Source organism: Roseitalea sp. MMSF_3546, assembly GCF_030732865.1.
Classification (GTDB): domain Bacteria; phylum Pseudomonadota; class Alphaproteobacteria; order Rhizobiales; family Rhizobiaceae; genus Roseitalea.
In genome coordinates, this window is the sequence record NZ_JASHKB010000016.1 from 1 (window position 1) to 84,741 (window position 84,741).

87 protein-coding genes are annotated in these 84,741 nt (G+C 66.5%); 36 read left to right on the forward strand and 51 right to left on the reverse strand.

Going from position 1 to position 84,741, the window contains the following annotated elements; all coding sequences use genetic code 11:
• Positions 1-177: 177 nt before the first annotated feature.
• From RBB34_RS13085 to RBB34_RS13105, 5 genes are all read right to left on the reverse strand, one after another.
• The gene (locus tag RBB34_RS13085; protein ID WP_306119673.1) at positions 178-2,259 is read right to left on the reverse strand and encodes a 3'-5' exonuclease; all 2,082 of its coding nucleotides are present in this window, start codon (positions 2,257-2,259) and stop codon (positions 178-180) included.
• A gap of 130 nt (positions 2,260-2,389) precedes the next feature.
• Positions 2,390-2,932 carry a hypothetical protein gene (locus RBB34_RS13090; protein ID WP_306119674.1) on the reverse strand — a complete coding sequence of 181 codons (543 nt, stop codon included), beginning with the start codon at positions 2,930-2,932 and terminating at the stop codon, positions 2,390-2,392.
• 153 nt (positions 2,933-3,085) lie between these two features.
• Positions 3,086-4,591 (reverse strand): DUF294 nucleotidyltransferase-like domain-containing protein, encoded by a 1,506-nt coding sequence (locus RBB34_RS13095; RefSeq protein WP_306119675.1) that lies wholly within the window; start codon positions 4,589-4,591, stop codon positions 3,086-3,088.
• A 107-nt stretch (positions 4,592-4,698) separates the two neighbouring features.
• Entirely contained in the window at positions 4,699-6,489 is a 1,791-nt protein-coding gene (locus RBB34_RS13100; RefSeq protein WP_306119676.1) for a sodium:solute symporter family protein, read from the reverse strand.
• A 27-nt stretch (positions 6,490-6,516) separates the two neighbouring features.
• Entirely contained in the window at positions 6,517-6,777 is a 261-nt protein-coding gene (locus RBB34_RS13105; protein WP_306119677.1) for a DUF4212 domain-containing protein, read from the reverse strand.
• A gap of 500 nt (positions 6,778-7,277) precedes the next feature.
• On the opposite strand from RBB34_RS13105, the gene RBB34_RS13110 reads away from it, so the two are divergent.
• Complete coding sequence (locus tag RBB34_RS13110; protein ID WP_306119678.1) at positions 7,278-7,985, forward strand: DUF1045 domain-containing protein; 708 nt, start codon at positions 7,278-7,280, stop codon at positions 7,983-7,985.
• A gap of 17 nt (positions 7,986-8,002) precedes the next feature.
• On the opposite strand, the gene RBB34_RS13115 is transcribed toward RBB34_RS13110, so the two are convergent.
• Positions 8,003-9,328, reverse strand: coding sequence for a TRAP transporter large permease (locus RBB34_RS13115; RefSeq protein ID WP_306119679.1), 1,326 nt, complete (start codon positions 9,326-9,328; stop codon positions 8,003-8,005).
• A complete protein-coding gene (locus tag RBB34_RS13120; protein WP_306119680.1) occupies positions 9,325-9,852 on the reverse strand; it encodes a TRAP transporter small permease subunit in 528 nt (175 codons plus the stop codon). The genes RBB34_RS13115 and RBB34_RS13120 overlap by 4 nt, the downstream gene beginning before the upstream one ends.
• A gap of 199 nt (positions 9,853-10,051) precedes the next feature.
• On the opposite strand from RBB34_RS13120, the gene RBB34_RS13125 reads away from it, so the two are divergent.
• On the forward strand, positions 10,052-11,749 hold the full coding sequence (locus RBB34_RS13125; RefSeq protein ID WP_306119681.1) for an iron ABC transporter permease: 1,698 nt from the start codon (positions 10,052-10,054) through the stop codon (positions 11,747-11,749).
• Between the two features lie 170 nt (positions 11,750-11,919).
• Here the strand turns inward: RBB34_RS13125 and RBB34_RS13130 are convergent, their stop codons facing one another.
• Positions 11,920-12,948 (reverse strand): extracellular solute-binding protein, encoded by a 1,029-nt coding sequence (locus RBB34_RS13130; protein WP_306119682.1) that lies wholly within the window; start codon positions 12,946-12,948, stop codon positions 11,920-11,922.
• Positions 12,949-13,098: 150 nt separating this feature from the next.
• On the opposite strand from RBB34_RS13130, the gene rirA reads away from it, so the two are divergent.
• The 7 genes from rirA (at position 13,099) to RBB34_RS13165 (ending at position 18,054) form a co-directional block, all read left to right on the forward strand.
• Complete coding sequence (gene rirA, locus RBB34_RS13135) at positions 13,099-13,569, forward strand: iron-responsive transcriptional regulator RirA (RefSeq protein ID WP_306119683.1); 471 nt, start codon at positions 13,099-13,101, stop codon at positions 13,567-13,569.
• 103 nt (positions 13,570-13,672) lie between these two features.
• Positions 13,673-14,344: an MIP/aquaporin family protein gene (locus tag RBB34_RS13140; protein ID WP_306119684.1), complete on the forward strand. Its 672-nt coding sequence runs from the start codon at positions 13,673-13,675 to the stop codon at positions 14,342-14,344.
• Positions 14,345-14,516: 172 nt separating this feature from the next.
• The gene (gene glpK, locus RBB34_RS13145; protein ID WP_306119752.1) at positions 14,517-16,013 is read left to right on the forward strand and encodes a glycerol kinase GlpK; all 1,497 of its coding nucleotides are present in this window, start codon (positions 14,517-14,519) and stop codon (positions 16,011-16,013) included.
• Positions 16,010-16,876 carry an MBL fold metallo-hydrolase gene (locus RBB34_RS13150; protein ID WP_306119685.1) on the forward strand — a complete coding sequence of 289 codons (867 nt, stop codon included), beginning with the start codon at positions 16,010-16,012 and terminating at the stop codon, positions 16,874-16,876. The genes glpK and RBB34_RS13150 overlap by 4 nt, the downstream gene beginning before the upstream one ends.
• Before the next feature lie 41 nt (positions 16,877-16,917).
• Complete coding sequence (locus RBB34_RS13155; RefSeq protein ID WP_306119686.1) at positions 16,918-17,271, forward strand: hypothetical protein; 354 nt, start codon at positions 16,918-16,920, stop codon at positions 17,269-17,271.
• Positions 17,261-17,764 carry a helix-turn-helix transcriptional regulator gene (locus RBB34_RS13160; RefSeq protein ID WP_306119687.1) on the forward strand — a complete coding sequence of 168 codons (504 nt, stop codon included), beginning with the start codon at positions 17,261-17,263 and terminating at the stop codon, positions 17,762-17,764. The genes RBB34_RS13155 and RBB34_RS13160 overlap by 11 nt, the downstream gene beginning before the upstream one ends.
• On the forward strand, positions 17,764-18,054 hold the full coding sequence (locus tag RBB34_RS13165; RefSeq protein ID WP_306119688.1) for a hypothetical protein: 291 nt from the start codon (positions 17,764-17,766) through the stop codon (positions 18,052-18,054). Before RBB34_RS13160 ends, RBB34_RS13165 begins: the two co-directional genes overlap by 1 nt.
• A 19-nt stretch (positions 18,055-18,073) precedes the next feature.
• Here the strand turns inward: RBB34_RS13165 and RBB34_RS13170 are convergent, their stop codons facing one another.
• The 15 genes from RBB34_RS13170 to ureC all read right to left on the reverse strand — a co-directional run bounded on the left by RBB34_RS13170 (position 18,074) and on the right by ureC (position 29,166).
• Entirely contained in the window at positions 18,074-18,946 is an 873-nt protein-coding gene (locus tag RBB34_RS13170; RefSeq protein ID WP_306119689.1) for an ABC transporter permease, read from the reverse strand.
• Positions 18,943-19,713 carry an ABC transporter ATP-binding protein gene (locus tag RBB34_RS13175; RefSeq protein WP_306119753.1) on the reverse strand — a complete coding sequence of 257 codons (771 nt, stop codon included), beginning with the start codon at positions 19,711-19,713 and terminating at the stop codon, positions 18,943-18,945. The genes RBB34_RS13170 and RBB34_RS13175 overlap by 4 nt, the downstream gene beginning before the upstream one ends.
• Positions 19,714-19,839: 126 nt before the next feature.
• Positions 19,840-20,847 (reverse strand): ABC transporter substrate-binding protein, encoded by a 1,008-nt coding sequence (locus tag RBB34_RS13180; RefSeq protein ID WP_306119690.1) that lies wholly within the window; start codon positions 20,845-20,847, stop codon positions 19,840-19,842.
• 110 nt (positions 20,848-20,957) lie between these two features.
• Positions 20,958-21,572 carry an urease accessory protein UreG gene (ureG, locus tag RBB34_RS13185; RefSeq protein ID WP_306119691.1) on the reverse strand — a complete coding sequence of 205 codons (615 nt, stop codon included), beginning with the start codon at positions 21,570-21,572 and terminating at the stop codon, positions 20,958-20,960.
• Positions 21,569-22,231: an urease accessory UreF family protein gene (locus tag RBB34_RS13190; protein WP_306119692.1), complete on the reverse strand. Its 663-nt coding sequence runs from the start codon at positions 22,229-22,231 to the stop codon at positions 21,569-21,571. The genes ureG and RBB34_RS13190 overlap by 4 nt, the downstream gene beginning before the upstream one ends.
• Positions 22,228-22,509 carry a YrhK family protein gene (locus tag RBB34_RS13195; RefSeq protein WP_306119693.1) on the reverse strand — a complete coding sequence of 94 codons (282 nt, stop codon included), beginning with the start codon at positions 22,507-22,509 and terminating at the stop codon, positions 22,228-22,230. The genes RBB34_RS13190 and RBB34_RS13195 overlap by 4 nt, the downstream gene beginning before the upstream one ends.
• Positions 22,510-22,557: 48 nt before the next feature.
• Positions 22,558-23,061: an urease accessory protein UreE gene (locus RBB34_RS13200; protein ID WP_306119694.1), complete on the reverse strand. Its 504-nt coding sequence runs from the start codon at positions 23,059-23,061 to the stop codon at positions 22,558-22,560.
• Positions 23,058-23,573 (reverse strand): host attachment family protein, encoded by a 516-nt coding sequence (locus RBB34_RS13205; protein ID WP_306119695.1) that lies wholly within the window; start codon positions 23,571-23,573, stop codon positions 23,058-23,060. The genes RBB34_RS13200 and RBB34_RS13205 overlap by 4 nt, the downstream gene beginning before the upstream one ends.
• Positions 23,574-23,635: 62 nt before the next feature.
• The gene (locus RBB34_RS13210; protein ID WP_306119696.1) at positions 23,636-24,424 is read right to left on the reverse strand and encodes an extensin family protein; all 789 of its coding nucleotides are present in this window, start codon (positions 24,422-24,424) and stop codon (positions 23,636-23,638) included.
• A gap of 1 nt (position 24,425) precedes the next feature.
• Positions 24,426-25,391: a L,D-transpeptidase gene (locus RBB34_RS13215; protein ID WP_306119697.1), complete on the reverse strand. Its 966-nt coding sequence runs from the start codon at positions 25,389-25,391 to the stop codon at positions 24,426-24,428.
• A 133-nt stretch (positions 25,392-25,524) separates the two neighbouring features.
• A complete protein-coding gene (locus RBB34_RS13220) occupies positions 25,525-25,992 on the reverse strand; it encodes a DUF29 domain-containing protein (RefSeq protein ID WP_306119698.1) in 468 nt (155 codons plus the stop codon).
• 300 nt (positions 25,993-26,292) lie between these two features.
• The gene (locus tag RBB34_RS13225) at positions 26,293-26,760 is read right to left on the reverse strand and encodes a DUF29 domain-containing protein (RefSeq protein WP_306119699.1); all 468 of its coding nucleotides are present in this window, start codon (positions 26,758-26,760) and stop codon (positions 26,293-26,295) included.
• A gap of 66 nt (positions 26,761-26,826) precedes the next feature.
• Positions 26,827-27,141, reverse strand: coding sequence for a type II toxin-antitoxin system RelE/ParE family toxin (locus RBB34_RS13230; RefSeq protein ID WP_306119700.1), 315 nt, complete (start codon positions 27,139-27,141; stop codon positions 26,827-26,829).
• The gene (locus RBB34_RS13235; RefSeq protein ID WP_306119701.1) at positions 27,138-27,383 is read right to left on the reverse strand and encodes a type II toxin-antitoxin system ParD family antitoxin; all 246 of its coding nucleotides are present in this window, start codon (positions 27,381-27,383) and stop codon (positions 27,138-27,140) included. Before RBB34_RS13235 ends, RBB34_RS13230 begins: the two co-directional genes overlap by 4 nt.
• 70 nt (positions 27,384-27,453) lie before the next feature.
• Positions 27,454-29,166 (reverse strand): urease subunit alpha, encoded by a 1,713-nt coding sequence (gene ureC / locus RBB34_RS13240; protein ID WP_306119702.1) that lies wholly within the window; start codon positions 29,164-29,166, stop codon positions 27,454-27,456.
• Between the two features lie 98 nt (positions 29,167-29,264).
• Here ureC and RBB34_RS13245 point away from each other — a divergent pair, with 98 nt between their 5' ends.
• Positions 29,265-29,723: a hypothetical protein gene (locus RBB34_RS13245; protein WP_306119703.1), complete on the forward strand. Its 459-nt coding sequence runs from the start codon at positions 29,265-29,267 to the stop codon at positions 29,721-29,723.
• A gap of 12 nt (positions 29,724-29,735) precedes the next feature.
• Here RBB34_RS13245 and RBB34_RS13250 read toward each other — a convergent pair whose 3' ends face one another.
• The 6 genes from RBB34_RS13250 to RBB34_RS13275 form a co-directional block, all read right to left on the reverse strand.
• Positions 29,736-30,146 carry a lysozyme inhibitor LprI family protein gene (locus RBB34_RS13250; protein ID WP_306119704.1) on the reverse strand — a complete coding sequence of 137 codons (411 nt, stop codon included), beginning with the start codon at positions 30,144-30,146 and terminating at the stop codon, positions 29,736-29,738.
• On the reverse strand, positions 30,146-30,451 hold the full coding sequence (locus RBB34_RS13255; protein WP_306119705.1) for an urease subunit beta: 306 nt from the start codon (positions 30,449-30,451) through the stop codon (positions 30,146-30,148). Before RBB34_RS13255 ends, RBB34_RS13250 begins: the two co-directional genes overlap by 1 nt.
• Positions 30,448-31,032 carry an HD domain-containing protein gene (locus RBB34_RS13260; RefSeq protein WP_306119706.1) on the reverse strand — a complete coding sequence of 195 codons (585 nt, stop codon included), beginning with the start codon at positions 31,030-31,032 and terminating at the stop codon, positions 30,448-30,450. The genes RBB34_RS13255 and RBB34_RS13260 overlap by 4 nt, the downstream gene beginning before the upstream one ends.
• 4 nt (positions 31,033-31,036) lie before the next feature.
• Positions 31,037-31,339: an urease subunit gamma gene (locus tag RBB34_RS13265; protein WP_306119707.1), complete on the reverse strand. Its 303-nt coding sequence runs from the start codon at positions 31,337-31,339 to the stop codon at positions 31,037-31,039.
• A 108-nt stretch (positions 31,340-31,447) separates the two neighbouring features.
• Positions 31,448-32,245 (reverse strand): creatininase family protein, encoded by a 798-nt coding sequence (locus tag RBB34_RS13270; RefSeq protein WP_306119708.1) that lies wholly within the window; start codon positions 32,243-32,245, stop codon positions 31,448-31,450.
• Entirely contained in the window at positions 32,242-32,643 is a 402-nt protein-coding gene (locus RBB34_RS13275; RefSeq protein WP_306119709.1) for a RidA family protein, read from the reverse strand. The genes RBB34_RS13270 and RBB34_RS13275 overlap by 4 nt, the downstream gene beginning before the upstream one ends.
• 221 nt (positions 32,644-32,864) lie before the next feature.
• Between RBB34_RS13275 and RBB34_RS13280 the strand changes: the two genes are divergently transcribed.
• The 9 genes from RBB34_RS13280 (at position 32,865) to RBB34_RS13320 (ending at position 41,908) form a co-directional block, all read left to right on the forward strand.
• Positions 32,865-33,857, forward strand: coding sequence for an ABC transporter substrate-binding protein (locus tag RBB34_RS13280; protein WP_306119710.1), 993 nt, complete (start codon positions 32,865-32,867; stop codon positions 33,855-33,857).
• A gap of 45 nt (positions 33,858-33,902) precedes the next feature.
• The gene (locus tag RBB34_RS13285; protein WP_306119754.1) at positions 33,903-34,712 is read left to right on the forward strand and encodes an ABC transporter ATP-binding protein; all 810 of its coding nucleotides are present in this window, start codon (positions 33,903-33,905) and stop codon (positions 34,710-34,712) included.
• The gene (locus tag RBB34_RS13290) at positions 34,699-35,571 is read left to right on the forward strand and encodes an ABC transporter permease (protein ID WP_306119711.1); all 873 of its coding nucleotides are present in this window, start codon (positions 34,699-34,701) and stop codon (positions 35,569-35,571) included. Before RBB34_RS13285 ends, RBB34_RS13290 begins: the two co-directional genes overlap by 14 nt.
• A gap of 39 nt (positions 35,572-35,610) precedes the next feature.
• Positions 35,611-36,885, forward strand: a complete 1,275-nt coding sequence (locus tag RBB34_RS13295) for a cytosine deaminase (RefSeq protein WP_306119755.1) — start codon at positions 35,611-35,613, stop codon at positions 36,883-36,885.
• Between the two features lie 3 nt (positions 36,886-36,888).
• Positions 36,889-38,295: an FAD-binding oxidoreductase gene (locus RBB34_RS13300; RefSeq protein ID WP_306119712.1), complete on the forward strand. Its 1,407-nt coding sequence runs from the start codon at positions 36,889-36,891 to the stop codon at positions 38,293-38,295.
• 12 nt (positions 38,296-38,307) lie between these two features.
• Positions 38,308-38,889 carry an NAD(P)H-dependent oxidoreductase gene (locus RBB34_RS13305; RefSeq protein ID WP_306119713.1) on the forward strand — a complete coding sequence of 194 codons (582 nt, stop codon included), beginning with the start codon at positions 38,308-38,310 and terminating at the stop codon, positions 38,887-38,889.
• Positions 38,890-39,166: 277 nt separating this feature from the next.
• Entirely contained in the window at positions 39,167-39,751 is a 585-nt protein-coding gene (locus RBB34_RS13310) for an NAD(P)H-dependent oxidoreductase (protein WP_306119756.1), read from the forward strand.
• A 142-nt stretch (positions 39,752-39,893) separates the two neighbouring features.
• Positions 39,894-40,913 carry a GTP-binding protein gene (locus RBB34_RS13315; RefSeq protein ID WP_306119714.1) on the forward strand — a complete coding sequence of 340 codons (1,020 nt, stop codon included), beginning with the start codon at positions 39,894-39,896 and terminating at the stop codon, positions 40,911-40,913.
• The gene (locus tag RBB34_RS13320; protein WP_306119715.1) at positions 40,883-41,908 is read left to right on the forward strand and encodes a WD40 repeat domain-containing protein; all 1,026 of its coding nucleotides are present in this window, start codon (positions 40,883-40,885) and stop codon (positions 41,906-41,908) included. Before RBB34_RS13315 ends, RBB34_RS13320 begins: the two co-directional genes overlap by 31 nt.
• Before the next feature lie 174 nt (positions 41,909-42,082).
• Here RBB34_RS13320 and RBB34_RS13325 read toward each other — a convergent pair whose 3' ends face one another.
• From RBB34_RS13325 to ccoN, 15 genes are all read right to left on the reverse strand, one after another.
• A complete protein-coding gene (locus tag RBB34_RS13325; protein ID WP_306119716.1) occupies positions 42,083-43,075 on the reverse strand; it encodes an oligopeptide/dipeptide ABC transporter ATP-binding protein in 993 nt (330 codons plus the stop codon).
• Positions 43,072-44,061, reverse strand: a complete 990-nt coding sequence (locus tag RBB34_RS13330) for an ABC transporter ATP-binding protein (protein ID WP_306119717.1) — start codon at positions 44,059-44,061, stop codon at positions 43,072-43,074. The genes RBB34_RS13325 and RBB34_RS13330 overlap by 4 nt, the downstream gene beginning before the upstream one ends.
• Complete coding sequence (locus RBB34_RS13335) at positions 44,058-44,972, reverse strand: ABC transporter permease (RefSeq protein ID WP_306119718.1); 915 nt, start codon at positions 44,970-44,972, stop codon at positions 44,058-44,060. Before RBB34_RS13335 ends, RBB34_RS13330 begins: the two co-directional genes overlap by 4 nt.
• 1 nt (position 44,973) lies before the next feature.
• Positions 44,974-45,954 carry an ABC transporter permease gene (locus RBB34_RS13340; RefSeq protein ID WP_306119719.1) on the reverse strand — a complete coding sequence of 327 codons (981 nt, stop codon included), beginning with the start codon at positions 45,952-45,954 and terminating at the stop codon, positions 44,974-44,976.
• A 12-nt stretch (positions 45,955-45,966) separates the two neighbouring features.
• Positions 45,967-47,535: an ABC transporter substrate-binding protein gene (locus RBB34_RS13345; protein WP_306119720.1), complete on the reverse strand. Its 1,569-nt coding sequence runs from the start codon at positions 47,533-47,535 to the stop codon at positions 45,967-45,969.
• Positions 47,536-47,642: 107 nt separating this feature from the next.
• On the reverse strand, positions 47,643-49,235 hold the full coding sequence (locus tag RBB34_RS13350; protein ID WP_306119721.1) for an ABC transporter substrate-binding protein: 1,593 nt from the start codon (positions 49,233-49,235) through the stop codon (positions 47,643-47,645).
• 161 nt (positions 49,236-49,396) lie between these two features.
• Complete coding sequence (locus RBB34_RS13355) at positions 49,397-50,728, reverse strand: aspartate aminotransferase family protein (RefSeq protein ID WP_306119722.1); 1,332 nt, start codon at positions 50,726-50,728, stop codon at positions 49,397-49,399.
• 134 nt (positions 50,729-50,862) lie between these two features.
• On the reverse strand, positions 50,863-51,003 hold the full coding sequence (gene ccoS, locus RBB34_RS13360; RefSeq protein WP_306119723.1) for a cbb3-type cytochrome oxidase assembly protein CcoS: 141 nt from the start codon (positions 51,001-51,003) through the stop codon (positions 50,863-50,865).
• Entirely contained in the window at positions 51,000-53,345 is a 2,346-nt protein-coding gene (locus RBB34_RS13365) for a heavy metal translocating P-type ATPase (protein ID WP_306119724.1), read from the reverse strand. The genes ccoS and RBB34_RS13365 overlap by 4 nt, the downstream gene beginning before the upstream one ends.
• A complete protein-coding gene (locus RBB34_RS13370; RefSeq protein ID WP_306119725.1) occupies positions 53,312-53,794 on the reverse strand; it encodes a FixH family protein in 483 nt (160 codons plus the stop codon). The genes RBB34_RS13365 and RBB34_RS13370 overlap by 34 nt, the downstream gene beginning before the upstream one ends.
• A 3-nt stretch (positions 53,795-53,797) precedes the next feature.
• A complete protein-coding gene (ccoG, locus tag RBB34_RS13375; RefSeq protein WP_306119726.1) occupies positions 53,798-55,354 on the reverse strand; it encodes a cytochrome c oxidase accessory protein CcoG in 1,557 nt (518 codons plus the stop codon).
• A gap of 250 nt (positions 55,355-55,604) precedes the next feature.
• Positions 55,605-56,480 carry a cytochrome-c oxidase, cbb3-type subunit III gene (ccoP, locus tag RBB34_RS13380; RefSeq protein ID WP_306119727.1) on the reverse strand — a complete coding sequence of 292 codons (876 nt, stop codon included), beginning with the start codon at positions 56,478-56,480 and terminating at the stop codon, positions 55,605-55,607.
• Positions 56,480-56,635, reverse strand: a complete 156-nt coding sequence (locus tag RBB34_RS13385) for a cbb3-type cytochrome c oxidase subunit 3 (RefSeq protein WP_306119728.1) — start codon at positions 56,633-56,635, stop codon at positions 56,480-56,482. The genes ccoP and RBB34_RS13385 overlap by 1 nt, the downstream gene beginning before the upstream one ends.
• 12 nt (positions 56,636-56,647) lie before the next feature.
• Positions 56,648-57,448, reverse strand: a complete 801-nt coding sequence (gene ccoO, locus RBB34_RS13390) for a cytochrome-c oxidase, cbb3-type subunit II (RefSeq protein WP_306119729.1) — start codon at positions 57,446-57,448, stop codon at positions 56,648-56,650.
• Positions 57,449-57,459: 11 nt separating this feature from the next.
• Positions 57,460-59,106, reverse strand: a complete 1,647-nt coding sequence (ccoN, locus tag RBB34_RS13395; protein WP_306119730.1) for a cytochrome-c oxidase, cbb3-type subunit I — start codon at positions 59,104-59,106, stop codon at positions 57,460-57,462.
• Between the two features lie 207 nt (positions 59,107-59,313).
• Between ccoN and RBB34_RS13400 the strand changes: the two genes are divergently transcribed.
• Together RBB34_RS13400 and hemN are read left to right on the forward strand one after the other, a co-directional pair.
• Positions 59,314-59,880, forward strand: a complete 567-nt coding sequence (locus RBB34_RS13400) for a hemerythrin domain-containing protein (protein ID WP_306119731.1) — start codon at positions 59,314-59,316, stop codon at positions 59,878-59,880.
• Positions 59,877-61,247 carry an oxygen-independent coproporphyrinogen III oxidase gene (gene hemN / locus RBB34_RS13405; RefSeq protein WP_306119732.1) on the forward strand — a complete coding sequence of 457 codons (1,371 nt, stop codon included), beginning with the start codon at positions 59,877-59,879 and terminating at the stop codon, positions 61,245-61,247. The genes RBB34_RS13400 and hemN overlap by 4 nt, the downstream gene beginning before the upstream one ends.
• A 190-nt stretch (positions 61,248-61,437) precedes the next feature.
• On the opposite strand, the gene RBB34_RS13410 is transcribed toward hemN, so the two are convergent.
• On the reverse strand, positions 61,438-62,199 hold the full coding sequence (locus RBB34_RS13410; protein WP_306119733.1) for a Crp/Fnr family transcriptional regulator: 762 nt from the start codon (positions 62,197-62,199) through the stop codon (positions 61,438-61,440).
• Positions 62,200-62,742: 543 nt separating this feature from the next.
• On the opposite strand from RBB34_RS13410, the gene RBB34_RS13415 reads away from it, so the two are divergent.
• Complete coding sequence (locus tag RBB34_RS13415; RefSeq protein ID WP_346432540.1) at positions 62,743-63,216, forward strand: TspO/MBR family protein; 474 nt, start codon at positions 62,743-62,745, stop codon at positions 63,214-63,216.
• Here the strand turns inward: RBB34_RS13415 and RBB34_RS13420 are convergent.
• The 6 genes from RBB34_RS13420 to RBB34_RS13445 form a co-directional block, all read right to left on the reverse strand.
• The gene (locus RBB34_RS13420) at positions 63,176-63,493 is read right to left on the reverse strand and encodes a hypothetical protein (RefSeq protein ID WP_306119734.1); all 318 of its coding nucleotides are present in this window, start codon (positions 63,491-63,493) and stop codon (positions 63,176-63,178) included. The genes RBB34_RS13415 and RBB34_RS13420 overlap by 41 nt on opposite strands.
• Positions 63,494-63,744: 251 nt before the next feature.
• Complete coding sequence (locus tag RBB34_RS13425; RefSeq protein ID WP_306119735.1) at positions 63,745-64,956, reverse strand: geranylgeranyl diphosphate reductase; 1,212 nt, start codon at positions 64,954-64,956, stop codon at positions 63,745-63,747.
• A 13-nt stretch (positions 64,957-64,969) separates the two neighbouring features.
• On the reverse strand, positions 64,970-66,331 hold the full coding sequence (locus RBB34_RS13430) for a BCD family MFS transporter (protein WP_306119736.1): 1,362 nt from the start codon (positions 66,329-66,331) through the stop codon (positions 64,970-64,972).
• 10 nt (positions 66,332-66,341) lie between these two features.
• Entirely contained in the window at positions 66,342-67,256 is a 915-nt protein-coding gene (chlG, locus tag RBB34_RS13435) for a chlorophyll synthase ChlG (RefSeq protein WP_306119737.1), read from the reverse strand.
• 74 nt (positions 67,257-67,330) lie between these two features.
• The gene (gene ppsR, locus RBB34_RS13440) at positions 67,331-68,764 is read right to left on the reverse strand and encodes a transcriptional regulator PpsR (RefSeq protein ID WP_306119738.1); all 1,434 of its coding nucleotides are present in this window, start codon (positions 68,762-68,764) and stop codon (positions 67,331-67,333) included.
• A gap of 5 nt (positions 68,765-68,769) precedes the next feature.
• Entirely contained in the window at positions 68,770-69,507 is a 738-nt protein-coding gene (locus tag RBB34_RS13445; protein ID WP_306119739.1) for a cobalamin-dependent protein, read from the reverse strand.
• Here RBB34_RS13445 and RBB34_RS13450 point away from each other — a divergent pair, their 5' ends adjacent.
• From RBB34_RS13450 to puhE, 14 genes are all read left to right on the forward strand, one after another.
• Positions 69,508-69,906 (forward strand): hypothetical protein, encoded by a 399-nt coding sequence (locus RBB34_RS13450; protein ID WP_306119740.1) that lies wholly within the window; start codon positions 69,508-69,510, stop codon positions 69,904-69,906.
• A gap of 170 nt (positions 69,907-70,076) precedes the next feature.
• A complete protein-coding gene (gene bchF, locus RBB34_RS13455) occupies positions 70,077-70,622 on the forward strand; it encodes a 2-vinyl bacteriochlorophyllide hydratase (protein ID WP_306119741.1) in 546 nt (181 codons plus the stop codon).
• Positions 70,619-71,941: a ferredoxin:protochlorophyllide reductase (ATP-dependent) subunit N gene (locus RBB34_RS13460; protein WP_306119742.1), complete on the forward strand. Its 1,323-nt coding sequence runs from the start codon at positions 70,619-70,621 to the stop codon at positions 71,939-71,941. The genes bchF and RBB34_RS13460 overlap by 4 nt, the downstream gene beginning before the upstream one ends.
• 1 nt (position 71,942) lies before the next feature.
• Entirely contained in the window at positions 71,943-73,541 is a 1,599-nt protein-coding gene (bchB, locus tag RBB34_RS13465; protein WP_306119743.1) for a ferredoxin:protochlorophyllide reductase (ATP-dependent) subunit B, read from the forward strand.
• Positions 73,516-77,274: a magnesium chelatase subunit H gene (locus RBB34_RS13470; protein WP_306119758.1), complete on the forward strand. Its 3,759-nt coding sequence runs from the start codon at positions 73,516-73,518 to the stop codon at positions 77,272-77,274. The genes bchB and RBB34_RS13470 overlap by 26 nt, the downstream gene beginning before the upstream one ends.
• Positions 77,271-78,212, forward strand: coding sequence for a ferredoxin:protochlorophyllide reductase (ATP-dependent) iron-sulfur ATP-binding protein (gene bchL / locus RBB34_RS13475; RefSeq protein ID WP_306119744.1), 942 nt, complete (start codon positions 77,271-77,273; stop codon positions 78,210-78,212). Before RBB34_RS13470 ends, bchL begins: the two co-directional genes overlap by 4 nt.
• A gap of 1 nt (position 78,213) precedes the next feature.
• Positions 78,214-78,939: a magnesium protoporphyrin IX methyltransferase gene (bchM, locus tag RBB34_RS13480; RefSeq protein ID WP_306119745.1), complete on the forward strand. Its 726-nt coding sequence runs from the start codon at positions 78,214-78,216 to the stop codon at positions 78,937-78,939.
• Positions 78,940-78,980: 41 nt separating this feature from the next.
• The gene (locus tag RBB34_RS13485; protein ID WP_306119759.1) at positions 78,981-80,399 is read left to right on the forward strand and encodes a BCD family MFS transporter; all 1,419 of its coding nucleotides are present in this window, start codon (positions 78,981-78,983) and stop codon (positions 80,397-80,399) included.
• 23 nt (positions 80,400-80,422) lie between these two features.
• Positions 80,423-81,211: a photosynthetic reaction center subunit H gene (gene puhA / locus RBB34_RS13490; RefSeq protein WP_306119746.1), complete on the forward strand. Its 789-nt coding sequence runs from the start codon at positions 80,423-80,425 to the stop codon at positions 81,209-81,211.
• Entirely contained in the window at positions 81,211-81,885 is a 675-nt protein-coding gene (puhB, locus tag RBB34_RS13495) for a photosynthetic complex putative assembly protein PuhB (RefSeq protein ID WP_306119747.1), read from the forward strand. Before puhA ends, puhB begins: the two co-directional genes overlap by 1 nt.
• 9 nt (positions 81,886-81,894) lie before the next feature.
• Positions 81,895-82,383, forward strand: coding sequence for a photosynthetic complex assembly protein PuhC (gene puhC, locus RBB34_RS13500; RefSeq protein WP_306119748.1), 489 nt, complete (start codon positions 81,895-81,897; stop codon positions 82,381-82,383).
• The gene (locus RBB34_RS13505) at positions 82,380-82,685 is read left to right on the forward strand and encodes a hypothetical protein (protein WP_306119749.1); all 306 of its coding nucleotides are present in this window, start codon (positions 82,380-82,382) and stop codon (positions 82,683-82,685) included. Before puhC ends, RBB34_RS13505 begins: the two co-directional genes overlap by 4 nt.
• A complete protein-coding gene (gene acsF, locus RBB34_RS13510) occupies positions 82,682-83,782 on the forward strand; it encodes a magnesium-protoporphyrin IX monomethyl ester (oxidative) cyclase (protein WP_306119750.1) in 1,101 nt (366 codons plus the stop codon). The genes RBB34_RS13505 and acsF overlap by 4 nt, the downstream gene beginning before the upstream one ends.
• Positions 83,783-83,786: 4 nt before the next feature.
• On the forward strand, positions 83,787-84,614 hold the full coding sequence (puhE, locus tag RBB34_RS13515; protein ID WP_306119751.1) for a putative photosynthetic complex assembly protein PuhE: 828 nt from the start codon (positions 83,787-83,789) through the stop codon (positions 84,612-84,614).
• Positions 84,615-84,741 lie beyond the last annotated feature (127 nt).

Consider the following 84,741-nt stretch of genomic DNA (forward strand, 5'->3'; position numbering starts at 1 on the left):
CCCTTCATCCCTCCCCCGCAAGCGTGGGAGGGAAGACCTCGGCATCGCCGCAGTTGCCGCGCGCTTTGAGCCTGGCTCGAAGATCGCAGGGGATGCTCGATGTGGACGTCCTCCCTCCCACGCTTGCGGGGGAGGGATGAAGGGTGGGGGCAATTCTCGAGGCGGTTATTGGCCCGCTCACCCGTAGGCGGCCTGTCGCCGGCGGATCGTCGTCTGTGCCTCGGAAATGCGCAGCGCGTCGCCCAGGGTGACGATGCCGCTGGCTTCGAGCAGCCTGACGAGCCTGACGAAGACCTGCGCGGTGGCGAGCGCGTCGCCGCGCGCGCTATGGCGGTCTTCCGGGGCGATCTCGACGCCGAACCGGTCGGCCAGCGCGTCAAGGGTCAGGTCGGAATCGGCGCCCTGCAGCCAGGCGGCGAGCAGTACCGTGTCGAGCACGGGATTGTCGAAGCGCAGGCGCGCGGCGCGCTCGCCATTGGCCAGGAAGGCCATGTCGAACGCGGCGTTGTGGGCGACCAGCACCTGATCGCGGGCAAAGGCGTGAAAGCGGGTGAGCGCGGCGGGCACGGGCGGCGCGCCGGCCACCATGGCGTCGGTGATGTGATGGATGTTCGTCGAGGCGGCCGGGATCGGGCGGCCGGGATTGACGAAAAGATCGAAGATCTCGCCGGTCAGCACGCGTCCGTTGACGACGCGCACGCCGGCGATCGAGACGATCTCGTCGCCGCGGCGCGGCTCGAGCCCGGTCATCTCGCAGTCGAAGACAACGCAATACAGCTCGCTCAGCGGCGTGGCGAGGATGTCGCCCACCGGTTCGCGCTCGAACAGGTCGAAATCGTAGAACTCCGGCCGGGGACCGGGTCGATCCGCGTCCGCACGCTCGGGGGCGATGCGCGCCGCCGTATTGATCGGAAAGTCGACGATCAGCCGATTGCCGTCGAGCCGGGCGCGGGCGCGGTGGCGCTCCAGGATCGCGCGCGCGGACAGGAAGGCGGTGTCCGGATCGGCGTTCTCGGCAAGGCGAGCCTCGAGCCAGGCCGCATCCGGCGGCGTGCCGTCGATGCGCAGGCACAGCGTGCGGGCATGGCCGGTTCCGCCCGCCTCCATGTGCAGGGCGCTCGCGCCGGCCTGGCGCACCAGCGCGCCGGCAAGATGGCGCATCAGCGCGATCAGCGTTGCGCTGTCGGCATGGACGAGCACGTTCTCGCCGCTCGAGGTGACGGTGACCGGGCGTCCGGCAAAGGCCTTGCGGATGCCGGCGAACAGCCGGCCGGCGCTGACATCGGCCATCGGCCAGGCCGAGGCGATGATGTTGTCAGACGCGGTCTCGAGCCGATCGAGCGCCCGTGCGACGGCGGCGGGCGGGACGGCGCTTGCGGTCCCGGCGGCGCGCAAACCGTCGATCGCCTCGCGCAGGACGCGGTCACGTTCGAGCCCGGCGGTCAGTTCGGCGGTGATGTCGTCGAAAACCACGACGAAGCCGGCCAGCGCGTCGCCGGCCGCGTTCAGGCGCGGCGAGAGATGGCCGCGCATGGTCACCGCGCCATCGCAGGTCGAAAAGACGATGCTGACCGGGCCGCGCTCGGAGGGCGCGCCGCCGGGCCCGGCCTCGAACAGGTCGAGCGCCTCGCGAAACGGCCGGTCGTCGACGATGTTGAAGAAGTCGCGCCCCAGCCCCAGGCTGCCGATCATCACATCGGTGGAGCCGGGGTCGTCGCGGCGGAACTCCTCGACATGCAGGATCTCGACGGCACGGTGGTTGTAGAGCGTCACGCGGCCGGCCATGGTGCAGATGACAAGGCCCTGATGCAGATCGCGCAGCAACGCCTCGAGCTCGCCCTTCTGGCGGGCGGCGTCGGCCGTGGCCGCCTCGATGGCGCCCTGCGTGCGCTCGCGCGCCTGGGCCAGGGCATCGGTGACCTCGCGCGCGGCGGGAGCGAGCATGCCCAGATACTGGTCCCGCCGCTGGCTCGACAGGTTGGCGCCATCGGCGTGGGCGGCGGTCTTCAGGTCGGCTGCGATGGTGGTCAGCGGCCTTGCGAGATTGTCGTCGAACTTGAGCGCGACCCAGGTGACAAGGCCGACAATGGCGAAGGCCGCACCGCCGACGATGAGCACGACATGATCGGCCGCGCCCGGTTCGAGCCGCACCGACAGCCAGACGATCGCGGCCGTCAGTAAGACGACGCTGACCGTTCCGATCAGCGCGAAGAAGAGGGCTATGCGGGTGCGCAGGCTCAGGCGCTCCACCCAGGACATGTCCATTGCCTCCCATGGCGGCGGTGCTCGACGCGCTGCCGGACCGTAAGGGGTTTGCTGCCCGCAATGTGCCGGTTCGGCGCGCGCTCCGCCAGCCCGTCTTTGGGCCTAGAAGATCAGGCATTGCCGCCTATCGGTCGGCGGCGGCTGACAGTTGGTGGGTACAGATCACCTCGAGCAGGCGGTCGTCGGCGGACAGGTCGACCCAGGTCTCGACAAGCGGAACGCCGCGATCGTCGAACCGGGTCGTCTCGGTATGGTCGGCGCGGCGTGCGTTGTCGCAATCGATGAACTGGCGCGTTGTTACCGTGGGCGTATAGCGCTGGGCGAGGATCACCTCGGCGCGGCGCAGGCCGGGGGCGTTCTCGTTGGCCGCGATGGTGCGGGTGTCGACGACCATGAAGCGGTTGATGCGCGGGAAGACCAGCGTCCATGGCTGGATGGCGTTGGAGAATTCGCCGGTTGCGACGACGACATGGCTTTCGGGCAGGTCGGCAACGGTTCGGGCGTACCACGAGTTCTCGTTCCAGGCCATGAAGCCGAACATGGCGATGCCGGCGATCAGCGGCAGCAGGCCACGCGGCGCTCTGCGCCCGGTCAGCCGGAAGGCCATGGAGACGAGGCCGACGCTGGCGATGGCAAGCACGACCGCACCGACGATGGTCAGCAGCATGGCCGGTTCCTCGTCGACCGCGACACGAAGGCGGACGTCGCGACAGCAGCGATACCCGCCTCTGTCCCTGCGGGGCATCTCCTCCACAAGGGGGGAGCGTGCTTTGCACCGGGCGCCGGCGCGGCCAGGCAATCGCGCGTCAACATCGTTTCCCTACCTGTTCGCGCTGAGCTGGCTTGCGGCCGATTGCAGCGTCTTGACGACGGAAAAGGCGTCCTTGAGATGGTTGCGCTCGAGCGCCGAGAGGGTCTCGGGCATCATGAAATTGTCCGGCCTGTGTCCGCGCCGAATCTGGCCTGCCTGATGGGCAAGGCGCAGATCGACGATCAGGTCATAGGCGTCGACGATGTCCTGGCCGCCGGTCTTGGAAAGAACACCGTCCATGTCGCGGGCGGCAACCAGCCGCTCGCGCGTATTGACCGCCTCGATGCGCCCGGCCAGCGCGTAGGCGCGCGCCAGGTCGGTGATCGGCACGACGCCGGACATCTTCAGATCGATCGCCTTTCTGTGTTCGCCGTCGCGGACATAGGAGATGCCGCCAAACAGGCCGAGCGGCGGGGTATGCTTGAGCGAATTGGCGATCATGTGGGCGCGGAAGATGGAGTTGGCGGCGGCCTTTTCCAGCGTCTGGCGGTGAATGTCGCCGAACAGCGCGTCGTCGCCGGCGATCGGACGCAGGTCGAACATCACGCTCGCCAGCATCTGGGCCATCGGATCGGGCGTTTCGATCCAGCCGTCGAAATAGCCACGCCAGACGCGCACCGGCTGGCGCCAACGCGGATTGGTGGCCATCATGTCGCCGGGGCAGCGCACATATCCGCAGGCGTCGAGCCCGTCGCAGACAAGCTGCGCGAACCGCTCGAAAAAGGCGCCGTGGGCGGCCGCGTCATAGGCATCGGAAAGGAACAGGCAGTTGTCCTGATCGGTGGTGCCTGTCTGCTCCATGCGGCCCTGGCTGCCGCAGGCGAGCCAGAGCCAGGGCACCGGGGCCGGGCCGAGTTCGGCTTGCGCCAGCGCGATCAGCCGGCGGGTCACCGCGTCGGTCACGGCGGTCATCATGCGGCCGATCTGCTGGCCCTCGACGCCGGCGGCGACCAGATCGGCCAGCAGTTGCGGATTGCGGCCGACGACCTCGGCAAGGCCCTCGACGGTCTCGCGTCGTTCGATATCGCCGATGATGTAGACGAGCGAACTGGAATTGTGGCGGACCAAATCGGTCCGGGTGACGATGCCGACCGGCGTGCCGGCGGCGTCCGTCACAGGCAGATGGCCGATGCCATTGGCCGTCATCACCAGCATGGCGTCGACAACGGTCGCGTCGGGGCCGAGCGCATGCGGGCTGGCCGTCATGATCGTGCCGAGCGGGGTGTCGGGCGGCAGGCCGCCGGCAATCACCGAGCCGACGAGATCGCCGGCGGTGACGATCCCGCTGAGCCGGCCGTGGCCGTCGGTGACCAGCGTGCAGGAGATGTGCCGGCGCCACATCTGCTCGGCGGCGTGGCGCGCGGACGCGCTTTCGGGCAGGGCCATGGGCGCATGCGTCATCAGATCGCCCAGGCGGGTGGCGTCGACCGCCCCGGGCGCGGTCGGGGAGGGCCGGTCGCCCGGCGCAGGTATCGGGGTCGCCTGGGCGGGGAGCGTGTGTGCCGGGGTCGTCATCGCATCATCCTGCCACGATTTGGCTTGCGGGCGCAAAAGGCCCCGCCGTGGCGCGGCGAGGCCCCCTGGGTTGGCGCGGGCCGTGTCGGGTGCGGCCCGCGATCCGGTCAGTGATCGGCGGCGGCGGCGCCGGCGCCCTTGGGCACGCGGACGCTTTCGACCAGTTCCTGGATATGCCTTGGCGTTTCGGCCGTAACACGCGACACGCCGAACGCGACGGCGAAGTTGATGACCGCGCCCACCGCGCCGATGGCGGTCGACCTGATGCCCAGCATCGAGCCTTCGATCGTGTCGGGGAACATGTTGGTGCCGGGGATGAACAGCCAGCCCTTGTGCAGGAAGATGTAGACCAGCGTGAAGCTCAGGCCGGCGATCATGCCCGCGACGGCGCCGACATTGTTGATGCGCTTGAAGAATATGCCCATCATCAGCGCCGGGAAGATCGACGAAGCGGCCAGGCCGAAGGCGAGCGCCACCGTTTGCGCCGCAAAGCCGGGCGGGTTGAGGCCAAGCCATGTCGCGACGACGATCGCAACCGCCATCGAGATGCGCGCGGCGAGCAGTTCGTTGCGCTCGGATATGCCCGGATTGATGCCGCTCTTGATCAGATCGTGGCTGATCGCCGAGGAGATGGCGAGCAACAGGCCGGCCGCCGTCGACAGGGCCGCGGCAAGCCCGCCCGCCGCGATCAGGCCGATGACCCAGCCGGGCAGGTTGGCGATCTCCGGATTGGCCAGCACGAGAATGTCGCGATCGAACTTGGTCAACTCGTTGCCCTGCCAGCCGCGCTCGGCAGCCAGTTCGGCCATCTCCGGTGCGGCGTCGTTGTAGTACTGGATGCGGCCATCGTCGTTCTTGTCCTCCCAGGCGAGCAGGCCGGTCTGCTGCCAGGTGCGCATCCAGTCCTTGTCGGGGCTGGTCTGAATCGCCTCCAGCGAGACCGCTTCGCCCTGCACGCCCTGCGGCCACATGGTGTCGGTGATGTTGAGGCGCGCCATGGCACCCACGGCCGGGGCGTTGAGATACAACAGCGCAATGAAAACCAGCGTCCAGCCGGCCGACCAGCGTGCGTCGGCCACCTTGGGAACCGTGAAGAAGCGGATGATGACATGCGGCAGGCCCGCCGTGCCGATCATCAGCGAGATGGTGAACAGCAACATGTTGATCGTGTTGCCGTCATGGGCGGTGTAGGCGTCGAAGCCAAGATCGGTGATGACCTGGTTGAGCTTGGTCAGGACCGGGGTCGCCGATTCGGAGTGCTCGCTGAACAGGCCCATCGCCGGTATCGGGTTGCCCGTCAGTTGCAGCGAGATGAAGATGGCCGGAATCGTGTAGGCCGAGATCAGCACGCAGTACTGGGCGACCTGGGTATAGGTGATGCCCTTCATGCCGCCCAGGACCGCGTAGAAGAAGACCACGGCCGCCCCGATCAGAAGGCCGGTCGTGTAGTCGACCTCGAGAAAGCGCGAGAAGGCGACGCCGACGCCGGTCATCTGGCCGATGACATAGGTGACCGACACGACGATGAGGCAGACGACGGCGACGACGCGGGCCGTCTGCGAGTAGAACCGGTCGCCGATGAACTCGGGCACGGTGAACTTGCCGAACTTGCGCAGGTAGGGCGCCAGCAGCATGGCAAGCAGGACGAAGCCGCCCGTCCAGCCCATCAGAAAGGTGGAGTTGTCATAGCCGACAAAGGCGATCAGGCCGGCCATGGATATGAAGGAGGCCGCCGACATCCAGTCGGCCGCCGTCGCCATGCCGTTGGTGACGGGATGAACGCCGCGGCCGGCGGCGTAGAACTCGCTCGTCGATCCGGCACGGGCCCAGATGGCAATGCCGATATAGAGCGCAAACGAGGCGCCGACGAAGATCAGGTTGAGTACATATTGGTCCATGATGAAATCCTTGCGGCGGTCAAGCCGCTATTCTTCGACGCCGAACTTGCGGTCGAGGGCATTCATGCGCCACGCATAGAAGAAGATCAGCGCCACGAAGACGAGGATCGAACCCTGCTGGGCGAACCAGAATCCCAGATCGGTCCCGCCGATCTTGATTCCCGACAGCAGCGGGCGCAGCAAAATGCCGAAACCAAAGGAGACGAGTGCCCAGATCGCCAGGCAGACGCCGATGAGACGCAGGTTGGCCGACCAGTAACCGTCCGCCGATTCGGTGTTTTCACTCATGAGCCAAACCTCCCCAAGTGAATGTCAAGTGAAGGGGTCGCCGAAAACCACGCACCGGCACACGCTCGGCGCTTCGTGCCCGAAGCCCGTTCTTGCCGATGCGGGATCCTCCCAAGACCCCCGGGTCATGTCGCGAAATGGCCTGTGGCCGCCTTCGCTCGCGCCACGGTGCCGCCCAATTGGCTTCAAGGCGGGACAGTGCTGGCTGGGCGGCATATCAGTCAGGCGACCGTCTCTTCTCAACACTACTTATTGCTAAGCGCCTTTCGCAGGTTGGCGCCAGGAGGTCGTTTCGCCTGCAATTTGAACGACTTGAGCCAGGTATGAGAAGCCGCTAACACTTTGGGCCCGCACCGTTCGTCGTAGATCGGTTCGCCGATGCCTGCGGCATTACCGGGCCGACCGCCGGCGCGGCGGGGAAATACGGGTCGGAGTCGCGGTATTGTCACACTGGGCAAGTAGCTAGCCCCGCAAATCGAATTGGGCTGTGATTCGTCGTCATGCGCTATGCCGTCTACTACACGCCGCCGCGCGATCACGATCTGACCGTCGCCGCCGCTCAATGGCTTGGCCGCGATGCGTTTTCCGGGCTTGCGCTTCCGGCGACCGGCATCGGCGCGCTGGGGGCGGGGGCGCAGGCCTACTATACCGCCGCGCCGCGCCGCTACGGATTTCACGCCACGCTCAAGGCGCCGTTCCGGCTGGCCGAGCACGCCACCGAAGGCGACCTTCTGGCCGGGCTCGAGGGGTTCTGCGCGGGCCTGCGGCCGGTGGCGGTCGAGCGCTTGCGGATCGGGCTGCTGGGCGGGTTCTTCGCGCTCGTGACGATGCAGGAAAACGGCCGACTGAACGATCTGGCCAATCGGGTCGTGGCCAATCTGGACAAGTTCCGCGCGCCGCTGACCGATGCCGAACTCGAGCGCCGCCGCCCCGAGCGCATGTCGCGCACCGAACTGCGCAATCTTTACAATTGGGGCTACCCGTACGTCTTCGACGCATTCCACTTCCACATGACGCTGACCGGGCATGTGGAGGAGCATGAGCGCGACCGGGTCTCGACGGCGCTGCGCCGGCATTTCGGCGTGCTGCCCGATAACGGGGTGATGGTCGACCGGCTGACGCTGTTCGTCGAGCGCGAACCGGGCGCGCCGTTCGAGGTGCACTCGGTGCACCGCTTCGAGCCGGCCGCACAGCGCGCGCTGGCCTAGAGCGGGCGTCAGCTCCGCTAGCCGTAAAGCGCGCGCACAGCGAAAAGGCTCAGCACCGGAAACGCCGCAAGGATGGCCACGCGCAGCAGATCGGCGGCGACGAACATGGCGACGCCGCGATAGGTCGCCGAAAGCGGCACGTCGCCGGCCATCTTGTTGATGACGAACAGGTTCAGCCCCACCGGCGGGGTGATCAGGCCGACCTCGACCACGATCAGGACGAGAATGCCGAACCACAGCGCGAATTCCTCCGGTCCCAGACCCAGATCGAGCGCGGACAGGACCGGAAAGACGATCGGCACGGTCAGCAGGATCATCGACAGCGAATCCATCACGCAGCCGAAGACCAGATAGACCGCGAGCACCAGGGCGAGGACCAGCCAGGGGCTTATGCCGGCCGACTCGATGAAGCCGGCCGCCTCCTGCGGCAGCTGCGTCAGCGCCAGAAAGCCGTTGAAGACCGCCGCGCCCAGGATGATGAAGAAGATCATGGCGGTGGATGATGCGGTCTCGAGCAGGCTCGCCTTGAGGTTCGCCCAGCCGAGCGCGCCATTGAGCAGCGCGATCAGCCCGGTGCCGAAGGCGCCGATGGCCGCCGCCTCGGTCGGGGTGAAGACGCCCAGATAGATGCCGCCGACAACGGCGATAAAGACCACCAGCACCGGCCAGACCGCGACCAGCACGGCAAGGCGCTCGGCCATGCCGGCGCGCATGCGGGGGCGGTGGCTGTCGGGATGGAGCCGGACATGAAGCGCGATGGCGCTCATGTAGAAGACGGCCGCCAGCAGGCCGGGCACCAGGGCCGCGATGAACAGCTTGGCGATGTTCTGCTCGGTGAGCACCGCATAGATGACCAGGATCACCGAAGGCGGAATCAATATGCCCAGCGTGCCGCCGGCGGCGAGCGTGCCCGTCGACAGTGCGCCCGAATAGCCGTGGCGCTTGAGCTCGGGCAGGGCGACCTTGCCCATGGTGGCGGCGGTGGCGAGCGAGGAGCCGCAAATGGCGCCGAAGCCGGCGCAGGCGCCGATGGCCGCCATGGCGACGCCGCCCTTGCGATGGCCGAGCCAGGTCTCGGCGGCGGCGAACAGCGCGCGGCTCATTCCGCCCAGCGTCGCGAACTGCCCCATCAGCAGGAACAGCGGAACGATCGACAGGGCGTGGCTGGAAAAGGTCGAATAGGTCAGCGTCTTGAGCTGGCCCAGGATCATGGCGGGCGACGCGTTGATCAGCCAGGAGCCGCCAAGCCCGACCAGGAACATGGCAAGGCCGATCGGCATGCGCAGGAAGATCAGCACAAGCAGGACCGGAAACGACCACAGCCCGATCTGCAGGTCGCTCATGGCGCGGGCCGGGCGGCCTGCCGGCCGGCAAGGGTGCTGAACGAGCGCACCACGCACCACATGGAGACGGCGACGAAGACCACGGATGCGAAAAAGGCCGCCGCATAGGCCCACCATAGCGGCCATTGCAGGATGAAGGTGGTCTCGCCGAAGGCGCGCTTGTCGGCAAGGCCCAGCCAGAGCCGCCAGGTGATCAGCACCGCCACCGCCATGAAGGCGAGATCGGCCGCCGCATCGAGAACGGCGCGCGCGCGCCGGGGAAGGCGCGCGGTGAAGACCTCCACGCGCGCATGGCCGCCGGTGATCTGGCACCAGGGCAGGAAGGCGAAGACGGCAAAAGCCGTGCCCATCTCGACCAGCTCGAAATCCCCGGGCACCGGGCCGAGACCGGCGACGATGAGCGCCCGGCCCGTCACCGAGGCGGTGGTCATCACAACCAGCGCGACCAGCACCGCGCCGCCGGCCAGCGCCATTGCGGCGGCGATCTGATGCATGAGCCGATCGATGCGGCGATAAAGGGTCACGCGTCCTCCGGGCATGGGCGTGCGGGCAGGGTTATCCGATGTGCGCGCCCGCGCAAAGCGCATCGGGGCGGCGCGCTTGTCGCATGTGGGACCGTGCGCGGTCGGGCAGGGCGTGACGTGTCGCGCTGGGCCGCTGCGGTTGACCGATAAAGCTGGTTGCAATACTCCACTTTGTCGACGCAAGCTTGGTCGTGTTCCGTTGCACAATTTCACCCTGAAAGCCTTCGCCTGGCTGATCGCCGCGCTCTGCATCCTGCCGATCGTCGCCGTCGGCGTGTCGGCGGCCGGAGGAAGCTGGGAAACCTGGGCCGGCCTGGCCGGCACGGTGCTGCCACGCTATGTCTGGGCGACGGTGCAACTGGTCGTGCTGGTCGGTCTGGGCACGGCCATGGTCGGCACCGGCGCGGCCTGGCTGGTCACGCTGTGCCAGTTCCCCGGGCGGCGCGTCTTCGAGATCCTGCTCGCCCTGCCGCTCGCCTTTCCGGCCTATGTGCTGGCCTATGCCTATACCGATCTGCTCGACCATCCGGGCGCGGTGCAGACGGCGCTGCGCGCGGTGACCGGCTGGGGGCCGCGGGACTACTGGTTCCCGGAAATCCGGTCGCTGCCCGGCGCGGCGCTGATGCTGATCTTCGTGCTTTACCCATACGTCTACCTTCTGGCGCGGGCGGCGTTCCTGCGCCAGTCGCCGACGGCCTATTTCGCCGCGCGCACGCTGGGTCACTCGCCGTGGAGCGCGTTTTTCCGGGTGTCGCTGCCGGTGGCGCGGCCGGCCATCGCCGGCGGCGTGATCCTGGCGCTGATGGAGACGGTCGCCGATTTCGGCACGGTGGCCCATTTCGGCGTGCAGACCTTCGCCACCGGCATCTACCAGGCCTGGTTCTCGATGGGCGACCGGCCGGCTGCGGCGCAGCTTGCCTTCTGCCTGATGCTGGTGGCGCTGTTTCTGGTCTTTCTCGAACGCATCGAACGCGGGGCGCGCAGGCATCACGAGGCCGGCCGCCGGGTCGAGGCGATGGCGCCGCATTTCCTTTCGGGCTGGCGGGCGGCCGGGGCGATCGCCCTGTGCGCGGTGCCCGTGCTGGCCGGTTTCGCGGTTCCGCTCGCGGTCTTGTTCGACATGGCGGTCACCTCGGGCCAGTCGCCCTTCACCGAGCGCTATATCGGCTTTGTGCGCAATTCGCTGTCGGTGTCCTTCGTCGCCGCGGTGGTCACCGTGGCGGCGGCGGTGCTGGTGGGCTATTTCGTCCGGCTCAGCCCCGGCCGGCTCGCCAACACGGCCAAGACGGTCGCCGGCATGGGATATGCGATCCCCGGCGGGGTGATCGCGGTCGGCGTGCTGGTGCCGTTCGCCGCCTTCGACAATGCGCTGGACGCTTTCATGCGCGCACGCTTCGACGTCTCCACGGGCCTGCTGCTGACCGGTTCGATCGCGGTGCTGGTGTTTGCCTATATGGTGCGGTTCATGGCGGTGGCGCTGTCGTCCTTCGACACCGGCATGAGCCAGATCAAGCCGAGCGTGGACGCGGTCGCGCGCACGCTGGGCGCTTCGACCGGGCGCATGCTGTGGCGCGTGCATCTGCCGCTGATGCGCGCCTCGCTGCTGACCGGGTTCCTGATCGTCTTCGTCGACGTGATGAAAGAGTTGCCGGCGACGCTGATCCTGCGGCCGTTCAACTTCGACACGCTCGCCGTGCAGGCCTACCGGCTGGCCTCGGACGAGCGGCTGGCGCAGGCGGCCGTGCCGTCCCTGATCATCGTCGGCTTCGGGCTCTTGCCGGTGATCATCCTGTGCCGGACGATCGCAAGGGAGCGCCCGCGCCACCACTCGGAGCTTCCCGCCGCGCTCGCCGATCCCTACGCGGCGCCCGAACCCGAAGAGCAAAGGGCGATGTGAGGCAAGGTTGACCCCACCCTTCCTCCCCCGCTTGCAAGTCGGGGATGAAGGGGGTCAAGGGCTGCGGCCTGGACGGAAGCCCACAAGCAAAAAAGGCCCGCACGGCCGAAGCACGTGCGGGCAGCGAGGACAGACCGGCCTCGGGGAGAAACCGGCCATCCGGAGGACCGTTACTCCCAGCCGACCTCGTTGAAGATCTGCTGCGCGGTGGCGACATGCTTTGCCACCTCGGACAGATCGACATCGTCGGGCTTGAAGAAACCGAGTTCGGCAACCGAGGGCGACAGGGCGACGCCCGGCACGGCGGGATACTCGTCATTGCCGGCGGAGAAGTACTCCTGCGCCTGGTCGGATGCCAGATATTCAAGGAAGCGGATCGCGTTCTCGCGGTTGGGCGCGTTCGCCGCCACACCGCCGCCGGACAGGTTCATGTGGGCACCATAGCTGTCCTGGTTGGGGAAGACCCAGCCGATCATGTCGAGCGAATCCGACAGTCCCTCGACATCCTTGCGGATGGCACGGCCGAAATAATAGGTGTTCGACATGGCGATGTCGCACTCGCCCGAAACGATGCCGCGGAGCTGATCGGTGTCGCCGCCCTGCGGGTCGCGGGCGAAGTTGTCGACGACATCCTGCGCCCATTGCCGCGCCGCTTCCTCGCCCTCGTGCTCGATGATGGCGGCGAGAATGGTCTGCGAATAGACGTTGGTGCCCGAGCGGATGCAGACCATGCCCTCATAGGCGTCATCGGCCAGGTCGGCATAGGTCTGGGGCGGGTTCTCGACATCGTTCTTGTCGTAGAACAGGATGCGGGCGCGCTGGGAAAAGCCGAACCACTGGTTGTCCTCGTCCTGCAGATAGGACGGTATGCGCCGCTCCAGCACATCGGACTCGATCGACTGCAGAAGGCCCATGTCCTTGGCGCGTTCCAGGCGCGAGGTGTCGACCGTCAGCAGCACGTCGGCAGGCGAGTTGGCGCCCTCGGCCTCCATGCGGGCGAGCAGTTCGTCCGCATTGCCCTCGATGCGGTTGATGGTGATGCCGGTCATCTCCTCGAAATCGGAATAGAGCCGTTCGTCGGTGTCATAGTGGCGCGAGGAATAAAGGTTCAACTCGCCATCGGCGAAGGCGACCGAGCCGGCCGGTACCACCATGGCCGAAGCTAGCAGGGCAACCGTGAGGGATTTGAGGGGCGGCATGGATCACTCCTTTAACCTGATTGATGCGGTCATGTTTTTCTCGATGCGGCTTGCCTTTGTCAATGCGTGCGCGACATAAAGTGGACAATTTTTGGAAGTTTTTTCTGGAATGATTCCAACCTGTTCCGTTTCCATGCTATGGATGGGCCCATGAAACTGACCAAGCAGACCGATTACGCCTTTCGGATCCTGATGTTCTGCGCTGCCAGCGGCGACGGGCTGAGCCGCGTGGCCGACATTTCGCGCGCCTATGGTGCCTCCGAGCCGTTCCTGTTCAAGATCCTGCACCCGCTGGTCGAGGGCGGGGTGGTTCAGACCGTGCGTGGCCGCAATGGCGGCATTCGGCTGGCGCGGCCGGCCAGCGAGATCACGCTCGCCGAGGTGGTGCGGCTGACCGAGGACAATTTCACCATGGCCGAGTGTTTCGACCTCGACGATGCCGATTGTCCGCTGATCGACAATTGCCGGCTGACATCGGCACTGCGCGAGGCGCTGGATGCATTCCTGGCGGTGCTCGACAAGTACACGATCGACGATCTGGCCCGGCCGAGCGCGGCGGTGATGAATCTCGTCGCGATGATCGAGGCGGGCCCGCCAACGGGGGCAAAACAGCCTTCATGACCGATCGACCGCGCCGCGCGCTCGTGCCGTCGAGGCGGGGCGACGGTTGACGGCGGGCTGATACATCAATAAATCATGAAGCATTGATATATTGGAGTGCTTCATGGCCAGCCTCACGCGGCGCCTGGGCGCCGAGTTCGTCGGCACCGCCTTCCTGCTTGCCACGGTCGTGGGTTCGGGCATCATGGCCGAGCGCCTGGCCGACGGAAACGTCGCCATCGCGCTTTTGGGCAACACGATACCGACAGGGGCGATCCTGGTCGTGCTGATCACCATGTTCGGCCCCGTCTCGGGCGCCCATTTCAACCCCGCCGTCACCATCGCCTTTGCGCTGCGCGGCGAACTGGACCGTGGGGACGGGCTGGCCTTCATTGCCGCACAACTGATCGGCGGCATTGTCGGCGTGTGGGCGGCGCATCTGATGTTTGCCGAAACGCTGATCCAATTCTCCCAGACCGCGCGCACCGGGCCGGCGCAATGGTTCGCCGAATGGGTCGCCGCCTTCGGCCTGGTGCTGACCATCCTGGTGACGCTGAAGAGCCGACCGCAGGCCGTCGCCATGGCCGTGGGGCTCTACATCACCGCGGCCTACTGGTTCACCGCCTCGACCTCGTTCGCCAATCCGGCGGTGACGGTGGCGCGCGGGCTGTCGGACACCTTTGCCGGCATCCGCCCCGTCGACGTGCCGATGTTCGTCGTCATGCAGGTGGCTGGCGGCGTCTGCGCGCTGGCCGTGGCGCGGTTTCTGCTCGACGAGCGCGCCGAACGCGCATAGGAGACACGGCGCGCGGCCTCGGCCGCCGTCACACGGCCTTTGCACGCGATCTGCGATTGATGATAGCAAGCCCAAAGCGCTTTGGCATCGGCGCCGCACGGCCGCCCAAGGGCATGAACAAAGGGCATGAACAAAGCGCATGGACAAAGGGCGTGAGCACAGGGGGGAGGAGATGGGCGACTTCGTTCTCGCCATCGATCAGGGCACGACATCGTCGCGGGCGATCGTGTTTGCCAAGGACCAGACGATCGCCGGCATCGACCAGCAGGAGTTTCCGCAGCATTTTCCGCGCTCGGGCTGGGTCGAGCACGACCTTGAGGACATCTGGCGCACCGTTGTCGAGACCTGCAAGGGCGCGATCGCCGATGCCGGGATCGCGCCATCGGATATCGCCGCGATCGGCATCACCAACCAGCGCGAGACGGTGGCGATGTGGGACCGGAGGACGGGCGAGCCCGTCGGCAAGGCGATCGTGTGGCAGGACCGGCGCACGTCGGCGCTGTGCGACCGATTCAAGCAAGAGGGCCATGAGCCTGAATTCACTGCGAAAACCGGCCTTCTGCTCGACCCGTATTTCTCGGGCACCAAGGTCAAGTGGATGCTCGACACCATCGACGGTCTGCGCGCGCGCGCCGAAGCGGGCGAGGTCGTCTTCGGCACGATCGACAGCTTCCTGATCTGGCGGCTGACGGGCGGGGCGCGTCATGTCACCGATGCGACCAATGCGGCGCGCACGCTGATGTACAATATCGCCGAGAACCGCTGGGACGAGGACTTGCTCGCGCTTTTTGGCGTGCCATCGCTCATGCTGCCGCAGGTGCTCGACTGCGCCGCCGATTTCGGCATGGCGCGGGCCGACATACTGGGTGCGCAGATCCCGATCTACGGGGTCGCCGGCGACCAGCAGGCGGCGACGATCGGCAATGCCTGCTTTTCGCCCGGCATGGTCAAGTCGACCTACGGCACGGGCTGTTTCGCGCTTCTGAACACCGGGCCCGACCGGGTGCCCTCCAAGAACCGGCTTCTGACGACCATCGCCTACCGGCTCGATGGCGAGACCACCTATGCGCTGGAGGGCTCGATCTTCATGGCCGGCGCCACGGTGCAGTGGCTGCGCGACGAACTCAGGCTCGTCGACAACGCCGCCCAGAGCGGCGAACTGGCGGTCAGGGCCGATCCCGAGCAGGATGTCTATCTGGTGCCGGCCTTTGTCGGTCTGGGCGCGCCGCACTGGGATGCCGAGGCGCGCGGGGCGATGTTCGGGCTGACGCGGGCCACCGGGGCCGAGGAGATCGCGGCGGCCACTCTGGAAGCGGTCTGCTATCAGACATGCGATCTGGTCGAGGCCATGCACGGCGACTGGCCGGAGGCGGAAGGCGCCGAGACAACGCTGCGCGTCGATGGCGGCATGGTCGCCTCGGACTGGACGATGCAGCGTCTCGCCGACCTGCTCGACGCGCCCGTCGACCGGCCGATGATGCTGGAGACCACGGCGCTGGGCGTGGCTTGGCTCGCCGGCAGCCGGGCGGGCGTCTGGCCCGACCGGGAGGGCTTTGCCGCCACCTGGGCGCGCGACCGCAGGTTCACGCCGCAGATGGACGAAGCGACGCGCGCGCGCAAGCTGGCAGGCTGGCGCGATGCGGTCTCGCGCACGCTGACCCGGCGGTGAGCGCGCCGGCCAACAGCGTCACCCTGATCGGCTCCAAGGGCGGGCCGGCGATCTATCCGGGTGTGCCGCGCATGCCAACGTCGACGCTGGTGCGGCTTGGCGGGCAGAGTGTCGTCATCGACTGCGGCCTGGGGGTCACGCGCGGGCTGGTCGATGCGGGCATGGCCCTGCGCGATCTGGCCGCGGTCATCGTCACGCATCTGCATTCCGATCACTATCTGGAATTCGGCCCGCTCATGCACACCGCCTGGACGGCCGGGCTGAAGAGGCCCGTGGCCGTGTTCGGCCCGGTCGGGCTCGCCGCCTGCTGGCAGGCCTTTGTTGAATCCATGGCCTTCGACATCACCACCCGCATGGCCGATGAAGGCCGGCCGGACCTTGCCGCGCTGGTTCGCCTGGAGGCGATGGACGAGGGGCTTTTCGCACGGATCGGCGATGTTCGCGTTTCCGGGCTGCTGAACCGGCATCCGCCGATCACCGAGAGCTATGCGCTGAAACTGGCGGCCGGCGGCAAGGTGGTGGTGCTGTCCGGCGATACGGCGCCGTTCGACAGCCTTGCCGACTTCGCGCGCGGCGCGGACCTGCTCATACACGAGGCGATGATCGGCGAGGGCATCGACCGGCTGGTGGCGCGCGTGGGCAATGGAGACCGGCTCGGGCAGCATCTGCGCGCCAGCCACACCGAGGCGCGTGACGTCGGCCGGCTGGCGGCAAGAGCGGACGTCAAGGCGCTGGCGCTCAACCATCTGATTCCGGTCGACGATCCGGCGATCGGCAGTGGTGACTGGGAACGCGCGGTGCGCGCCGGCGGCTATGAAGGCCTGCTGCATGTGGGCGAAGACGGGGTGGTGATCGGGATTTGAAGCAGCTAAGACTCGGCTCTTCGCCAGGGACGGGCTTGGTAATGCTCATTGATTTCGACGATGAACTCTTTTCCGAATTCACGGATTGGTTCGATCGGCTCGCCTATGATCAGCCTGTCATTGCCGATCAACTGCGCGCCTGCCTCGCCGATCTGATGAACGGCGGCGAAATTAGAACGGAATATTTGCGTGGTGACGAATCGGTCAGCGTCTATCTCGTGCCGCGGCGCCATTTGCTGGCGAAGACGGATGGTACCGGTATTCTGCTGCATGTCGACCGTCGTGGTATCGCCGTCCGGTTCAGCGTGCTCTCGTTTGATCTTTCTTCGGTCCATGCGGTCGATGAAGCCGTTGGCAGGATCATCCTGATGATCGAGCGCGAGCTTGGGATTTGATGCATCGTCGTTTGGTTTCGGCGCATTTGCTCGACGGGACTTTGAGAGGCATATCGAATGTGATATATGTGAGGCCATGGCCAAGCTGACGACCGAACATGCCATCGAACGGCAAGACGACCGGCCCGTCCGTGCACGTCCGAGCGCTGATGCCGCCGGACGGTCCCGTCTGCGCGATTATTTGACGACGCTCGACGACCGTTTTCCTCAAGTGGCCGAAGCACAAGCGGTGCGCGAACGCGCCGAGCAGGGCGCGCGCTCGATCATTGGCGCGCTGGCACAGGAGCGGGCCCGCCGCGAGATCAGCCAGGTGGCGGTCGCACGGGCGATGCAGACCTCCCAGTCGGCCGTTTCGCGACTGGAATCGGGGTCCGTCGATGTCGGCCTTGAGACGCTGCTTCGCTATGCGATGGCGATCGGACTCGATCCGGCCGACGTCTTCGCCCTGAATGCCGCCGCGCCGGCGGCGAAGGACATGATGGAGCGTCCGTGATGCTGGACGCATCGGCCTTGTCGGGACTGATCGGGTCGCTCTGCCTGTTCGTGCCACCATTCAGAGATCAGCTTTCTCGTCTCAGGATCAAGCGAACGCGCAACCGTGAGGCGCCTTTGCGTCCGGATGGACAGGCGGTCCCGGATACCATGGCCCGGCGCTTCGCCCGGCTCGGCGAGGCGATCGCCAACGGATACGATCGCGAGCGCAACAGCTTCTCGGCACAGGACACGCTTCTGATGGCAATCGGAGCGCTGCTGCTGGCGGTGTCATACGGCCTTTCGGGTTAGCGACCGGAGCTCGTCCCGCTCAGTTCCCCTGCGCCATGCCCGAGCGGTGCGCCCAGCCGGTGGTGCGCTTTTCGATCCACGCCATCAGCGCGTACATGGCAATGCCTTCGACCGCCAGCATGATCAGGCCGGCGAAGACCAGCGGCACGTTGAACTGGCTCTGGGCGGCCAGCATCATGTGGCCAAGGCCCGCATTGGCCGCGATCGTCTCGGAGATCACCGAGCCGACGAAGGCGAGCGTGATCGCGATCTTCAGCGAGCCGAAGAAATAGGGCATCGAGCGCGGAATGCCGACCTTGAGCATGACGTCGAGCTTCTTGGCGCCGAGCGCGCGCAGCACGTCCTCCATCTCCGGCTCGATCGTCGCAAGGCCCGTGGCGACATTGACGACGATCGGGAAGAAGGCGATCAGGAAGGCGGTCAGGATCGCCGGCACGTCGCCAATGCCGAACCAGATGACGAGGATCGGCACCACGGCCACCTTGGGGATCGCGTTGAAGCCGATCATCAGCGGATAGAGCCCGGCATAGATGAAGCGCGACCAGCCCACCAGCAGGCCGAGCGCCAGCCCGCCCGCCACCGCCATCAGGAAGCCGACGACGGTGGTGTAGAGCGTCTGCACCGAATTGGTCCAGATCGTCGGCCAGTAGTCGATGATCGCGCCCAGGATGACCGTCGGCGCGGGCAGCACATATTGCGGCACCGTGAACAGCCGCACGCTGCCTTCCCAGATCGCAAACAGGGCGATCGTGTAGAGCCAGGGCGCCGCCTTCACCCAGGGGAAAGGCCGGCGTTTCGCCGCGCGCTGCGCCTCGCCGTGCTGGCGCGCTTCCACCCGCCGGGCTTCGGCCGGCTTGCTGGCGGTGTCGGCCCCGGTCGGTTCGGCGCTCATTGGGCGGCCTCGAGTTGTTCGGTGCGGGCGGCGGCGATCAGGCCGCGCAGCTCGTGCACCAGGTCGGTGAATTCGGGCGTATACATCACTTCGAGATCGCGCGGGCGCTCGAACGGCACGGCGTGGGTCTCGATGATGCGTCCGGGGCGGGCGCTCATGACGAAGATGCGGTCGGCCAGGAACACCGCCTCGCGCAGATCGTGGGTGACGAGCTGGATCGTCACGTCGGTCTCGTGGTGCAGGTCGCGGATCACGCACCACAGTTCCTCGCGCGTGAACGCGTCGAGCGCGCCGAAGGGCTCGTCCAGCATCAGCAGGTCGGGCTCGTGGATCAGCGCGCGGCACAGGTTCGCCCGCTGCTGCATGCCGCCGGAGAGCTCCCACGGATATTTGTCGCCGAAGCCCTTCAGGCCCACCGTCTCGAGCAGGTGCTCTGCCCTTTCGACATATTCGGCCCTGTTGGCGCGCAGGCGCCGGCGATGCCTCTGCACGATCTCTAGCGGCAGAAGGATGTTGTCGAGCGTGGTGCGCCAGGGCAGGAGCGTGGGGTTCTGGAAGGCCATGCCGACGATGGAAACCGGCTCGGTGACCTGCCTGCCGGCCACGGTGATGACGCCCTGCTGGGGAATGTGCAGGCCGGTGACCAGCTTCATCAGCGTGGATTTGCCGCAGCCGGACGGGCCGACGACGGCCGTGAACTCGCCCTTGTCGACATGCAGCGAAAGGCCGGAGACGGCGAGCGTACCGGCCGGGCCGCCATAGCGCATGTCGACATCGTCGATGGTGACGAGATGGTTGCTCACATCGCCGGTCCCCTGCTGCCCGTTGCCAGTCAAACGCCGGAGGCGGGTCTTGTCCACCTCCGGCGCGCGCGTTTCATTGCAGGCCGCGTGTCACTGCAGCATGCGTTCCTCGGCGGGCGGCAGGAAGGAGGGGTCGAACACATCCTCGGGCGCGGGCGGGTCCTGCACGTCCATGGAGATGGCGAGCCAGTCCATCGTCTCGCCGAGCTTTTCCATGTCGATGCCGCCGAACCCGTTCTCCATGACCGCCGGGGTGAGGATCGACTGCTCGATCGCCATGTTGATGCGGTCGATCTCGACATCCTTGTCGAGCACGCCGTTGCGCTTGAGCACGTAATCCATGGCACCTGCCGGGTCGGCGACGGTGTCGCGATAGCCCTTGATCAGCGCGCGGATGAAGCCGCTGACCGCCTCGGGATTGTCGGCGGCGAAAACGGGATTGACCATGACCACGTTGCCGTAAAGGTCGAGCCCGTTCTCGCCCATCATGATCGGCACGATGTCCTCGTCGGGCACGCCCTGCGCCTTCAGATTGATGACCGAGGAAAAGGAAAAGCCGAAAATCGCATCGACCTGGCCCTGGGCCAGCATCGGCTCGCGCACGGGGAAGCCGACATTTTCGATGGTGATGTCGGAGGTGTCGATGCCGGCCGCCTCGACGAAGGCGGGCCACTGGCCGAAGGCGGCGTCGGGCGGCGGGGCGCCCAGCGTCTTGCCCTCCAGCGATTTGGGGTCTTCGGTGATGCCCTGGCTCTTCAGGCCGATGACGGCGAAGGGCGGGCGCTCATAGGCCATCATCACCGCGGTGACCTTCTGCTCGGGGTTTTCCTCCAGGAACTTGATCAGCGCGTTGATGTCGCCAAAGCCCATGTCATAGGCGCCGGTGGCCACGCGCGGAATGCTCTCGCGGCTGCCCGCGCCGGAGTCGATGGTCACGTTCAGGCCTTCCTCTTCGAAATAGCCCTCGTCGAGCGCGATGAAGAAGGGCGCCGAGGGGGCCTCGAACTTCCAGTCGAGCGTGAACTTGACGTCGGTCTGCGCCGCCGCCGGGACGGCTGCGACGGCGAGCACCGCCAGTGCTGCAAGGAATTTGCGCATGTGTGATCTCCCTGTCTCGGCCGCCTGGCGCGGCTTGCCGAAGACAGTGCATCAGGGCCTGCACAAATATCAAGCGCAAAACACCGCGCGCATATTTTATGGGCAACTGCTCAGGCGAGGCCGCCCCGATCGATCAAAAAGGCGACAATCTCTTCAATGCCCTGGCCGGACCTGAGATCGGTGAACAGGTGCGGCCGGCCCGCGCGGTTGGCGCGCGCATCGGCATCCATCCGTTCGAGGTCGACCCCGACATGGGGCGCCAGATCGGCCTTGTTGACGATCAGAAGATCCGAGCGGGTGATGGCCGGCCCGCCTTTGCGCGGAATGTCGCCGCCCTGACATACCGAGATGACGTAAAGCGACAGATCGGCAAGATCGGGCGAGAAGGTGGCGGCCAGATTGTCGCCGCCCGATTCGATGAAGATCACGTCGAGGCCGGGATGGCGTTCGGTCATCTGCTCGATGGCGCGCAGATTGATCGAGGCGTCTTCCCTGATGGCGGTGTGCGGGCAGCCGCCGGTCTCGACGCCCATGACGCGGTCGGCGGGCAGGGCCTGCATGCGCGTCAGCGCCTCGGCGTCCTCGCGGGTATAGATGTCGTTGGTGATCACGGCGACGGAGTGGGTCTCGCGCATCGCCTCGCACAGGCGGGCGGTGAGCGTGGTCTTGCCGGAGCCGACGGGGCCGCCGATCCCGACGCGCAAGGGGCCGTTTGCATGGGTCATGACATGAACAGTCTGGGCTGAAGCATCTGGTGGCGCTGGCAAGCAATATCGGCGCCAAACGCGCTTGCGCCAAGATCGTCGAGCGTGGCGGCGGCGGCTTGTCGGGCGCATTGTGCGACGACCGGCTCGATCCGGGCCAGGATCGCGGCGGCGCCCGACTGGCCGATGACCGAAAGCCGGATCGCGCATTGAAGCTGGTTGGTGGCAAACGTGTTCAGCCAGGCGGCCAGCGCCTTGTCGGCTTCGATACGCGCCCGCCCGGTCACAACGCCGACGGCGACGGGCAGCGGCGTTTCGCGCGGGGGCAGGGCGCCCGCGCCGAACCAGTGGGCGGCGGCATCGAGAAAGGCCGCGCCCTGGTCGCGCGCCTCGCGATGGCGCTCGGCCGAACTGGCCAGCGCAAGGCACAGCGCCGACAGTTCGGCGATGCGGCCGGCGTTCCCGGCACCGCGATGGGCTTCGGCCAGAAGCACCGCATCGTTCCACAGCGTGCCATGAACCATGGCATCGGCGATCCATCGGTGAAGATCGTCGCCGCGGCGCACCGTGCCGTCCGCGACGGCCTGTTCGAGGCCGGCCGAATAGGCAAAGCCGCCGGTCGGAAAGACCGGCGACAGCCAGCTCATCAGGCGGATCAGGCTGCGGGTCTGGTCATTCATATCGTCAGTTTTTCGGCAACGTCATCGATTTCGCCAAGGGCGATGTAGTGGATTTCGCGGGCAAGCCGGATGGTGGGCTTGAGGGCGAAGAATACCGATCCGGCGACGAAAAACCAGATGGCGGCGGTCTCATACTCGGGAAAGAAGAACAGAAACGAGCCGACGATGAAGGAAAAGGCGGCCGTGAAGTCGACCGCGGTGAACGCCATTTCATAGGCTGCATAGATCTTCTTGTGGCGGGAGGACTTGTTGCGGTTGCCCGGTGCGAAAAGCGCCATGATGAACTCCGTTGGTCGTCGCGTCCGATCCGACAGCCGGAGAATGCGTCAACCGCCATCGGGGTTTCGTGGCGCTTTGTCCTCATCGTGATGGTGGCTGCCGTGGTGGTGATGGCCGGCATGGGCGTCGCCATAGGCCCCGCCCTCGGGGTCGAAGGGTTCGTCGATCTCGGTGACCGTCGCACCGAGACCGGTGAGCATGTCGGCGATGACATGGTCGCGCCGGACCACGATCCGATCGGCTTCGATCTGGGCGGCAAGGTGCCGGTTGCCGATCTGCCAGGCGAGCGCCAGCAGGTGACGACCGTCGCGCCCGCGCACTTGCATGAGCGGCTCGGGTGCGGCGCGCACCGCGATCACCCGGCCATCGTCGAGCACCAGACCGTCGCCATGGCGCAGCAGCCGCGCCTGGGGCAGCGACAACACGAAATCGATGCCGCCATCCGATGTCAGACGGATGCGGCGGCGATGGCGCGCGGATTCGTCGAGCGTGATGGTGTCGACCGGCGCCTCGGCCGGCCGCACCACGGTTGCGGCAACCGGCCCGCTCACCTGTGACGGCCCGCCTGCTGGCCCTCGGAATGAAGCAGCAGCTTTTCGATCTTGTCGACGGCGTGGTTGGTCAGGTCCTTGTCCACTTCGGCGATGATCCGGTCGGCGACCTCGGGATGCAGCGCCTTGCGGATCTCGCCGAGCACATGCGGCGCGGCCGCAAGGACCAGCGCCCTGAAGCGCCCGGCATGGGCGTATTTGTACAGCCGGTCGGCGATGTCCCTGGCAAAGCGATCCTTTTCGAGGCGGTGCCAGTCGGTTTCGTCCACCGCGCTGCGATGACCATGCCCCGCCCCGGCCGGCATGGCGCGCGAGCCGGTGCCGCCGTCATTGAAGCGGCCGGGCGTGTCGGTGCCCTGTTCGCGCGTGGGCGGATTGCGCTGCTCGTCCTCGCGGAACACCTCGAGATTGGGAAACTTCTCGTCGCCTTCATTGCGCAAGAAGAGCGCCTTTTCGCCGTCGGCGACAACGACCCATCCGTCATGGCTGAGTGCGATGTTGTTTTCGGTCACGGTTTCACTCCATTGGTTTGCCCCGGACGTCCGGTCGCCGGTGGCGGCCGGCCGTGCCGGGCTCACTGACACAGCCGGTAGCGGCTGGCGCGGCCGGCGATGTCCAGATGCAGATGGTCGTCATGATATGCGTCCGATCCCGGTCCGAGAACAGTGGAAAACGACAAACAGGCCGAAGCGCGCACGGCGCGCTGGAAGGCCTCCTCGATGTCGCCGTCGCCCGCGCGCGGCGCGATCGCGATCGGCGGGCGGCCGTTGAAGGTGAAGCCGGTGACGTCGACGGCCGCGCCGATGGCATGGTGCGAAAGCTTGCCGGTGGGCCGATTGTTGCGCCGGCGGCAGGCATAGGCCTGGCTGTGCCGGATGCCGGCCAGCGTGACGCCCTGGCCGTCGCCGGTGGCGCGCGCCTCGCGCGACAGGCCGCGCGTCGCCGGGATCACGCCCTGGCGGATCCAAAGTGCCAGTGCCAGCGCCGTCTCGCAGCGCATGGCGATGCCGCCCGGCTGCAGTTCGACATCGCCGATCGCCGTGATCTCGTAGGCCGGCGCGAAGCCGCAGCCGCCCTCGCCGTCGACGCCATCGGTGCGTTCGTAGTCGACGCGCAGCCGGTCGAGCCGGGCCTGGCAACCCTTGACCGGGGCGATGACCGGCAGTGGCGGGACGTCTTCGTCGGCCAGATCGTCTTCCGCCGCCTCCGCTTCGCCGGTGCCGGTGTCCGCGTCGCCCGCGCTCGGCGCCGGCCGGGTCGGTGGCTCGCCGGGAACAGGCAGGTCGTCGGCGGCGATCTGCGCCATCGCCGGCGGGGCGGTGGCGGTCAGGACGATCGCGATGGCAAGGGCGAGGCGCCGCATGTCAGTTGTCGAAGACAACCGTCGCACCCCGATCGATGTTGCGGGCCAGTTCGAGCGCGTCCCAGTTGGTCAGCCGCACGCAGCCATGCGAGACGTTCTTGGCGATGGTGGCGGGATCGGAGGTGCCGTGCAGGCCGTAGGTGGGCTTGGACAGGTCGATCCAGACCAGACCGACCGGCCCGTTCGGCCCCGGCGGCAGGGTGAGCTGTTCGTCATTGTCGCCCTGCTGGAAGTTCTCGTCGGGCTTGTAGGCATAGGTCGGCTCGACGGCGATGCCGACGACCTCGTGCGTGCCGGTGGGTGAGGGGTTCTGGGCCGAACCGATCGTGACCGGATAGCTGGCCACGGGCTCATCGGCGGCGCCATAGGCGAAGATGCGGCTTTCGGACTTGTCGGCACGTACCCTTGTGACCTGCGCGTCCAGATTGGCACCCGGGCGGGTCACCGTCAGTTGCTCGCTGACGCTGAAGCTGGCTCGGGGGTTGAGTTCACGCAGGAAGTCGATATCCATATGGAACTTTTCCGCCACCGCCTCGGCCACCGATGTGTGGCCGAGCCATTCCATTTCGGCCAGGAGGGCATAGTCGCCCGGCAGGTCGGGCCGCAGCCTGGCGGCATCGTCTTCGGCGATCGTGTAGGTGCCGACGATGTCATCACCCGCGCCGGACATGCCCGTCAGCCGGCGCCAGAGCATTTCGTCCGGACGGCCGTCGACGGGCAGGCCATGAAGCCGCTCATAGGCGCGAATGGCGCTTTGCGTGTTGCCGCCCCAGTAGCCGTCGATGACGCCGGGCGAGACGTTGGCCCGATCGAGCAGCACCTGAAGCTTGACCATCATCGCGCTGCGTTCGTCGGGGATGGTGTCCGTATAGCCGGCCCGATTGATCGCTTCGGCATCGAGCGCGGCGGCGGGCGTTGCGGCGAGGATGGCGCAGGCGGTGAGTATGTGTCTGAGAGATTTTTTCATGGGTGCCGGGTCAACGCCATGCGCCGTCGCAGGTTCCCGGCCTGTCCGCTCGGAACGGCGATCGCCTCCTCGCCTGCCTGGAAACGGCGGTCGGCCGGGCCGATACACCAGGTGAGCCGGTCGCGCTTCGGCGTCAGGCGGCCGGGCCATCGGGAAAGAAGCGTTCGTCGAGCACCTGGGCGACCGAATAGGGGCAGGCCTCGGGAAAGGCCTCGTAGGCGATGCCGGTTTCCCGTTCGGCCGCGAGACGGGCCTCCATGTAGGCATGCGGCATTTCTTCGGCCGGGTAATGCTTGAGGCTGGGATTCTCGCCGATGATCTTTGTCAAACGCTTTCGGTGAATCTTGATGCTGGCTTCCCAGCCGCCCTTGCGCTTGTCCGGCTGGAAGTGCCATTTCAGAAGATGCAGCAGCACGAGCACGAGCCGGCTTTCGATCTCTCGCTTTTCGCTCTTCCCCAAGCTCTCGATCTCCTCGGCCAGGTTTTCACGATCGACGAGGTCGAAGCGCCCGGCGCGCACGGCGGCGGCCTGGTCCATGGTCCAGCCGTAATAGTCGGCCTCAAAGGCGCGGGGCTTTTGAAGGCGGGCGTGCTTGTTCATGGGTCCATGATATCTCAAGGCTGCCTGGTTGGGAAACGGTTGATTGCGCGTTGCTCGATCCAGGGCTCAACGGGAGTCGGGGCCCGTCTCTTCGTGGGCGAGCAACGTCAGATAGTCGCTTGCTCCGTGAAGAACCCTGATGATCTCCACGCTATCGGGGCGTATGCGATAGATGATCAGGTAGTCACGATAGAGGCGACGCCGAAGCTCGGAGTAGCCGGGCAATGCCGCGTAGCGCTCGGCATGCGCTGCAGCCCGGCGCAGCGTTCGCGCAGGTTTCGGCCCCGCCGCGCTTCGGCGTCAGGCGGTCGGGCCATCGGGAAAGAAGCGCTCGTCGAGCACCTGGGCGACCGAATAGGGGCAGGCCTCGGGAAAGGCCTCGTAGGCGATGCCGGTTTCCCGTTCGGCCGCGAGACGGGCCTTGGCATAGGCCATGGCAAGTCGTTGTACGGGGTAGTCCTTCAAGCTCGGGTTTTCGGATAGAACCTCGTTGAGGTCGTTGCGCTGCACCCGGATGCTGGCTTCCCAGCCGCCCTTGCGCTTGTCCGGCTGGAACTGCCATTTCAGAAGATGCAGCAGCACGAGCATGAGCCGGCTTTCGATCTCTCGCTTTTCGCTCTTTCCCAAGCTCTCGATCTCCTCGGCCAGGTTTTCACGATCGACGAGGTCGAAGCGCCCGGCGCGCACCGCGGCGGCCTGGTCCATGGTCCAGCCGTAATAGTCGGCCTCATAGGCGCGGGGCTTGTCGAGGCGGGCGTGCTTGTTCATGGGTCCATGATATCTCAAGGCTGCCTGGTTGGGAAACGGTTGATTGCGCGTTGCTCGATCCAGGGCTCAACGGGAGTCGGGCTCCGTCTCTTCGTGGGCGAGCAACGTCAGATAGTCGCTTGCTCCGTGAAGAACCCTGATGATCTCCACGCTATCGGGGCGTATGCGATAGATGATCAGGTAGTCACGATAGAGGCGACGCCGAAGCTCGGAGCAGCCGGGCAATGCCGCGTAGCGCTCGGGCATGCGCTGCAGCCCGGCGCAGCGTTCGCGCAGTTCGGCGACGATTTCGCGCGCTTTGCGGCGTCCGGCGCGGACTTCAAGATACTCGAAGATCTGTTGAATGTCCGAACGGGCGGGCCGGGTGATTCTGACCTTCATTCGGCCGTGGCGGTGCCCAGCAGATCGTCGAACACCTCGTCGAGGTCGTCAGTCTCCCCTCGCTCGGCCGCTTCAAGGCCCTCCCGGACGAGGGTGTGAAAGTGCGCCAGCCTGGCCTCGCGTTCCTGCACCAGCCGAACGCCCTCTCGCAGCACCTCGGATTTCGACCCGTAGCGACCCGTCTTGACGAGGTCGTCCACGAACCGTTCGAGCGCGTCGCCAAGATCGGCGGATATGGGCATGGCGTGTCTCCTTCGCTGAGACGATAACACGCTGGCTCGGGCAATAACAGTTATCGGCTCTTATCGCCGTTCAGAACAGGAAGTACCGCTGCGCCATGGGGACCACCTCGGCCGGCTCGCAGGTCAGCAGTTCGCCGTCGGCGCGGACCTCGTAGGTCTCCGGGTCGACCTCGACGTCGGGCGTGGCGTCGTTGAGCCTGAGGTCGGCCTTGGAGATGCCGCCGCGCACATTGTCGACGGCGACCAGCTCCTTTTGCGTTTCCAGCTTGTGGGCGAGCCCGTCCTCGATCGCCGCCTTGGAGACAAAGGTGACCGCCGAATTGGCCAGCGCCTTGCCGAAGGCGCCGAACATGGGCCGATAGTGCACCGGCTGGGGCGTCGGGATCGAGGCGTTCGGGTCGCCCATCGGCGCGGCGACGATGGAGCCGCCCAGCAGGATCATCGCCGGCTTGACGCCGAAGAAGGCCGGATCCCACAAAACGAGATCGGCGCGCTTGCCGACCTCGATCGAGCCGATCTCGCCCGAAATACCGTGCGCGATGGCCGGGTTGATCGTGTATTTGGCGATGTAGCGGCGCACGCGGAGATTGTCGTTGTCGCCGGTTTCCTCGGGCAGGGCGCCGCGCTGGCGCTTCATCTTGTCGGCCGTCTGCCAGGTGCGGATGATCACCTCGCCGACGCGGCCCATGGCCTGGCTGTCCGAAGCGATGATCGAGAACGCGCCCATGTCGTGCAATATGTCCTCGGCGGCGATGGTCTCCTTCCTGATCCGGCTTTCGGCGAAGGCGACGTCCTCGGGAATGTTGGAGTCGAGGTGATGGCAGACCATGAGCATGTCCAGATGCTCGTCGATCGTGTTGACCGTGTAGGGCCGGGTCGGATTGGTCGAGGAGGGCAGCACGTTGGGCAGCCCGCAGATCCTGATGATGTCCGGCGCGTGGCCGCCGCCGGCGCCCTCGGTGTGGAAGGCGTGGATGGTGCGGCCGTGAATGGCCTCGATGGTCTGCTCGACGAAGCCGCTTTCGTTGAGCGTGTCGGTGTGGATCATCACTTGCACGTCGAATGCGTCGGCCACCTTCAGGCAGCAATCGATGGCGGCGGGCGTGGTGCCCCAGTCCTCGTGCAGCTTGAGCGCGCAGGCGCCGCCCAGCACCTGCTCCTCGAGCGCGGCGGGCAGCGAGGCGTTGCCCTTGCCGGCGAAGGCCAGGTTTATCGGAAAGGCGTCGGCGGCCTGGATCATGCGGCCGATATGCCAGGGGCCGGGCGTGCAGGTGGTGGCGAGCGAGCCGTGCGCCGGGCCGGTGCCGCCGCCGAGCATGGTCGTCACGCCGCTCATCAGCGCGTCGTCCACCTGCTGCGGGCAGATGAAATGGATGTGGCTGTCGAACCCGCCGGCGGTGAGGATCCTGCCTTCGCCGGCGATCGCCTCGGTGCCCGGCCCGATGATGATGTTCACGCCGGGCTGGGTGTCGGGATTGCCGGCCTTGCCGATGGCGGCGATGCGCCCGTCCTTCAGGCCGATATCGGCCTTGTAGATGCCGGTGACATCGACGACCAGCGCATTGGTGATGACGGTGTCGACCGCGCCCTCGAACCGGGTCATCTGGCTCTGGCCCATGCCGTCGCGAATGACCTTGCCGCCGCCGAACTTGACCTCCTCGCCATAGGTCGTGAAGTCCTTTTCGACCGCAACGAACAGTTCGGTGTCGGCCAGGCGAACCTTGTCGCCCGTGGTGGGGCCGTACATGTCGGCATAGGCGGCGCGGGAAATGCGGGCGGGCATGACGGGCTCCTTCAATGCTGTCGGCGTACGCGATGGTGGGAACCTGCGGGCGTTCCGCCTGTTGATAGGCAAACACTGTTCAGTCCCGGAGGGAAAACATGGTCTTCAAGCACGGGCGCATTCTTGCCGCGCTGATGGCAATGGCGCCGATCGCGCTGCCTGCGGCGCATGCCCAGGGCGTCTCCGACAGTTCGATCGTCGGAAGCGAGCGCGAGATCATCGAGATCAGTCGCGATGTCTCGGAAGTCAGCCTGGACGGCCTGCTCGAAAACGCCGAGGACACGGCCGACCGCATTCGCATGCTCACCGATCCAGAAGAGGTCACCATCGTCCAGCTCGGCGAGCGGCGCAGGGCGGTCACCGAAGAGATCGAGCAGTTCATGCGCGATCACCAGCCGGTGCTCGTGGATCTGCGCAACGCGGTGCAGATCAACGCCGTCCTGTTCGAGATTCTCAACGCCAAGGGCATCGGCGCGCCCGAAGTGCTGGCCGCCGATGTCGACGAGGACGATTCCATCACGGTGTACGCCTTCGCCACCCAGGCGCCGGGGAACTGAGGCGCCCACGCCTCAGCCCTCCTCGAGCAGGAGCAGCAATTGCTCGGTGCGCTGGCGGGTGAGTTGCGCCTTGCAGCTGTTCTCGATCAGCGGGCGGATCGAGCCGCCGGCATAGCGGGCACCCTCGGCCGTGCAATGACCGTCGCGGAAGTCGATCCAGGCACGCTGGGCCTTGAGCAGATTGTCATGGCCGTTGGCCTGTTCGGGAAAATGGGCGCGCGCGGAGGCGTCGGACGCCTTGATCGCGGCGACCACGAGCGGCCAGGCGGCGTTGAGCGCCCGGTCGGCGCGCTGAAAGTCCCGATAGGCGCAGTAGTTCATGCCCTGCTGAGGCAGATCGGCCGGACTGGCGCAGTCCCACTCCTGCGCGCTCGCCGGCAGCGCGACGAGCAGTAGGGCCAGCCAGCCGGCGGCTTGGCGCATCACAGGCTCCCCATGATCATCTTGCGGAAGCCGTAGATCTCGTGGCTGCCGGAGAAATGGATCAAGGTGACGTCGCGGCTCTGGCCGGGCTCGAAACGCACCGCCGTGCCGGCGGGAATGTCGAGCCGATGGCCGCGCGCGGCCTCGCGGTCGAAGTCGAGCGCCGGATTGGTCTCGTGGAAATGATAGTGCGAGCCGACCTGCACCGGCCGGTCGCCGGTATTGGCGACGGTCAGCGTGATCGCCTCGCGGCCGGCATTGAGTTCGATATCGGTGTCGGGGGTGACGATCTCGCCGGGGATCATGGTTCGGCCTTTCGTTTGCGCGCCGCTTCGATCTCCGCTTCGAGCCTTGCGGCCGAGCGGTCGAATCGGGCTTCGAGTTGTGGCTCGAGGCCGCGGCAGACATCGACCACCTTGCGGGCCCAGTGAAGATACCGCGCATTCGCCTCGACGTCGAAGGCGGCGTGCGGCAGGTCGAGCAGTTCCTCGACATTGGAGGTCTTGTCGGCCAGCTTGAGGCGCTTGACCCGGTCGCCCGCATCGCGCGTTTGGTCGACCTGGCGCTGGCGCCGCGCATCGCCCGTCAGGTCTGGCGGGTCGGTGACGTCCATGACCAGATCGGCGATCCCGTCGCCGAACCGTTCGCGCAGGATCGGTTCGCGCACGCCCGTGTCCTCGACCGTGTCGTGCAGCCAGGCGGCGGCGGCCAGCACCGGGTCGAACGGCTCGCAACGGGCGCAAAGCGCCGCCACCTCCGCCAGATGAACCAGATAGGGGTCGCCCTTGTCGGCGCGTGTCTGGGCGCCGTGGGCGTGGGCGGCGAAAAGCGCGGCCTCGCTGATCAGGCGTGCGTCGGCGTTCGGCTCGGCGGACGGCGCGATCATCGCTTCACCTGATCGGTTCGTGCACGGTGACGAGCTTTGTGCCGTCGGGAAAGGTCGCCTCGACCTGAATGTCGTGGATCATCTCGGGCACGCCCTCCATGACCTGATCGCGGCTCAGGACGGTGGCGCCCTCGGCCATCAGTTCGGCCACCGACCGACCCTCGCGCGCGCCCTCGACGACGAAATCGGTGATCAGCGCGATGGCTTCGGGGTGGTTGAGCCTGATCCCGCGCGCCAGGCGCTTGCGCGCCACCTCGGCGGCCATGGCGACCAGAAGCTTGTCCTTTTCCCTGGGTGTGAGCTGCATGGATGTCCCCGGCTTGATCCGAGGCGCATGCTAGTCGTCAACCGGGCGGGGGAAAAGGCCACAAGATGCAACAGAGCTGCCGAAAATTTGGGCGGCGATGCCTGTTCTTCAGCCGCCCAGCCAGTCCGCCAGGCGGGCGCGGCGCACTTGCTTGAGCAGTTCGACGAAGCCTTCGGCCTGATGGCGCGCGGTCGCCTCGCCCTTTTGCGCCGTGGCGCGCCCGGCTTCGCCGACGACGCCCTGAGGGTTCAGGTCGCTTGCGATCCAGGCCCAGGCATGGGTGCCCTGCGGCGCGATGTGATCGAAGGTGGCGCGCGCGTCGACGGTGCGCGAGGAAAAGTCTTCGGCCTTTTCCATCGCGACCGTCTCGGGGCGGAAATGGAGCATCAGCGAGGTCTCGACATCGCCGCCATGGATGCCGAACTGGCGCTCGGTGTCCGAATAGAGCCCCTCGGGCAGGCCGAAGCGCATCCAGCTCGTCTTGATCGCCAGCATGTCGTGGCGCACGCGCATCTCGCGGGCGACGATGCCCATGATCTCCTCATTGCCGCCGTGCGAATTGACGATCACCAGCTTGCGGATGCCGGCACGCGCGACCGAATCGCCAAGATCGCACCAGTGGGCGATCAGCGTGCGCGCGTCCACGGTCAGCGTGCCGGGCACGCGGACATGCTCGTTGGACTTTCCGACAGGCTGGACCGGCAGGAAGCGCGCGTCCAGATCGTCCGGCAGCAGCGCGAACACCGTCGCCAGCATGCCTTCCATGATCGACTGGTCGGTGCTGACCGGCAGATGCGGGCCGTGCTGCTCGATCGCGGCAACGGGCAGGACGGCGACCGTCGCCTCGGGATCGAGGTCCTCGAACTGCCGGGCGGTGAAGTCGCCCCACCACAGCCTGCGCGTCATCGGGCGTCTCCGGCCGGGGCGGCGGCGATCGCCTCTATCTCCACGGTGAATTCGGGCCGCGCGAAACCCGAAACGATCATCAGCGTGGAGGCTGGCGCGGGATCGGCGAACAGTTCGTCGCGCACCTTCATGTAGGGCGCAAGGTGCTCGCGGCCGGTGACGAAGGCATTGATGCGCACAATGTCTTCGAGACCCATGCCGGCTGCCCGCAACACCGCCTCGATGTTGAAGAAGCACAGCCGGGCCTGCGGTTCGGTGCCGGCGGGAACCTCGTCGTCGGGTGCGATGCCGAGCTGGCCCGAGCAGAAAAGCAGGCGGCTGCCGGCCGGCACCTCGACGCCATGGCTGTAGCGGGCAAAGGGCGCACGGATCGTGCCGGGCGTGTGACGGATCAGCATGGGCGGGCCTTTGGCGTTGGCTGGCGCCGATCATGCAAATCGGGCCGGGCTTGGCAAGCCGCCCCATGCACAACCGGCCGCGCGCGTGCCGCGCCGGACTCGACAAACGCAAAAAAACGTGGCCGACTTATTGTCAAGGTTGCTGGCACGTCGCTTGCATTGCCCGCGGCATCGGAAATCCGCGACCGTGGCGGTCGTGCCAACACTGTGAGGTGTTCTTCATGAAGCGCGTCTTGATTGCAACTTCGGCCCTTGCCTTTTCCGCCGGCGCTGCCGCGGCTGCCGAACCCTTCGTCTATGGGACCAACTGGCTGGCCCAGCCCGAGCATGGCGGCTTCTACCAGTCGGTCGCCGACGGCACCTACGAGGCGTGCGGCCTCGACGTCGAGATCCGGCAGGGCGGCCCGCAGGTGAACAACCGGGCGCTGCTGCTGGCCGGGCGGATCGACGCGCATATGGGCGGCAACATGCTCGAGGCCTTCGCCGCCGTCGAACAGGATATCCCGGTCGTCGTCGTCGCCGCCTCGTTTCAGAAGGAGCCGCAGGTGCTGATGACCCATCCGGATCAGGGCCTCGACACCTGGGAGAGCCTGCTGGAGGCGGACGAATACATTCTGGGCGACCAGGGCTTTCAGAGCTACTTCCAGTGGATGATCACCGAGTTCGGCTTCGATCCGGCCAAGCGCGTGCCCTATACGTTCAACCCCGCGCCGTTCATCGCCAATCCGAAATCGGTGCAGCAGGGTTACATCACCTCCGAGCCCTTCGCGGTGGAGCGGGAAGGCGGGTTCGAGCCGAACCTTTTCCTTCTGGCCGATTACGGCTTCGATACCTATTCGACGACCATCGAGGTGATGCAGCAGACCATCGACGAACGTCCCGAGGCGGTCAAATGCTTCGTGGAGGGCTCGATCCTTGGCTGGTACAATTATCTTTACGGCGACAATGCCGCCGCCAACGAACTGATCCAGGCCGACAATCCGGACATGAGCGACGAGCAGATCGCCTTTTCCATCGCCAAGCTGAAGGAGTACGGCATCGTCGATTCCGGCGACAGCGAAGCGCTCGGCATCGGTGCGATGACCGACGAGCGCATGCAGAGCTTCTATGACAAGATGGTCCGTGCCGGCGTGTCGCCCGAGGGGATCGACATCACCAGGGCCTACACGCTCGACTATGTCAACCAAGGCCTGGGGCTTGAGCTTAGGAACTGAAACCGCAGGCGCAGGGCGCCCGCAGGCGGAGCGGGGCTGGTGACCATGCACGCCGTGCCCGCGGGCGAGACCGGCGCGCCGCAGCTTGTCATGCGGTCGGTCGGCAAGACCTTCGGCAACGACGTCGTCGCTCTGCGCGATGTCGACCTGACGATCCGGCAGGGCGACTTCCTGTCGCTGCTGGGGCCGTCGGGCTGCGGCAAGTCGACGGCGCTGCGGCTGATCGCCGGGCTGTCGGCCCCGAGCGCCGGCACGCTCGACTGGCGCGGCCCGCCCATGGATAGGACCGATGTCGGCTTCGTCTTTCAGGAGCCGACGCTGATGCCCTGGGCGACGGTGTTCGACAATGTGTGGCTGCCGCTGCGCCTGCGCGGAGTGTCGCGCCGCGATGCGCAGGAGCGCGTGGCCGCGGTGCTCGAGCAGGTGCATCTGACCGGCTTCGAGGAGGCGGTGCCGCGCGAATTGTCGGGCGGCATGAAGATGCGCGCCTCGATCGCCCGCGCAATGGTCACCCGGCCGCGTGTGCTGTTGATGGACGAGCCGTTCGCCGCGCTCGACGAAATCACCCGATCAAGGCTCAACGGCGATCTTCTCGAACTGTGGGAGGCCGAGCGCTTCACGGTGATCTTCGTGACCCATTCGGTGTTCGAAAGCGTGTTCCTGTCGAGCCGGGTGATCGTCATGGCGGCCAATCCGGGCCGCGTGTTCGACGAGATGGCCGTCGATGCGCCCTATCCGCGCGACGATGCCTTTCGGACATCGGAAGACTATGCGCATCTGATCCGCGCCGCATCGAACATGCTGCGCGCGGCGATGGGGCTCGCACCGCTGGAGACCGCCAATGGCGTCCATTGAGGCCGGGACCGCGCAGGGCGCCGCCGGGGCGGGCGGCATCGATGCCGAGGAACTGGCGCGCCAGCGCCAGCGGCGCTTCGAAAAGGTCGGCCGCTGGGCGCTGCCGCTGATCATCATGCTCACGGCGATTTGGCTGTGGGACAGGATCTGCGTGTGGAACGAGATCCCGCACTTCATCCTGCCGCGGCCGGGCGTGGTGCTGGCGACACTGATCGACGATGCGCCGCTCCTGTTCTCCTCGCTTTGGGTGACGCTGAAGATCACCTTCCTGTCGCTGGCGCTGGCGGTGATCGGCGGGGTGGGGCTGGCGGTGCTGTTCACCCAGTCCAAATGGGTGGAGATGAGCTTCTTCCCGTTCGCCGTGGTGCTGCAGGTCACGCCGATCGTCGCGATCTTCCCGCTGATCAACATCTATGTCGAAAACCAGACGGCGAAGCTGCTGCTGTGCGCCTGGATCGTCGCCTTCTTTCCGATCCTGTCGAACACGACGCTCGGGCTCAATTCGGTCGACCGCAACCTTCTCGACCTGTTCAAGCTCAACGGCGCCACGCGCTGGCAGACGCTGTGGCATCTGCGGCTGCCGGCGGCGATGCCCTATTTCCTGGGCGGGCTGAAGATCGCCGGCGGGCTGGCGCTGATCGGCGCGGTGGTGGCCGAGTTCGTGGCCGGCGCGGCCGGCCAGCAGTCCGGGCTCGCCAGCCGGATCATCGAGGCGGGCTACCGGCTCAACGCGCCGCGCCTGTTCGCCGCGCTGATCCTGATCTCGTTCACCGGCATCGTGATCTTCCTGGCGCTGACCTGGCTGTCCAACCGAATCCTGCGGCGCTGGCACGAAAGCGCGCTCACCGGGGAGCATTGATTGGCTCCGCTCTCGCTCGTCACACGCAATTTCGGCTTCATTCTGCACCGGGCGCGCCTGCACCGGTCGTGGCTCGATGCGCCATCGGCGCGGCACGACGCGGACGGATTCGGCCTTTACGATCTGGAGGTGATCGACCGGCGCGTCGCCTCGATCACGCCGGCGGTCGCCAATGGCGCGCATGTGGAGAACGACCTGCGCGGGCGGATCGTCAGCCCGTGCTTCGTCGATTGCCACACCCATCTGGACAAGGGCCATATCTGGCACAGAAGGTCCAATCCGGACGGCACCTTTGCCGGCGCGCTCGAGGCGGTGGCGGCCGACCGCACCGCCAACTGGACGGCCGAAGACGTCGCCACGCGCATGCAGTTCGGCCTGAAATGCGCCCATGCGCACGGCACGCGCGCCATCCGCACGCATATCGATTCCGACGGGCCGCAGGACGCCATATCCTGGCCGGTGTTCGAGCGGCTGCGGGCCGAATGGTCCGGCCGGATCGAGCTTCAGGGCGCATGCCTGCAATCGATCGAGAAATTCCGCGAACCGGGCCGGCTCGACGCGCTGGCCGACCGCGTCGCCGGCGCCGGCGGCGTGCTCGGCGCGGTCGCCTATATGGTGCCCGACATCGACGAACTGCTCGATGCGGTGTTCGCCGCGGCGATGAAGCGTGGCCTGGCGCTCGACTTCCATGCCGACGAGACCGGCGAGGCCGACGCCCGTGCGCTGCACCACATCGCGCTGGCGGCGATCCGTCATGGCTACCGGGATCGCATCCTGATCGGCCATTGCTGCTCGCTGGCGCGCCAGCCAGAGGCGCATGTGCTCGAAACGCTGGACCTGGTGGCGCGGTCCGGCATCGACGTCGTCACGCTGCCGCTGTGCAATCTGTTCCTGCAGGACCGGCGCACCGGCCCGACCACGCCGCGATGGCGCGGGGTCACGCTGGTGCATGAGATGGCCGAACGCGGCATCAATGTGTGCGCGGCCTCGGACAACACGCGCGATCCGTTCTACGCCTATGGCGATCTGGACATGCTCGAAGTGTACCGCATGGCCACGCGAATCTGCCATTTCGACCATCCGGTCGGCGACTGGCCCAGGGCGGTCTTCGCCAATCCGGCCCGTGCCATGGGGCTCGACCCGGTGCATGGCCGCATCGCGGCAGGCGAGCCGGCCGACCTGATCATCTTTGCGGGTCGCTCGTGGACCGAGCTGTTGTCGCGGCCGGAACCGGACCGTGTCGTCGTGCGCGAAGGGACGGTGATCGACCGCGCGCTGCCGGCTTACGAGGAACTGGACCATCTGATGGAGTAGGCGATGGGCAATCTGGATGCGCTGCGCGCAGCAATCGGCGGCATCAAGGTCGAGGACAATGAAAAGATCGTCCAGCAGAAGAGCCGCGACTTCTACTGGTATTCGCCGGTCCTGAAGGAGCGGCTCGACCATGTGACGGGCGATCTGGTCGTCTCACCGGCCGACGAGGCCGAGCTGATCACCGTGCTCAAGGCCTGCTACGCGCTCGACATTCCGGTCACGCCGCGCGGCACGGGCACCGGCAATTACGGCCAGGCCATGCCGCTTTCGGGCGGTGTCGTGCTGTCACTCGCCGACATGAACGGCATTGGCGACATCTCTCCGGGACGCGTCGTCTGCGGGCCGGGCGTGATCTGCTCCGAGCTCGACAAGGCGACCAGGGCCCATTCCGGCCAGGAGATGCGCATGCATCCCTCGACCGCCCATACCGCCACGGTGGGCGGGTTCATCGCCGGCGGGTCGGGCGGGGTCGGCTCGGTGCGCTGGGGCGGCTTGCGCGACTGGGGCAACGTGATCCGGCTGCGCGTGGTGACGATGGAGGCCGAGCCGCGCGTGCTCGAACTGACCGGGGCGGATCTGCACAAGGTCACGCATGCCTATGGCACGAACGGCATCATCACCGAGGTCGAAATGCCGCTGACCACGGCCTATGACTGGGTCGACGTCATCGTCGCGTTCGACGATTTCATGGAGGCGGCGCGCTTCGGCAACGCGCTGGCGCGCCAGGACGGCATCGTGATCAAGCTCGATGCGGTCGTCGCCGCGCCGGCGCCCTACGACTATTTCAGGCGCCATCGGAAGTTCCTGCGCGAGGGCGAAAGCGTCGTGCTGGTCATGGTCGCCCCGCACGCGCTGGACGCGTTCGTCGCCTTTGCCGGCGGGCAGGGCGGGCGCGTCGCCTTCAATCAGGCCGAGACCGGGGCCGACGACCTCAAGGGGCTGCCCCCGGTGTTCGAGCTGAGCTGGAACCACACCACGCTGCGCGGGCTGCGCGTCGACCCTGCGATCACCTATCTGCAGGTGCTCTACCCGTTTCCCGATCAGTTGGCGCTGGTCGAAAAACTGCACGCGGAGTTCGAGGGCGAGGTGATCGACCATCTCGAATTCGTGCGGTTCGATGGCGATGTGACCTGCTTCGGCCTGCCCATGGTGCGCTATTCGACCGAGGAGCGGCTCGAGGAGATCATGGATTTTTTCAACGCGGCCGGGGCACCGATCTTCAACCCGCACCGTTATACGCTCGAGGAGGGCGGGATGAAGCAGACCGACGAGGTGCAACTCGCCTTCAAGCGGCAGGCCGACCCCAAGGGGCTGCTCAATCCGGGCAAGATGATCGCCTGGGACGACCCGGACTACGATTACCGGTCCGGCGGGGTGTGGCTGTTCAAGGGCCTTGAAAAGGCAAGCTGACCGGAGACGACGATGCGCATACTGGTGCTCTACGCGCACCCGGTGGAAGAAAGCTTCAACGGGGCGCTGCATCGGCTCGTTGTCGAGCGGCTCGAAGGGGCCGGACATACCGTCGATGATTGCGACCTTTATGCGGAGGGTTTCGACCCGCGCCTGAGCCGCGTCGAACGCGAGCGCTATCACGATGTGGGCGCCAATATCGAACCGGTGCGCGGCTATGTGGAACGGTTGCGGGCGGCCGAGGCGCTGGTGATGTGCTATCCGGTGTGGAACTTCGGCTATCCGGCGATCCTGAAGGGGTTCTTCGACCGGGTGTTCGTGCCGGGCGTGTCGTTCACCATCGAAAACGGCCAGGTGCGGCCGTGCCTGCACAATATCGGCAAGGTCGCGGTCGTGACCAGCTATGGCGGCTCGCGCATGCGCGCCACGCTCGCCGGAGACCCGCCGCGCAAGCTCGTCGAACGGGTGCTGCGCCTGACGGTGAAGCCCGGCGCCTCGGTGCGCTATCTGGCGCAATACGACATGAACCGGTCGACCGAGCGCATCCGCGAGCGTTTCTTGGACATGGTGGGGCGCCAGATGGATACGTTCTGATGGCGCCGGCGGAATCCCTCCTTTCACGCCGGCAAGCCCTCATCCTGGGGCGTTCGCACCTCAGGATGAGGAAATGCGCGTGGGCCTCCAAACGCCGGGCTTGTGGTACTCCCCTCTGTCCCTTCGGGACATCTCGCCCACAAGGGGGGAGAGCGGGCGCGTGCGATCACCTCCGGCTCCCACTCTCCCCCCTTGTGGGGGAGATGTCGGCGCAGCCGACAGAGGGGGGTGCGGCATGGCCGGACAAGGTTTCTTCTGCCGCGGGGCGCTCGTACTGATGCGCGTGCTCGTCGTCTATTGCCATCCGGTGCCCGAGAGCTTCTGCGCGGCGGTGCGCGACACCGTGCTGGCGGCGCTGGGCGAGGCGGGCCATGAGACGCGCCTGATCGACCTGTACGCGATCGGATTCGACCCGGTGATGGGCTGCGAAGAGCGTCGGCTCTACAACGAGACCGGCAATCCGCATCCCATGCCCGAACAGGCCGAGCAACTGAAATGGGCCGAGGCGATGGTGTTCGTCTACCCGACCTGGTGGTACGGCCTGCCGGCCATGCTCAAGGGCTGGCTCGACCGGGTGTGGACGCCGGAGATCACCTTCGCCATCGCGCCCGATAGCGGCCGGATCAGGCCGCTGATGACGCATATCCGCAAGCTCGGCGTGATCACCACCTGCGGGGCGCCGCGCTGGTGGTCCTACATGGTCGGCCATCCGGGCAAGCGCACGCTGACCCGGGGCATGCGGGCGCTCTTCGCAAGGCGCTGCAGGACGGTGTTCCTCGCCCATTACCTGATGGACGTGTCGACCCCGGAGAGCCGCGCGGCGTTCCTGGGCCGGGTGCGGCATGCCATGCTCGCATTCTGATTCGAAAGAGCCGCGCAAGCGCCTGAAACGGAGTCCGATTCCGCCGTCGCGGGCGCGCTCGGCGACCGCCGGGCTTGAATCGGATGCGCGATGGGCGCACATCTGATCATTCGCGACCGACCACCAATCCGGGACCCTTGCCATGGACATGCAGACCGACAAGACGCCCGTCACCGTGCTCACCGGCTATCTGGGCGCCGGCAAGACGACGTTGCTCAACCGCATCCTGAGCGAGGACCACGGCAGGAAATACGCCGTCATCGTCAACGAGTTCGGCGAGGTGGGCATCGACAACGAACTGGTCGTCGATGCCGACGAAGAGATCTTCGAGATGAACAATGGCTGCATCTGCTGCACGGTGCGCGGCGACCTGATCCGCATCCTGTCGGGCCTGATGAAGCGGGCCGGGGGCTTTGACGGCATCATTGTCGAGACCACCGGGCTCGCCGACCCGGCGCCCGTCGCGCAGACCTTCTTCGTCGACGACGACATCGCCGAGCGCCTGAAGCTCGACGCCATCGTCACCGTCGCCGATGCCCGCCACCTGACGGACGAACTCGGCCGCGCGCCCGAAGCGCAGGAGCAGATCGCCTTCGGCGACATCGTGCTCGTCAACAAGACCGATCTTGTGGGCGAGGACGAGCTGGCCGCGATCGAGGCGCGCATCCGGCAGATCAACCCGACAGCGAAGATCGTGCGCACGACGCGCTGCGCGGTGCCGCTCGATGCGATCCTCGGCCAGAGCGCCTTCGATCTCGACCGCATTCTCGAGGACGCGCCGGACTTCCTGCACCAGCACGGCCATGATCACGCTCATCATCGCCATGACGACGTCAACCGGCATGACGCCCATGTCACCTCCTTCTCGCTGGTCACCGACACGCCGCTCGATCCGGAGAAGTTCTTTCCCTGGATGCAGATGATCGCCCAGGAGTTCGGCATCGATCTTTTGCGCATGAAGGGCATCCTGGCGTTCAAGGACGATCCGAAGCGCTATGTCGCCCAGGCCGTGCACATGATGCTGGAGGGCGATCACCAGCGGCCCTGGCGCGAGGACGAGGCCCGCGTCAGCCGCATGGTGTTCATCGGCCGCAATCTGCCGCGCGACATCATCGAGGACGGTTTCCTCAAGTGCCGGGCGGCGCAGCCCGCCATGGCGTGATGGTCGGCCTGCGCGCGCTCAGTGTCGAGGCGCCACTGACCGGCGGCGGGTTCGCCGGCCGGGCCTTCGTGGTCGCCGATGGCGAGGGCGCGGTGCATGTGTGCGGGCTGGACGGCGCGGTCAGCCAGCGCAAGCTGCATGAGGGCGCGATCCTGGCCATGACGACCGACGAGAAGACGGGCGCCATCTTCACCGCAGGCGATGACGGGCGCGCGCTGCGCACGCTCGCCGGCGGCGAGCCGGAGGTGCTGCACGATGGCAGCAAATGGGTCGACACCATTGCCTGCTCGCCGCGTGGGGCCGTGGCCTGGTCGGCGGGCAAGACCATCCATTTGCGCCAGCGCGGCGCCGAACAGGCCGTGCCCGTCGCCGCGCCGTCCTCGGTCAGCGATCTGACCTTTTCGGCCGATGGCCGGTTTCTGGGCGCTGCGGTCTATGGCGGCGCGCTGATCGTGCCGCTGGCCGATCCGTCGGAGGCCTATCTTCTGGGCTGGCAGGGCTCGCATCTGACGGTGGGCTTCTCGCCCGACGGCCGCTTCTGCGTCACCGCGATGCTCGAAAACGCGCTGCATGTGTGGCGCATTGACAAGCCCGAGGACAAGCATGGCCGGATGGGCGGCTATCCGGCCAAGCCGCTGTCGTTCTGCTGGACCGCCGATGGCCGTTATCTGGCGACCGCCGGCGCCGAAGTGCTCGTCATGTGGCCGTTCACCGGGCCCGACGGGCCGATCGGGCAGAAGGCCGGCGTCTATCCGGCCGAGCAGAGCCTGCAGGCGCGCACTGTCGCCAGCCGGCCGAACTCCCGACAGATCGCGGTCGGCTATGTCGACGGCTCGGTGGCGTTGTTCGATCGCAAGACGAGCGCCTTCTTGCCGATCGCCGAACCGCACGAGGCCGGCGCGGTGAACGGGCTGTGTTTTTCGGCCGACGGGCGCTGGCTGGGCTTCACGCGCGAACGTGGCGTTGCCGGGCTTGCGGAGCTGGGGAAGGGGTAGCGCTGGTCCTTCTCCCCGCTTGCGGGGAGAAGGTGCCCGAGCAAAGCGAGGGCGGATGAGGGGGGCGGCGATTTTGTCGACGCAGCCACCGCCCCTCACCCAACTGCGGCCAACATGCGCTAACGCGCATGGAGCCTCGTATCCCTCTCCCCGCGCGCGGGGAGAGGGAGGGCTTCAAATCCGCCCTTCCTCCACCGCGAAACACTTCGCCTCGCCGGTATCGGTCGGCACCGGCTTGGGCACTTCGTTCGGGCAGCGCTCGAACCGGTAGGGGCAGCGCGGATGAAAGGTGCAGCCGGGCGGCGGTGAGATCGGGTTGGGGATCTCGCCCTTGACGTGGCTGTGTGTCTTGCCGCTCATCTCCAGATCGGGCACGGCCTCGAGCAGCATGCGCGTGTAGGGGTGGCGCGGGGCGTCGAACAGCGCCTTGCCTTCGGCGGTCTCGACCAGCGCGCCCAGATACAGAACGCCAATGCGGTTGGCCATGTGGCGGACGACCGAAAGGTCGTGGCTGATGAACAGATAGGTCAGGCCGAGTTCGTCCTGCAGGTCGCGCATCAGGTTGAGGATCTGTGCCTGCACCGAAACGTCGAGCGCCGAGGTCGGCTCGTCGCAGACGATGAACTCGGGATTGGACGACAAGGCGCGGGCGATGGCGATGCGCTGGCGCTGGCCGCCGGAGAATTCATGCGGGAACTTGGCGGCGTCCGCCGCGCCCAGGCCGACCAGTTCGAGCAGTTCGTCGACGCGGCGCTCGGTCGCCCGGCGGCCGTCGACCGTTGCGAAGGCATGCATCGGCTCGGCGATGATGTCGCGGACGCGCCAGCGCGGATTGAGGCTGGCAAACGGGCTCTGGAAGATCATCTGGAAGCGCGAGCGCAGCCGCGTCATCGCCGCGCTCGAGGAGGTGTCGAGCCGCTCGCCGTCGAAGACGATCTCGCCGCCCGAGGCGGGCAGAAGGCCGACGATCATCTTGGCGATGGTCGACTTGCCCGAACCGCTCTCGCCGACGAGCGCGAAGGTCTCGCCGCGCCGGATCTGGAAACTCACATCGTCGACGGCGCGCAGGAACTGGCGTTCCTGGCGTTCGAGGACGCGGTTGAGCCATGGCACGGAGACATCGAAGACCCGCGTCAGATTCTTCACCTCGACCAGCACGTCGCTCATGGCGCCGCCTCGCCTTGCGGCTCGTCGTATAGCCAGCAGGCGACCCGTCGCGTGCCGTGGGGCATGGGGTCCGGCCGCTCGACATGACAGCGGTCGAAGACGCGCGGGCAGCGCGGGTTGAACGGACATCCCGGCGGGATGTCGGTCAGGCGCGGCATGGCGCCGGGGATCTGGATCAGCCTGTCCTCCTCCTGGGCAAGGGTCGGGATCGAGCCCATCAGGCCGTGGGTGTAAGGATGCAGCGCGTGCTTGATGACATCGCGCACCGGACCGATCTCGGCGAGCCGGCCGGCATAGAGCACGGCGACACGGTCGGCGGTCTCGGCGATGACGCCCATGTCGTGGGTGATCAGCATGACCGAGGTGCCGCGCTCGGCGCACAGCCGCTTGAGCACGTCGATGATCTGCGCCTGCACAGAGACATCGAGGGCCGTCGTCGGCTCGTCGGCGATCACCAGTTCGGGCTCGCCGGCCAGCGCAAGGGCGATGACGACGCGCTGGCGCATGCCGCCGGAGAACTGGTGCGGGTAGTCGTCGATGCGCCGGGCGGCGGCGGGAATGCCGACATCGTCGAGCAGGCCGATGGCCCGCTCGCGCGCTTCCCTGGCCGAAACGCGCAGATGGGTCTGGATGGTCTCGACGAGTTGGTCGGCGATCGTGAAAAGCGGGTTGAGCGAGGTCAGCGGGTCCTGGAACACCATGGCGATGCGCTTGCCGCGAATGTCGCGCATGGCCTCCATGGACAGATTGTCGATGCGTCGGTCCCCGAGCCATATCTCGCCGCCGGCGATGCGGCCGGGCGGTTCGATCAGCCCGATGATGGCCGAGCCGGTCATCGACTTGCCGGCGCCCGATTCGCCGACCACGCCCAGCACCTCGCCGCGCATGATGTCGAAGGAGATGCCGTCGAGCGCGGTCAGCACGCCGTGGCGGGTCGGGAACTGCACGACGAGGTCGCGCACGGAGAGCAGGCTGTCGTCGGTCATCGCAGTTTCGGGTTGAGCGCGTCGCGCAGCCAGTCGCCAAGCAGGTTGACCGAAAGGGCCAGTGCCAGAAGCGCGATCGCGGGGAAGAAAAGGATCCACCACTCGCCCGAGAACAGGAACTCCTGGCCGATGCGGATCAGCGTGCCGAGCGAGGGCTGGGTGGGTGGCGCGCCGACGCCAAGGAACGACAGCGTCGCCTCGGCGATGATGGCCAGCGCCAGCGAAATCGTGGCGATCACCAGAACCGGGCCGAGCGTGTTGGGCAGGATGTGCCGGACCATGATGGCGACCGAAGAGCGGCCGATCAGCCGGGCGGCCTGGACGTATTCCTTGCCCTTTTCGACGAGCGTGGCGCCGCGCACGACGCGCGCGAACTGCACCCATTCGGACAGACCGATCGCCAGGATCAGCACCCAGATGGCGACCTCGTCGCGCCGGTCGGGCGGGGTGATGCCCTTGGCGATGCCGAAGATCAAAAGCGCGACCAGGATCGCCGGAAAGGTGAGCTGGATGTCGGCGATGCGCATGATGACGGTGTCGGTGCGCCCGCCGACATAGCCCGAGACGAGGCCCAGCGTGACACCCAGCACCATGGCGAAGATGACCGCCGAAAAGCCGACGAACAGCGAGATGCGCATGCCGTAAAGGATGGTGGCATAGACGTCGCGCCCCTGGTCGTCCGTGCCGAGGATGAAGCTCTCGCCGGTGAACTGGTTCGGGGTGAGCGGCTCGGTAAAGCCGTTCATCAGGTTGAGCTGGGCCGGGTCGAAGGGGTTTTGCGTGGTGATGAAGGGCGCAAAGACCGCGCCTCCGATCAGCACCGCGACGATGAAGGCGGCGACCATGGCCACCGGCGAGCGCCTGAACTTGTAGGCGAGATCGGAATCGAGGGCGCGGGCGAGGCTTGCCATGTCAGTGCCCCCCGCCGCGCGAGGCCGAAAGGCGCGGGTCGATGGCGAAGTAGAGAAGATCGACGATCAGGTTGATGACGACGAACATCACCGAGATCAGCATCAGGTAGGAGGCCATGACCGGGATGTCGACGAACTGGATCGAATTGATGAACAACAGGCCGACGCCCGGCCATTGGAACACCGTCTCGGTGATGATCGCAAAGGCGATGATCGAGCCCAGTTGCAGGCCGGTGATGGTGATGACCGGCACGAGCGTGTTCTTCAGCGCGTGGCGGAAATAGACCGAGCGCTGGGGCAGGCCACGCGCGCGGGCGAACTTGACATAGTCCGAGCGCAGCACTTCGAGCATCTCCGAGCGCACAAGGCGCATGATCAGCGTCATCTGGTAAAGGCCGAGCGTGATCGCCGGCAGGATGATGGCCTTCAGGCCCGAGGCGGTCAGCAGGCCCGTCGACCACCAGCCGATCTGCACGGTCTCGCCGCGGCCGAAGCTGGGCAGCCAGCCAAGCTCGACGGCGAAGACGTAAATGAGCAAAATGCCGATCAGGAATGTGGGCAGCGACACGCCGATCAGCGAGGCGGTCATGATCGCGTTGGACAGCCAGCCATCGCGGCGGATGGCGGTGTACACACCCAGCGTCACGCCCAGGATCATGGCGAACAGGGCCGAAATGGCGGCCAGCTCCAGCGTCGCGGGAAGGCGCTCGACGAGAATGTCGGCGACCGGCCGGCCCTGGCGATAGCTGACGCCGAAATTGCCCTGGGAGATGCCCTGAAGGAAGTTGAAATACTGAACCGGAAAGGGCTGATCGAGCCCCAGTTCCCCGCGCAGGCGCTCGATGTCCTCGATGGTGCGTTCCTGGCCGAGCAGATTGTCGATCGGATCGCCGACGAAGCGGAACAGCGAAAAGGCGACGAGCCCGACAATCAGCAGAACGACAACCGATTGCAGGACCCGTCTGATGATGAATGCGAGCATTCAGGACGCTTTCTACTGGTTGACCGTCACCCAGCGCAGGATGAAGAAATTGTCCGGCCGCTGGGTCAATTCGACGCCGTCGCGAACGCCCCAGAGCAATGGCTGCACGTAAAGCGTCACATACGCCACCTCGTCCCGGACGATCCGGGCGACCTCGTCGAGCATGGCCTGCCGCGCGGCGTCGTCGATCTCGGACTGGATCATCGGCAAAAGCGCGTCAACACGCGCGTTGGAAAAATCGCCGAAGTTCCAGCTTCCAAGGCGCTTTTCCTCGTTGGGCGTTGCGACGAGGAAGCGGACCGGATGCTCGGCATCGAACGTTCCGGGCGACCAGCCCAGAAGATACATGTCGAAATTGTCCTCGCGCAATTCGGGCCAGTAGTTGCGCACGGGCATCGCGTCGAGCTCGGCCTCCAGGCCGATCTGGGCAAGCATGGAAACGACCGCCTGGCAGACCTCTTCGTCGTTGAGATAGCGGTCGTTGGGGCATTTCAGGCCGAAGGAGAAGCCGTCCTCGTAGCCGGCCTCGGCGAGCAGTTCGCGGGCGCGTTCGGGGTCGAAGGCGGGCCGGTCGGCGAGTCCGGACGTGTAGCCGCGCATGGCCGGGCTGACGAGCTGGCTCGCCGGCTCGGCGGCGCCGCGCATGATGGTCTGCAAGATCGCGTCCACATTGACCGCATGCGCCACGGCCCGGCGCACCCGCGCGTCGCGGAACGGGTTGGGCGCGCCGGCATCGTCGCCATATTGGAGCGTTTCGGCCTTTTGGGCAAAGCCCAACATGATCACGCGCGCCTCGATGCCCTGGATGACCTCGACGCCATCGCGCTCGGAAACGCGTTCGACGTCCTGGATCGGCACGGGGTTGATCATGTCGACCTCGCCGGTCAGCAGTGCGGCGACGGCGGTGGCCGCGTTCTGCACGGGCGTGAATTCGGCGCGGGCGATGTTGTGCTCGGGCTCGCCCCACCAGTTCTCGAAGGGCTCGAGAGCGGTCATCAGTCCGGGCTGGCGCTCGACCAGGCGAAAGGCGCCCGTGCCGTTGGCGTTGAGCGTTGCGAAGTTCTCGGCGTCGCGCGCGGGCAGTTCGACGCCGTTCGCCTCGGCCCATCCCTTGTCCATGATCATGAAGTTGGCGATGGAATCGGGAAAGATCGGGTTCGGTGCGTTGGTCATGAAATCGATGGTGAAGTCGTCGACCACCCGCACTTCGGAGACGGGCGCGAACCAGGAGGACGTATCGGCGGCTTCCGACGAGGCTCGCTCATAGGAGAACAGGACATCCTCGGCATCGAATTGCGCGCCGTCATGGAAGGTGACGCCCTGGCGCAGATTGAAGCGCCAGCCATCGCCGCCCAGCGGCTCCCAGCTTTCGGCAAGCGCCGGCTCGATGGCCATGTCCTTGCCGCGCCGGACTAGACCTTCATAGACATTGTTCAGAAAGCTCAGCACCGGGGTCGAGTTGACCGCGTGCGGATCCATGGTCTGCGGGTCGGTCTGGGCGGCCCATTTGAAGGTTTCGGCATTGGCTGCGCCGGCTGTCACGAGCAGCGCGGTCGCGGCGAGAAGGTATTGCGTTTTCATGAGATCTCCCCTTTCGGTCGGGCCGGTTCTCGGCATCGGCCGGGCGGGCAGGGTAGGCCGGGGGGCGCGGGGCCCCCAAGCCCGTTGGCGTCACGTCGCGGTCACGCTTAGTTGAACTGCATGAACTTGAAGTGCGGCTGGTCTTCGGGCTGCACCGGGAAGACGATGTTCTCGGTCATGCCCCAGTTGAGCACCTGGTTGTGCACCGGCAGGTAGATCGTCTCGTCCTGAACGACCTCCCAGATCTCGGCGATGGTCTGGTTGCGCTTTTCCAGATCGGTCTCGGAGGCCAGCGACTGGATCTTGGCGTCGAGCTCGGGGTTGGAGTATTGCGCACCGTTCCACGAGCCGCGCTCGTCGGTCGTCGAGTGGACCAGGAAGTTGAACACATACTCGCTGTCGAAGGTGGGAACGCCCCAGCCGAGCATGTAGAAGTCGGTCTCCCGGTTGGAGATCAGCGGGAAGTGATTGGCCTTGGTCTGGGCGACCAGGTTCACGTCGATGCCGATCTGGCCCATCATGCCGACCACGGCCTGGCAGATCGCCTCGTCATTGATGTAGCGATCGTTCGGGCAGTGCAGCGTGACAGTGAACCCGTCGCCATAGCCGGCCTCGTCCATCATCGCCTTGGCGGCTTCGACGTCCGCCTCCGGATACTGGTCGAGCTCCTCGGTCCAGCCGTTGACGAAGGGCGGAATGATCACGCCGGTGGGCGCGGACTGGCCGCGCATGACCACCTGCTGGATCGCCTCGCGGTTGATCGCCATGTTCATGGCCTTGCGGACCTGTTTGTTGGCGAACGGGTTCTCGCCCTCGACGGTGTCGTTTTCCAGATCGTCGCTGCCGACGTTCAGGCCAAAGAAGATGGTGCGGTTCTGTGCCGTCTTGTTGACGATCAGCCCTTCGCTGTCGCCGACGCGCTCGAGATCCTGAACGGGCACGTCCTGGATGAAGTCGACCTCGCCCGACAGCAGGGCGGCAACGCGCGTGGCCGCGTTCTGGATGGGCGTGTAGATGATCTCGCTGACTTCCATGGGGAAGTCGTCCATGCCCCAATAGTCCTCGTTGCGCTCGAGCACGGTGCGCGTGTCGGGCTCGCGGCTGACCAGCCGGAACGGGCCGGTGCCGTTGGCGTTGCGGACCGCATAGGTTTCCTCGCCGCCCTCGAAGTCCTGCGGCTTGGTGACGTCGTTGGCCTCGGCCCAGCCCTTGTCCATCATGAATGTGTTGGTCAGGTTGTTGGGCAGGATCGGGTTCGGCCCGTCGGTGACCATCTCGACGGTGTAGTCGTCGACCGCGCGTACCTCGGTGATCGAGACCAGCAGTTCCTTCATGTCGGAGTCGGGCATCTTGGCGCGGTTGATCGAAAAGACCACGTCCTCGGCGGTGAAGTCGGCGCCGTCGTGGAACTTGACGCCCTCGCGCAGCTCGAACACCCAAACGTTCGGATCGCCGTCCTTGACGTACCATTCGGTGGCCAGGGCCGGAATCTGCTGGGCCGCCATGTCGGGCGAGATCAGCGGCTCGTAGATCTGGTGGGCAAGCGCGTGGGTCGGGCCCTCGTTCTGGGCATGCGGGTCGAGGGTGAGCGAGTCGCCGGCGCGCGCCCAGCGCAGCGTCTCGGCGCTGGCCATCACGCTGGTGCCGGCGAGCAGCGCGGCCGTCAGCGCAGCGCCAACGATCTTTGTTGCTGTTGTCATGTCTATCTCCCTGAACGGTTGATCCGCCTGAACAGCGGACGTGAGCGGAAGACTAGACAGAGACCTCCGGGCGAATCCAGCGAAAAATCAACATGGCTTATCGCTGCGTTCAATTTCGCTTATGCAGGGCAGGGGCCCGCGCGGCCCTCGCCCCGCCGGCGTCAGTCGAGCGACCTGAGCACCGCCGACATCGTCTCGACGATGCGGTCGATGTGCTGCTTTTCGATGATCAGCGGCGGCGAAAAGGCAATGATGTCGCCGGTCGTGCGGATCAGCAGATCGTGGTTGTGATAGGCCTCCAGGAAGGCCGAAAAGGCCCGCTTGGTCGGCGCGCCCGGGATCGGTTCGAGCTCGACGGCGCCGATCAGCCCCAGATTGCGCGTGTCGATGACATGGGGAAGATCCTTGAGCGAATGGATCGCATCGGCCCAGTAGTCGGCGAGCTCCGCCCCGCGCGTCAGCAATCCCTCCTCGGCATAGGTGTCCAGCGTGCCGAGCGCGGCCGCGCAGGCCAGCGGGTGGCCCGAATAGGTGTAGCCGTGGAAGAACTCGATCAGATGCTCGGGGCCGGACATGAAGGTGTCGTGCACCTGGTCGGAGGCGAACACCGCGCCCATCGGCACGGTGCCGTTGGTGATGCCCTTGGCGACGGTCATCAGGTCGGGCGTGACGCCGAAATACTCGGCCGCGAAAGGCGCGCCGAGCCGGCCGAAGCCGGTGATCACCTCGTCGAAGATGAGCAGGATGCCATGCTCGTTGCAGATTTCGCGCAGGCGTTGCAGATACCCCTTGGGCGGCAGCAGCACGCCAGCCGAACCGGCCACCGGCTCGACGATCACCGCGGCGATGGTCGAGGGATCGTGCAGCTGGGCGATGCGCAGCAGGTCGTCGGCCAGTTCGACGCCGTGTTCGGGCTGGCCGCGCGAGCCGGGATTGCGGTCGAGGTCATGGGTGTGTCGCATGTGGTCGACGCCGGTCAGCATGGTGCCGAACATCTTGCGGTTGGCGACGATGCCGCCCACCGAGATGCCGCCGAAATTGACGCCGTGATAGCCGCGCTCGCGCCCGATCAGGCGGAAGCGGCCGCCATCGCCGCGGGCGCGGTGATAGGCGATCGCCATCTTCAGCGCGGTCTCCACCGATTCCGAGCCGGAATTGGTGTAGAAGACATGGTCGAGCCCGTCCGGAGTGAGCGCGGTCAGGCGCGAGGCCAGTTCGAACTGCTTGGCATGGCCCATCTGGAAGGCAGGCGCATAGTCCAGCGTGGCCGCCTGTTCCTGGATGGCGCCGACGATCCTGGGGCGGTTGTGGCCGGCATTGACGCACCACAGCCCGGCAATGCCGTCGAGCACCTTTCGACCGTCGTCGGTCGTGTAGAACATGCCGTCGGCGCCGGCGATCATGCGCGGGGCGCGCTTGAACTGCCGGTTGGCCGTGAACGGCATCCAATAGGCGGACAGATCGTTGGGGCGCGAGGCGGGCTTGTCGAGCATGGGTTTCTCCCGTCATGGCCGGCGACGGGCGGAGGCCGGCCGGGCATTGTCGTTGTGACGACGTGGTTTCGGATGACGCTAGGCCCCGGCCCATGACGGGTCAAGCCGTTTCACGGCGGGGCCGGGCGGCGGGCTCAGTCGTCGTCTTCGAGGATGCGTTCGGCGGCGCCGTCCAGGTCGTCATACTGGCCCGAATTCAGGCTCCAGATGAAGGCGCCAAGTCCCAGAAGCCCCAGGAACAGCGCAATCGGGATGAGAAAGGACAAAAGGGTCATTCTGCGGCCTCCAGCGGGCCCGTCGCGACGGTGCGCGCGCGATGGCGCGGCGCGCGGCCGGGCGCGGACCCGAGCGCCGTCACCGAACCGCGCGTCAGGCGCATGGAATTGGCGACCACGACAATCGACGAGGCCGACATGGCAAGCGCGGCGATCAATGGCGTGACAAGCCCGGCCATGGCGATCGGCACGGCGATCAGGTTGTAGGCGAAGGCGAGCGCGAAGTTCTGCCTGACCAGTGCGTTGGCGCGCAGGGCGATGGTGCGCGCGGTCGTCACCGCTTCCAGGCTGTCGCGGGTGAAGACGAAGTCGGCGGCGGTGCGGCCGACATCGGAGCCGGTCGAGGGCGCCATGGAGACATGGCCGGCGGCCAGCGCGGGCGCGTCGTTGATGCCGTCGCCGACGACGAGCGGCTTGAAGCCCTGATCGCCGAGCGCTTCGACAGTTGCGATCTTGTCGGCCGGGGACTGGCCGGAGCGCCAGGCGTTGATGCCGAGCGCGGCGGCGAGCCGGGCGACCGGACCTTCGGCGTCGCCGGACAGGATCTGCGTTCCAATCCCGGCGCGGTGCAGGGTGCTTATGGCCTGGACGGCGCCGGGCCGGACATCCTCGCCCAGCGACACCGGCGCAAGTTCGCCACCGTCGACGGCAAAGGCCAGGCCGTCCTCGGCCGGAGCGGGCCGACCGGCCAGTTCGGCGACCCAGTCGCTGCGGCCGAGCCGGGCGCGCCGGTCGCCGAACGTCGCCTCCATGCCAAGGCCCGGATGCTCGGTGACGGCCTCGCCGCGCGCCATCGTGCCGGTGCCAAGATGGCGCAGCAGCGCGCGCGAGGCCGGATGGGACGATGCGGCCGCGAGCGCCCGCGCCATGCGGATCTCGTCCTCGGCGCCGATGGCGCAGCCGGTCACGGTCGGCGTGCCGGTGGTCAGCGTGCCGGTCTTGTCGAAGACGACCGTATCGGCCTCGGCCATGCGTTCGAGCGCGGCGCCGTCGCGCATGAGGATGCCGCTTTCGAACAGGCGCGAGGCGCCGATGACATGGACGACGGGAACCGCCAGGCCGAGCGCGCAGGGGCAGGTGATGATCAGAAGCGCGATGGCGATGTACAGCGAGGTGTGCCAGTCGCCGCCGGTGATCACCATCCACATGACGAAGGCGATGGCAGCCAGCGAATGGACGAAGGGCGCATAGGCGCGCGCGGCGCGGTCGGCGGCGCGCACATAGGCGCCGCGCCCGTTCTCGGCCGCTTCCATCATGGCGCGCACCTCGGCCAGGAAGGACTTGTCGGCGGCGTTGGTGACGGTCACGTCGAGGACGCCGGTCAGGTTCATCGCGCCCGCTTCGAGCGCGGTGCCCTGGGCCGCCTGCACGGGCAGGCTTTCGCCGGTGACGAGGGCGCGGTCGACATCGCTGCGCCCGGAAAGGACGGTGCCGTCGACGGGCAGGCGGTCGCCCGCATACACGCGCACGCGCATGCCCGGCTCGATCTCGTCGAGGGGCAGATAGCGGGTGTCGCCGTCCGGCAGGACGACATTGGCGCCCTTGGCCGAAAGGCGCGAGAGCTGGACCACCGCCGTGCGAACGCGCTCGCGCATGCGCTGGTCGAGATAGCGCCCGATCAGAAGGAAGAACAGCAGCATGGTGGCCGCTTCGAAATAGGTCTTGGGACCCGAATTGAGCGCCTCGAACAGGCTCATGCCGGTCGCCAGGATGATGGCGAGCGAGATCGGCACGTCCATGTTGACGCGCCCGCGCCGGACCGCGCCCCAGGCCGAGCGGAAGAAGACCCGGCCGGCATAGATGACAGCGGGCACGGCGATCAGCGCCGAGATGAGGTGGAACAGGTCGCGCGTCGCCCCGTCGGCGCCCGACCACACCGAGACCGACAGCAGCATGATGTTGGCCGAGGCGAAGCCGGCGACGGCCAGCGACTTGAGCAGTTCGGCGTCCTTGCGCTTGCGTTCGAGCGCGTCGAGGTCGCCCAGATCGACCGGCTGGGCCGGGTAGCCGAGCGTGTCGAGGGCGGCTGCGATCTCCACGGGCCCGGTTTCGCCGGGCCGGATATGGACGGTCACGCGCCGCAGCGAGAGATTGACGCGCGCATAGGCGACGCCGTGCATGGGCTTGAGCGCGCGTTCGATCGCCGAGATGCACGCGCCGCAATGGATGTCGGGCACCGAAAAGACGTATTCGACCGTGCCGTCGGCGCGCTCGCGGCCGGCATGGAGCAGTTCCTCGGCGCGCGCAAAGCCGCCGGTCCGGCTGGCATCGGTGGCGCAATCGGCGGCGATGGTTCCTCCGCAGCAGGTCATTTCACGGTAAAGCGCAGGGTCCGGGTCCACACATCGCCGCCGGCGCCGGTGACGGTCACGTCAGCATTCCAGATGCCCGCGGCAAGCTCGGTGCGCCCGTCATAAACGCCCGGTCCGGTCTCGGCGAACTGGACCATGTGGTCCTCGGCGTCATAGGAGGGCCGGCCGAGCGTGGCGGTGATGATCGCGCCTTCGATGGGGGCCTTGCGCGCGTCGTGAAGCTCAAGCGTCATGGTCCCGTCGGCATAGGCGGGGATGGCCTTCCAGCCCATGGCGAGCTGGGCGCGCTTTTCGGCGGTGACCTCGTTGAACTGCTGGCTGGCGACATAGGAATTCTTCACGACCAGGCCGGTCCAGCTGTCGACGGCGTTCCAGGCCATGAACAGGTTCACGCCGATGACGATGCCGAAATAGCCCGCAATGATCGCCAGGAAGTGCCAGCCGGTGAACGTTTTGGGTGCGAAGACGCGTTGCAGCATGGATCAGTCCTCCGGCGCTTCGAAATTGGCGTTGTAGACATCGACCTCGCCGGCCAGATCCTCCTCGACGACGAAGCTGAAGCCGGTCGAGCCGGGCTGGACCTGCTCGGGCGGCTGGGCGACGAAGACGCGCAAGGGGCGCAGCTTGTCGGGCGCAACGGGAATGTCGAAGGATCGCGCCGGCTCGCCGTCGATGCCGTTGATCGCCATGGTGGCGCCGGGCAGTCCGTCGAGGCTGAGCGTGATGGTGCGCGGTTCGGCGACCATGTTCAGGATCTTGACGGTGTAGCCGTTGCGGATCGAGCCGTCCGAAAGCTGGGTGAAGACCGGGTTGCGGTCATGCAGGACGTTGACCTCGAGCCGGTCGCGCGCGCCCAGCGCCACCAGAAGGCCGATCCCGATGGCGGCCCAGGCCGAGAAGTAGATGACGGTGCGCAAACGCAGCATCTCGCGCCATTGGAAGGTGCGGATGCGGTCGACGAACCCGCCATCGGGCGTGCGCACGCGGGTCGGGTCGATCTTGCCGTCCTCGCCCGTGGCCACCCGCATGTTGTGGTTGTAGTCGGCCAGCGTGGCGTAGGAGATCAGCCCGCGCTCATGGCCGACCTTGTCCATGACGGCGTCGCATGCATCGATGCACAGCGCGCAGGTGATGCATTCGAGCTGCTGGCCGTCGCGAATGTCGATGCCCGTGGGGCAGACCGCGACGCAGGCATTGCAGTCCACGCAATCGCCCGGAACGACGCCCTGCGCCTTGGCTTTCTTCTGGCCGCGCATGCGCGGTTCGCCGCGCCAGTCATTGTAGGTGACCACGAGCGAGTTCTCGTCGAGCATGGCCGCCTGGATGCGTGGCCAGGGGCACATGTAGATGCACACCTGCTCGCGCATGATGGCGCCGAGCACATAGGTCGTCGCCGTCAGCACGCCGACCGTGCCATAGGCGACAAAGGGCGCCTGGCCGGTGGCGAAGTCGACCGCCAGGGTGGGCGCGTCGGCGAAGTAGAAGATCCAGGCGCCGCCGGTCGCCACCGCGATCAGCAGCCAGACCGCATGCTTTGCGGTCTTCTTGGAAACCTTGGACGCGGTCCAGGGCTCCTTGTCCAGCTTGATGCGCGCGTTGCGATCGCCCTCGAAGAAGCGCTCGACGACCAGGAAGAGATCGGTCCAGACCGTCTGCGGGCAGGTGTAGCCGCACCAGGCGCGGCCGACCACCGAGGTGATCAGGAACAGCCCGATTCCGGCCATCACCAGAAGGCCGGCGATGAAGATGAACTCCTGCGGCCAGATCTCGACGAAGAAGAAGTAGAAGCGCCGATTGGCGATGTCGATGAGCACGGCCTGGTCGGGGGCGTGCGGGCCGCGGTCCCAGCGGATCCAGGGCGTGACGTAATAGATGCCCAGCGTCACCGCCATGATGATCCATTTGAGGCGACGGTAGAACCCCTCGGCGCGCTTGGGGTGGATTTTCTGGCGGGCCGCATAAAGCGGCTGCGAGCTCGCCTTGGCCCCCGCATTGACGGCCTCGACGTCCAGCTTTTCGACGGCGGTTTGATCCAACACCCGGTGCCTCGCTGTTGCGGCAATTCATGGCGAAAGGCGGGTGTGCCACCCGCCATATAAGCACCGTTAGATGGACCGCGAACCCGGGTCGTTGATTTGGGTCAACCGGCGCCGGGCGGCGGGTGCGACAGGTTGGCAGGAATCGCCTGGGATTGTTGCGGTTCGCGCGATAATCGGTGCGACGCCGGCCCAGCGAAAAACGGCGCCCGCAGGCGCCGTTCGTTGACCGGGTCGGGGCGGGCCGGGGCGGCTACTGGCCGCCGCCGAGCTGGTGCACATAGACCGCCAGCTGCTTGATCGTCGTCTCGCCCAGCCGCTCGCCCCAGGCGGGCATGACACCCATTTGCGGGTTGTTGATCTGGGCGACGATCTGCTCGTGACTGCCGCCATAAAGCCAGATCGCGTCGTTGAGCGCGGGACCGCCCAGTTCGGGCACGCCTTCGCCCTCGATGCCGTGACAGGCCGAGCATTCGATCTCGAATGTCTCGGCGCCGCGCGCGGCGGCCTCTTCATCGTACTCCTGACCGGAGATCTGGCGGACATACCAGGCGACGTCCGAGATCTCCTGGCGCGAGAGGATATCGTCGCGGCCGTAGGCCGGCATCTCGTTGAAGCGCGTGTCGAAGTCGGGCTCGTAGCGGACACCGTGCCGGATCGTCCAGGCGATTTCCTCGAGCGAGCCGCCCCAGATCCACTCGTCGTCATTGAGGTTGGGATAGCCGGGGCTGCCCTGGGCGCCCGAGCCATGGCACTGCACGCAATAGACCTTGAAGGCGGACGATCCGCCGGCGACGGCGAACTGGACCAGTTCGGGGTCGGCGGCGATCTCGGTCACCTCGGCCTGATCGATGCGGTCGAGCCAGACCGACTGCTCGGCGCGGGCGGCCTGCATCTCCTCGGCCAGCTGGCCGCGCGAGGTCCAGCCCAGGACACCGGCGGTCGCCCCGGTAATGCCGGGCCAGGCCGGATAGAGGATCGTGTAGCCGATGGTCCAGATGATGGTGGCATAGAACGTCCACAGCCACCAGCGGGGCAGGGGGTTGTTGAGCTCCTTGATGCCGTCCCATTCATGGCCGGTGGTCTCGACGCCGGAGATCTCGTCGATGTCTTTCTTGTCCTCGGCCATTACCGGTCCTCCTTGAAGGGGATTTGAGCGGCATCGTCGACATGCTTCTGGGAGCCGGGGCGGAAGATCCACACGATGATGAAGATGAAGATCGCCATCAGGTAGACCAGGCCCCAGCTGTCGGCGAAGGTGCGCATGGCGTTGTAGGTTTCCATCGGTGCGACCCCTTAGCGGAAGTTCTCTTCGGGCTCGTAGACGGTGAAGTCGACGAGGGTGCCCAGCATTTGCAGATAGGCCACCAGCGCATCCATCTCGGTGAGCCGGTTCGGATTGCCGTCGAAATCGCCGAGGACCGCCTTGGGATAGCGTGCCTCGACGCCCGACCAGTCGGCGTTCGGGTCGGCCTGGGCGAACAGATCCGCCTCGGCATTGTCGATCATTTCGTCGGTGTAGGGGACGCCGACGCGGCGGTTGGCGACCAGGTGCGCCGACACGTCCTCGATCCGCAGCTCGGTGTCGATGAGGAACTCGTAGGACGGCATGATCGATTCGGGCACGACCGATTGCGGGTCGATCAGGTGCTGGACCTGCCATTCGTTCGAATAGCGCCCGCCCACCCGGGCCAGGTCCGGTCCGCTGCGCTTCGATCCCCACTGGAAGGGGTGGTCGTACATGCTTTCGGCGGCCAGCGAATAGTGCCCGTAACGTTCGACCTCGTCGCGGAACGGCCGGATCATCTGGCTATGGCAGACATAGCAGCCCTCGCGGATGTAGATGTTTCGTCCGGCCAGTTCGAGCGGCGAATACGGACGCATGCCTTCCACCTCCTCGATGGTGTTCTCGAGGTAGAACAGCGGCGCGATCTCGACGATGCCGCCGATCGAAACGACGACCAGCGATGCGCCGAGCAGAAGCGTGGCGTTGCGCTCCAGCGTCTTGTGGCTGAACAGGGTGCCCCGGGCGACCGGATCGGCCTTGACTTCGGGCAGTGCGCCCTCGGCGGGGGCCTCGTGCAGGTCTTTTGCCATGTCGGATTTCCTCATTCGGCCGGCTGGCTGACGGTGCCGGGCGCAGGGGCTTCCTCGCCCATGGCAATCTCGTCACGCTGATAGCCGCGTATGGTCATGTAGATGTTGAAGGCCATGATCAGTCCGCCGGTCAGATACAGCAGCCCGCCCACCGTGCGCAGCACGTAATAGGGGTGCATGGCGGCCACCGATTCGGCGAAGGAGTAGACCAGGAAGCCCTGGTCGTTGTACTCGCGCCACATCAGCCCCTGCTGGATGCCGGCGACCCACATCACCGCGGCGTAGAGCACGATGCCCAGCGTGGCGAGCCAGAAGTGCCAGTTGACCATGCGCAGCGAATAAAGCCGCTGACGCTGCCAGAGCTTCGGCACCAGGAAGTAGACCGCCCCGAAGGAGATCATGCCGACCCAGCCCAGCGCGCCGGAATGGACGTGTCCGATGGTCCAGTCGGTGTAGTGGCTGAGCGAGTTGACGGCCTTGATCGACATCATCGGGCCCTCGAATGTGCTCATGCCGTAAAAGGCGACGGCGATCACCATCATGCGCAGGATCGGATCCGTACGCAGCTTGTCCCAGGCGCCCGACAGCGTCATCAGACCGTTGATCATGCCGCCCCAGGAGGGCATCCACAGCATGACCGAGAACACCATGCCCAGCGTCTGCGCCCAGTCGGGCAGGGCGGTGTAGTGGAGGTGATGCGGGCCGGCCCAGATGTAAAGGAAGATCAGCGCCCAGAAGTGGATGATCGACAGGCGATAGGAGTAGATCGGCCGGTTCGCCTGCTTGGGCACGAAATAGTACATCATGCCCAGAAAGCCGGCGGTCAGGAAGAAGCCGACCGCGTTGTGACCGTACCACCACTGCGTGAGCGCGTCCTGGACGCCGGCAAAGGCCGAGTAGCTCTTGGCGCCCAGAAACGAGACCGGCATGGCCAGGTTGTTGACCACGTGCAGCATCGCGATGGTGACGATGAAGGCCAGATAGAACCAGTTGGCCACGTAGATGTGCGGCTCCTTGCGCTTCATCAGCGTGCCCATGAACACGAGCAGATAAGCGACCCAGACCACGGTCAGCCACAGGTCGACATACCATTCCGGTTCGGCATATTCGCGGCCTGCGGTGATGCCGAGCAGGTAGCCGGTGGCCGCCAGCACGATGAAGAGCTGGTAGCCCCAGAAGACGAACCAGGCCAGATCGCCGCCCCACAGCCGGGCGCGGCAGGTGCGCTGGACGACATAGAACGAGGTCGCCAGCAGCGCGTTGCCGCCAAAGGCGAAGATCACCGCCGAGGTGTGCAGCGGGCGCATGCGGCCGAAATTGAACCAGGGCTCGATGTTGAGCTGCGGCCAGGCGAGCTGGGCGGCGACGACGACGCCGACGAGAAAACCGACCACACCCCAGAACACCGTTGCAATGGTGCCGTAACGGATGACCGTGTCCATGTACTGGACATCGTCCTGGGCCGACTTGAACGGAATCTGGGCCGCCGGAGCGGGCGAAAAGCGCAGCGTGCGCAGCATGACGACGGTCGCAAGGACCAAAACGAGCGTCAGCAGCCACATATGGGTGCGGAACAATTGGTCTTGGCCGAGCGCTGCCCCGAGCAGCGCCACGAAGGCCCCCGCCCCGAGCACCACGACCCAGCTTGCATTTCTCATTTGATTTCCTCTCGCTTGGCGCTCCGGCATCGTTTGGCCGCGCGCCCGATGTGCGGTTCCCACATGCGCGCGCAGCCCGGCGCACGGGGTCTTGCCGGTCTGTGCCAGTGCGTCCGCTGACCTGCTTTGATCTTGATCAACGACTAGACACAGGTCGGATGACTAGTTTGTCGCAATGTTCGCCGCGCAAGAACGAAGGCAGGCCGCATGAATCTTTCCGGGGAGCCGGGCCGCTCCACGCCGCCGCACGGCAAGCGGCCGGTCCTGACGGCGATCGAGGGCGGCGCGATGACGCGCGACAAGGGTGATGCCATGGGGCATGGCATGGATCTGGCTCAGGTCGCCAACACGCTCGAGCACCATCTGAACGTGCAGCAAAACCTTTGCACAAGGCTGGAGGAGGTCGCCGACGGCCTGCCGGCGGAGGTGCGCAACGACGATTGCCTGGCGCTGGCGCGCAGCCTTTATCCGATCATTCACCGCAGCCATCAGTTCGAGGAACAGCTTCTGTTTCCGGCGCTGCGGACGCGGTTCGCCGACGATCGGTCGCTGCGTGCCACGCTCGACCGCCTGCATGGCGAGCACTGGGAAGACGAGGCCTTCGCCGAGGAGGTTCAGCACGAACTCGTCGAATTCGTCGCCGGGCGCTGCGAGGAAAACGTCGAAAAGCTCGGCTATATGCTGCGCGGTTTTTTCATCGGATTGCGGCGTCACCTGGCGTTCGAGCGCGAGCACATTTTGCCGATGCTGCGCATGGGGGAGACGGATCGATGACATTGCTGGCCAAACACGACCTCTCGGCGCTGCTGTCGCAGCGCGGCGGCGCGGTGCCGCGCTATACCAGCTATCCGACGGCACCGCATTTCGCCGCCGGGCTTGGGCCGGAGATGCAAGAGGCGCTTGTCGGAGCGCTCGAGCCGGGCGAGCCGGTCTCGATCTATCTTCACATCCCGTTTTGCGACCGGCTGTGCTGGTTCTGCGGCTGCAACACGAAGCACACGCTCAAATACGAACCGGTTCGCGCCTATGTCGATGCGCTGGTCGCCGAGATCGGCGCGTTCGGCGAGCGCGCGGGCTTCGTGCCGGTGGCGGGCCAGGTGCATTTCGGCGGCGGCTCGCCGAGCATCCTCGACAGCGCGGACATGGGCCGTCTCGGCGATGGATTGCGCGCCGCCTTCCGCTTCACCTCGCAGACCGAGGTCAGCGTGGAGATCGACCCCTCCGATGTCGGCGAGGACACCCTGGCCGGGCTCGCCGCGCTTGGCGTGACGCGCGCCAGCGTCGGCGTGCAGGACTTCGACCCGCTGGTGCAGCGGGCCATCAACCGGCCGCAGACCTTCGAGCAGACACGCGATGTGATCGAGGCGATGCGCGCGGCCGGCGTCGGTTCGGTGAACATCGATGCGCTCTATGGCCTGCCGCTGCAGACGCGGACCCGGCTGATGAGCACGATCGACAAGGTCGTCTCGCTCGATCCCGATCGCATCGCACTGTTCGGCTACGCTCATGTGCCCTGGGTGAAAAAGCATCAGAAGATGATCAAGGACGAGCAGCTTCCCGACATGAGCGAGCGTTTCGAGCAGGCCGTGCTGGCCGGCGAAACGCTGGAGGCGGCGGGCTACGATCCGATCGGCATCGACCATTTCGCAAAGCCCGCCGACCGGCTCGCCTCGGCGGCGCGCACCGGCCATCTGCGCCGCAACTTCCAGGGCTACACGACCGACCAGTGCAAGGTGCTGATCCCGTTCGGCGCCTCTTCGATCGGCGCGTTCGAGGGCGGATACGTGCAGAACATCGTCGCCACCGGGCAGTATCAGGAGGCCGTCCATGCCGGTCGCGGGACCGCGCTCAAGGGCTACCGGATGAGCGATGACGACCGGGTGCGCGCACACATGATCGAACGCCTGATGTGCGACTTCCGCATTTCCTTCGCCGATCTGGAAGCGCGGTTCGGCGAGGCCGCCGACGGGTACATCGACGAGGCCTGCGCGATCGCCGACGCCGAAACGCACGATCTGTGCGGGGTCGACATCGACGGATTCTTCGTGCCCGAGCAAGCGCGCCCGTTTGCGCGCATCGTCGCCTCGCGGTTCGACGCGCATCTGAACGATTCGAACTTCAGGTATTCGAAGGCGGTCTGAGCGGTCTCGCTGCCAAGCGGGCGAGCGATCGACCCTTGCCTTCAGCCTCGCGAACGCGCTCTTGAGGATGCGGGTGGATCGCTGGCAAGCGTCGAGGGATGTCGCCGCCTTTCGCGCACCGAGCCCCAGCCCTCCGGCGCTTGCGCGGGAGGAAGGGCGGGTTAAAAGTGCGCGATGAGTGCCAGCGCTTTTACTCGTCGTTCTCGCAGGCCGCCTCCAGGCGTGCCATCGAAGGCACGATCACCGTGCGGTTGTTGACGAGTTCGATGATATTGGCCTTGCGCAGCTTGGTGATCTGGCGGCTGACGGTCTCGATGGTCAGGCCGAGGAAATCGGCGATCTCAAGGCGCTTGAGCGGCAGCTCGAAGCGGATCACCGGGCTTTCGTCGACCATTTCGGGGTCGATGTTCGAGGCGATCAGGTAAAGGAAGCTGGCCACCTTCTCGGTGGCGGTCTTGCGGCCGAGCGTGAGCATCCAATCGCGGGCCTCGTCGAGCTCCTTGAGCGTCTGCTCGTGCAGGGCATGCTCCATGTTGGGCGCGGTGCGGGTGAGATCCTCGACCACGCTCTTGGGGAACGAGCAGACCCGGACATCGGTCGCCGCCTCGGCCGAATAGCTCGACTGCTGCGAGAAGATGCGGCCGAGGAAATCGGGAGCAAATTGCAGGCCGACGATCTGCTGGCGGCCGTCGGCCATCAGCTTGGTCAGCTTGACCACGCCGGACAGGATGTTCGAATAGGTGTGCACATCCTCGCCGACGCTGATCAGCTCGGACTGGCTGCGATAGGCATGCTTGGTGGTGTGACGGCTGAGCTGGATGAGCTGGTCCGGCGTCAAGGAGCCGCAAATCCCCTTGTGGCGCGCCTCGCAAGCCCGGCACAGAACCGGCACATCCGAGTTGTGAACGTCAAGACGGGGGGCCTTGAGCGGTGCGTCCTTTTTCTGGTGCACATCCGTTCTCCCGATGGGCGATATGTGTCAACATATCCTGACACTCATTATATCGCAAATTATGGACGCTTGCTAACGAATTGACGACAATCCGTTCGTCGAATTCGTAACCCACTGAATATGCTGGACCTTGCGTCATCATACATGCGAGCTACGCGATCGTGGAACTGATCGCGATCGTTTTTTGCCGCGGCGGACTGCGGCCGACTGCCGCTGTCGTCGTTGTACGGCACCGCGAACGCGTCGCTGGCGCCCGCCCGGTGCAGACTGCGGCGCATGCATCGGCGCTTGCCAAACGGCGTCCCTGGCCTGATAGGTGGGCACCGAGGCGAATGGCGACAACCCCTGATGTCGCGGGCGAGTGCCCTATCTTGCATCGGATGCCGCCGCGTTGTTGACGGACCCGTCGATCCCGGTCGGCGTCGGCTCGACGGCCGGCTGAGCGCATCAGCACCGGCGGCCGGCCGCGCGGCGTCTGGCCGCAACCAAGAACCGACAGGCCAGCGGTGGCGTTCGTCGGCCAATATCCATCGGAGTGAAACCATGATCAGCGCCGTCGTTTATGCAATCCTGATCGTTGTGGCGGGCGCATCGGGCGCCATCTTCAAGCCCGGCGAATGGTACAAGGACCTTCGAAAGCCGGGCTGGACGCCGCCCGACTGGGCGTTTCCGGTGGTCTGGACGACGCTCTACCTGATGATCGGGGCAGCGGGCTGGATCGTCTGGCGGGTCGACGGGTTCGGCATCGCCACCGTGCTGTGGGGTGCGCAACTGGTCTTCAACGCGGCCTGGTCGTACCTGTTCTTCGGAATCCGGCGGATGGACTGGGCTTTGGTCGATGCGGGCGCGATGTGGCTGACCATCGCCGCGTTCATCGTGCTGGCTTGGCCGGTTTCGCCGGTCGCCTCGCTCCTGTTCGTGCCCTATCTGGTCTGGGTGAGCGTGGCGTTCGCGCTCAACAAGCGGGTGATGGATCTCAATCCCGAGGCGATGGCGGCGGTGCGGACATCTTCGTGAAGGCGCGGTGGCGGAACCACAGTTCGCCAAGGTGCATCGCAAAGCCCAGCGACAGGAAGCCGGCGATGACGAGCGCGCCATGGCCGAGCAGCGCCGAACGCAGCGCGGCCATCAGCGCCAGTCCGGAGGCGGTGTTGAAGATCAGCGTGCGGCGCGCGGCCGGGGCGCGGTAGATGCCCAGAAAAAGGGCCAGTTCGAGCACCAGAACCACCATGGCGATCTCGGCCAGCCGGCCGGACGCGGCGATGGCGTTCAGCCAGTCGACAAGGGTGGTCATGGAGCGGGCTCGGCGCGGCTGTCTTCGTTTGGCCAAACGTGCCGGCACCCCCCTCTGTCGGCTGCGCCGACATCTCCCCCACAAGGGGGGAGAGTGGCGCGGGGGTCGGTCTCACCGCCGTACTTGCAGACTTTGAACCCTGAGCTCGCTGCATGCTCCCCTCTCCCCCCTTGTGGGGGAGATGTCCCGAAGGGACACAGGGGGGTGCTGTCGCCAGGCGAAACGCGAGCCCGCATCATGCCGATCGCTGTTCAGGTCGTGCGCGCGAGGCCGAGAAGCTGGGCGGTGTCCTTGACCATGATCTTGAGGTGGGCGAGCGGGTCACGGCGGACCAGCTTCTTGTTCAGATAGCCCTCCCAGGTCAGGCGCTGCACGTCCGGGTCGGCGCACATGGTCACGAATTTCTCGCGCCGCTTGTCGGAAGCATACCAGAAGTACTGCATCATGCCGAGGATGAAGAAGACCTTTCCGTGCTCCTTCATGAAGCGCTTGCGGGCCGTTGCCAGCGCGCCGGCGCGGCCGGTGGCGATCGCCTCGAGCGCGGCGTCGGCGCACAGGCGGCCGGTCAGCATGGCGTAATAGATGCCTTCGCCCGAGGAGGGCGCGACGACACCGGCCGCATCGCCGGCGAGCACCACGTTGTGGCCATTGTCCCAGCGGCGCATCGGCTTGAGCGGCAGCGGGGCGCCTTCCTCGCGCACGGTCTCGCAATCGGCCAGTCCGGAAGCTTCACGCAGCGCGCGCGTCGCCTCCCTGAGCGAATGGCCCTTGACGGCCGAGCCGGTGCCCACCGAGGTGTGTTCGCCATGGGGGAAGACCCAGCCGTAGAAATCGGGCGAAATGCGGCCGTCATAGATCACGTCGCAGCGGTCGGCGCGGAACCGGGCGGGGTCGGCGCCCTGCGGCGATTTGACGATCTCGTGATAGGCAAAAACGTATGGCGGCTGTTTGGCCTTGTCGAAGGCGGCGCGGCGCACGGCCGAATTGGCGCCGTCGGCGCCGATCACCATGCGCGCGGTCAGCCGGTGAGCATGTGTCTTGTCGGCCTTGTCGGCGACGGTCGCGGTCACCGTGCCGTCGGGGTTGTGTTCGAGACCCTTGAAGCTGCCGACAATGTATTCGGCGCCGGCCTGTCGCGCGCGTTCGCGCAGGAAGGGGTCGAAGACGTCGCGGTCGACCATGCCGACATAGCCGATATTGCCGATCTGCATGTCGACGGTCTTGCCCGATGGCGCGATGATGCGCGCGGCATGGGCCTTGGCGACGAGTTGGTCCTGCGGAATGGCGAACTCGCCGATCGCCTTGGTCGGGATGGCGCCGCCGCAGGGCTTGATGCGGCCTTGCTTGTCGACAAGGACCACATCGTGGCCGGCCGCGGCCAGATCATGGGCCGCGGTGGCGCCGGCCGGACCGCCGCCGATGACGACGACGTCGTGGATATGCTCAGCGTTCGGTCGGGACATCAAGGCTTCCTCCCTATTCGGCCGGCTGCAGGGGCGCAGCGGCGGGCCGGTGCCGCACCCGGCCAGGCGTGGTTGCGGCGACGCCGATGCCGGCGGCGATCATCGCCGAGACAAGGAACAGCACGGCCTCGCCGGCGAACACCACGGCAAAGGACAGTGCCACATCGCCGGTCAGCCAGCGGGTGATGTCGATGGCGACGGTGCCGACAAAGCCGCCGAGGCCGAAGGCGATGGCCTGGGCGGCGCCCCACACACCCATGCGGATGCCTTCGCGCGATCTGGCGCCGGCGCCGGCCAGCGTCATCATGGTGCCGATGGCGGCGACGGCGAACACGCCATTGGCGACGCCCAGCGCGAAGACGTTGGCCTGAAGCGGCCAGGCCGGGGCGGCGCCCGCCGCAAGAGCCAGCAGCGCGAGCGCAACCCCCGAACCCAGGCACCCGGCGACGGTGAACAGTTTCAGAAGACCCGGCCGGCGCTTGGCGAACACGCTGCCGACGATGCCGACGAAGGCCATGCCCAGGAACACGCCGGCATGATGCATGCCGCCCAGGGCGGTCGATTCGCCGGGCGTGTGGCCGAACAGCAGGCCGGCGAAGGGTTCGAGGATGAGGTCCTGCGTCTGGTAGGCGAGCATGGAGACGAAGACGAACAGGGTGAAGGTGCGGGCCGTCGGGTCGTGCCAGACATCGGCGAGCGCTTCGCGGAAGGGCACGGATGGCGCGCCGGCCTCGGCCGGATCGCGGATCTCGCGGGTGCGCGCCTCGATGCCCCACACGCCCAGGGCGGCCAGGACGAAGGCGATGGTGCCGGAGATCGCCGTGATCGTGACCAGGCGCAGATGCGAATAGGGATCGAGAAACAGCGAGGAGACGATCGCGGTGACAACGATGCCGGCGATCATCATCATCCAGACGAGCGTGGCGGCGGCCGGCCGGCGGGCCGGCGCCGTGCGGCTTGCGAGCAGGGCGAGCAGCGAGGTGCCCGAGGCGCCGATGCCGAAGCCGATGAAGGTGAAGGCGATGAGCGCGGCGCCCATGCCGGCCCAGAAGCTGTGCTCGAACAGCAGCGTGGTGGCGGCGGCGGCGGTGCCGGAGACGGCGAGCAGGGCCAGCCCGCCAAGGATCCAGCGCGTGCGGCTCGCGCCGGTGTCAGAGGCATGACCCCACAGCGGCCGGCCGATCTGCACCGCATAGTGCAGCCCGACCAGAAGGCCGGGGATGACGGCGGCGAGTGCCAGTTCGACCACCATGACGCGGTTGAGCGTCGAGGTGGTCAGAACCACGATCGAGCCGAGCGCGGCCTGCACGAGGCCGAGCCTGACGATGGACAGCCATGTCAGGCCGGGCGGTTTCAGAGCGCTGATCTGGAACATGTGTGCGTCCTCACACTGGCGCCGTGGTGATCGCCCGTAGGGCGAAGGCGGTGATCATCATGCCGGTGACGTAAAGGCCCACGCCGATGGCGCTGTACCACACGGCCAGCCGGCGCGGCTCGCGCACAAAGCGCGTCATGCAGGCGATCTGGACGAACAGGAGGGCGGCCACCAGCCCGGCATGGACGGGCATGGACCAGGCCAGGAGCAGCGCGATCACAACGGCTTGCGGCGCGGCCATGACGAGGCAGGCGACCAGGGCCGCGCGCTTCGCGCCGAGCTGGACGGGCAGTGTCGCCACGCCCATGATGCGGTCGCCATCGATCGCCTTGAAATCGTTGAGCGTCATGATGCCGTGCGCGCCGATGCCGTAGAGCAGGGCGACGATCAGGATCGGACCGGGCGGCAGCGTGCCAAGGGCGGCGGCGGCCGCGGTCATCCAGGGCAGACTCTCATAGGAAAAGCCGACCGCGCCATTGCCCCACCAGCCGTTCAGCTTGAGCCGGAAGGGCGGCATTGAATACGCCCAGGCAAGGATCAGGCCGATGATCGCGGCGACCAGCACCCAGGGGCCGAGAAGCGCGGCGACGGCAAGCGAAAGGACCGTCCACAAAATGGCGATGTAAAGGCCCCAGCGGCCCGGCATGCGGCCCGAGGGGATCACCCGGTCGGGCTCGTTGATGGCGTCGACATGGCGGTCGAACCAGTCATTGATCGCCTGGCTGCCGCCGCAGATCAACGGGCCGGCGAGCACGATCCCGCCCAGAATGTAGGGCCAGCGCTCAGGGCCGATGGCGCCGACCGAGACCGCGCCGCAGGCATAGGCCCACATGGGCGGGAACCATGTGATCGGCTTGAGCAGCGCGAGCACCGCCGATGGGCCCGGCAATGCCGCCTGCCGCTTGGAGGCGGAATAGGCGTTCATGGCCGAAGGCTAGATTCGGCCGGCGGAAGTGTCAATCCAAATTGACAGTTCGAACTGTCAAAAATTATTGGCCATCAATTGCTCTCGCTGCCGAAATCCTCGAGCCCGTGGCGGCGCAGCTTGATGTAAAGGCTCTGGCGGGACAGGCCGAGCATGTCGGCGGCCGAGGCGCGGTTGTTGTCGGTCTGGCGCAGCGCCGCCTCGATGCACATCTTCTCGATGACGTCGACGGCCTCGCGGATGAGATCCTTGAGCGGCACGCGGCCGACCAGTTCGGCGAAATCGGACGATCCGTTCTGCGCGCCGGGCGTTGGCACGGCGAACTGGCCATCGCGGCGGCTGGCCTCGGTGATCAGAAGGCCGATCTGCTGGCCTTCGCCGCCGCCGGGCACGCGCGCGGCCGAAACGGCCACGGTGCGGGTGGTGCCGAGTTCGTCGCGGATGACAGTGGAGAACTGGCGCACCTGGCCCTCCTCGCGCACGCGCGAGAGCAGAACCTGAAGATCGACCGTCGATGCGCCGAGCCAGTTGTTGAGGTTGCGGTCGACGACGAGCGACTTGTTGAGCACGTGGATCAGGTCGAGGAACTGGTCATTGATCGCACGGATGCTGCCCTTGCGGTCGATGATGGCCAGCGGCTCGGGAAAGCTGTCCAGAAGCCCGGTGTCGGCCGAAGCCGGCACCTGCGCGTCGGTCTCCCCGGCGCGCAGCATGGTCAGCATGAGATTGCCGCGGCCGTTCTCGCGATAGGGTTCGACGATGCAGGCCAGCGCCTCGGAGCGGCCGGCGACGTGCAGCGTCACGTCCTTGCGCATGCCGCCATGGCGTGCCGCGCTCAGCGCGTCCGCAAGCGTGGCGCGATCCTCGCGGTAGACCAGTTGCTGCGCCGGGCGGCCGATGATCTTGTCGGGCTGCTGGTGCAGCATGTTGGCGCCGGTCATGTTGATGTCGATGATCGAATGGTCGTCGCCATCGACCACGACGATCGCCTGGGCGGCCTTGTGGAAGATCGTGCGATAGCGGCTCTCGGCCTCGCGAATCTTGCGGTACTCGGATTCCAGTTCGGCCTGGGTCCGCACCAGTTGCTGCTGGATCTCGGAGAGCTTGCGCATGTCCTCGCCGACGGCGAGGCGAAAGGGCATCTTGTCGATCGACACGACCATGTAGTCGACGGGCAGGTCGGGCAGGCCCTGTGCGGGATGGTTGACCTGGCGTCGGCGGGTGCTGCCCGCCCGGGCGGTTTCCTCGATCAGCGCGTCGATCTTGTCATGGCATTCGGGCGTGACGGTGTCGCGGAAGGGCTTGCCGATCCAGCCGTCGGGCTTGTAGCGCTGCAGTGCCGGGTCGCGATAGGCGACATCGAGCACCTTGCCCTCGGGCGACAGCAGAAGGCTGACATCGGCTCCGGCGGCGGCGAGGAACGCCGTCGTCTCCGCGTCTATATCGTCGAACAGGCGGATCGTTCGATGAAAGACGCGGTGATCGTTGCGCGGGACCGGGCGTTCCATGGCGCTCACGTGACGACAGCCGATGGTCTTGTCATCGCGCCCGGCGGCAGGGCGCCACCGGCGGCGATGCGCTGGTCGAGCATGGCCTGGGCCACGGCGAGCGCGCCATAGGTGCTGTCGCAAATGCAATCGACGCCGAGGCGAACCATCCAGCCGCTGTTGTCGCGGCTGGCCAGCCCGCCGGCGATCACGGCGGGGCGCATGCGGGCGGGCAGTTTCTCGATCGCCTCGATCGCCGAGGCGGCGATGTCGGTCAGCGCGGCGGTCGACCAGGACAGGCAGACGATGTCGAACCGGCCCGCCGTAATGCGCGCGACCAGTTCGCCTTCATCGGCCGGACAGAACAGATCGGTCGACCAGCCGCGGGCGCGGAACAGTTCCTCGACGATGCACTGGCCGAAATGATGCTCCTCGCCGGGCGGCACGGTGATCAGCGCGCTGCCGCGGCTCAGCGGCGCCCATTGGGCCGCATTGGCCAGCATCAGCTTGCGCAGCACGACCTGAAGCCGGCCCATGGCGATGGTGATGTCCAGAAAGCTGCGCGAATCATCGCACCAGTCATCGCCCAGCGCACGTGCGACGGCTTCAAGGAAGGCCAGCTTGACCGGCATGGCCGCCGGATTGCGCATCAGGGCCTGGTGCGGCGCCGCGCCGGCCCCGCCTGGCGGGGCGGGCGGACTGCCGGCGTCATAGAGCGCGCGCTTGAAGCGGCCGACAGACTCGGGAGTTGCCAGATCGTCCATATGCAAATCGTCGTCATCCGCCGTCAGGCGCTGCTTGGCCTTGCCAAAGACATGGGTGCGGATGATGGTGTGAAGAAGGTGGGTACGCTGAACATCGAACGCCGCCTGCCGGACCCCCGCGGATTTGTCAACTGCATCGGCGGCTGCATCGGCGGCCATGCCGGCCTTTGCGTCGGCGGCCATGCCGGCCTTCACGGTCGGCGGCGCGCAAGGCTCGGCCAGAGCAAGCGCACGCGCCCCGACCGCGGCCGATTCCCGCGCCAGCATTCCGACGGTCTTGGGCTGGTCCGTCATGACACATGCCGCGCCGTAGCGCGTTCCCGATCGCAAATGGCCCTCGGCTTCTGCGAGTCGATGGACCAAGGCCTGTTGTGCACCGGAACCGCGGTCCCGGCATAGCGGCCGGCGCGCGGGCCGTTGCCCGTGCATCCGGCACCCGACTTGAACGAGGATGGAACAGTGAGCCGGCATTGTAAACAAAAATAAACGTCAATTAAAGTTGACACTCCTTCCGGGCCGGGTTTAGATTTCCCCGAAAGTGCATCAGGGAGGAGGCCCTAAGCGCCGACATGACCAAAAGGTCCGTGCACATCACCGGTTCCAGGCAAGCGGCCACGGGCAGTGGCCATCGGCTTCCGCTCTATACGGCCGAAGAGCGGGCGCGCCGCGATGCAACGCCGTGGACGCTGGTCCAGGGCATTCTCGCGCCCGTGCAGTTCCTGGTCTTCGCGGTCAGCCTGGCGCTGATCGTGCGCTATCTGTGGACGGGGCAGGGCCTTTTCGCCGCCGACATCTCGATCGTCGTCAAGACCCTGGTGCTCTATACGATCATGGTCACCGGCGCGATCTGGGAGAAGGTCGTGTTCGGGCGCTATCTGTTCGCGCCGGCCTTCTTCTGGGAAGACGTGTTTTCGATGGCCGTGCTGGCCCTGCACACGGCCTATCTGGTGGCGTCGCTGGGCAATCTGCTGGCCCCGGTGCCGCTGATGGTTCTGGCGCTTGCCGCCTATGGCGCCTACATCGTCAACGCCGCCCAGTTTGTGTGGAAGCTGCGGTTGGCGCGGCTGAGCGCGCCCGCCGAACCCGGCCCGATGGCCGCCGGAGCGGCGTCATGAACCGTCACGTTCCGCCCCATGTCGCCGCCGCCGAACGCCGCGAGGCCGAAGGCGCCTCCCTTGGCTGCAATGACGTCGTGCCGATCAAGCAGCGCGGCCAGCATGAAGTGTTCTGCGGGCTGACCTCGATCATCTGGCTGCACCGCAAGGTGCAGGACGCCTTTTTCCTGATCGTCGGCTCGCGCACCTGCGCGCATCTGATGCAGTCGGCCGCCGGCGTGATGATCTTTTCCGAACCGCGCTTCGGCACGGCGATCATCGACGATCGCGACCTTTCGGGCATGGCCGACATGAACGAGGAGCTCGACAAGGTGGTCGAGCGGCTGATCGCGCGGCGGCCCGACATCCGCATGCTGGTGCTGGTCGGCTCGTGCCCTTCGGAGGTCATCAAGCTCGACCTGCCGCGTGCGGCGATGAAGCTGAACGCACGCATGGCGCCCGATGTCCGCGTCATCTCCTATTCGGGTTCGGGCATCGAGACGACGTTCACGCAAGGCGAGGACAATTTCCTGCAAGCGGTCGTCGCCGACACGCCGAAAGCGGCGGCCGATGCGCCCGCCCAACTCGTCATCGCCGGATGTCTGGCCGATGTCATCGAGGACCAGTTCACGCGGCTGTTCGCGGCGATGGGCATCGACAATGTGCATTTCCTGCCGGCGCGGCGTGCGGACGGCGTGCCGCCGATCGGCCCGAACACCGCCGTGCTGATGGCCCAGCCCTATCTGACCGAGACCGCCAAGATGCTTGCCAAGAAAGGGGCGACGGTGCTGACCGCGCCGTTCCCGCTCGGCGAAGAGGGCACGACCAGGTGGCTCAAGACGGCCGCGGACCATTTCGGTGTGTCCGCCGACCGGTTCGAGGAGGTCACGGGCCCGGGCCGCGCGCGCGCCAGAAAGGGCGTGTCGCTCTATCTGGACCGGCTCGCCGGCCGTCGCGTCTTCTTCTTCCCCGACAGCCAGATGGAGCCCTCGCTCGCCCGCTTCCTGTCGCGCGAGGCGGGCGCGGACATCATCGAGGTCGGAACGCCCTTCCTGAACAAGGCCCACATGGCGCCCGACCTGGCACTGCTGCCCTCGACGGTGCGGCTCGCCGAGGGCCAGGACGTCGATAAGCAGATCGACCGCTGCCGCGCCGACGATCCCGACTTGATCATCTGTGGCATGGGGCTGGGCAATCCGTTCGAGGCCGAGGGCCGGACGACGAAGTGGTCGATCGAATTCGCCTTCACGCCGATCCAGGGTTTCGATCAGGCCGGCGATCTCGCCGAACTGTTCGCGCGGCCCCTGGGCCGGCGCGATGTGCTTGCGGTGGAGGTCTGAGATGCAGCTTACGGTCTGGACCTATGAAGGACCGCCGCATGTGGGCGCGATGCGCGTGGCGACCGGCATGGAAGGGTTGCACTATGTGCTGCACGCGCCGCAGGGCGACACCTATGCCGACCTGTTGTTCACCATGATCGAACGGCGCAAGAAGCGCCCGCCGGTCACCTACACAACCTTTCAGGCGCGCGATCTGGGCTCGGACACGGCCGAGATCTTCAAGACCGCGTGTCATGACGCGGTCGAGCGATTCGATCCGCAGGCGATCATCGTCGGCGCCTCATGCACCGCCGAACTGATCCAGGACGATCCGGGCGGGCTTGCCAAGACGCTCGGGCTCGACGTGCCGGTCATTGCGCTGGAGCTGCCCTCCTATCAGAAGAAGGAGAACTGGGGCGCCGCCGAGACCTTCTTCCAACTGGTGCGCGGCCTTGCCGGCGGGCGCACGCCCCGGCCAAAGCCCGAAGGCGCGCCGAAAAGCGCCAACATTCTGGGCCCGACCGCGCTCGGCTTCCGCCATCGCGACGACATCGTCGAGATCCGCAGGATCCTCGACGCCCTCGGTGTCGAGGTGAACGTCATCGCGCCGATGGGCGCCACGCCGCTCGACCTGACGCGGCTGCCCGATGCGGACTTCAACATCTCGCTTTATCCCGAGGTCTCCGGCCCGGCGGCGCAATGGCTCAAGCGCACCTTCGGCCAGCCGATCGTGGCGACGACGCCCTATGGCGTGGGCGCGACGAAGGCCTTCGTGCGCGAGATCGCCGATCTGGTCGGCACCGATCCCGAGCCGGTGATCGAAGCGGCCGACGAGCGCCTGTCCTGGTATTCGCGCTCGATCGATTCGAACTATCTGACGGGAAAGCGCGTCTTCATCTTCGGCGATGCGACCCATGCCATGGCGGCCGCGCGCGTGGCGTCCGAGGAGCTCGGCTACAAGGTGTGCGGGCTCGGCACCTACAGCCGCGAGTTCGCCCGCGACGTGCGCGCCGCGGCCAAGCAGTACGACGTCGAGGCGCTGATCACCGACGATCATCTCGAGGTCGAGGATGCGATCGTCGCGGCTGCGCCCGAACTGGTGCTGGGCACGCAGATGGAACGCCATTGCGCCAAGAAGCTGCGCATTCCCTGCGCGGTCATTTCCTCGCCGGTCCATGTGCAGGACTTTCCGGCCCGCTACTCGCCCGTGATGGGCTTTGAGGGTGCCAATGTCCTGTTCGACACATTCGTGCACCCGCTGATGATGGGGCTCGAGGAGCATCTGCTCGGCATGTTCCGGGAAGACTTCGAGTTCAACGACGATGCCCAGGCTTCGCATTTGGCAGCATTGCACGGGCACACGACTTATGAGACCATCAAAACACCCGAAGCCCAGACCGCGCCTGATGATAATACGCAGGATGTAGTGGCGATTGGCAGTGAGGCGGCGAGCTTCGGGTCCCTTTCCTGGACAGACGACGCCGAAAAAGAGCTCAAGAAGATCCCCTTCTTCGTGCGCGGCAAGGCCAAGCGGAACACCGAACGGTTCGCGACCGAGACCGGCGTGAACCCGATCACGATCGAGACTCTCTATGATGCAAAAGCCCATTTCGCCCGATGAGGTGAAGCGGGCGGCCGCATCGCCGTCCGCGACGCCGGTCCGCGTCACCATCATCACCCTGGACGGCCACATGGCCTCCACCGTCGAGCGCGCCCGCGCGATCCTGAAATCGGAACTGCCGGGCCTGTCGCTGAGCCTGCATGCGGTGACCGAATGGGCGGGCGACGCCGAGGCGATGGAGCGGGCGCGCGAGGACGTCGCCAGCGCCGACATCGTCATCGCCAACATGGTCTTCCTCGAGGAGCACATCAAAATCATCCAGCCCTGGCTGGAGGAGGTGCGCGAGCGCAACGATGCCACGGTGGGCACGCTGTCGGCGGCCGAGATCGTCAAGCTGACCCGGCTGGGCGAATTCAACATGGCCAATCCGACCGGCGGGATGATCGGCCTTCTCAAGCGCCTGCGCGGCAAGAAGTCCAAGTCCGGCTCGGCCGGCGCCGGGCAGATGAAGCTGCTGCGGCAGATCCCGAAGTTCCTGAAGTTCATTCCGGGCAAGGCGCAGGACGTGCGCGCCTACTTCCTGACCATGCAATACATGCTGGCCGGCTCGGACGACAATGTCGTCAATCTGGTCCGGTTCCTGATCGCGCGCTACGCCAAGGGGCCGCGCGAGGTGCTGCGCACGATCGTCCGGCCCGAGGATCCGGCAGTCTATCCCGATGTCGGGCTGTATCATCCCGGCCTGCGCGGCCGCGTCACCGACGATCTTGGCACCTATGAGCGCGCAGCGGGCAAGGGCGGGGAGGCCGGCACGGTCGGGCTCCTGGTGATGCGCTCCTATGTGCTCGCCGACAACACCGCTCACTACGAGGGCGTGATCGAATCGCTTGCCGCGCGCGGGCTCAAGGTCGTGACCGCGTTCGCCTCCGGGCTCGACGCGCGGCCGGCGGTCGAGCGGTTCTTCATGAAGGACGGCCGCGCCAATGTCGACGCGGTGGTCTCGCTGACCGGTTTCTCGCTGGTGGGCGGGCCGGCCTATAACGATGCGGCGGCGGCCGAAGAGCTGCTTGCGCGGCTCGACGTGCCCTATGTCTCGGCCTTTGCCAGCGAGTTCCAGAGCCTGCAGCAATGGGGCCGGGGCGAGCAGGGGCTGACGCCGGTCGAGGCGACCATCATGGTCTCGCTGCCCGAGATCGACGGGGCGACCGGGCCGATCCTTTACGGCGGGCGCGATGACGGCTCGGGGCCGTGCGCCGGCTGCACGCGCCGTTGCACCTTCGATACCGGCGTCAACGGTCGGGACATGCAGTCCTGCCCCGAACGTGCCGAGATGCTGGCGAGCCGGGTGGGCAGGATCGTCGCCTTGCGCCGCCGCGAGAAGGCCGACCGCAAGGTCGCCGCCATCATCTACAACTTCCCGCCCAATGGCGGGGCGACCGGCACGGCGGCCTATCTGTCCGTCTTCCGCTCGCTGCACAACACGCTCAAGGCGATGAAGGCCGAGGGCTATAGGGTCGAGGTGCCCGATAGCGCCGATGCGCTGCGCGAGATGATCCTTTCGGGCAATGCCGACAGCCACGGCACGCCGGCCAATGTCGCCGCCAGGATCGACGCCGACACCCATGTGCGGCGCGAGCCCTGGCTCGCCGAGATCGAGGCGCAATGGGGTCCGGCGCCGGGCCGCCAGCAGACCGATGGCCGCAACATCTTCGTGATGGGCCATCACTTCGGCAATGTGTTCGTCGGCGTGCAGCCTTCCTTCGGCTATGAAGGCGATCCGATGCGGCTGCTGTTCGAAAAGGGGTTCGCGCCCACGCACGCATTCGCCGCCTTCTACCGCTATCTTAAGGACGATTTCGGCGCCGATGCGGTGCTGCATTTCGGCACCCATGGCGCGCTCGAATTCATGCCGGGCAAGCATGCCGGCCTTTCCGGCGATTGCTGGCCGGACCGGCTGATCGGCGATCTGCCGAACTATTATCTTTACGCGGCCAACAACCCCTCCGAGGGCGCGATCGCCCGGCGCCGCTCGGCGGCGACGCTGATCAGCCATCTGACGCCGCCGGTCGCCAATGCCGGCCTGTACAAGGGTCTGGCCGACCTGAAATCCACCGTCGACCGCTGGCGCGGGCTCGAGCCGCAGGCGGTGAGCGAGCGCAAGGAACTGGCCGTCGCCATTCGCGAGCAGGCCGTCGCGCTCGATCTTGTGGCCGAGGATGCGCGGTGGGCCGATGGCGGCCATGATGAAATTCCTCGCCTGATCAAGGAATTGGCCGAGTTTGAAGAGACTTTGATTCCGCATGGGCTGCATGTGGTGGGCGAGCCGGTCTCCGATGACGAGCGCCATGACCTGCTCGAAGCGGTCAATGTCGCCATGGGCGAGAACGGCATCGGCGCGATGACCATCGGTGCCGCGCTCGAGACCTACCAGAAGCAGGGCGAGCGCGCGCCGCAGGGCGTGCAGACGCTGGCCCGCCTCGATCACGATCTGCGCCAGGACCACGAACTGCCGGCGCTGATGCACGCGCTCGATGGCGGCTATATCCGGCCCGTATCGGGCGGCGACATCGTGCGTTCGCCCGCGATCGTGCCGACGGGGCGCAACCTGCACGGGTTCGACCCGTTCCGGCTGCCCAGCGCCTTCGCCGTGCAGGACGGGCGCAAGCAGGCCGATCTTCTGATCGCGCGCTTTGCCGCCGACAATGGCGGGGAACTGCCCAGATCGGTCGCCATGGTGCTGTGGGGCACCGACAACCTGAAATCCGAGGGCGCGCCGATCGCCCAGGCGATGGCGCTGATCGGCGCGGTGCCGCGGTTCGACGGCTTCGGCCGGCTCGCGGGCGCCGATCTGTTGTCGCTCGAGGAGCTGGGCCGGCCGCGCATCGACGTGGTGATGACGCTGTCGGGCATTTTCCGCGACCTGATGCCGTTGCAGACCAGGCTGCTTGCCGACGCCGCGCTGCAGGCGGCACAGGCCGACGAGCCGCTCGACCAGAACCCGATCCGGGCGCATGCGCTGGCCTATGCCGAGGACAATGGCTGCGATTTCGAAGCCGCCGCGCTGCGTGTGTTCTCCAATGCCGCCGGCGCGTACGGCTCGAACGTCAACCTGCTGATCGACTCCGGTGCCTGGGACGAGGAAGACGAGATCGCCGACACCTATACGCGGCGCAAGAGCTTCGCCTATGGCGTCGACGGCCAGCCGGTGCAGCATGTCGAGGTGCTGTCGGCGGCGCTCAAGAACGTCGATGCGGCCTATCAGAACATCGAGTCGGTCGAACTGGGCATCACCACCATCGACCACTATTTCGACACGCTGGGCGGCATCTCGCGGGCGATCAAGAAGTCCGGCGGGCGCGATGCGCAGGTCTATGTGGGCGACCAGACCTCGGGCAAGGGCAAGGTGCGCACGCTCGACGAGCAGGTGGCGCTGGAGACCCGTACACGCACGCTCAACCCGAAATTCTACGAGGCGCTGCTCGAGCACGGCTATGAGGGCGTGCGCCAGATCGAAAGCCAGGTCACCAACACGCTGGGCTGGTCGGCGACCACCGGCAAGGTGCAGCCCTGGGTCTACAAGAACATCGCCGAAACCTTCGTGCTTGACGCCGAGATGCGCAAGCGGCTGGCCGATCTCAACCCCAAGGCGAGCGCCAAACTCGCCGGCCGGCTGATCGAAGCGACCGAACGGGCCTATTGGCAGCCCGACGAGAAAACCTGGGAGGCCCTGTGCGCGGCCAGCGAGGAGCTGGAGGACCGCGTCGAGGGCATAAATGTTGGAGTGGCCGCATGAACGTCTTCACCCATCCGAAGACCGCCGAACGGGACGCGCGCAAGCTGGCCAAGGCGGCTGGCAGGGCCGACAAGGGCGAGGACGGAGAAGGCTCCGTCCAGGTCCATCTCGACCCGTCCATGGAGATCGAGGGCGCCAAGGTGTTCGCCGTGTACGGCAAGGGCGGCATCGGCAAGTCGACGACATCGTCGAACCTGTCGGTGGCCTTTTCCAAACTTGGAAAGCGCGTGCTGCAGATCGGCTGCGACCCCAAGCACGATTCCACCTTCACGCTGACCAAGAGCCTGATCCCGACGGTGATCGACATCCTCGAGGAGGTCGATTTCCACCCCGAGGAACTGCGCCCGGAGGACTTCGTGTTCGACGGCTATAACGGGGTGCAGTGCGTGGAGGCGGGCGGTCCGCCCGCCGGCACCGGCTGCGGCGGCTATGTCGTGGGCCAGACGGTCAAGCTGTTGAAGGAACATCACCTTCTCGAGGATACCGACGTCGTCATCTTCGACGTGCTCGGCGATGTCGTATGCGGCGGCTTCGCCTCGCCGCTTCAGCACGCCGAACGGGCACTTGTCGTGGCCGCCAACGATTTCGATTCGATCTTCGCGATGAACCGGATCGTCGCCGCCATCAAGGCGAAATCGAAGAACTACGACGTGCGCCTTGGCGGGGTGATCGCCAACCGCTCGCGCGAGACCGACCAGATCGACCGCTTCAACGAGGCGATCGGCCTGAAGCGGCTCGCCCACATTCCCGACAGCGACGAGGTGCGCAAGTCGCGCCTGAAGAAGTCGACGCTGTTCGAACTGGGCGATCATCCCGAGATCGTCGCCATCCAGAACGAGTATCTGCAGCTGGCCGAACAGCTGTGGGCGGGCACGGACGAGCTCAAGGCCGAACCGATGAAGGACCGGGACATCTTCGATTTCCTGGGGTTCGAATGAGATGACGACGGCGGACGTCCATAGCGGCACATACGCCAAGCGGCGCGGCGAGCTCGAGGTCTATTTCGACCGCACCGCCGTCGATGGCTGGAAGAAGCTCGTCACCGAGGAAAAGGTCAGCCGGATCCGGCAGACGGTGCGCGAGGGGCGCGCGCAGATGCGCGCCACGCTGCTGTCCTATCTGCCTGGCGACCTGTCGGGCTGGCGCGTCTTCGATGCCGGATGCGGGTCGGGCGTGATGAGCTTCGAGCTGGCCCGGCGCGGTGCCGAGGTGCTCGGTGTCGACCTGTCGCCGCAGATGATCGGGTTTGCGCGCGGCCGGCTCGCCGAGATCGAGCGCAGCGAACCGCTGCCCGGCCGCGTCACCTTCGCGGCCGGCGACATGCTGGGCGCGGCGCAAGGGCGGTTCGATGCCGTCGTCGCCATGGATTCGCTCATTCACTACCGGCCCGCCGATGCGGCCGACGCGCTGGCCGCGCTCGCCGCGCGCACCGGCCGGACGATGGTATTCACCCTGGCGCCGCGCACGCCGCTGCTGGCGGCGATGCATGCGGTCGGCCAGATGTTTCCGCGCGGCGACCGGTCGCCGGGTATCGAGCCGGTGCGGCCCGAACGGCTGACCGATGCGCTGCTCGGCCGGCACGACATGGCCGGCTGGCGCGCCGGACGGACCGGGCGGATCGCGCGCGGCTTTTACATCTCCCAGGCCATGGAGGTGATGTGCTGATGGCGTTCGGAGGCGTTCATTACCCGCGCAAGAAGCGTTCCATGGCCGCCATGTGGCAGAATGTCGGCCCGCGCTGGCTGCCGTTCGCCGATGTGGCAACCGAGGACCTGCCGCTGGGGCGCCTGCTGCGCCTGACACTGTTCCAGATCTCGGTCGGCATGGCGACGGTGCTTCTGACGGGCACATTGAACCGCGTCATGATCGTCGAACTGGGCGTGCCGACCAGCCTGGTGGCGGCGATGATCGCCATTCCGGTGCTGGCCGCCCCGTTCCGCGTGCTGATCGGCTATCGCTCCGACACCTACCGGTCGCTGCTGGGCTGGCGGCGCGTGCCCTATATCTGGCTGGGCTCGATGCTGCAGTTCGGCGGCCTTGCCATCATGCCCTTCGCGCTGCTCCTTTTGCAGTCGCAGACCACCGGGCCCGAATGGGCCGGACCGGTGGGAGCCGCTCTGGCCTTCCTGCTGACCGGTATCGGCATGCACATGACCCAGACCGCCGGTCTGGCGCTGGCGACCGATCTGGCCGCCCCGGAGAACCGGCCGCGCGTGGTCGCGCTCGCCTATGTCATGTTGCTGGTCGGCATGATCGTCAGCGCGCTCGCCTTCGGCTGGCTGCTCGCCGGGTTCGATCCGCTCGTCCTGATCAAGGTCGTGCAGGGCGCGGCCGTCGCCACCGTCGTCATCAACCTGATCGCCCTTTGGAAGCAGGAGCCGCGCAATGCCGAACTGACCCGGCACGACCGGCAGGTGCCGAGCTTCAGGGAAGCGTTCACCGGTTACTGCAAGGATCGACGCACCGTGCGCCTTCTGATTGCCGTGGCGCTGGGCGCGGCCGGCTTTTCCATGCAGGACGTCCTGCTGGAACCCTATGGCGGCGAAGTGCTGGGCCTTTCGGTCTCGGCGACGACGGTGCTGACCGCGATCTGGGCGGGCGGCACGCTGGTCGGCTTCGCGCTCGCCGGACACTGGCTGGCCAGGGGCCGCAACATGTACCGGCTCGCCGGGCTGGGCGCCCTGATCGGCGTGTTCGCCTTTTCCGCCGTGGTCTTCGCCGAGCCGCTGTCGTCGCCGAACCTGTTCCGCTTCGGCACGGCGCTGATCGGCCTTGGCGGCGGCCTGTTCGCCGTGTGCACCATGCTGGCGGCGATGGAGGTCTCGGACGCCACCGACAGCGGCATCGCCATCGGGGCCTGGGGCGCGGTGCAGGCAACCGCGCTTGGTGCCGGGCTGGCGCTGGGCGGCTTCATCCGCGACGGCGTCAACATGGCGGCCGAGGCCGGCATGTTCGGTGCGGCGATGACCGCGCCGGCGGCCGGCTATGCCGTCGTCTATCACATCGAAATCGGTTTGCTGTTCGCCTGTCTGATCGCGCTGGGGCCGCTTGTCGGCCGGGCGTGGAAGCAGGACGACGGCAAGACACAATCCCGGAGGTTCGGCCTCGCCGAACTGCCCGGCTAGCGCGCAAGACCAGGAGATCCATCATGGTTGAACTGACCCAGGGATACGATGTCGGCCTGTTGACGTTCTACGTCTTCGTCGTCTTCTTCATCGGCCTCGTTATCCATCTGCAACGCGAAAGCCGCCGCGAAGGCTTCCCGCTCGAAGACGACGTCGGCAACAAGGACAAGACCTCCTGGCTGTTCACGCCCGAGCCCAAGACGTTCAACCTGCCCCATGGAATGGGCGATATCGCGGTCCCCAACGACAAGGGCGATCCCAATTCGGAGAACGTCAAGGGCCGGCAGGTCGCCAATTTCTCCGGCGCGCCGTGGCAGCCGACCGGCGACAATCCGATGCTCGACGGCATCGGTCCGGGCGCGTGGACCGAGCGTGCCGACGTGCCCGATCCCATGCATGACGGCACGGCCAAGATCGTGCCCATGCGCGTGCTCAAGGAAGCCTCGATCGCCACGCAGGACGTCGATCCGCGCGGGCTGCGTGTGGTCGGCTGCGACCTGATCGTCGCCGGGCGCGTCAAGGATGTCTGGGTCGACCGGATGGAGCATGCGATCCGCTATTACGAACTGGAGACCGAGATCGGCGAGGAGCCGCGCACCGTGCTCGTGCCGGCCAACATGGTCACGATCAAGACACCGCGCGACCGGGAGAAGGTGCTGTATGTGCACGCCATCACCGGCGAGCAGTTCACCCAGGTGCCGACCACCAAGAAGAAGACCGAGGTGACGCTGCTCGAGGAAGAGAAGATCATGGCCTATTACGGCGCAGGCCTTCTTTACGCCACCCCGGCCCGGCAGGAGGCCTGGTTCTGATGAGCGGGATGATCGCCACCGAATTCGACGAGAAGGCCAATGCGGGCCTTCCCGGGCCCTTGCCCGAAGGCGAGTACATCGTCTGGCAGGGGGCGCCGCAGGCCGGACCGCTTGCCCGCCATGCGCTCAAGACGCGGTGGATCGCGGGCTATTTCGGTGTCCTGCTCGCCTGGCTGGTCGTCACCGGCATCTACTACGAGCGGGCGATGGACGACATCGTCATCTCGCTTGCCATCGTCGGCGCCGCCGGCGGCGCCATACTCGGCATGGCCCGCTGGTATGCCTGGGGCGTTGCCCGCACGACGGTCTACACGATCACCACGCGGCGCATCGTCATGAAGTTCGGCATCGCCCTGCCCAAGGCATTCAACCTTCCCTATGCCGAGATCGAAGCGGTTGACGTGCGCGAGCGCGGCGGCGGCCTTGGCGACATCGCCCTGCGCTTCAAGCCGGACGTGCGCCTAGCCTGGCTGATCTTCTGGCCGCATGTGCGCGGGCTGCGCATGGCGCGCACGGAGCCGCAGCTGGTGTGCATTCAAGATGTCGGCGAAGTGGCCGACCTGCTGGCCCGGCAATTGCACGCCCATGTCGCGCGCACCCATGATGTCGAGCAGGTGCTTGAGGGCAAGCCGGACGACGACGCGGTCGTTCCCTTCCCGCAGGCAGCAGAATAGGAGGACGCAATGAGCGACGTGCCAGCCGATCACGACCATCACCCCCACCATGGCGGCGGCCGGGTCAAGTGGTTTCCGCTGGTGCTTTGCCTGGGCATGGTTGTCTTCACTGTGTTCGTGGTGGCTCTGGGACAAGCGACCGGGGTCGGCACCTACAAGACCGGTGCGAGCCGCTTTGCCGTGCTGGGCACGGTCGATGTCGACCGGCTCGCCGACGGCACGATCGAGGTGCGGATGTCTTCGACGAAAGACGTGGTGGCTTCCTACTCTCCGGGACGCCAACAATTCCTTGCCGGCGCGCTGCGCTCGCTCAACCGCATGCGCGGCGCTCCGGCCGATGCGGCGGGCCGCACCTACGACGTCTTGCGCGTGGGTGGCGGTGCGGTCTTCCTCGAAGACGTGGAGACCGGCGACCGCATCAGTCTGAATGCGTTCAACCGCGCCACCTCGATCGCGCTAGCGACGAGCGTGGCCGCGGCCAATGGAGGAGAGCAATGAACCTTGCCCGACTGATCGGACGCACGCGCGAACAGGTGGCGTGCACGGTCGAGATCAACAACACCTTCGAACAGCTCGGCGCGCATGTGCGCTTCGAAGGCGGGGTGACCGTCGAACCCGGAGACGAGGTGCTCGTGCACGGCGCGCCGGTGTCGGTGCCCTATGGCGAATGCGCGACCTTCGAGCGGACGGCCACCATCACCCGCGCCAGCGCGGTCGAGCGCGCCTGGACGCGCGCAACCGGCGATTTCGAATTCATGGAGCTGTGCGAGTTCAGCTTCTCCGAGGAGGCAGCCCTATGAACACCCATGTCGACACACCCGTTTCCGGCCGGAAGACCGCCGCACCGCTCGACGCGCAGAACGAGACCACCCGCATGGCGCATGAGACGACCATGCTCAATCCGCGCTTTTACACCACCGACTTCGACGAGATGGACCGCATCGACGTCTCGCCGGTGCGCGCCGAATGGGACGCGCTGATGGCCGAGATGCGCGCCGATCCCAACAAGGGACATTTCAAGCGCAACGAGGAATGGGACGACATCGACATCGAATCGCTGTCGCCCGAACTGCGCAAGGAGCTGATCGACTTCCTCGTCTCGTCGCTGACGGCCGAGTTCTCGGGCTGCGTGCTGTACAAGGAAATGAAGCGGCGGGGAACGAACAAGGAGATCTGCGAGTTGTTCGGCTATATGAGCCGCGATGAGAGCCGTCACGCGGGCTTCATCAACGACGCCCTCAAGGATTTCGACATCGGCGTCAATATGGGCTTTCTGGCCAAGTCCAAGAAGTACACCTATTTCCGGCCGAAGTTCATCTATTACGCGACCTATCTGTCCGAGAAGATCGGCTATGCGCGCTACATCACCATCTTCCGGCACCTGGAAAAGCATCCCGAAAAGCGTTTCCACCCGATCTTCAAGTGGTTCGAGCAGTGGTGCAATGACGAGTTCCGCCATGGCGAGGCGTTCTCGCTGCTCATGCGCACCGATCCCAAGCTGCTGGAAGGGCGCAACCGTCTGTGGATCAAGTTCTTCGTGCTCGCGGTGTTCGTGACCATGCATGTGCGCGACCATCAAAGACCGGCATTCCATGAGGCCCTCGGGGTCGACATAGACGACTATGACTGGAAGGTGTTCAACCTGACCACCGAGATCACCAAGCAGGTCTTTCCGGTGCTGCTCGATCTGGACAATCCGGCGCTCAGGCGTGGCTTCACCCGCATGGTCGAAATCAACAGCGCCATGGCCGCCGCCCATGCGCAGGGCGGCATTGCCGGGCGCGTCAAGAAGGGGTGGCACGGCGCGCGCGCGGCGCTCAACTTCGCCCGGCTGTACATGATCCCGGGCATTTCCAACGAGATCCCGGCCGACGGTCGGCTCGAGCCGGTCTGGTAGCGTCATGGTCCATGCGCTCGCCGCGGTCGTCTTCGCCGTTCTGGCCTGGTGGCTTTCCACCGGGGCGGTGATCGTGATCGCGCGGGTGCGGGTCGCCCACTGGCTGTATGTCGTCGGGCCGGCCGCCGCCCTTGGCATCGCCGGTCTGATCGTGCTGTTCGTGACGGCCGATGCCGTCTCGGCGGTCGCGGTCTATGGGGCGTTCGTGGCCGCGCTCGCCATCTGGGCGTTTCACGAGATCACCTTCCTGCTCGGCCATGTGGTCGGCCCGCGCCGCGAGCCGTGTCCGCCCGACGCGCAGGGAAAGGACCGGTTCCGGCTCGCATTCGCCGCCGTGCGCGACCATGAGCTGGCGCTGTTCGCGACGGCGGCCGTGCTGGTGGTGCTGTTTGCCGGTGCGACCAACCCGTTCGGCTGGCTGATCTTTGCGCTGATGTGGCTGATGCGGCTGATGACCAAGCTCAACGTGTTTCTGGGCGCGCCCAATGCGATCAGCGAAATCCTGCCGCGGCGCATGGACTATCTGACAAGCTATTTCCGCACCGATCGCGTGCATGCATTCTTCATCGTCTCGGTGGCGGCGATCACATGCCTTTTCACGGTCTGCGTCTATATGGCCGCCACCGCGGTTTCGCCGGGCATGATCGCCGGCTGGTCGCTGGTTGCCACATTCGCTTTTCTGGGGCTCGTCGAGCATCTGTTCCTGGTTCTGCCGATCCGGGATTCGGCACTTTGGGGTTGGGCCGTCGGACGCGGGGAAACCGCACGTTTCGCCGAGACGGACGCATCGAACACGAAAGACAAGAAGGCCGCTGCGCCGGCGCTGAGTTGACAAGGGGAACGCCAATGGATTTCGAGCGGCATTTCGAGAAGGCGCTGGCTGGCCTTCACGAGGCGGGCAATTATCGCGTCTTTGCCGAGCTGGAGCGCAAGCGCGGGGAATTTCCGCGCGCCACGCG

Bases quoted from the DNA above. Each gene is read 5' to 3' on its own strand.
- RBB34_RS13085 (WP_306119673.1), bottom strand. From the start codon at position 2,259: ATGTCCTGGGTGGAGCGCCTGAGCCTGCGCACCCGCATAGCCCTCTTC.
- RBB34_RS13090 (WP_306119674.1), bottom strand. From the start codon at position 2,932: ATGCTGCTGACCATCGTCGGTGCGGTCGTGCTTGCCATCGCCAGCGTC.
- RBB34_RS13095 (WP_306119675.1), bottom strand. From the start codon at position 4,591: ATGACGACCCCGGCACACACGCTCCCCGCCCAGGCGACCCCGATACCT.
- RBB34_RS13100 (WP_306119676.1), bottom strand. From the start codon at position 6,489: ATGGACCAATATGTACTCAACCTGATCTTCGTCGGCGCCTCGTTTGCG.
- RBB34_RS13105 (WP_306119677.1), bottom strand. From the start codon at position 6,777: ATGAGTGAAAACACCGAATCGGCGGACGGTTACTGGTCGGCCAACCTG.
- RBB34_RS13110 (WP_306119678.1), top strand. From the start codon at position 7,278: ATGCGCTATGCCGTCTACTACACGCCGCCGCGCGATCACGATCTGACC.
- RBB34_RS13115 (WP_306119679.1), bottom strand. From the start codon at position 9,328: ATGAGCGACCTGCAGATCGGGCTGTGGTCGTTTCCGGTCCTGCTTGTG.
- RBB34_RS13130 (WP_306119682.1), bottom strand. From the start codon at position 12,948: ATGCCGCCCCTCAAATCCCTCACGGTTGCCCTGCTAGCTTCGGCCATG.
- rirA (WP_306119683.1), top strand. From the start codon at position 13,099: ATGAAACTGACCAAGCAGACCGATTACGCCTTTCGGATCCTGATGTTC.
- RBB34_RS13140 (WP_306119684.1), top strand. From the start codon at position 13,673: ATGGCCAGCCTCACGCGGCGCCTGGGCGCCGAGTTCGTCGGCACCGCC.
- glpK (WP_306119752.1), top strand. From the start codon at position 14,517: ATGGGCGACTTCGTTCTCGCCATCGATCAGGGCACGACATCGTCGCGG.
- RBB34_RS13155 (WP_306119686.1), top strand. From the start codon at position 16,918: ATGCTCATTGATTTCGACGATGAACTCTTTTCCGAATTCACGGATTGG.
- RBB34_RS13165 (WP_306119688.1), top strand. From the start codon at position 17,764: ATGCTGGACGCATCGGCCTTGTCGGGACTGATCGGGTCGCTCTGCCTG.
- RBB34_RS13170 (WP_306119689.1), bottom strand. From the start codon at position 18,946: ATGAGCGCCGAACCGACCGGGGCCGACACCGCCAGCAAGCCGGCCGAA.
- RBB34_RS13175 (WP_306119753.1), bottom strand. From the start codon at position 19,713: ATGCGCTATGGCGGCCCGGCCGGTACGCTCGCCGTCTCCGGCCTTTCG.
- RBB34_RS13180 (WP_306119690.1), bottom strand. From the start codon at position 20,847: ATGCGCAAATTCCTTGCAGCACTGGCGGTGCTCGCCGTCGCAGCCGTC.
- ureG (WP_306119691.1), bottom strand. From the start codon at position 21,572: ATGACCCATGCAAACGGCCCCTTGCGCGTCGGGATCGGCGGCCCCGTC.
- RBB34_RS13190 (WP_306119692.1), bottom strand. From the start codon at position 22,231: ATGAATGACCAGACCCGCAGCCTGATCCGCCTGATGAGCTGGCTGTCG.
- RBB34_RS13195 (WP_306119693.1), bottom strand. From the start codon at position 22,509: ATGGCGCTTTTCGCACCGGGCAACCGCAACAAGTCCTCCCGCCACAAG.
- RBB34_RS13210 (WP_306119696.1), bottom strand. From the start codon at position 24,424: ATGCGGCGCCTCGCCCTTGCCATCGCGATCGTCCTGACCGCCACCGCC.
- RBB34_RS13215 (WP_306119697.1), bottom strand. From the start codon at position 25,391: ATGAAAAAATCTCTCAGACACATACTCACCGCCTGCGCCATCCTCGCC.
- RBB34_RS13220 (WP_306119698.1), bottom strand. From the start codon at position 25,992: ATGAACAAGCACGCCCGCCTTCAAAAGCCCCGCGCCTTTGAGGCCGAC.
- RBB34_RS13225 (WP_306119699.1), bottom strand. From the start codon at position 26,760: ATGAACAAGCACGCCCGCCTCGACAAGCCCCGCGCCTATGAGGCCGAC.
- RBB34_RS13230 (WP_306119700.1), bottom strand. From the start codon at position 27,141: ATGAAGGTCAGAATCACCCGGCCCGCCCGTTCGGACATTCAACAGATC.
- RBB34_RS13235 (WP_306119701.1), bottom strand. From the start codon at position 27,383: ATGCCCATATCCGCCGATCTTGGCGACGCGCTCGAACGGTTCGTGGAC.
- ureC (WP_306119702.1), bottom strand. From the start codon at position 29,166: ATGCCCGCCCGCATTTCCCGCGCCGCCTATGCCGACATGTACGGCCCC.
- RBB34_RS13245 (WP_306119703.1), top strand. From the start codon at position 29,265: ATGGTCTTCAAGCACGGGCGCATTCTTGCCGCGCTGATGGCAATGGCG.
- RBB34_RS13250 (WP_306119704.1), bottom strand. From the start codon at position 30,146: ATGCGCCAAGCCGCCGGCTGGCTGGCCCTACTGCTCGTCGCGCTGCCG.
- RBB34_RS13255 (WP_306119705.1), bottom strand. From the start codon at position 30,451: ATGATCCCCGGCGAGATCGTCACCCCCGACACCGATATCGAACTCAAT.
- RBB34_RS13260 (WP_306119706.1), bottom strand. From the start codon at position 31,032: ATGATCGCGCCGTCCGCCGAGCCGAACGCCGACGCACGCCTGATCAGC.
- RBB34_RS13265 (WP_306119707.1), bottom strand. From the start codon at position 31,339: ATGCAGCTCACACCCAGGGAAAAGGACAAGCTTCTGGTCGCCATGGCC.
- RBB34_RS13270 (WP_306119708.1), bottom strand. From the start codon at position 32,245: ATGACGCGCAGGCTGTGGTGGGGCGACTTCACCGCCCGGCAGTTCGAG.
- RBB34_RS13275 (WP_306119709.1), bottom strand. From the start codon at position 32,643: ATGCTGATCCGTCACACGCCCGGCACGATCCGTGCGCCCTTTGCCCGC.
- RBB34_RS13280 (WP_306119710.1), top strand. From the start codon at position 32,865: ATGAAGCGCGTCTTGATTGCAACTTCGGCCCTTGCCTTTTCCGCCGGC.
- RBB34_RS13285 (WP_306119754.1), top strand. From the start codon at position 33,903: ATGCACGCCGTGCCCGCGGGCGAGACCGGCGCGCCGCAGCTTGTCATG.
- RBB34_RS13290 (WP_306119711.1), top strand. From the start codon at position 34,699: ATGGCGTCCATTGAGGCCGGGACCGCGCAGGGCGCCGCCGGGGCGGGC.
- RBB34_RS13300 (WP_306119712.1), top strand. From the start codon at position 36,889: ATGGGCAATCTGGATGCGCTGCGCGCAGCAATCGGCGGCATCAAGGTC.
- RBB34_RS13305 (WP_306119713.1), top strand. From the start codon at position 38,308: ATGCGCATACTGGTGCTCTACGCGCACCCGGTGGAAGAAAGCTTCAAC.
- RBB34_RS13310 (WP_306119756.1), top strand. From the start codon at position 39,167: ATGCGCGTGCTCGTCGTCTATTGCCATCCGGTGCCCGAGAGCTTCTGC.
- RBB34_RS13315 (WP_306119714.1), top strand. From the start codon at position 39,894: ATGGACATGCAGACCGACAAGACGCCCGTCACCGTGCTCACCGGCTAT.
- RBB34_RS13325 (WP_306119716.1), bottom strand. From the start codon at position 43,075: ATGAGCGACGTGCTGGTCGAGGTGAAGAATCTGACGCGGGTCTTCGAT.
- RBB34_RS13330 (WP_306119717.1), bottom strand. From the start codon at position 44,061: ATGACCGACGACAGCCTGCTCTCCGTGCGCGACCTCGTCGTGCAGTTC.
- RBB34_RS13335 (WP_306119718.1), bottom strand. From the start codon at position 44,972: ATGGCAAGCCTCGCCCGCGCCCTCGATTCCGATCTCGCCTACAAGTTC.
- RBB34_RS13340 (WP_306119719.1), bottom strand. From the start codon at position 45,954: ATGCTCGCATTCATCATCAGACGGGTCCTGCAATCGGTTGTCGTTCTG.
- RBB34_RS13345 (WP_306119720.1), bottom strand. From the start codon at position 47,535: ATGAAAACGCAATACCTTCTCGCCGCGACCGCGCTGCTCGTGACAGCC.
- RBB34_RS13350 (WP_306119721.1), bottom strand. From the start codon at position 49,235: ATGACAACAGCAACAAAGATCGTTGGCGCTGCGCTGACGGCCGCGCTG.
- RBB34_RS13355 (WP_306119722.1), bottom strand. From the start codon at position 50,728: ATGCTCGACAAGCCCGCCTCGCGCCCCAACGATCTGTCCGCCTATTGG.
- ccoS (WP_306119723.1), bottom strand. From the start codon at position 51,003: ATGACCCTTTTGTCCTTTCTCATCCCGATTGCGCTGTTCCTGGGGCTT.
- RBB34_RS13370 (WP_306119725.1), bottom strand. From the start codon at position 53,794: ATGCTGCAACGCGTCTTCGCACCCAAAACGTTCACCGGCTGGCACTTC.
- ccoP (WP_306119727.1), bottom strand. From the start codon at position 56,480: ATGGCCGAGGACAAGAAAGACATCGACGAGATCTCCGGCGTCGAGACC.
- RBB34_RS13385 (WP_306119728.1), bottom strand. From the start codon at position 56,635: ATGGAAACCTACAACGCCATGCGCACCTTCGCCGACAGCTGGGGCCTG.
- ccoO (WP_306119729.1), bottom strand. From the start codon at position 57,448: ATGGCAAAAGACCTGCACGAGGCCCCCGCCGAGGGCGCACTGCCCGAA.
- ccoN (WP_306119730.1), bottom strand. From the start codon at position 59,106: ATGAGAAATGCAAGCTGGGTCGTGGTGCTCGGGGCGGGGGCCTTCGTG.
- RBB34_RS13400 (WP_306119731.1), top strand. From the start codon at position 59,314: ATGAATCTTTCCGGGGAGCCGGGCCGCTCCACGCCGCCGCACGGCAAG.
- hemN (WP_306119732.1), top strand. From the start codon at position 59,877: ATGACATTGCTGGCCAAACACGACCTCTCGGCGCTGCTGTCGCAGCGC.
- RBB34_RS13415 (WP_346432540.1), top strand. From the start codon at position 62,743: ATGATCAGCGCCGTCGTTTATGCAATCCTGATCGTTGTGGCGGGCGCA.
- RBB34_RS13420 (WP_306119734.1), bottom strand. From the start codon at position 63,493: ATGACCACCCTTGTCGACTGGCTGAACGCCATCGCCGCGTCCGGCCGG.
- RBB34_RS13425 (WP_306119735.1), bottom strand. From the start codon at position 64,956: ATGTCCCGACCGAACGCTGAGCATATCCACGACGTCGTCGTCATCGGC.
- RBB34_RS13430 (WP_306119736.1), bottom strand. From the start codon at position 66,331: ATGTTCCAGATCAGCGCTCTGAAACCGCCCGGCCTGACATGGCTGTCC.
- chlG (WP_306119737.1), bottom strand. From the start codon at position 67,256: ATGAACGCCTATTCCGCCTCCAAGCGGCAGGCGGCATTGCCGGGCCCA.
- ppsR (WP_306119738.1), bottom strand. From the start codon at position 68,764: ATGGAACGCCCGGTCCCGCGCAACGATCACCGCGTCTTTCATCGAACG.
- RBB34_RS13445 (WP_306119739.1), bottom strand. From the start codon at position 69,507: ATGGACGATCTGGCAACTCCCGAGTCTGTCGGCCGCTTCAAGCGCGCG.
- RBB34_RS13450 (WP_306119740.1), top strand. From the start codon at position 69,508: ATGCAAATCGTCGTCATCCGCCGTCAGGCGCTGCTTGGCCTTGCCAAA.
- bchF (WP_306119741.1), top strand. From the start codon at position 70,077: ATGACCAAAAGGTCCGTGCACATCACCGGTTCCAGGCAAGCGGCCACG.
- RBB34_RS13460 (WP_306119742.1), top strand. From the start codon at position 70,619: ATGAACCGTCACGTTCCGCCCCATGTCGCCGCCGCCGAACGCCGCGAG.
- bchB (WP_306119743.1), top strand. From the start codon at position 71,943: ATGCAGCTTACGGTCTGGACCTATGAAGGACCGCCGCATGTGGGCGCG.
- RBB34_RS13470 (WP_306119758.1), top strand. From the start codon at position 73,516: ATGCAAAAGCCCATTTCGCCCGATGAGGTGAAGCGGGCGGCCGCATCG.
- bchL (WP_306119744.1), top strand. From the start codon at position 77,271: ATGAACGTCTTCACCCATCCGAAGACCGCCGAACGGGACGCGCGCAAG.
- bchM (WP_306119745.1), top strand. From the start codon at position 78,214: ATGACGACGGCGGACGTCCATAGCGGCACATACGCCAAGCGGCGCGGC.
- RBB34_RS13485 (WP_306119759.1), top strand. From the start codon at position 78,981: ATGGCCGCCATGTGGCAGAATGTCGGCCCGCGCTGGCTGCCGTTCGCC.
- puhA (WP_306119746.1), top strand. From the start codon at position 80,423: ATGGTTGAACTGACCCAGGGATACGATGTCGGCCTGTTGACGTTCTAC.
- puhB (WP_306119747.1), top strand. From the start codon at position 81,211: ATGAGCGGGATGATCGCCACCGAATTCGACGAGAAGGCCAATGCGGGC.
- puhC (WP_306119748.1), top strand. From the start codon at position 81,895: ATGAGCGACGTGCCAGCCGATCACGACCATCACCCCCACCATGGCGGC.
- RBB34_RS13505 (WP_306119749.1), top strand. From the start codon at position 82,380: ATGAACCTTGCCCGACTGATCGGACGCACGCGCGAACAGGTGGCGTGC.
- acsF (WP_306119750.1), top strand. From the start codon at position 82,682: ATGAACACCCATGTCGACACACCCGTTTCCGGCCGGAAGACCGCCGCA.
- puhE (WP_306119751.1), top strand. From the start codon at position 83,787: ATGGTCCATGCGCTCGCCGCGGTCGTCTTCGCCGTTCTGGCCTGGTGG.